This window comes from Kosakonia cowanii JCM 10956 = DSM 18146 (genome assembly GCF_001975225.1).
Taxonomy (GTDB): domain Bacteria; phylum Pseudomonadota; class Gammaproteobacteria; order Enterobacterales; family Enterobacteriaceae; genus Kosakonia; species Kosakonia cowanii.
This window is the reverse complement of record NZ_CP019445.1, coordinates 3,966,312-4,078,625: the sequence shown is the minus strand read 5'-3', so window position 1 is coordinate 4,078,625 and position 112,314 is coordinate 3,966,312. Positions and strand designations below refer to the sequence as shown.

The 112,314-nt window shown below is 55.2% G+C and carries 118 protein-coding genes and 5 pseudogenes (1 of these 123 cut by a window edge); 93 read left to right on the top strand and 30 right to left on the bottom strand.

Translation table 11 applies throughout. The features are described 5' to 3' along the window. Positions 1-413 precede the first annotated feature (413 nt). From tyrP to yecR, 3 genes are all read right to left on the bottom strand, one after another. The gene (tyrP, locus tag BWI95_RS19350) at positions 414-1,625 is read right to left on the bottom strand and encodes a tyrosine transporter TyrP (RefSeq protein WP_076770075.1); all 1,212 of its coding nucleotides are present in this window, start codon (positions 1,623-1,625) and stop codon (positions 414-416) included. Positions 1,626-1,880: 255 nt separating this feature from the next. Further along, positions 1,881-2,378 (bottom strand): non-heme ferritin, encoded by a 498-nt coding sequence (ftnA, locus tag BWI95_RS19345; protein ID WP_023480186.1) that lies wholly within the window; start codon positions 2,376-2,378, stop codon positions 1,881-1,883. A 209-nt stretch (positions 2,379-2,587) separates the two neighbouring features. After that, complete coding sequence (gene yecR, locus BWI95_RS19340) at positions 2,588-2,920, bottom strand: YecR family lipoprotein (protein ID WP_054803324.1); 333 nt, start codon at positions 2,918-2,920, stop codon at positions 2,588-2,590. Positions 2,921-3,159: 239 nt separating this feature from the next. Here yecR and BWI95_RS19335 point away from each other — a divergent pair, with 239 nt between their 5' ends. After that, positions 3,160-3,798: an RpiB/LacA/LacB family sugar-phosphate isomerase gene (locus tag BWI95_RS19335; RefSeq protein ID WP_023480165.1), complete on the top strand. Its 639-nt coding sequence runs from the start codon at positions 3,160-3,162 to the stop codon at positions 3,796-3,798. 107 nt (positions 3,799-3,905) lie between these two features. Here the strand turns inward: BWI95_RS19335 and BWI95_RS19330 are convergent, their stop codons facing one another. Further along, positions 3,906-5,327 (bottom strand): MFS transporter, encoded by a 1,422-nt coding sequence (locus BWI95_RS19330; protein ID WP_076770074.1) that lies wholly within the window; start codon positions 5,325-5,327, stop codon positions 3,906-3,908. A 216-nt stretch (positions 5,328-5,543) separates the two neighbouring features. Between BWI95_RS19330 and azuC the strand changes: the two genes are divergently transcribed. The 8 genes from azuC to otsA all read left to right on the top strand — a co-directional run bounded on the left by azuC (position 5,544) and on the right by otsA (position 12,945). Further along, the gene (gene azuC / locus BWI95_RS23405) at positions 5,544-5,627 is read left to right on the top strand and encodes a stress response protein AzuC (RefSeq protein WP_017458329.1); all 84 of its coding nucleotides are present in this window, start codon (positions 5,544-5,546) and stop codon (positions 5,625-5,627) included. 117 nt (positions 5,628-5,744) lie between these two features. Further along, a complete protein-coding gene (locus BWI95_RS19325) occupies positions 5,745-5,996 on the top strand; it encodes a DUF2766 family protein (RefSeq protein ID WP_023480161.1) in 252 nt (83 codons plus the stop codon). A gap of 117 nt (positions 5,997-6,113) precedes the next feature. Next, complete coding sequence (locus BWI95_RS19320; protein WP_076770073.1) at positions 6,114-6,671, top strand: DJ-1 family glyoxalase III; 558 nt, start codon at positions 6,114-6,116, stop codon at positions 6,669-6,671. Between the two features lie 318 nt (positions 6,672-6,989). Next, the gene (locus BWI95_RS19315) at positions 6,990-7,970 is read left to right on the top strand and encodes an arabinose ABC transporter substrate-binding protein (RefSeq protein WP_023480146.1); all 981 of its coding nucleotides are present in this window, start codon (positions 6,990-6,992) and stop codon (positions 7,968-7,970) included. 70 nt (positions 7,971-8,040) lie between these two features. Further along, the gene (gene araG / locus BWI95_RS19310) at positions 8,041-9,555 is read left to right on the top strand and encodes an L-arabinose ABC transporter ATP-binding protein AraG (protein WP_054803254.1); all 1,515 of its coding nucleotides are present in this window, start codon (positions 8,041-8,043) and stop codon (positions 9,553-9,555) included. 14 nt (positions 9,556-9,569) lie between these two features. Further along, the gene (araH, locus tag BWI95_RS19305; protein ID WP_023480059.1) at positions 9,570-10,553 is read left to right on the top strand and encodes an L-arabinose ABC transporter permease AraH; all 984 of its coding nucleotides are present in this window, start codon (positions 9,570-9,572) and stop codon (positions 10,551-10,553) included. Between the two features lie 186 nt (positions 10,554-10,739). After that, a complete protein-coding gene (otsB, locus tag BWI95_RS19300) occupies positions 10,740-11,546 on the top strand; it encodes a trehalose-phosphatase (protein ID WP_054803255.1) in 807 nt (268 codons plus the stop codon). Next, positions 11,521-12,945, top strand: a complete 1,425-nt coding sequence (otsA, locus tag BWI95_RS19295) for an alpha,alpha-trehalose-phosphate synthase (protein WP_076770072.1) — start codon at positions 11,521-11,523, stop codon at positions 12,943-12,945. Before otsB ends, otsA begins: the two co-directional genes overlap by 26 nt. Positions 12,946-12,987: 42 nt before the next feature. Here otsA and uspC read toward each other — a convergent pair whose 3' ends face one another. Continuing rightward, positions 12,988-13,413, bottom strand: coding sequence for a universal stress protein UspC (uspC, locus tag BWI95_RS19290; protein ID WP_076770071.1), 426 nt, complete (start codon positions 13,411-13,413; stop codon positions 12,988-12,990). Between the two features lie 778 nt (positions 13,414-14,191). Here uspC and flhD point away from each other — a divergent pair. The 21 genes from flhD to bglB all read left to right on the top strand — a co-directional run bounded on the left by flhD (position 14,192) and on the right by bglB (position 37,008). Next, positions 14,192-14,542, top strand: a complete 351-nt coding sequence (gene flhD / locus BWI95_RS19285) for a flagellar transcriptional regulator FlhD (protein ID WP_023480187.1) — start codon at positions 14,192-14,194, stop codon at positions 14,540-14,542. 2 nt (positions 14,543-14,544) lie between these two features. Beyond that, a complete protein-coding gene (gene flhC, locus BWI95_RS19280; RefSeq protein WP_042714166.1) occupies positions 14,545-15,123 on the top strand; it encodes a flagellar transcriptional regulator FlhC in 579 nt (192 codons plus the stop codon). Positions 15,124-15,250: 127 nt separating this feature from the next. Beyond that, positions 15,251-16,138: a flagellar motor stator protein MotA gene (gene motA / locus BWI95_RS19275; RefSeq protein ID WP_076770069.1), complete on the top strand. Its 888-nt coding sequence runs from the start codon at positions 15,251-15,253 to the stop codon at positions 16,136-16,138. Continuing rightward, positions 16,135-17,094: a flagellar motor protein MotB gene (gene motB, locus BWI95_RS19270; RefSeq protein ID WP_023480067.1), complete on the top strand. Its 960-nt coding sequence runs from the start codon at positions 16,135-16,137 to the stop codon at positions 17,092-17,094. The genes motA and motB overlap by 4 nt, the downstream gene beginning before the upstream one ends. Before the next feature lie 10 nt (positions 17,095-17,104). Beyond that, entirely contained in the window at positions 17,105-19,138 is a 2,034-nt protein-coding gene (gene cheA / locus BWI95_RS19265; RefSeq protein WP_232374466.1) for a chemotaxis protein CheA, read from the top strand. Between the two features lie 22 nt (positions 19,139-19,160). Continuing rightward, positions 19,161-19,664, top strand: coding sequence for a chemotaxis protein CheW (gene cheW, locus BWI95_RS19260; protein WP_023480148.1), 504 nt, complete (start codon positions 19,161-19,163; stop codon positions 19,662-19,664). A gap of 383 nt (positions 19,665-20,047) precedes the next feature. Beyond that, positions 20,048-20,617 (top strand): Csu type fimbrial protein, encoded by a 570-nt coding sequence (locus BWI95_RS19255; RefSeq protein WP_023480132.1) that lies wholly within the window; start codon positions 20,048-20,050, stop codon positions 20,615-20,617. Positions 20,618-20,642: 25 nt separating this feature from the next. After that, a complete protein-coding gene (locus BWI95_RS19250) occupies positions 20,643-21,182 on the top strand; it encodes a Csu type fimbrial protein (RefSeq protein ID WP_429217064.1) in 540 nt (179 codons plus the stop codon). A gap of 13 nt (positions 21,183-21,195) precedes the next feature. After that, positions 21,196-21,960: a fimbrial biogenesis chaperone gene (locus BWI95_RS19245; RefSeq protein WP_076770068.1), complete on the top strand. Its 765-nt coding sequence runs from the start codon at positions 21,196-21,198 to the stop codon at positions 21,958-21,960. Further along, positions 21,936-24,329, top strand: coding sequence for a fimbria/pilus outer membrane usher protein (locus BWI95_RS19240; protein WP_076770067.1), 2,394 nt, complete (start codon positions 21,936-21,938; stop codon positions 24,327-24,329). Before BWI95_RS19245 ends, BWI95_RS19240 begins: the two co-directional genes overlap by 25 nt. After that, entirely contained in the window at positions 24,329-25,291 is a 963-nt protein-coding gene (locus BWI95_RS19235) for a Csu type fimbrial protein (RefSeq protein ID WP_054803258.1), read from the top strand. The genes BWI95_RS19240 and BWI95_RS19235 overlap by 1 nt, the downstream gene beginning before the upstream one ends. 90 nt (positions 25,292-25,381) lie before the next feature. Beyond that, complete coding sequence (gene tar, locus BWI95_RS19230; RefSeq protein WP_054803259.1) at positions 25,382-27,043, top strand: methyl-accepting chemotaxis protein II; 1,662 nt, start codon at positions 25,382-25,384, stop codon at positions 27,041-27,043. Between the two features lie 125 nt (positions 27,044-27,168). Beyond that, on the top strand, positions 27,169-28,038 hold the full coding sequence (gene cheR / locus BWI95_RS19225; protein WP_023480021.1) for a protein-glutamate O-methyltransferase CheR: 870 nt from the start codon (positions 27,169-27,171) through the stop codon (positions 28,036-28,038). Further along, positions 28,035-29,084, top strand: coding sequence for a protein-glutamate methylesterase/protein-glutamine glutaminase (locus tag BWI95_RS19220; RefSeq protein ID WP_023480154.1), 1,050 nt, complete (start codon positions 28,035-28,037; stop codon positions 29,082-29,084). The genes cheR and BWI95_RS19220 overlap by 4 nt, the downstream gene beginning before the upstream one ends. 16 nt (positions 29,085-29,100) lie before the next feature. Then, a complete protein-coding gene (cheY, locus tag BWI95_RS19215) occupies positions 29,101-29,490 on the top strand; it encodes a chemotaxis response regulator CheY (RefSeq protein WP_023480048.1) in 390 nt (129 codons plus the stop codon). Between the two features lie 11 nt (positions 29,491-29,501). Further along, on the top strand, positions 29,502-30,146 hold the full coding sequence (cheZ, locus tag BWI95_RS19210) for a protein phosphatase CheZ (protein WP_054803260.1): 645 nt from the start codon (positions 29,502-29,504) through the stop codon (positions 30,144-30,146). Positions 30,147-30,356: 210 nt separating this feature from the next. After that, positions 30,357-31,508, top strand: coding sequence for a flagellar biosynthesis protein FlhB (flhB, locus tag BWI95_RS19205; protein WP_076770066.1), 1,152 nt, complete (start codon positions 30,357-30,359; stop codon positions 31,506-31,508). Continuing rightward, positions 31,501-33,579 (top strand): flagellar biosynthesis protein FlhA, encoded by a 2,079-nt coding sequence (gene flhA, locus BWI95_RS19200; RefSeq protein WP_076770065.1) that lies wholly within the window; start codon positions 31,501-31,503, stop codon positions 33,577-33,579. The genes flhB and flhA overlap by 8 nt, the downstream gene beginning before the upstream one ends. Further along, positions 33,579-33,992 carry a flagellar protein FlhE gene (gene flhE, locus BWI95_RS19195; RefSeq protein WP_076770064.1) on the top strand — a complete coding sequence of 138 codons (414 nt, stop codon included), beginning with the start codon at positions 33,579-33,581 and terminating at the stop codon, positions 33,990-33,992. The genes flhA and flhE overlap by 1 nt, the downstream gene beginning before the upstream one ends. Before the next feature lie 291 nt (positions 33,993-34,283). After that, complete coding sequence (locus BWI95_RS19190; protein ID WP_076770063.1) at positions 34,284-35,858, top strand: MFS transporter; 1,575 nt, start codon at positions 34,284-34,286, stop codon at positions 35,856-35,858. Positions 35,859-35,868: 10 nt separating this feature from the next. Then, positions 35,869-37,008: a beta-galactosidase BglB gene (gene bglB, locus BWI95_RS19185; protein WP_076770062.1), complete on the top strand. Its 1,140-nt coding sequence runs from the start codon at positions 35,869-35,871 to the stop codon at positions 37,006-37,008. 265 nt (positions 37,009-37,273) lie between these two features. Here bglB and argS read toward each other — a convergent pair whose 3' ends face one another. Further along, positions 37,274-39,007 (bottom strand): arginine--tRNA ligase, encoded by a 1,734-nt coding sequence (gene argS, locus BWI95_RS19180; RefSeq protein ID WP_076770061.1) that lies wholly within the window; start codon positions 39,005-39,007, stop codon positions 37,274-37,276. Positions 39,008-39,152: 145 nt separating this feature from the next. On the opposite strand from argS, the gene BWI95_RS19175 reads away from it, so the two are divergent. Then, a complete protein-coding gene (locus BWI95_RS19175; RefSeq protein WP_054803262.1) occupies positions 39,153-39,713 on the top strand; it encodes a VOC family protein in 561 nt (186 codons plus the stop codon). Positions 39,714-39,764: 51 nt separating this feature from the next. Further along, the gene (cutC, locus tag BWI95_RS19170; protein WP_054803263.1) at positions 39,765-40,508 is read left to right on the top strand and encodes a copper homeostasis protein CutC; all 744 of its coding nucleotides are present in this window, start codon (positions 39,765-39,767) and stop codon (positions 40,506-40,508) included. Between the two features lie 82 nt (positions 40,509-40,590). On the opposite strand, the gene cmoB is transcribed toward cutC, so the two are convergent. The 5 genes from cmoB to BWI95_RS19145 are packed head-to-tail and all read right to left on the bottom strand — an operon-like array spanning position 40,591 to position 44,168. After that, positions 40,591-41,562 (bottom strand): tRNA 5-methoxyuridine(34)/uridine 5-oxyacetic acid(34) synthase CmoB, encoded by a 972-nt coding sequence (cmoB, locus tag BWI95_RS19165; RefSeq protein WP_076770060.1) that lies wholly within the window; start codon positions 41,560-41,562, stop codon positions 40,591-40,593. Beyond that, entirely contained in the window at positions 41,559-42,299 is a 741-nt protein-coding gene (cmoA, locus tag BWI95_RS19160) for a carboxy-S-adenosyl-L-methionine synthase CmoA (RefSeq protein ID WP_076770059.1), read from the bottom strand. Before cmoA ends, cmoB begins: the two co-directional genes overlap by 4 nt. A gap of 39 nt (positions 42,300-42,338) precedes the next feature. Further along, entirely contained in the window at positions 42,339-42,734 is a 396-nt protein-coding gene (locus tag BWI95_RS19155) for an MAPEG family protein (RefSeq protein ID WP_054803264.1), read from the bottom strand. Between the two features lie 52 nt (positions 42,735-42,786). Next, a complete protein-coding gene (locus BWI95_RS19150) occupies positions 42,787-43,605 on the bottom strand; it encodes a DUF72 domain-containing protein (RefSeq protein WP_076770058.1) in 819 nt (272 codons plus the stop codon). Further along, a complete protein-coding gene (locus tag BWI95_RS19145; RefSeq protein ID WP_054803265.1) occupies positions 43,602-44,168 on the bottom strand; it encodes a hydrolase in 567 nt (188 codons plus the stop codon). The genes BWI95_RS19150 and BWI95_RS19145 overlap by 4 nt, the downstream gene beginning before the upstream one ends. Positions 44,169-44,435: 267 nt before the next feature. On the opposite strand from BWI95_RS19145, the gene aspS reads away from it, so the two are divergent. The 4 genes from aspS to ruvC all read left to right on the top strand — a co-directional run bounded on the left by aspS (position 44,436) and on the right by ruvC (position 48,096). After that, positions 44,436-46,214: an aspartate--tRNA ligase gene (aspS, locus tag BWI95_RS19140; protein WP_054803266.1), complete on the top strand. Its 1,779-nt coding sequence runs from the start codon at positions 44,436-44,438 to the stop codon at positions 46,212-46,214. Position 46,215: 1 nt separating this feature from the next. Further along, positions 46,216-46,659 (top strand): dihydroneopterin triphosphate diphosphatase, encoded by a 444-nt coding sequence (gene nudB / locus BWI95_RS19135; protein WP_076770057.1) that lies wholly within the window; start codon positions 46,216-46,218, stop codon positions 46,657-46,659. Positions 46,660-46,686: 27 nt separating this feature from the next. Continuing rightward, positions 46,687-47,427, top strand: coding sequence for a YebC/PmpR family DNA-binding transcriptional regulator (locus BWI95_RS19130; RefSeq protein WP_023480072.1), 741 nt, complete (start codon positions 46,687-46,689; stop codon positions 47,425-47,427). Positions 47,428-47,574: 147 nt separating this feature from the next. Continuing rightward, positions 47,575-48,096: a crossover junction endodeoxyribonuclease RuvC gene (ruvC, locus tag BWI95_RS19125; RefSeq protein ID WP_023480016.1), complete on the top strand. Its 522-nt coding sequence runs from the start codon at positions 47,575-47,577 to the stop codon at positions 48,094-48,096. A 24-nt stretch (positions 48,097-48,120) separates the two neighbouring features. Here ruvC and BWI95_RS19120 read toward each other — a convergent pair whose 3' ends face one another. Then, positions 48,121-48,942, bottom strand: coding sequence for a helix-turn-helix transcriptional regulator (locus BWI95_RS19120; protein ID WP_054803267.1), 822 nt, complete (start codon positions 48,940-48,942; stop codon positions 48,121-48,123). Between the two features lie 93 nt (positions 48,943-49,035). Here BWI95_RS19120 and BWI95_RS19115 point away from each other — a divergent pair, with 93 nt between their 5' ends. The 3 genes from BWI95_RS19115 (at position 49,036) to ruvB (ending at position 51,648) form a co-directional block, all read left to right on the top strand. Then, positions 49,036-49,917 carry an SDR family oxidoreductase gene (locus BWI95_RS19115; RefSeq protein ID WP_054803268.1) on the top strand — a complete coding sequence of 294 codons (882 nt, stop codon included), beginning with the start codon at positions 49,036-49,038 and terminating at the stop codon, positions 49,915-49,917. 100 nt (positions 49,918-50,017) lie between these two features. Further along, positions 50,018-50,629, top strand: a complete 612-nt coding sequence (ruvA, locus tag BWI95_RS19110; protein WP_023480105.1) for a Holliday junction branch migration protein RuvA — start codon at positions 50,018-50,020, stop codon at positions 50,627-50,629. Between the two features lie 8 nt (positions 50,630-50,637). Then, positions 50,638-51,648 carry a Holliday junction branch migration DNA helicase RuvB gene (gene ruvB, locus BWI95_RS19105; RefSeq protein ID WP_076770056.1) on the top strand — a complete coding sequence of 337 codons (1,011 nt, stop codon included), beginning with the start codon at positions 50,638-50,640 and terminating at the stop codon, positions 51,646-51,648. A 43-nt stretch (positions 51,649-51,691) separates the two neighbouring features. On the opposite strand, the gene znuB is transcribed toward ruvB, so the two are convergent. Both znuB and znuC read right to left on the bottom strand, forming a co-directional pair. Then, on the bottom strand, positions 51,692-52,477 hold the full coding sequence (znuB, locus tag BWI95_RS19100; protein ID WP_076770055.1) for a zinc ABC transporter permease subunit ZnuB: 786 nt from the start codon (positions 52,475-52,477) through the stop codon (positions 51,692-51,694). Then, positions 52,474-53,229, bottom strand: coding sequence for a zinc ABC transporter ATP-binding protein ZnuC (znuC, locus tag BWI95_RS19095; RefSeq protein ID WP_054803270.1), 756 nt, complete (start codon positions 53,227-53,229; stop codon positions 52,474-52,476). Before znuC ends, znuB begins: the two co-directional genes overlap by 4 nt. 78 nt (positions 53,230-53,307) lie before the next feature. Here znuC and znuA point away from each other — a divergent pair, with 78 nt between their 5' ends. From znuA to lpxM, 3 genes and pseudogenes are all read left to right on the top strand, one after another. Beyond that, positions 53,308-54,252, top strand: a complete 945-nt coding sequence (gene znuA, locus BWI95_RS19090; protein WP_076770054.1) for a zinc ABC transporter substrate-binding protein ZnuA — start codon at positions 53,308-53,310, stop codon at positions 54,250-54,252. Between the two features lie 15 nt (positions 54,253-54,267). Further along, positions 54,268-55,592 (top strand): annotated as a pseudogene (gene mepM / locus BWI95_RS19085) (murein DD-endopeptidase MepM). Positions 55,593-55,718: 126 nt separating this feature from the next. Continuing rightward, a complete protein-coding gene (lpxM, locus tag BWI95_RS19080) occupies positions 55,719-56,690 on the top strand; it encodes a lauroyl-Kdo(2)-lipid IV(A) myristoyltransferase (protein WP_054803271.1) in 972 nt (323 codons plus the stop codon). 51 nt (positions 56,691-56,741) lie between these two features. Here lpxM and pyk read toward each other — a convergent pair whose 3' ends face one another. Together pyk and BWI95_RS19070 are read right to left on the bottom strand one after the other, a co-directional pair. Beyond that, complete coding sequence (pyk, locus tag BWI95_RS19075; RefSeq protein ID WP_054803272.1) at positions 56,742-58,184, bottom strand: pyruvate kinase; 1,443 nt, start codon at positions 58,182-58,184, stop codon at positions 56,742-56,744. Positions 58,185-58,306: 122 nt separating this feature from the next. After that, positions 58,307-59,176: a MurR/RpiR family transcriptional regulator gene (locus BWI95_RS19070; RefSeq protein ID WP_023480183.1), complete on the bottom strand. Its 870-nt coding sequence runs from the start codon at positions 59,174-59,176 to the stop codon at positions 58,307-58,309. A 342-nt stretch (positions 59,177-59,518) separates the two neighbouring features. Here BWI95_RS19070 and zwf point away from each other — a divergent pair. From zwf to kdgA, 3 genes and pseudogenes are all read left to right on the top strand, one after another. Beyond that, a pseudogene (gene zwf / locus BWI95_RS19065) lies at positions 59,519-60,993 on the top strand (glucose-6-phosphate dehydrogenase). Between the two features lie 231 nt (positions 60,994-61,224). Beyond that, on the top strand, positions 61,225-63,036 hold the full coding sequence (gene edd / locus BWI95_RS19060; protein ID WP_054803273.1) for a phosphogluconate dehydratase: 1,812 nt from the start codon (positions 61,225-61,227) through the stop codon (positions 63,034-63,036). Between the two features lie 36 nt (positions 63,037-63,072). Continuing rightward, positions 63,073-63,714 carry a bifunctional 4-hydroxy-2-oxoglutarate aldolase/2-dehydro-3-deoxy-phosphogluconate aldolase gene (kdgA, locus tag BWI95_RS19055; protein ID WP_054803274.1) on the top strand — a complete coding sequence of 214 codons (642 nt, stop codon included), beginning with the start codon at positions 63,073-63,075 and terminating at the stop codon, positions 63,712-63,714. A gap of 64 nt (positions 63,715-63,778) precedes the next feature. Here the strand turns inward: kdgA and purT are convergent, their stop codons facing one another. Continuing rightward, on the bottom strand, positions 63,779-64,957 hold the full coding sequence (purT, locus tag BWI95_RS19050) for a formate-dependent phosphoribosylglycinamide formyltransferase (RefSeq protein ID WP_076770053.1): 1,179 nt from the start codon (positions 64,955-64,957) through the stop codon (positions 63,779-63,781). A gap of 128 nt (positions 64,958-65,085) precedes the next feature. Between purT and BWI95_RS19045 the strand changes: the two genes are divergently transcribed. From BWI95_RS19045 to ptrB, 4 genes are all read left to right on the top strand, one after another. Then, positions 65,086-65,424 (top strand): YebG family protein, encoded by a 339-nt coding sequence (locus BWI95_RS19045; protein ID WP_054803275.1) that lies wholly within the window; start codon positions 65,086-65,088, stop codon positions 65,422-65,424. A 58-nt stretch (positions 65,425-65,482) separates the two neighbouring features. After that, entirely contained in the window at positions 65,483-65,833 is a 351-nt protein-coding gene (yebF, locus tag BWI95_RS19040; protein ID WP_076770052.1) for a protein YebF, read from the top strand. 92 nt (positions 65,834-65,925) lie between these two features. Then, positions 65,926-66,591, top strand: a complete 666-nt coding sequence (locus BWI95_RS19035) for a tellurite resistance TerB family protein (RefSeq protein WP_054803276.1) — start codon at positions 65,926-65,928, stop codon at positions 66,589-66,591. A gap of 79 nt (positions 66,592-66,670) precedes the next feature. After that, positions 66,671-68,725, top strand: a complete 2,055-nt coding sequence (gene ptrB / locus BWI95_RS19030; RefSeq protein ID WP_076770051.1) for an oligopeptidase B — start codon at positions 66,671-66,673, stop codon at positions 68,723-68,725. On the opposite strand, the gene exoX is transcribed toward ptrB, so the two are convergent. Beyond that, positions 68,726-69,388 (bottom strand): exodeoxyribonuclease X, encoded by a 663-nt coding sequence (gene exoX / locus BWI95_RS19025; protein WP_054803278.1) that lies wholly within the window; start codon positions 69,386-69,388, stop codon positions 68,726-68,728. 11 nt (positions 69,389-69,399) lie between these two features. After that, positions 69,400-69,630: a DNA polymerase III subunit theta gene (locus tag BWI95_RS19020; protein ID WP_034813210.1), complete on the bottom strand. Its 231-nt coding sequence runs from the start codon at positions 69,628-69,630 to the stop codon at positions 69,400-69,402. Between the two features lie 136 nt (positions 69,631-69,766). On the opposite strand from BWI95_RS19020, the gene yobA reads away from it, so the two are divergent. The 3 genes from yobA to BWI95_RS19005 are packed head-to-tail and all read left to right on the top strand — an operon-like array spanning position 69,767 to position 71,375. Further along, positions 69,767-70,141: a CopC domain-containing protein YobA gene (gene yobA, locus BWI95_RS19015; protein WP_054803279.1), complete on the top strand. Its 375-nt coding sequence runs from the start codon at positions 69,767-69,769 to the stop codon at positions 70,139-70,141. Between the two features lies 1 nt (position 70,142). Next, positions 70,143-71,012 (top strand): copper homeostasis membrane protein CopD, encoded by an 870-nt coding sequence (copD, locus tag BWI95_RS19010; RefSeq protein ID WP_054803280.1) that lies wholly within the window; start codon positions 70,143-70,145, stop codon positions 71,010-71,012. Positions 71,013-71,030: 18 nt separating this feature from the next. Further along, positions 71,031-71,375 (top strand): YebY family protein, encoded by a 345-nt coding sequence (locus tag BWI95_RS19005; protein WP_054803281.1) that lies wholly within the window; start codon positions 71,031-71,033, stop codon positions 71,373-71,375. Positions 71,376-71,701: 326 nt separating this feature from the next. On the opposite strand, the gene BWI95_RS19000 is transcribed toward BWI95_RS19005, so the two are convergent. The 10 genes and pseudogenes from BWI95_RS19000 to BWI95_RS18970 form a co-directional block, all read right to left on the bottom strand. Beyond that, a complete protein-coding gene (locus BWI95_RS19000) occupies positions 71,702-72,784 on the bottom strand; it encodes a tyrosine-type recombinase/integrase (protein ID WP_076770050.1) in 1,083 nt (360 codons plus the stop codon). Further along, on the bottom strand, positions 72,756-73,025 hold the full coding sequence (locus BWI95_RS18995; RefSeq protein ID WP_054803282.1) for an excisionase: 270 nt from the start codon (positions 73,023-73,025) through the stop codon (positions 72,756-72,758). Before BWI95_RS18995 ends, BWI95_RS19000 begins: the two co-directional genes overlap by 29 nt. A 65-nt stretch (positions 73,026-73,090) precedes the next feature. After that, complete coding sequence (locus tag BWI95_RS18990; RefSeq protein WP_054803283.1) at positions 73,091-73,333, bottom strand: DUF4060 family protein; 243 nt, start codon at positions 73,331-73,333, stop codon at positions 73,091-73,093. After that, on the bottom strand, positions 73,330-73,506 hold the full coding sequence (locus BWI95_RS23575; protein WP_167552474.1) for a hypothetical protein: 177 nt from the start codon (positions 73,504-73,506) through the stop codon (positions 73,330-73,332). The genes BWI95_RS18990 and BWI95_RS23575 overlap by 4 nt, the downstream gene beginning before the upstream one ends. A 34-nt stretch (positions 73,507-73,540) precedes the next feature. After that, positions 73,541-74,617 carry a RecT family recombinase gene (locus BWI95_RS18985; protein WP_054803284.1) on the bottom strand — a complete coding sequence of 359 codons (1,077 nt, stop codon included), beginning with the start codon at positions 74,615-74,617 and terminating at the stop codon, positions 73,541-73,543. Between the two features lie 11 nt (positions 74,618-74,628). Beyond that, positions 74,629-78,024 (bottom strand): RecE family exodeoxyribonuclease, encoded by a 3,396-nt coding sequence (locus BWI95_RS18980; RefSeq protein WP_076770049.1) that lies wholly within the window; start codon positions 78,022-78,024, stop codon positions 74,629-74,631. A gap of 140 nt (positions 78,025-78,164) precedes the next feature. After that, positions 78,165-78,329, bottom strand: a complete 165-nt coding sequence (locus BWI95_RS23830) for a YdaE family protein (RefSeq protein WP_054803285.1) — start codon at positions 78,327-78,329, stop codon at positions 78,165-78,167. Further along, positions 78,322-78,477, bottom strand: a pseudogene (locus BWI95_RS23825) (hypothetical protein); the annotation flags it as partial. The pseudogene BWI95_RS23825 and the gene BWI95_RS23830, both read right to left, overlap by 8 nt. Before the next feature lie 376 nt (positions 78,478-78,853). After that, entirely contained in the window at positions 78,854-80,290 is a 1,437-nt protein-coding gene (locus BWI95_RS18975) for an ATP-dependent nuclease (protein ID WP_076770048.1), read from the bottom strand. A 101-nt stretch (positions 80,291-80,391) separates the two neighbouring features. Beyond that, positions 80,392-80,778: a helix-turn-helix domain-containing protein gene (locus tag BWI95_RS18970; protein ID WP_054803286.1), complete on the bottom strand. Its 387-nt coding sequence runs from the start codon at positions 80,776-80,778 to the stop codon at positions 80,392-80,394. Positions 80,779-80,883: 105 nt separating this feature from the next. Here BWI95_RS18970 and BWI95_RS18965 point away from each other — a divergent pair, with 105 nt between their 5' ends. From BWI95_RS18965 to BWI95_RS18905, 14 genes and pseudogenes are all read left to right on the top strand, one after another. Next, positions 80,884-81,111, top strand: coding sequence for a transcriptional regulator (locus BWI95_RS18965; RefSeq protein WP_076770047.1), 228 nt, complete (start codon positions 80,884-80,886; stop codon positions 81,109-81,111). 2 nt (positions 81,112-81,113) lie between these two features. Beyond that, a complete protein-coding gene (locus BWI95_RS18960) occupies positions 81,114-81,665 on the top strand; it encodes a toxin YdaT family protein (RefSeq protein ID WP_054803287.1) in 552 nt (183 codons plus the stop codon). An 84-nt stretch (positions 81,666-81,749) separates the two neighbouring features. Beyond that, positions 81,750-82,667, top strand: a complete 918-nt coding sequence (locus BWI95_RS18955; protein WP_076770046.1) for a replication protein — start codon at positions 81,750-81,752, stop codon at positions 82,665-82,667. After that, a complete protein-coding gene (locus tag BWI95_RS18950; RefSeq protein ID WP_054803288.1) occupies positions 82,664-83,350 on the top strand; it encodes a replication protein P in 687 nt (228 codons plus the stop codon). The genes BWI95_RS18955 and BWI95_RS18950 overlap by 4 nt, the downstream gene beginning before the upstream one ends. Further along, complete coding sequence (locus tag BWI95_RS18945) at positions 83,347-83,676, top strand: hypothetical protein (RefSeq protein ID WP_076770045.1); 330 nt, start codon at positions 83,347-83,349, stop codon at positions 83,674-83,676. Before BWI95_RS18950 ends, BWI95_RS18945 begins: the two co-directional genes overlap by 4 nt. Next, on the top strand, positions 83,673-84,017 hold the full coding sequence (locus tag BWI95_RS18940; RefSeq protein ID WP_054803290.1) for a hypothetical protein: 345 nt from the start codon (positions 83,673-83,675) through the stop codon (positions 84,015-84,017). The genes BWI95_RS18945 and BWI95_RS18940 overlap by 4 nt, the downstream gene beginning before the upstream one ends. Further along, positions 84,014-84,369 (top strand): annotated as a pseudogene (locus tag BWI95_RS18935) (hypothetical protein). Before BWI95_RS18940 ends, BWI95_RS18935 begins: the two are co-directional and overlap by 4 nt. Next, positions 84,362-84,538 carry a hypothetical protein gene (locus BWI95_RS23955; protein ID WP_156884929.1) on the top strand — a complete coding sequence of 59 codons (177 nt, stop codon included), beginning with the start codon at positions 84,362-84,364 and terminating at the stop codon, positions 84,536-84,538. Before BWI95_RS18935 ends, BWI95_RS23955 begins: the two are co-directional and overlap by 8 nt. Positions 84,539-84,661: 123 nt before the next feature. Next, positions 84,662-85,468, top strand: a complete 807-nt coding sequence (locus tag BWI95_RS18930) for a lysozyme inhibitor LprI family protein (protein WP_076770044.1) — start codon at positions 84,662-84,664, stop codon at positions 85,466-85,468. A 944-nt stretch (positions 85,469-86,412) separates the two neighbouring features. Next, a complete protein-coding gene (locus tag BWI95_RS18925) occupies positions 86,413-86,652 on the top strand; it encodes a hypothetical protein (RefSeq protein WP_083699479.1) in 240 nt (79 codons plus the stop codon). Between the two features lie 34 nt (positions 86,653-86,686). Then, a complete protein-coding gene (locus BWI95_RS18920; protein ID WP_076770042.1) occupies positions 86,687-87,283 on the top strand; it encodes a DUF1367 family protein in 597 nt (198 codons plus the stop codon). Between the two features lie 4 nt (positions 87,284-87,287). Next, a complete protein-coding gene (locus BWI95_RS18915; protein ID WP_054803293.1) occupies positions 87,288-87,488 on the top strand; it encodes a hypothetical protein in 201 nt (66 codons plus the stop codon). Between the two features lie 2 nt (positions 87,489-87,490). After that, entirely contained in the window at positions 87,491-88,102 is a 612-nt protein-coding gene (locus tag BWI95_RS18910; RefSeq protein WP_076770041.1) for a recombination protein NinG, read from the top strand. Further along, the gene (locus tag BWI95_RS18905) at positions 88,099-88,902 is read left to right on the top strand and encodes an antitermination protein Q (protein WP_076770040.1); all 804 of its coding nucleotides are present in this window, start codon (positions 88,099-88,101) and stop codon (positions 88,900-88,902) included. Before BWI95_RS18910 ends, BWI95_RS18905 begins: the two co-directional genes overlap by 4 nt. Positions 88,903-89,396: 494 nt before the next feature. Here BWI95_RS18905 and BWI95_RS18900 read toward each other — a convergent pair whose 3' ends face one another. Beyond that, entirely contained in the window at positions 89,397-89,558 is a 162-nt protein-coding gene (locus tag BWI95_RS18900; RefSeq protein WP_156884928.1) for a hypothetical protein, read from the bottom strand. 102 nt (positions 89,559-89,660) lie between these two features. Between BWI95_RS18900 and BWI95_RS18895 the strand changes: the two genes are divergently transcribed. The 27 genes and pseudogenes from BWI95_RS18895 to BWI95_RS18770 form a co-directional block, all read left to right on the top strand. After that, positions 89,661-90,020 (top strand): phage holin, lambda family, encoded by a 360-nt coding sequence (locus tag BWI95_RS18895; RefSeq protein ID WP_223284278.1) that lies wholly within the window; start codon positions 89,661-89,663, stop codon positions 90,018-90,020. Next, the gene (locus BWI95_RS18890; protein WP_054803296.1) at positions 90,004-90,441 is read left to right on the top strand and encodes a lysozyme; all 438 of its coding nucleotides are present in this window, start codon (positions 90,004-90,006) and stop codon (positions 90,439-90,441) included. Before BWI95_RS18895 ends, BWI95_RS18890 begins: the two co-directional genes overlap by 17 nt. Next, positions 90,438-90,890 (top strand): hypothetical protein, encoded by a 453-nt coding sequence (locus BWI95_RS18885; protein WP_054803297.1) that lies wholly within the window; start codon positions 90,438-90,440, stop codon positions 90,888-90,890. Before BWI95_RS18890 ends, BWI95_RS18885 begins: the two co-directional genes overlap by 4 nt. Then, on the top strand, positions 90,787-91,059 hold the full coding sequence (gene lysC / locus BWI95_RS24150; RefSeq protein WP_441327778.1) for an Rz1-like lysis system protein LysC: 273 nt from the start codon (positions 90,787-90,789) through the stop codon (positions 91,057-91,059). Before BWI95_RS18885 ends, lysC begins: the two co-directional genes overlap by 104 nt. Positions 91,060-91,486: 427 nt before the next feature. Continuing rightward, on the top strand, positions 91,487-91,687 hold the full coding sequence (locus tag BWI95_RS18875) for a hypothetical protein (protein WP_054803298.1): 201 nt from the start codon (positions 91,487-91,489) through the stop codon (positions 91,685-91,687). A gap of 48 nt (positions 91,688-91,735) precedes the next feature. Next, positions 91,736-91,978, top strand: coding sequence for a hypothetical protein (locus BWI95_RS18870; protein WP_054803299.1), 243 nt, complete (start codon positions 91,736-91,738; stop codon positions 91,976-91,978). A gap of 77 nt (positions 91,979-92,055) precedes the next feature. Further along, positions 92,056-93,063, top strand: a complete 1,008-nt coding sequence (locus BWI95_RS18865) for a terminase small subunit (RefSeq protein WP_076770038.1) — start codon at positions 92,056-92,058, stop codon at positions 93,061-93,063. Further along, a complete protein-coding gene (locus BWI95_RS18860; protein WP_076770037.1) occupies positions 93,038-94,348 on the top strand; it encodes a terminase large subunit domain-containing protein in 1,311 nt (436 codons plus the stop codon). Before BWI95_RS18865 ends, BWI95_RS18860 begins: the two co-directional genes overlap by 26 nt. Before the next feature lies 1 nt (position 94,349). Next, on the top strand, positions 94,350-95,756 hold the full coding sequence (locus BWI95_RS18855) for a DUF4055 domain-containing protein (protein WP_054803302.1): 1,407 nt from the start codon (positions 94,350-94,352) through the stop codon (positions 95,754-95,756). Further along, positions 95,740-96,824, top strand: a pseudogene (locus BWI95_RS18850) (structural protein). The gene BWI95_RS18855 and the pseudogene BWI95_RS18850 overlap by 17 nt, the downstream one beginning before the upstream one ends. A gap of 81 nt (positions 96,825-96,905) precedes the next feature. Continuing rightward, on the top strand, positions 96,906-97,676 hold the full coding sequence (locus BWI95_RS18845) for a hypothetical protein (RefSeq protein ID WP_076770036.1): 771 nt from the start codon (positions 96,906-96,908) through the stop codon (positions 97,674-97,676). Between the two features lie 12 nt (positions 97,677-97,688). Further along, the gene (locus BWI95_RS18840) at positions 97,689-98,642 is read left to right on the top strand and encodes a major capsid protein (RefSeq protein ID WP_076770035.1); all 954 of its coding nucleotides are present in this window, start codon (positions 97,689-97,691) and stop codon (positions 98,640-98,642) included. Beyond that, positions 98,567-98,923 (top strand): Ig-like domain-containing protein, encoded by a 357-nt coding sequence (locus BWI95_RS24075; protein WP_167552483.1) that lies wholly within the window; start codon positions 98,567-98,569, stop codon positions 98,921-98,923. The genes BWI95_RS18840 and BWI95_RS24075 overlap by 76 nt, the downstream gene beginning before the upstream one ends. 37 nt (positions 98,924-98,960) lie before the next feature. After that, positions 98,961-99,443 (top strand): DnaT-like ssDNA-binding protein, encoded by a 483-nt coding sequence (locus BWI95_RS18835; RefSeq protein ID WP_054803305.1) that lies wholly within the window; start codon positions 98,961-98,963, stop codon positions 99,441-99,443. A 1-nt stretch (position 99,444) separates the two neighbouring features. Continuing rightward, a complete protein-coding gene (locus tag BWI95_RS18830; RefSeq protein ID WP_054803306.1) occupies positions 99,445-99,795 on the top strand; it encodes a hypothetical protein in 351 nt (116 codons plus the stop codon). A 1-nt stretch (position 99,796) separates the two neighbouring features. Further along, positions 99,797-100,405, top strand: coding sequence for a hypothetical protein (locus tag BWI95_RS18825; RefSeq protein WP_054803307.1), 609 nt, complete (start codon positions 99,797-99,799; stop codon positions 100,403-100,405). Continuing rightward, positions 100,377-100,787, top strand: a complete 411-nt coding sequence (locus BWI95_RS18820; protein WP_054803308.1) for a phage tail terminator-like protein — start codon at positions 100,377-100,379, stop codon at positions 100,785-100,787. Before BWI95_RS18825 ends, BWI95_RS18820 begins: the two co-directional genes overlap by 29 nt. Before the next feature lie 53 nt (positions 100,788-100,840). After that, a complete protein-coding gene (locus tag BWI95_RS18815) occupies positions 100,841-101,518 on the top strand; it encodes a phage tail protein (RefSeq protein WP_054803309.1) in 678 nt (225 codons plus the stop codon). Positions 101,519-101,570: 52 nt separating this feature from the next. Then, on the top strand, positions 101,571-101,882 hold the full coding sequence (locus BWI95_RS18810; protein ID WP_076770034.1) for a phage tail assembly chaperone: 312 nt from the start codon (positions 101,571-101,573) through the stop codon (positions 101,880-101,882). After that, positions 101,879-102,193 (top strand): DUF1799 domain-containing protein, encoded by a 315-nt coding sequence (locus tag BWI95_RS18805; protein WP_083699419.1) that lies wholly within the window; start codon positions 101,879-101,881, stop codon positions 102,191-102,193. The genes BWI95_RS18810 and BWI95_RS18805 overlap by 4 nt, the downstream gene beginning before the upstream one ends. Further along, on the top strand, positions 102,193-105,909 hold the full coding sequence (locus BWI95_RS18800; RefSeq protein WP_076770032.1) for a phage tail tape measure protein: 3,717 nt from the start codon (positions 102,193-102,195) through the stop codon (positions 105,907-105,909). The genes BWI95_RS18805 and BWI95_RS18800 overlap by 1 nt, the downstream gene beginning before the upstream one ends. Before the next feature lie 80 nt (positions 105,910-105,989). Then, entirely contained in the window at positions 105,990-106,340 is a 351-nt protein-coding gene (locus BWI95_RS18795) for a phage tail protein (protein WP_054803314.1), read from the top strand. Between the two features lie 8 nt (positions 106,341-106,348). Further along, positions 106,349-107,122: a phage minor tail protein L gene (locus BWI95_RS18790; protein ID WP_054803315.1), complete on the top strand. Its 774-nt coding sequence runs from the start codon at positions 106,349-106,351 to the stop codon at positions 107,120-107,122. A gap of 12 nt (positions 107,123-107,134) precedes the next feature. After that, on the top strand, positions 107,135-107,866 hold the full coding sequence (locus tag BWI95_RS18785; RefSeq protein WP_076770031.1) for a C40 family peptidase: 732 nt from the start codon (positions 107,135-107,137) through the stop codon (positions 107,864-107,866). After that, positions 107,854-108,453, top strand: a complete 600-nt coding sequence (locus tag BWI95_RS18780; RefSeq protein WP_054803316.1) for a tail assembly protein — start codon at positions 107,854-107,856, stop codon at positions 108,451-108,453. Before BWI95_RS18785 ends, BWI95_RS18780 begins: the two co-directional genes overlap by 13 nt. 55 nt (positions 108,454-108,508) lie before the next feature. Further along, entirely contained in the window at positions 108,509-112,291 is a 3,783-nt protein-coding gene (locus tag BWI95_RS18775) for a TipJ family phage tail tip protein (RefSeq protein ID WP_076770030.1), read from the top strand. Then, a protein-coding gene (locus tag BWI95_RS18770) for a hypothetical protein (RefSeq protein WP_076770029.1) crosses the window boundary here: on the top strand, positions 112,291-112,314 show its 5' end (the start). Its footprint extends 930 nt past the window's final position; the window shows 24 of its 954 coding nt (coding positions 1-24); its start codon is at positions 112,291-112,293; its stop codon lies beyond the right edge, outside the window. Before BWI95_RS18775 ends, BWI95_RS18770 begins: the two co-directional genes overlap by 1 nt.

Below are 112,314 nucleotides of genomic sequence, written 5' to 3'. Positions count from 1 at the left end.
CTAATTCTGGCGATAAGCATTCAGCCACATGACATGGCGTGTCGACGAACGGATGAGCGGGTGGCCCTGCCATCAGAGATTCAGATAAGGTAATAAAAAATAAGAATCGATGAATTGTAACGGGATGATGCAATATAGATCTAGTGAATGTTACTGGTGTGATAAATATCAAAAAATTGATGTTTTATTTTATCTCTTTGAAAAACAATGTTTTTTAAAAATAAAAATCACGGAGAATATGAATTACCCTATCTTTACCGTCTTATTCCGGCGATTGAATGATAATGCGGTGAGCATATAGCAGGACGTGAAAAAGGAAATATTGCTGTAAATAGACAATGGCAGCACTGCACAATACTCATTGCTCGCGAAAGGGGACGCACGCACCATTAAGTGCGTACGTAAAGCTGGCCTTAGCCAACCTGCGGCAACCATCCTGCCACAATCAAAAACTGAATAGTAATAATGGCGACACCACAGGCAAAGATCAGGCACAGCGCCGGTTTCCCGCCCAGCACGCGATAGCCACTTTGCGGATGGTGTTTGCGGCTCTGCCACGCCAGCATCGATGGCAGCAGCAGGGCTAATACCGCAAGCGCAACGCCTGCATAACCGAGTGCCATCACAAAACCGCGCGGGTAGAAGAGGGCAAACGCCAGCGGCGGCAGGAAGGTAATGATGCCGGTTTGCAAACGGCCGCAGACACTATTATGGCGGCTAAAGAGATCGGCCAGGTAATCGAACAAACCCAGCGAAACGCCGAGGAATGAGGTGGCCAGCGCCAGATCGGCGAAGAGGTGGATCGCCAGCTCAACATGCGCAGAGGCGACGACATCGCGCAGCGCCAGCAACAAGCCATTAAGCCCTGACTGGCTGGCAAGCAGGCCGATAAAAGTATGGGAGTCGATGCTGCCAAGCGTCGCCAGCTGCCAGAAGATATAAGCCACCAGCGGAATGGCGCTACCGGTGATAAACACTTTGCGCAGTTGGCGAATGTTGCCGCCCATATAGCTGACGATGCTCGGCACGCTGCCGTGAAAACCAAACGAGGTGAAAATCACCGGCAGGGCTGAGAGCGCCAGCCCTTTTTCCAGCGGCATAGTCAGCAGGTTCGCCTGGTGTACGTGCGGCATTAACAGCGCCAGCATGATCACTAAAAAGAGGATTTTGGCGCTGAAGAGAAAACGGTTAAAGAGATCGACCAGTGAGGTGCCGATGCAGACCACGCCGCCAGCGACCAGTGTAAAGATCAACACGCCTGCGCTTGAGGAGAGCGAAACGTTGAACCACTCACTGATACTTGAAGCGAGCAATTCACCAGCACCGCTGATATAGGCAGCCGTTAGCGCATACATCAGAAACATCATGCTGAAGCCGGTGATCAACTGCCCGTAACGACCCAGATAGCGCTGCGCCAGTGTGCCGAGCCCGGTTTCAGCCGGAACATGCTGATAGACCTCAAGCAGCAGCAGGGCGGTATAACACATCACTGCCCATAAGATGAAAAGCAGCCCCAGCGTGGTTGCAAACCCTACGCCCGCCGCTGCCAGCGGCATCGCCAGCATACCCGCACCAATGGTGGTGCCAGCGACAATAAATACACTTCCAAGTGCCCGATTTTTCACACTTTCCTCTATCACTTAACTCACTGCACACGCAATACGCGGCGCAGAGTAAGATAATTCCACCGTTTCGTCAAATGACCGTTACATCTGCTGTAATCTTTTGTTTACGGCTCATCAGGCGAACGAGAAGGAGCTATCACCGGGGGTGTTGAGTGCGGAATCAGGCAGTGTGTTGCAGCAGGGGGGATAGACAGAGAGAAATGTTCTGGAGCAGAAGAAAAAGGCGGTACAGAATTAACTGAACCGCCTTTGTTATTAATTTTGTGCGTCGAGGGTCGCCAGCTCTTTATCAATAAAGTAGAGGCCTTCACCACTTTTACCCGCCAACGTTAATTTATCAATTACCGATTTAAAGAGTTTCTCTTCTTCATGCTGCTCGGCAACATACCACTGCAGGAAATTAAAGGTCGGATAATCCTGCGACATCATTGCAACGTGCGCCAGCTCATTAATTTTTTGCGTAATATGCTGTTCATGTTCGTAGGTCGCGCGGAACAGTTCATCAAGGGAAGCGTACTCAGCAACCGGTGAGGCAATATTCGCGATGCGCGGCAGGCTGCCGGTGTCCGTCAGGTAGTCGAACAGGCGCTGCATATGGGTCATCTCTTCCTGAGCGTGGCGGCGCAGAAACGCGGCAGCACCTTCAAAACTGTGATAGCTGCACCATGCGCTCATCTGTTGATAGAGCAGGGAGGAGAAGAGTTCCAGATTCATCTGTTCGTTGAGTTTTTCAATCATCTCTGCTTTTAACATCGCACGGCTCCGGAATTAAAAATATAACAGGGGAAAGTGCCGCCACTATAATTTGTTATTTAATTATTTGCAAAAGGTAAAATAATAAAACGTTTGATTAATAAAGAGAATGCGAATAACACGCATTGCCGGGGTAATATTTAAATGAATGAGAATTGTTTTTATTATTAATAAAAGAAAAAGCCAGCGCTAATGGCTGGCTTAAGAATTTACCAGGCCGCGCGGTTGGGATCGATAGCGATACCGCGACACTGATATTGAATGGTGATTTTGGTGTTCATGCAGCCTGAACCGCTGATCAAACTACAGGTCTGCACTGGCTGGCCAAATGCCACGGCGGTGGCATAGCCCAACTGCTGGCACTGTTTGTTGGCGGTGCCCTGCGCGACGTACTCATCATAACGCGCGGTCTGCATCATCTGCTGATTAAAGCTCAGACGTACCACACCGCTGGTGGTGTCCACGCTGCTCACTTCTGCTTCTTTGGTGATGGTGCACCCGGCAAGGAGTAACAGCGTGGCGGCAATAAGGACTCTCTTCATGACGTTGCTCTGCTTCATTTTTTGCATCTTCTCATCTTAATCGCCCCCTTTGTGCGGCAATCGACGGAATAACCCCCCGAACACCCTCTACTAATCAGGACGGCTCAAGCGGGCCGCTCAAAACTGTGAGGCGCCTTTTGATTTTTAAAACCATTTTTCACTAAATTTGAAAGTATGTTTGTGAGGTAGTAAGGTTTAGGTAACCTTTGCTATCCGAAGCACGTCTACAGGAGATGAAAATGAAAATTGCACTGATGATGGAAAACAGCCAGGCGGCGAAAAACGCCATCATTCTCAAAGAGCTGAAAACCGTAGCCGATGAGAAAGATTTCCCGGTGTATAACGTTGGCATGAGCGACGAAAATGACCATCATCTGACCTATATCCACCTCGGTATTATGGCCAGCATTCTGCTCAACTCTAAAGCGGTGGATTTCGTGGTGACCGGCTGCGGCACCGGGCAGGGCGCGCTGATGTCGCTGAACATCCATCCGGGCGTGGTCTGCGGTTACTGTATCGATCCGGCCGATGCGTTCCTGTTCGCGCAGATCAACAACGGTAACGCGCTGGCGCTGCCGTTTGCTAAAGGCTTTGGCTGGGGCGCTGAACTGAACGTGCGCTTTATCTTTGAGAAAGCCTTTACCGGACGCAACGGGGAAGGCTATCCGCCGGAGCGTAAAGAGCCGCAGGTGCGTAACGCTGGCATTCTGAACCAGGTAAAAGCAGCGGTGGTGAAAGAGAACTATCTCGATACGCTGCGCGCCATCGATCGCGAGCTGGTGAAAACCGCCGTCTCCGGCGAGCGTTTCCAGCAGTGCTTCTTTGAGAACTGCCAGAATAAAGAGATCGAAGCCTTCGTACGTGAAGTGCTGGCCTGATAACTCCTTTGCCTGATGGCGCTACGCTTATCAGGCCTACGGGGAGCAAATTTCTGCATCGCACCCGTAGGCCGGATAAGGCGTAAGCCGCCATCCGGCATTGCTGTTTAACGACTTTTCTGCGACACCGCGCTACCGGCATCCTTCGTCAAACGCAGCGTATCAATCATTCCCACCAGACAGATCAACGCAATAAAGACAAACGCCAGCCGGAAACTGATCCCTTCCATCGCGGCGATCCCTAACCAGCCGCTGATATGCTCGCCAATTCGAATGCCAATCGCGCCAAGCGTAATGCCAAGACCCACCGCCAGCTGTGTCGCCGTGCTAAACAGCGTATTGGCATAGCTCATCTGCGCGCCAGGCACATCGGCAAAGGCCAGCGTACTGACGCCGGTAAACTGCACCGAGCGAAAAACGCCACCAAGATAGAGGATGATAAACACCAGCCAGACCGGGGTATCGGCGGTGAGGAAGGCGCAGGCCAGCAGCGCAATCACATTTAGCGCGCCGTTAATCAACAGCAGCTTACGAAAGCCGAGCCAGCGGATAAGCGGCGTTGTCGCCGGTTTAATGGATAAATTCCCGGCAAACACCGCCAGCACCAGCAGCCCGGCGTGGAAGGGATCCATCCCAAACCCGACCTGAAACAGCAGCGGCAGCAGAAACGGCACCGCGCTGATCGAGGCGCGAAACAGCGAACCGCCATACATGGTGACGCGAAAGGTCGGCACCTGCATCGCGTCGAGGCGGATCATCGGCCACGCATGGCGGCGAAAATGGCGCAGCGTAAAGGCAAACATCACCGCGCCAAGCATCAGCAGTGTCAGCGTCAATCCACCCTGCGGGTGTTGCGAACCGAGCGCTTCCATTGCGTAAACCAGGCTCACCATCGCGATGCTGGTGGTGAGAAAGCCGGTTAAGTCGAAGGGGCGGCGCTCCTCTTCGCGGATGTTGGGAATAATGCGCAGCGCCAGCGCCATCCCCAGCAGGCCGAGGGGCACATTAATAAAGAAGATCCAGCGCCAGTCGGCGTAGTGGGTAATAAACCCGCCGAGCGGCGGGCCGATAATCGGTGCCACCAGCGCCGGCCAGGTGAGTGTGGCGATAGCAGTAATGAGTTGATGTTTCGGCGTTGTACGCAGCACCGCCAGCCGCCCGACCGGCACCATCAGCGCGCCCCCCATCCCCTGCAAAATGCGCATCGCCACAAACATCTCGACACTCGTGGAGAGGCCGCACAGCACCGAGGCGAAGGTGAAGATGGCCAGCGCCAGGGTAAAGATGGTGCGCGCGCCGAAGCGATCGGCGATCCAGCCGCTGGCGGGGATTAGCACGGCAAGGGTGATCAGATAGGCGCTGATGCCGATATTGAGCGCCACCGCTTCGACGCCGAAGGTTTTTGCCATATCCGGCAGCGCGGTGGCGATCACCGTGCCATCAATAAACTCCATAAAGAAGGCGCCCGCCACCAGTAATGCAGCGGGAGAAACCGCGCCTCGCGTTTGCGCAGGGGAACTGTCGGTCATTAAGGCTCTGCCATCCACAAAAAAATAATTGAAGAAGCTAAAACTATTTTTAGCGCGCTAACTGCCGGATTTGTCATCAGATTGCCAATAAAACTACGCCATTTTCGATTTTTGAAACGTGATTTCGATCGCAGATGGATTGATTTTTGTGACGGGCGTCATATTATGTCGCCCATTAAGGCTCAACACCTGCCTGACTATTTGCCGGAGTGAATAATGAAACTGCGTAAAATTCTGAAGCATATGTTCGAAACCTATTGTAAGACGTTCAAAGACGTACCGCCTGGCGCAATGTTCTGAGAATAAAAAAACCTGCTGCGGCAGGTTTTTTTGTCTCTGCGCAACGCGGCCGCGCCCAAAACTACTCTTGCCCGCCGTTTCCCGCTACTATGGCGCCCTTTCAATAAGGAGCTTCCCATGTCGCAAAATACCCCCGCCGACCAGGAGCTGGTCTCTGACGTTGTCGCCTGCCAGCTGGTCATCAAACAGATCCTGGATGTGATTGACGTTATCGCGCCGGTTGAAGTGCGTGAAAAAATGGCTAACCAGCTTAAAACCATCGACTTCTCGACCCATCCTGCCGCCGCCGATCCGGTGACGCGCCGGGCGATTCAAAAAGCCATTGCGCTGATTGAACTGAAGTTCACCCCGCAGGGCGAAGCGCACTAACGCGCACTTTATCGAATCCCGGCAGCGGGTCTGTGACGCAGCGAGGATTTTGAAACGCTGTTTTGATCAACAATAAAGCCATCTGTTTCACCTGACCTCAACGGCAAGGAGTCGGTCATGAAAAAAGTGGCGGTATTGTTAGCGCCGGGTTTTGAAGAAGCGGAAGCGATTATCACCATTGATATTTTGCGCCGCTTAGAGATTGAAGTAGAGACGCTGGCCTGCGCGGATTCCCGCGCGGTGGTCAGCTATCACGCCATTCCCATGGTGGCAGACAGCACCTTGTCCGAGCGGCAAGAGATGCTGTTCGACGCCATCGTCCTGCCCGGCGGGCCGCAGGGCAGTGTCAACCTCTCGGCCAGTAGCGACGTCGTGCAATTTATTAAAGCCCACGATGCGGCAGGGAAACTGATCTGCCCCATCTGCTCCGCCGCTGCGCGCGTGCTGGGCGGCAATAATCTGCTGAACGGGCGTCGGTATGTTTGCTCCGGCGATCTCTATCAACAGGTGCGCGACGGTGAGTATGTCGATGCGCCCGTCGTTGAGGATGGCAACCTGATCAGCGGCAAAGGGCTGGGACACGCTTTTGACTTCGCTTTCACCCTCGCAGCGCGCCTGTTGGGCGACGAAAAGCCCGTTCGCGATCACGCCGATCACATCTACTACCGCTGGTAATCGTTTCGCCCGGCCGCGCCCTGCGGTCGGGTACAAGGATAAGCTGGCTGACGTTATGGATTATCCTGCTTTCACCCTTGCGATTTGTCTGACAAAAGCCGCTGACTTTATGGCTAAATCCGCTGAATTTATGTACGGAATTACTGTAATTCAGCCGTGTGATGCCGCTCTCCTATGGAGAATCAATTTCCCGCTAAAACTATTTCCAGCACAGATGTCCATCTGATGCATGGGCGCTAATGCCTTGTTTTTTGAACTTTTAACAATAGCAATTATTTCTGTTCCCTACATAAAAGCGTGTTTAAGCCGGAGTTTACCATGCACAAATTCACTAAAGCGTTGGCGGCCATCGGCCTGGCTGCCGTTATGTCACAATCCGCTATCGCTGAAACCATGAAGCTCGGGTTTCTGGTTAAACAGCCGGAAGAACCCTGGTTCCAGACTGAGTGGAAATTCGCTGACAAAGCGGGCAAAGAGTTAGGTTTCGAGGTGATTAAAATCGCCGTCCCGGATGGCGAAAAAACGCTGAATGCCATTGATAGCCTGGCGGCCAGCGGCGCGAAAGGATTTGTCATCTGTACGCCGGATCCGAAACTGGGCTCCGCTATCATGGCGAAAGCACGCGGTTACGACATGAAAGTGATTGCTGTCGATGACCAGTTCGTCAACGCCAAAGGCAAGCCGATGGACACCGTTCCGCTGGTGATGATGGCAGCCAGCGAAATCGGCGCGCGCCAGGGCGAAGAGCTTTATAAAGAGATGCAAAAACGCGGCTGGGATGTGAAAGAGACCGGCGTGATGGCAATTACTGCGAACGAACTCGACACCGCTCGTCGTCGTACCTCCGGCTCCATGGACGCGCTGAAAAAAGCGGGCTTCCCGGAAAAACAGATCTACCAGGTGCCGACCAAATCTAACGATATCCCCGGCGCATTCGATGCCGGTAACTCCCTGCTGGTACAGCACCCGGAAGTGAAACACTGGCTGGTGCTCGGTATGAACGATAACACCGTGCTGGGCGGCGTGCGCGCCACCGAAGGCCAGGGCTTTAAAGCGGCAGATGTGATTGGCATCGGTATTAACGGTGTCGATGCGGTGAGCGAGCTGTCGAAAGGGCAGGCCACCGGCTTCTATGGCTCTCTGCTGCCAAGCCCGGACGTACATGGCTACAAAACCAGCGAGCTGCTCTACAACTGGGTGACCAAAGGCGTTGAGCCGCCGAAGTTCACTGCGGTGACCGATGTGGTGCTGATCACCCGCGATAATTTCAAAGAAGAGCTGGCGAAGAAAGGACTGTAAGGCTCTGTCGGTTGCGCTCCCCGTGCAAACGGGGAGCCTGTCGTACCCTCAACTGCTTCACGGAGACGTTATGCAACACTCCACTCCCTATCTCTCGTTTCGCGGCATCAGCAAAACCTTTCCCGGCGTCAAAGCGCTGAGCGATATCACCTTTGACTGTTATGCCGGGCAGGTGCACGCGCTGATGGGCGAAAATGGCGCGGGGAAATCCACCCTGCTAAAAATCCTTAGCGGTAACTACGCGCCCACCGGCGGCACGCTGGCGATCAAAGGCGAAGAGGTGGTGTTTAGCGACACCACTGCGGCGCTGAATGCCGGTGTGGCGATCATCTATCAGGAGCTGCACCTGGTGCCGGAGATGACCGTCGCGGAAAATATCTACCTTGGTCAACTGCCGCAAAAAGGCGGCATTGTGAACCGCTCGCTGCTCAACTACGAAGCGGGCCTGCAATTACAGCATCTGGGGCTGGATATCGATCCCCAGACGCCACTTAAGTATCTCTCTATCGGTCAATGGCAGATGGTGGAGATTGCCAAAGCGCTGGCGCGCAACGCCAAAGTGATCGCCTTTGACGAACCGACCAGTTCCCTTTCGGCACGTGAAATCGACAACCTGTTCCGCGTGATCCGCGAACTGCGCAAAGAGGGCAGGGTGATCCTCTATGTTTCCCACCGTATGGAGGAGATTTTTGCCCTCAGCGATGCCATTACCGTCTTTAAAGATGGCCGCTACGTGCGCACCTTTAGCGATATGCAGCAGGTAAACCACGATCAGCTGGTGCAGGCAATGGTTGGGCGCGAGCTTGGCGATATCTACGGCTGGCAGCCGCGCCCCTGTGGCGAAGAGCGTCTGCGCCTGGAGCAGGTGAAAGCGCCGGGCGTACGCACGCCCATCAGCTTAAACGTGCGCAGCGGCGAAATCGTCGGCCTCTTCGGTCTGGTCGGTGCCGGACGCAGCGAGCTGATGAAAGGGCTGTTCGGCGGGACGAAGATCACCGAAGGGCAGGTCTTTATCGATGGCGAAGCGATCAACATCCAGAAACCGGCCCACGCCATTCGCGCAGGGATGATGCTCTGCCCGGAAGATCGTAAAGCCGAAGGGATTATCCCGGTGCACTCGGTGCAGGAGAACATCAATATCAGCGCCCGGCGCAAATACATCCGCGCAGGCTGCCTGATTAACGATGGCTGGGAGAGCGAGAACGCCGCGCACCATATTCGCGCGCTCAATATCAAAACCCCCGGCGCCGAACAGCTGATTATGAATCTCTCCGGCGGCAACCAGCAGAAGGCGATCCTCGGTCGCTGGCTGTCGGAGGAGATGAAAGTGATCCTGCTTGATGAGCCGACGCGCGGTATTGATGTGGGTGCCAAGCATGAGATCTATAACGTGATATACGCGCTGGCCGCGCGTGGCGTCGCGGTGCTCTTTGCTTCAAGCGACTTGCCCGAAGTGCTCGGCGTTGCCGACCGCATCGTGGTGATGCGCGAAGGGGAGATTGCCGGTGAGGTGCTACACGGACAGAGTGATGAACAGCAGGTGTTGAGCCTGGCTATGCCAAAAGTGAGCCAGGCGGTCGCCTGAGTGAGGAGAATACGATGTCATCTTTAACAACGGCCCGCGCGCCGAAAAAGTCGCCCTTTAGCGTCGGGCGAATCTGGGATCAGTTTGGCATGCTGGTGGTTTTCGCGGTGCTGTTTATCGGCTGCGCGGTATTTGTGCCGAACTTCGCCTCCTTCGTCAATATGAAGGGGCTGGGGCTGGCGATCTCGATGTCCGGAATGGTCGCCTGCGGCATGCTCTTCTGCCTCGCCTCCGGCGATTTCGATCTCTCGGTCGCCTCGGTGATTGCCTGCGCCGGTGTGACCACGGCGGTGGTGATTAACCTCAGCGAAAGCTTGTGGATTGGCGTCGCCGCTGGTCTGCTGCTCGGTGTGGTCAGCGGCTTTATTAACGGCTTCGTCATTGCCCGCTTAAAGATCAACGCCCTGATCACAACCCTTGCGACCATGCAGATTGTGCGTGGGCTGGCTTATATCATCTCTGACGGTAAAGCGGTCGGCATCGAAGATGAGCGCTTCTTCGAGCTTGGCTACGCAAACTGGCTGGGCTTGCCTGCGCCAATCTGGCTGACGGTTGGCTGCCTGATTATCTTCGGCTTCCTGCTTAACCGCACCACCTTTGGCCGCAACACGCTGGCGATTGGCGGTAATGAAGAGGCGGCGCGGCTGGCGGGTGTGCCGGTGGTACGCACCAAAATTATCATCTTTGTGCTTTCCGGGCTGGTCTCGGCTGCGGCGGGGATTATTCTCGCTTCGCGCATGACCAGCGGACAGCCAATGACCTCTATCGGTTATGAGCTGATTGTCATCTCGGCCTGCGTATTGGGTGGAGTTTCGCTTAAGGGCGGCATAGGAAAAATCTCGTATGTAGTGGCAGGTATTCTGATTCTTGGCACCGTCGAAAACGCCATGAACCTGCTGAATATCTCCCCCTTCTCTCAGTACGTCGTACGCGGTCTGATCCTGCTGGCAGCAGTGATCTTCGACCGTTACAAGCAGAAAGCAAAGCGCACAGTATGATGCTAACTGCTTAAATTATCGACACAACCTTTCAGTGTAATTCCCCCTTTAACCAGCCGCTAATGCGGCTGGTCTTTCATTGTTAAAATGGCGAGCAGCGTCACACTGTCTATACTTACATGGCTAATGATAATGGGGCCGTAGATTAATAACGGCTCACACGATGACTGTAAGGAGGAAACAAGGGTGGACGACGCGTTATCAAAACCGCCTCTCTTTTCCGGTGATTTTGCCTTTTTTTTCGATTTGGATGGCACCCTCGCTGATATTAAACCGCGCCCGGATGATGTTTTCATTCCGGAACAGGTGCTGACCAGACTTTCATTGCTTGCAGAGATGAATAACGGCGCGCTGGCGTTGATTTCAGGGCGCTCCATTAGCGAGCTTGATGAGCTCGTTAAACCGTATCGTTTCCCGCTTGCCGGTGTTCACGGCGCAGAGCGGCGCGATATCTCAGGTCAAACTGAACGGGTGACATTACCGAAAGAGGTGCTTATTCCGCTGGAGCAGGCGCTTCGGCAAGGGCTGGCGTCGCTTGACGGCGTCGTGCTGGAAACCAAAGGGATGGCATTCGCACTGCACTATCGCCAGGCACCGCAGCATGAAGACGCGGTCTTTGCCCTGGCACAACAGATGGTTGACACCTTCCCGCAACTTGCCATGCAGCCAGGCAAATGTGTGGTTGAGCTGAAACCATCAGACATTCATAAGGGCGCGGCCATTGAAGCCTTTCTGCGCACGCCGCCCTTCACCGGCAGGAAACCGGTGTTTCTTGGTGACGATCTTACTGATGAACATGGTTTTGAAACCGTCAATAAACTGGGCGGTATCTCGATTAAAGTCGGTTCAGGCGAAACCCACGCACAGTGGCGGCTGAACGATGTCCGGGATGTTCATCACTGGTTGGAACGTATGTCCGAGTATCAAAAACAAGAAGAAAAGGCGCTAACAAACAGGAGAGATGGCTATGAGTCGCTTAGTCGTAGTATCTAATCGAATTGCACCGCCTGATGATAAAAAAGCCAGTGCTGGCGGACTGGCAGTCGGTATTTTGGGCGCACTGAAAGCCGCAGGCGGCGTCTGGTTTGGCTGGAGCGGCGAAATCGGCGATGAAGATCAACCGTTGAAAGAGGTGAGCAAAGGGAACATTACCTGGGTCTCCTTCAACCTCAGCGAAGAGCATCACGAGCAGTATTACAATCAGTTCTCTAACGCCGTGCTGTGGCCCGCTTTCCACTACCGTCTCGACCTGGTGAAATTCCAGCGCGAAGCGTGGGATGGCTATCAGGAAGTGAACGCCTTACTGGCTGATAAGCTGGTGCCGCTGCTGAAAGAGGATGACATTCTCTGGATCCACGACTATCACCTGCTGCCGTTTGCCAGCGAGCTGCGTAAACGCGGCGTGAAAAATCAGATTGGCTTCTTCCTGCACATTCCTTTCCCGACGCCGGAGATCTTCAACGCGCTGCCGCCACATGCGGAGCTGCTGGAGCAACTGTGCGATTATGATCTGCTCGGCTTCCAGACTGAGAGCGACCGCACCGCGTTCCTCGACAGCGTGTCGATGCAGACGCGCCTCAGCACGCGTAACAGTAAAGAGCACATGGCGTGGGGCAGAAATTTCCGTACCGAAGTCTACCCAATCGGTATTGAGCCGAATGAGATCGCTCAGCAAGCATCCGGCCCGCTGCCGCCTAAGCTTGCGCAGCTGAAAGCCGAGTTGAAGAATGTGAAGAATATCTTCTCCGTTGAGCGTCTGGACTACTCCAAAGGGTTGCCTGAGCGTTTCCTCGCCTATGAGACGCTGCTGGAGAAGTTCCCCGAGCACCACGGCAAAATCCGCTATACGCAGATTGCGCCGACCTCACGCGGCGAAGTGCAGGCTTATCAGGATATTCGTCACCAGCTGGAGACGGAAGCGGGGCGCATTAACGGTAAATATGGTCAGCTTGGCTGGACGCCGCTCTACTACCTCAACCAGCATTTCGATCGCAAAGTGCTGATGAAGGTCTTCCGCTATGCCGAAGTGGGTCTGGTGACGCCATTGCGTGACGGGATGAACCTGGTAGCGAAAGAGTATGTGGCGGCGCAGGATCCGGAAAACCCGGGTGTGCTGGTGCTGTCGCAGTTTGCCGGTGCGGCGAACGAGCTGACCTCCGCGTTGCTGGTCAACCCTTACGATCGTGACGATGTGGCTGCGGCGCTTGACCGTGCGCTGCGCATGCCGCTGGCAGAGCGTATTTCGCGCCATGCGGAGATGCTGAAGATCATTCAGGAGAATGATATCGACCACTGGCAGGAGAGGTTTATCAGCGACCTAAAGCAAATCTCGCCACGTAGCGCGCAGAGCGAGCTACAAAACAAAGTGGCGACCTTCCCGAAACTGGCTTAAGCCGTAAAACAGAACGCTCCCGCAAAATCGGGAGCGTTTTTTTTATCCTTCCAGTGACACCAGCAGCACATCCACTTCGCTCGTCTTCACAATACTCTTCGCCGAACAGGCCGCGCGCGAGAAAAAGGTCTGGTTATGGTTGCCGCATATCACCAGATCGACACCCTTCGTACGGCAGACATGCGATATATGCTCACATAATTCGCCCGTGGCGATAAGCGTCTGTTCAATCGGATAATGTGCACTGGTTACAAGTTCGTTAAGAAACTGTTGCAATTCTTCCTGCAACAGAGTTCGGACACTCTCCATCATCGGTGCAGCAAGCTGATTATAGAGTTCAGGGTCGGCGGCAAGGGTAATTAAGGTGATGCGGGCGTGAGAAGGGCGAGCAATATCAATCGCTTTGGCGAGCAGCTGACGACTTTCGGGTGTCATTGCTACCGCAACCAGAAGATGCGCGTAGGCCATTGCGTTCTCCACGGGGTATTCCAGTTTTTCTCACCATTACTCTGTTTCACGCTCCAGTGCAAGCCACAAACATTGCTGCTATGTGAAGGCAATCATAAATATTCATTAATTATTCTTACGTAACAGAGCGTACATATAATAAGCAAGTTAACCAAAATTGAATACCTAACTGAAATTTAAAGAATATATCGCTAAATTCCTCCGCTGATCATCAGGCTCATTAACGAAAATGAAATGGTTACTTAAGTCAACTAATTAGCCGCGCTAAAATCTTAACTTGTTGTTTTTTAAGTATATTTATTTATGTGTCTGCAATAGATACGTTTTGCTGAATCGAGCCATTCCAGCACGTCATACCTCTGACCAGTCGCGGTTTTTAGCCCCTGGTACTGCATCAGTATTCGTGCTAGTGGAATAAAAAAGGGTTCAATCGAGTAATAAAACATCAAATCACAAGCGAGACTGATAGATTTCTGATCAATAATCACGTAAATTATGTGACGTGGATCACAAAAATTTCAAATTCCCGCTCTGTTCAGATTGTATGTCTCAGCACCTACGAGTACAGTTGCGTCGAATTAGGAAAAATCTTAGTTCTTTGTAAGAAATGATTAAGAGAGCAGCAAGGCATTAACATCTCAACGAAGCGCCTTGCTTGCGAGATCCTGAGTCAGTTATGCATTTAGCCTTTCTTTTTTATACCGGGTTTTTTCCCGGCGACATCACGGGGTGCGGCTTAGCCGCATAAGATTCAAGTTGGTTATTCTGGATGGGAAAAATGCATACATCCGAGTTGCTGAAACACGTTTACGATATCAATCTGTCATATTTACTCCTTGCTCAGCGTCTGATTAGCCAGGACAAAGCCTCCGCCATGTTCCGTTTAGGGATTAATGAAGAGATGGCAAACACGCTGGGTGAATTAACCCTGCCACAAATGGTGAAGCTGGCTGAAACCAATCAGCTTATTTGTCAGTTCCGTTTTGACAATCATCAGACCATCACTCGTCTGACCCAGGAATCGCGTGTGGATGACTTGCAGCAAGTCCATACCGGAATTTTGCTTTCAACCCGCCTGCTCAACGAATCATCTAAAAACGGCGACGCGGCCAGGAAGAAAAGGGCTTAATTATGAGTGAGAAAAGCATTGTTCAGGAAGCACGCGACATTCAGTTAGCAATGGAACTGATTACGCTGGGTGCGCGTTTACAGATGCTGGAGAGTGAGACGCAGCTTAGCCGCGGTCGTCTTATCAAACTCTATAAAGAGTTGCGTGGTAGCCCGCCGCCGAAAGGCATGCTGCCATTCTCCACCGACTGGTTTATGACCTGGGAACAAAACATCCACGCGTCGATGTTCTGCAACGCCTGGCAGTTTCTGTTAAAAACCGGTCTGTGCAGCGGCGTTGACGCAGTCATTAAAGCTTACCGACTCTACCTCGAACAGTGCCCTCATTCTGATGAAGGCCCGCTGCTGGCGCTGACTCGCGCCTGGACGCTGGTCCGTTTCGTGGAAAGCGGAATGCTGGAGTTGTCGCGCTGTAACTGCTGCAGCGGTAACTTTGTTACCCATGCTCATCAGCCCGTTGGTAGCTTTGCCTGCAGTTTATGCCAGCCGCCGTCTCGCGCGGTAAAAAGACGTAAACTTTCGCCGGAAGCTGCCGATATTATTCCACAACTGCTGGAAGAACAGATCGATCAGGCTGTTTAACCGAATCAGGTGGAATCAAAACTCCAGCAGCGGTGCTTTAATGCCGCTGCTTTTTTTTGCCCGCCATTCGTGAAAACCCTCCGAAATGTTTCTCTTAAGCCTTAGTCATTAGCAGAAGGATGATGTCGTGCTTATCGTATTAGGTTACCTGATAGTAGTTGGTGCAGTCTTAGGCGGTTATATGATGACCGGCGGTCACCTTGGGGCACTGTATCAACCCTCTGAACTGATTATTATCGGCGGGGCGGGTGTGGGTGCATTCATTGTGGGCAACAACGGCAAAGCCATCAAAGGCACAATGAAAGCGTTGCCGCTGCTGTTTCGCCGCTCTAAGTACACCAAAAGTATGTATATGGACCTGCTGGCGCTGCTCTATCGCCTGATGGCGAAATCACGTCAGCAGGGGATGTTCTCCCTCGAAAGAGATATCGAGAACCCGAAAGAGAGCGAGATTTTCGCCAGCTACCCGCGCATTCTGGCCGACGCCACCATGCTCGAGTTTATTGTCGATTACCTGCGTCTCATCATCAGCGGCAACATGAACACCTTCGAAATCGAAGCGCTGATGGATGAAGAGATCGAGACCCACGAGAGCGAAGCAGAAGTGCCTGCCAACGCCCTCGCGGCGATCGGCGATTCGCTTCCGGCATTCGGTATCGTTGCGGCGGTAATGGGCGTGGTTCACGCACTCGCCTCGGCGGATCGTCCGGCGGCAGAGCTGGGCGCACTGATTGCCCACGCGATGGTGGGGACGTTCCTCGGCATCCTGCTGGCGTACGGTTTTATCTCGCCGCTGGCAAGCGTGCTGCGCCAGAAAAGTGCGGAAACCGCCAAGATGATGCAGTGCGTCAAGATCACGCTGCTGTCGAACCTGAACGGTTATGCACCGCCGATCGCGGTCGAGTTTGGTCGTAAAACGCTTTACTCAAGCGAGCGTCCATCGTTTGTCGAGCTGGATGAGCACGTACGTGCTGTCCGCAACCCTAACCAACAGACGACAACCGAGGACGCATGAAAAATCAGGCCCATCCTATCGTCGTAGTTAAACGTAAAAAACATAAAGGCCATGGTGGCGGCGGTCATGGCTCGTGGAAAATCGCCTATGCCGACTTTATGACGGCGATGATGGCGTTCTTCCTTGTGATGTGGCTGATCTCCATCTCCAGCCCGAAAGAGTTGATTCAGATTGCGGAGTATTTCCGCACGCCGCTGGCAACAGCGGTCACCGGTGGGCCGCGTATTTCGAATAGCGATAGCCCCATTCCGGGCGGTGGCGATGACTACACACAGCAACAAGGCGAAGTGCAAAAACAGCCGAATATTGATGATTTGAAACGACGCATGGAGCAGTCGCGCCTGAGCAAACTGCGCGGCGATCTGGACCAGTTGATCGAAGCGGATCCGAAGCTGCGCGCCCTGCGCCCGCATCTGAAGATCGATCTCGTACAGGAAGGGCTGCGCATCCAGATTATCGACAGCCAGAACCGGCCGATGTTTAAAACCGGCAGCGCGGAAGTCGAGCCTTACATGCGCGATATTTTACGGGCGATTGCCCCGGTGCTTAACGGCATCCCGAATAAAGTGAGTCTTTCCGGTCATACCGATGATGCCCCGTACGCCAACGGCGACAAAGGGTACAGCAACTGGGAGCTCTCAGCCGATCGTGCAAACTCATCGCGCCGCGAGCTGGTTGCCGGTGGGCTGGATGATGGCAAGGTAATGCGTGTTGTCGGCATGGCCGCCACCATGCGCCTGGTCAACCGCGGACCTGATGAAGCCATCAACCGCCGAATAAGTCTCCTGGTGCTCAACAAACAGGCAGAAGCGGCCATTCTGCATGAGAACGCCGAGAGTCAAAGTGCGCCAATAAGCGCCATTACACAGCCTGAGCCCGCAGAGCCGGCAGCCCCCGCGCCAGCCCCTGCGTCTCCGGTAGCAGTTCCCACATCGCCACAAGCCAATCCGAGGTGATAGCGTGAGCATGGATATTAGTGATTTTTACCAGACATTCTTTGATGAGGCCGACGAACTGTTGGCCGATATGGAACAACATTTATTGGACCTGGTGCCGGAAGCACCCGATTCAGAACAGCTCAACGCCATCTTCCGCGCCGCTCACTCTATTAAAGGTGGTGCGGGAACGTTTGGCTTTACCATTCTGCAGGAAACCACGCACCTGATGGAGAACCTGCTGGATGAGGCACGGCGTGGCGAAATGCAGCTTAACACCGACATTATCAACCTGTTTTTGGAAACCAAAGATATTATGCAAGAACAGCTCGACGCCTATAAAAGCTCGCAAGAGCCGGATGCTGCCAGCTTCGAATATATCTGCAACGCTCTGCGCCAGCTGGCGCTGGAAGCGAAAGGCGAAGCCGCTCCGGCTGCCGGCAGCGCGAAGCTCTCTGTTGTTGAAAGCACCGCGCAGGCTGTCGACGCTGCCCCGGCTGCGGCGAACGACGGCAAATTGCGCGTCGTGCTGTCGCGCCTGAAAGAGAGCGAAGTTGCCCTACTGGAAGAGGAGCTTGGTAACCTCGGTACGCTGAGCGATGTGGTCAAAGGCAGTAATAGCCTCAGCGCCACCATCGATGGCGGTCTCGGTGAAGATGACATTATTGCGGTGCTCTGCTTTGTTATCGAAGCAGATCAAATTGCTTTTGAGAAAGCCGCTGCGCCAGCCGCCGTTGAAGCCGTCGCCGACGCTGCGCCAGAAGAAGAGGCCGAAGCCGCTGTTCCTGCCGTGCAGGCAGCTGCTGCACCGGTACTGAAAGCGGTAGCTAAAGAGCCGCAGCCTGCCGGACGTGAAAAACCGGCGCGCGCCGCCAGTGAGTCCACCAGTATCCGCGTAGCGGTTGAGAAGGTTGACCAGTTGATTAACCTGGTCGGCGAACTGGTGATCACCCAGTCAATGCTGGCCCAGCGCTCCAACGAGCTGGATCCGGTGACCCATGGCGATCTGATCACCAGCATGAGCCAGCTGCAGCGTAACGCCCGCGATCTGCAGGAATCGGTAATGTCGATTCGTATGATGCCGATGGAGTATGTCTTCAGCCGCTTCCCGCGTCTGGTTCGCGACCTGGCCACCAAGCTGGATAAACAGGTAGAACTGACCCTGCAGGGTAGCTCGACCGAACTCGATAAGAGCCTGATCGAACGTATTATCGATCCGTTAACGCACCTGGTGCGTAACAGCCTCGACCACGGTATCGAAACGCCGGAAAAACGCGTTGAAGCGGGCAAATCGCCGATTGGTAACCTGATCCTCTCCGCAGAGCATCAGGGCGGCAACATCTGCATCGAAGTGACCGATGATGGTGCCGGCCTTAACCGTGACCGTATCCTTGCCAAAGCGCTTTCTCAGGGCATGGCCGTGAGCGAAAGCATGACCGATGAAGAAGTTGGCATGCTGATCTTTGCTCCGGGCTTCTCTACCGCAGAGCAGGTAACGGACGTCTCCGGCCGCGGCGTGGGCATGGACGTGGTGAAACGTAACATCCAGGAGATGGGCGGCCACGTTGAGATCAAATCGAAGCAGGGCACCGGTACCACTATCCGTATCCTGCTGCCGCTGACGCTGGCAATCCTCGACGGCATGTCAGTAAAAGTGAATAACGAAGTCTTTATCCTGCCGCTCAACGCCGTTATGGAGTCGTTGCAGCCGCGCGAAGAAGATCTGCATCCGCTGGCGGGCGGCGAGCGCGTACTGGAAGTACGTGGCGAATACCTGCCGCTGGTTGAGTTGTGGAAAGTGTTTGACGTGGCTGGGGCAAAAACCGAAGCCACGCAGGGAATTGTTGTCATTCTGCAGAGCGCAGGTCGTCGCTATGCGCTGCTGGTCGATCAGCTGATTGGTCAGCACCAGGTTGTGGTGAAAAACCTGGAGAGCAACTATCGCAAAGTGCCGGGGATTTCTGCCGCCACCATCCTTGGTGATGGTAGCGTCGCGCTGATTGTGGACGTCTCAGCGCTGCAGGGATTGAATCGTGAACATCGTATGGCGCACACAGCCGCCTGATTTAGTTAAGAAGGTATAAAACATGACCGGTATGAGTAATGTAGCAAAACTGGCGGGCGAGCCATCAGGTCAGGAGTTCCTGGTCTTCACTTTGGGCGATGAAGAGTACGGCATCGATATTCTCAAAGTGCAGGAAATTCGTGGCTATGATCAGGTTACCCGCATCGCCAACACCCCTGATTTCATCAAGGGCGTCACCAACCTGCGCGGCGTGATCGTGCCCATCGTCGACCTGCGCGTGAAGTTCAGCCAGGGCGAAGTGGAATATAACGAAAACACCGTGGTGATCGTGCTGAATCTTGGTCAGCGTGTGGTTGGTATCGTGGTTGACGGCGTTTCCGACGTACTGTCACTCGCCTCTGACCAGATCCGCCCGGCACCGGAATTCGCCGTGACCCTGTCGACCGAATACCTGACCGGCCTCGGCGCGCTGGGCGACCGTATGCTGATCCTGGTAAACATCGAAAAACTGCTCAACAGCGACGAAATGGCGCTGCTGGACATCGCGGCAACCCACGTCGCATAACGCATCAGGCGGGTGAAGCCCTTCACCCGCCCGTTTTTCCCTCTGCCTTTCCCACTTCAGTTACCCTTAAGTGACTATTCAACCTTCCTAACTGCATGATTTTGCGGTGATATCATATATGGTGATATTTATCACAAATTCAGACATATATTTGTTACATTTTCAGCACTTCCCCCCCCCGCTTTTGCCATTAACCCTCTGATGCAATTCATTAAAAATACTTACCTGTCCGTTACATTTTATCGCCCGGATAAAGTGGTTGGTTTTCAGCGCCTCATCTAAATTTCAGTTAAACCTCTTTTTTCGACTGATTTTATTGACTCTTTTCCGGCCGTCCCATTGATTGGGCAATGCGGCGCGCGCGGGAACGCTGGAGATGACATATGAACAGAAAACTTCTTTGTGTACTGGCTGGCGGCGCGTTAATGGTGGCCGGACAAAGTGCCTGGGCGGTCACCAGTAGCGGGACGATTGGCGCAACACTGACCCTCACGAATGGGTGTCTGATTAACGGCTCGCCGAGCCAGAACGGTATCAACTTCGGTACCCTCGATTTTGGTACCCACCCGGCAACCTTCTCCCAGCTCACCACGCAGCTGACCGGCGCCAACGGCGGCAACAGCTTCACGGTGCAGTGCACCACCACCGACTACACCGTGCAGGTTACCGGCAACACCAACTCCACCGCGCCGGGTAACGTCGTCGGTACACCGGGCACACCGGCTCGTTATCTGGTCAATACCGCCGATACCACGCGTGGCGTGGCATACAGCCTCTACAGCGATAGCGGCTTCAGTAACGTTATCGCCAACAACACCAATATTCCTCGCGCCTCAACTTCCGGCGGCGTTGATAACTACACCCTTTATGGCCGTATCACCGGCGGCGGCAACAGCGTCACCGTGGTGCCGGGTACCTACACCGACGTGATTAACGTGAGCGTCACGTACTAGTCCTCCGCCAATGAAAAGGGAGAGCGTGCGCGCCGTCCGGCAGGGTGGCCGGGCAGTGCTGCGCGCATTATCAGGAGGAGTGGTGCTGGGCATGCTGGCGCAACCGGCTGCGCTGGCGGTCACGACGCAAACCTTTACCGTCGGCGCAACGATTACGCCTGGTTGCGCCGTGGTCACCGGCAGCGGCGCGGCGCTCGGCACGCTCAATTTTGGCACCCGTTCGGGCGTGGAAAAGGGGCAGGTGACCAGCGCTTTTGTCCCTAACGCCTCCCTTTCACTCGGTTGTACGCCCGGCGTGGCGCTCAGCATGAGTATCAGCGGCGGCAACTACTATTCGACGGTGCGCAATATGCAGCGCAGCGGCGGCGTAGAGCGGGTTCCGTACCGCCTCTACACCAGCAGCACACTGGCACCCAATACGGAAATCGGCGTCAACCAGCCGGTTCCGGTCACCATCACCGATAGCAATAATATTTCGCTCGCCATCTTTGGCGCAGCGCAGCTCACCGGCTTCAGCCCGGCGGGAACCTACAGCGATCAACTCACCGTGACGTTGTCATGGTGATAAGGGAGAGGGAATGAATGTCAACCTGGGCCGCCGCGCGGCAGGATGTATGCTGGCGGGGGCGTTGACCCTTACAGCGGGAAACGCGCAGGCAGCAGCCACCATTCTGATCTGGCCGATCGATCCCTGGCTGGATGCAACCACCAACGCCACCGAGTTGTGGATCCAGAATCAGGGCGAAACCCCAACCACTATGCAGGTGCGTATTGTCCGCTGGACGCAAGATGGCGGGCTTGAGCGTTACCAGCAGCAGGGCGATGTGGTCGCCAGCCCACCGATTGTGCAGATAGCACCCGAAAGCAAGCAGCTGATTCGCCTGATTAAGCAGGCAGCGATCCCGGCCGGCAAAGAGCAGGCTTACCGCATTATTGTCGACGAGATCCCGCAGCCGGACGATCCGAACAAACCGAAGATTGGCCTCAAGCTACAGATGCGCTACTCGATCCCGCTGTTTGTCTATGGGCAGGGCGTTAAAACGGAAGCCGAAGGGGCGCACCACGCCTTTGTACAACCGGCAAAATTACACTGGCGCGTGGTGCGTGAAGGCGGCCAGGCGCAACTGGAAGTGCGCAATGATGATGATATCCACGTGCGGCTGAGCAAAGTGCGCGTGCGCCAGGGTGGGCAGATGCGGCAGGTCGCCGACGGGCTGTTAGGGTATGTGTTGCCGCACAGTGCCCGGCGCTGGCCTCTGCCTGCCGGGGTAAGCAATCCATCGGCGCTGGAGGCATCGATTAACGCACGGGATGAGCAATGGCAGTCGTCAGCAGGAAACTGATTATTGCAGCCGCAATAATGTTACCCGGCGCAGCCGCCTGGGGGCAGCCGGGAGATGATGGTTTACCGCCGCCGCCGGATGCGCAGAGCATCAACCAGCAGGCGGAATTTCACCTCGCGCTGGTGATCAACTATTACGACACCCAGCAGGTGGTGCCGGTGACGCGGCGGCTCAACGATTTTTTTCTTAAGCGTGCCGATCTGCTCCACGCCGGGCTGCCGCCGGATCATCTACCCGAGGGCGAGGTCAATGTATCTACGCTGCCCAACGTGCGCGTGGAGTATGACAGCGCCGGGCAGCGCTTGCTGCTGTTTGTCCCGCAGGCGTGGGTTCCGGCACGCTATACCTCCTTCAATGAGGGCGGTCGGCGCAGCGAGCCAAAATATGGCCGCGGTGCGGTGTTCAACTACGACCTCTATACCAGCACCACCGAACACATTGGCAGCCAGGCGGCGTTATGGAATGAGTTTCGCTTCTTTAGTGGCAATGCGGTCTTCTCCTCCACCGGCGCGCTGCGCCAGACGCTCAGCGGTTCGCTGCGTCAGCGGGAGGGCTACATGCGCTATGACACTTCGCTGATGTTTAATAACGAAGAGGATGCCACGCAGTGGGAAGTGGGGGATGTGATCTCGGAAGCCCTCAGCTGGAGCAGCAGCGTGCGCGTCGGCGGTATTCGTTACGGCCGCGACTTCACATTACGCCCCGATCTCGTCACCTGGCCGCTGCCCTCTTTCTCCGGCGAAGCGGCGGTACCCACCTCGGTTGACCTGTTTATTAACGGCTATCGCGCCGGTAACCGGCAGCTACAGCCGGGGCCGTTTACCCTGACCAACATGCCCTATATCAACGGCGCGGGGGATGCGGTACTGGTCACTACCGATGCCCTCGGGCGGCGCGTCAGCACCACGCTGCCGTTTTATGTCGCCAGCGAGCTGTTAAAGCCGGGGCTAAGCGATGGAGCGATCACCATCGGTTCGTTACGCCGCAACTACGGCATTGAAAATTTTGATTACGGCCCGCTGGTGGGTAGCGGCTCATACCGTTATGGCGTTACGGACTGGTTAACGCTGGAGGGGCACGCCGAAGGAGCGCAATCGCTGACGCTCGGCGGCGCAGGCGCGGTTGTCCGGCTGGGCCGCCTCGGCGTGGTGAATGGCGCCTGGACCGAGAGTCGGATGTTCGGCGATGCGGGCAACCAGCTCAACTGGGGTTATCAATACAACACCAGCCTGTTTAGCATCAACACTCAGCACAGCCGCCGCAACCGCGAGTTTGGCAACCTGGCGCTCTACGATCAGCGCGCCAGCTACGACGATATGCGCCAGAACGGGCGCTGGCCCATCGCCAGCTACAGCCGCAATACCGACCAGTACTCGCTCTCTTTCAATATGGGCGACTTTGGCAACATTGGCGCGGCGTGGATCGGCGTGCGCAGTTTTGACAATCAAAAAACCGAGCTGCTGAACCTCTCCTGGAGCCGCAATTTATGGGGGAGCAGCAGCATGAACCTTGCTGCCAGCCGCGATAACCAGCGGGGCGACTGGACCTTTGGCCTCTCGGTGCAGATCCCGATTGGCGAGCGTGACAGCGCCGCCTTCAGTATGGAGAGAACACCGGATGCCGGTTCGACGCAGCGCGTGAACTACAGCCATGCAATGCCCACCGACGGCGGCCTGAGCTGGAATATGTCGCTGGCGCACCAGTCGCAGGCGCGAAGCTACCAGCAGGGCACGCTTGGCTGGCGCAACAACAACGTTGAATTGCAGGGCGGTGGCTATGGCGAACGCGGCAAGATGACCTGGTGGGGGGAAACGATTGGTGCCGTGGTGCTGATGGACGGACAGCTGTTTGCCGCTAACCGCATCAACGATGCCTTCGCGGTGATCAGCACCGGCGGCAATGCTGGCGTACCGGTCAATTATGAAAACCAGCCGGTGGGCGTAACGGATAAAAATGGCTACCTGCTGGTGAGCGGCGTGTCGGCCTACTATCCGGCGAGTTACAGCATCAACACCCTGAACCTTCCCGCCGATACCCAGCTTAAGAATACGGAGCGCAAAGTCGCGTTACGCCGCCAGAGCGGTTACCTGATTGAGTTCCCGATGGTGCAGGAGCGCGTCGCCAGCGTCATCCTCCATGATGAGCAGGGGCTGGCAATCCCGGTTGGCAGCCAGGTGGAGCGCCGCGGTAAAGCGCCTGCGGTGGTGGGGTATGACGGTATCGCCTGGCTGGAGAATCTTGAAAACATCAACCCGCTCATTGTCCGCCTGCCGGAAGGGGGAGAGTGTAAAACCGAGTTCACTCTTAGCGCCAACCCCGAACATAAATTGCAGACCTACGGGCCGCTTACCTGCCAGAGGAATCCATAATGCGTCGGCTACTTTTCCTGTTTCTGCTGCTCTGTGCGGCCCCGGCCTGGTCGGCCTGTACAGTCAGCACCGTTAATGCCGCGTTCGGCACCGTCACCTCCTTTGTCCTTAATGCCGGGGCGCAAACCACCACCGGCAGATTGGTGGTGCGCTGTGATGCGGTACTCAACCTGCTGACCAACGACTCCATCACCTTAACGCTGACGGGAGCAACGGTGACGGCAACCAACCGGGCGGCAATGAAGCGCAGTGATAACGCCGCTATCACCGATACCATTCCGGTGCGGCTCTGCGGCCAGGCCAACTGCGCCAACAACAGTGAAATAAACATTGGTGGCAACAGCTACACCTGGAGCGGTGCGGCGCTGCTTGAATTGCTCGGCTCGCGCACCTATACCTTACCGCTCTACTTTATGACGGTGCCGGGGCAAAATGTCAGCGCCGGGCCTTACCAGGTGACGCTTAACTTTAGTGTCGCCTACGATGTCTGTTCCAACGGCGTGCTTGGCATCTGTTTCTCTTCGCAGAAAGGCACGGCGATCACCAGCCTGCTATTAACCGGCACCATCACCAATGATTGCACCACCATCAGCGCGCCGAATGTTAACTTTGGCAGCGCGCCGCTGGTGCGAAATTTCCCCACTGTTTCGCAATCTGTCTCCATTACTTGCACTAAAGGGAGCAGTTACACTGTCGGCATTAATAACGGTCTCTACGCCAACGGCAGCGTGCGTAATATGGCGAGCGGCACCAATCGTCTCAGTTATGAGATTTACAAAGCCGGCACCACCAGCCGCTGGGGCAGTATCGGGGCGGAGCGCTGGGCCAGCAGTGCCTCTTCGCAGATGAGTGCCGATGGCCTGCTGCGCACCTATAACTACACCGCACGGGTGCTGACAACGCAGACGACGCCGCCTGGCGGAACCTACAGCGATACCTTGACGGTGGATATTGTGTTTTAAGCGCAAATTTATTTCCTTTTCGCAAATGTAAAGTTCCCAGGCCGGATGCCGATAACACCGTTAATAACTCATCAATAAGGTGTTTGTTGCATGTTGAACCGTATCCGCGTCGTTACTCTGCTTATGAGTGTGCTGGTGGTCTTTGCCCTGCTTCAGCTCGTCTCTGGCGGACTCTTTTTTTCGTCGCTTAAGCAGAACCAGCAAAGTTTTGCGGTCTCCAACGATCTGCGTATGCAACAAACAGAACTGGGCAAAGCCTGGGAGCTGATGCTGCAAACGCGTATCAACCTGAGCCGCTCCTCCGCGCGGATGTTGCTCGACCCGAACAACCAGCAGAGCAGTGCCAAAACCGATCTGCTTAACAGCGCGAAAGCATCGCTGGCCGATGCTGCCAAACATTACGACGTCTTCCGCCAACTGCCGACCATGCCGGAGATGGATAGTGCGCGCCAGGCCCTTGATGAGAAATACCAGACTTACCACGCTGCCCTGAGCGAGCTGGTGCAGTTCCTCGAAAGCGGCAATATGAACAGCTTCCTCGCGCAGCCGACCCAGGGGATGCAAAACGCCCTCGGCGCGGCGATGAGCAACTATGCCACCCTGAGCGACAGCCTTTACCGTAATGCCTGGGAGCAGAGCGTCAGCGACTACACCTTCGCCAAATGGCAGATGGCGATCCTCGCCCTGGCGCTGGTGATTGTGCTGGCCGGCGTCTGGTATGGCATCCGCCGTATTCTGCTCTCGCCGCTCTCCTCGGTGATTGCCCATATCCGTGAAATCGCAGGCGGTAATCTTGCCCATACGCTGCGCATTGATGGCCGCAGCGAGATGACCGAGCTGGCGCAGAGCGTTGACCATATGCAGACCGCGCTGATCGACACCGTGACTAATGTGCGTCAGGGGTCGGATGCGATCTACTCCGGCACCAGCGAAATCGCCGCCGGGAATAACGATCTCTCCTCGCGTACCGAAGAGCAGGCCTCTGCGCTGGAGCAAACCGCTGCCAGCATGGAAGAGCTGACCGCAACGGTGAAACAGAACGCCGAAAACGCCCGTCAGGCTTCGCTGCTGGCGCAGAGCGCCTCTGAAACCGCCGAGCGCGGCGGTAAAGTGGTCGATGGCGTGGTGAAAACCATGCATGAGATCGCCAACAGTTCGCAGAAAATTGCCGACATTATTAGCGTTATCGACGGCATTGCGTTCCAGACCAACATCCTCGCCCTTAACGCGGCGGTGGAGGCAGCGCGCGCCGGTGAGCAGGGTCGCGGCTTTGCGGTAGTGGCTGGCGAAGTGCGCAATCTGGCCAGCCGAAGTGCGAACGCTGCCAAAGAGATTAAATCTTTAATTGAAGATTCTGTCTCCCGTGTCGATACCGGTTCTGTACTGGTTGGAAGTGCAGGGGAGACGATGCTCGATATCGTCAACGCGGTAACGCGCGTCAATGACATCATGGGCGAGATTGCCTCCGCTTCTGATGAGCAGAGCCGCGGTATCGATCAGGTGGCGCTGGCTGTCTCCGAGATGGACCGCGTCACCCAGCAGAACGCCTCGCTGGTGCAGCAGTCCGCTGCCGCGGCGGCGGCGCTGGAGGAGCAGGCAAGCCGACTGACGCAAGCCGTTTCCGCCTTCCGCCTGACCGCGACAGTGGGTAAAGCGCAGGCCGCACGGCAACCGGCAATGAGCACGACGCTTGCTCCGGCACGCAGCCGGGCGGTTGCTGCCGGGAAAGAAGAGAACTGGGAAACGTTTTAAGCAGGGTTGCAACGCCGGGTGGTCACGACCGGTATCAGAATAAAGATGAAAAATATGTCACACCACAAAAGTGGCACCGCCAAAAGCCGTGCTCGTTGCATCCTGAACTGAGTTGAGAAGGCGCTATGACAACATCTATCCCTAACGGGCAAACGTCATCAATATTGCAGCAGATGACCCAGCGCCTGGCGCTATCCGATGCGCATTTCCGTCGGATATGCCAATTAATTTACCAGCGCGCCGGGATCGTTCTTGCCGATCATAAACGCGACATGGTCTACAACCGCCTCGTTCGCCGCTTGCGCACGCTGGGGTTAGATGATTTTGGCCGCTATCTGAGCATGCTGGAAGCGAACCAGAACAGCGCCGAGTGGCAAGCGTTTATCAACTCGCTGACCACCAACCTCACGGCATTTTTCCGCGAAGCGCACCACTTTCCGGTGCTGGCTGAGCATGCGCGTAAGCGCACAGGGGAGTATCGCATCTGGAGCGCGGCGGCCTCAACCGGGGAAGAGCCGTACTCGCTGGCGATCACTCTCGCCGATGCGCTGGGCATGGCGCCTGGCCGTTTCAAAGTCTTTGCCAGCGATATCGATACCGAAGTGCTGGAGAAAGCACGCAGTGGCATCTACCGGCTTGATGAGTTGAAAACGCTCTCGCCGCAGCAGATGCAGCGCTACTTCATGCGTGGTACCGGGCCGCACGCGGGCTTGGTGCGTGTACGCCAGGAGCTGGCGAACTATGTTGAGTTCACCACCCTCAACCTGCTGGATAAGCAGTACAACGTTCCGGGACCGTTTGACGCGATCTTCTGCCGTAACGTGATGATTTATTTTGATAAAACGACGCAACAGGACATTCTGCATCGTTTCGCTCCGCTGCTTAAACCGGACGGATTACTGTTTGCCGGGCATTCGGAGAATTTCAGCAACCTCGTGCGCGAGTTTAGCCTGCGTGGGCAAACAGTTTATGCGCTGAGTAAGGATAAAGCATGAGTAAAATCAGGGTGTTGTCCGTCGATGATTCCGCATTGATGCGGCAAATCATGACCGAAATTATCAATAGCCACAGCGATATGGAGATGGTGGCAACCGCGCCGGATCCGTTAGTGGCGAGGGATTTGATTAAGAAATTCAATCCGGATGTCTTAACCCTGGACGTGGAAATGCCGCGCATGGATGGGCTGGATTTTCTTGAAAAACTGATGCGTCTGCGTCCGATGCCGGTGGTGATGGTCTCCTCGCTGACCGGTAAAGGCTCAGAAGTGACGCTGCGCGCGCTGGAGCTGGGGGCGATTGATTTCGTCACCAAACCGCAAATCGGCATTCGCGAAGGCATGCTGGCCTACAGCGAAATGATCGCTGAGAAAGTCCGCACTGCATCGCGCGCCCGTATCGCGGCGCACAAACCGATGCCGGCACCGGCAACCTTAAAAGCCGGTCCGCTGCTTAGCTCGGAAAAATTGTTGGTGATTGGCGCGTCAACGGGCGGAACAGAGGCAATTCGCCATGTACTCCAGCCATTGCCGCTCTCAAGTCCCGGTATTCTGATTACGCAGCACATGCCGCCGGGCTTTACCCGTTCGTTTGCTGAACGCCTGAATAAGCTCTGTCAGATCAGCGTGAAAGAGGCAGAAGACGGCGAACGTGTATTACCAGGGCACGCGTACATTGCGCCTGGTGATAAGCATATGGAGCTGGCCCGTAGCGGTGCCAACTACCAGATTAAAATTCACGATGGCCCGCCGGTAAACCGGCACCGGCCATCGGTTGATGTGTTGTTTCATTCGGTGGCGAAACATGCGGGGCGCAACGCCGTGGGAGTTATTCTCACAGGCATGGGCAACGATGGTGCCGCCGGGATGTTAGCGATGCACCAGGCGGGCGCCTGGACCATTGCACAGAACGAAGCAAGTTGTGTGGTGTTCGGCATGCCGCGTGAGGCCATCAATATGGGTGGCGTCAGCGAAGTGGTCGATCTTAGCCAGGTAAGCCAGCAGATGCTGGCGAAAATCAGTGCCGGACAGGCAATACGTATTTAACGAGGAGTGAAGTTATATGGCGGACAAAGAGCTCAGATTTCTGGTTGTGGACGACTTTTCCACTATGCGTCGAATTGTGCGCAACCTGTTAAAAGAGCTGGGATTCAACAACGTCGAAGAAGCTGAAGACGGCGTTGATGCGCTCAATAAACTCCAGGCCGGTGGTTTTGGTTTCGTCATCTCTGACTGGAACATGCCAAACATGGACGGTCTGGAACTGCTTAAAACCATTCGTGCAGACAGCAACATGGCCTCTATGCCGGTGCTGATGGTCACGGCCGAAGCGAAAAAAGAGAACATCATTGCTGCAGCGCAGGCGGGTGCAAGCGGCTATGTGGTGAAACCATTCACGGCGGCAACCCTCGAAGAGAAGCTTGGCAAGATCTTCGAGAAACTTGGCATGTGAGGACTGGACAAATGATGCAACCTTCAATTAAACCCACGGAAGAGCATTCACCCAGCGAGATCATTGCCCGCATTGGTAGCCTGACGCGCATGCTGCGCGACAGCCTGCGCGAACTGGGTCTTGACCAGGCGATTGCTGAAGCAGCGGAAGCGATTCCGGATGCCCGTGACCGTCTCGACTATGTGGTGCAGATGACCGCCCAGGCGGCAGAGCGCGCGCTGAACAGCGTTGAAGCCTCACAGCCGCACCAGGATGAGATGGAAAAAGGCTCGAAAGCGCTGACCAAACGCTGGGATGAGTGGTTTGAAAACCCGATCGAGCTGACCGATGCCCGTGAACTGGTTACCGACACGCGTCAGTTCCTCGCGGAAGTACCGGGTCACACCAGCTTTACCAACGCCCAACTGCTCGACATCATGATGGCGCAGGATTTCCAGGATCTGACCGGTCAGGTTATCAAGCGCATGATGGATGTTATCCAGGAGATTGAGCGCCAGCTGTTGATGGTGCTGCTGGAGAACATGCCGGAGCAGTCCGCGCGTCCGAAACGTGAAAACGACAGCCTGCTGAATGGCCCACAACTCGACGTGACCAAAGCGGGTGTTGTGGCAAGCCAGGATCAGGTGGACGATCTGCTGGACAGCCTCGGCTTCTGATTTCGCATCAGATGTGGCGTTAAAAGCGGGAAGGGGAGAGCCTTCCCGCTTTTTCAAAAACAGACGTACTCTTACCCCTTTTACGTGGCCTGCGCGTGAATCATTCCTGCCCAAAAGGCGAAAACCCCCTCTTTTTATGCCTTACTCCGCCCATTAGACCCGCTTGACTCTGGCAATATGACGTCACACCTGTAACCCCGGACGTTGAACGTGGCCTCTGAAGATAACGACGACAAAACAGAATCGCCCACCGCGCAACGGTTGCAAAAAGCGCGTGAAGAGGGGCAGATCCCGCGATCCAAAGAGCTGACCTCGGTGCTCATTATGCTGGTCGGCGTCTGCATCCTCTGGTTTGGCGGCGCGTCGTTTGGTCAACGTCTCACCATGGTGCTCTCTTCCGGGTTACGTTTTGATCACAAGATTATTAGCGACCAGAACCTGATCCTCGGCCAAATCATCATCATGCTGAAGACGGCGCTGATCGGCATGCTGCCGCTGCTGGTCGGCGTGGTAATTATCGCGCTGGTGGCACCGGTAATGCTGGGTGGGCTGGTGTTCAGCACCAAAACGCTGGCGTTTAAGTTCTCCAAACTTAACCCGATCAGCGGTATTGGACGTCTCTTCTCTGCCCAGGTCGGCGCAGAGCTGGTTAAAGCGTTGATGAAAGCCCTGCTGATGGGCGGTGTTGCTGGTCTGTTTCTCTGGCATCACTGGCCTGACATGATGCGCCTGATGAGCGAATCGCCGCTGACGGCGATGGCCAGCGCCATGAACCTTGCCGGGCTCTGCGCGCTGCTGGTTTCGCTGAGCATCATCCCGATGGTCGGCTTCGACGTTTTCTGGCAGATCTACAGCCACCTGAAAAAATTGCGCATGTCACGCCAGGATATTCGCGACGAATTTAAACAGAGCGAAGGCGACCCGCATGTGAAGGGGCGTATTCGCCAGATGCAGCGCTCCGCCGCCCGCCGTCGCATGATGGCGGACGTGCCGAAAGCGGATGTGATTGTCACTAACCCGACGCACTACTCCGTGGCGCTGCAGTATGACGAGAACAAAATGAGCGCGCCGAAAGTGGTCGCCAAAGGCGCGGGTGCCGTGGCGCTGCGTATTCGTGAGCTGGGCACTGAAAACCGCGTGCCGATCCTTGAAGCACCGCCGCTGGCGCGTGCGCTCTATCGTCACGCTGAAATTGGTCAGCAAATCCCGGGCCAGCTCTATGCGGCAGTTGCCGAAGTGCTGGCGTGGGTATGGCAGTTGAAACGCTGGCGTCTGTCCGGCGGACAACGACCTGTTAAACCTGAGAATCTCCCGGTGCCAGAGGCGCTGGACTTTTTGAAAGAGAAGGACACTGATGGCTAATCTGGTGGCAATACTGCGTCTGCCGAACAATTGGAAATCGACCCAGTGGCAAGTGCTCGCCGGGCCGGTGCTCATATTGCTTATTTTGTCGATGATGGTGCTGCCGTTGCCGGCGTTTGTCCTCGACCTGCTGTTTACCTTTAACATTGCGCTGTCGATCATGGTGCTGCTGGTGGCAATGTTCACCCAGCGCACTCTCGAATTCGCCGCCTTCCCGACCATTCTGCTGTTCACCACGCTGTTGCGTCTGGCACTGAACGTCGCCTCCACCCGTATCATCCTGATGGAAGGGCATACCGGCGGCGCGGCGGCAGGTCGCGTGGTGGAAGCGTTCGGCCACTTCCTCGTTGGCGGTAACTTCGCCATCGGTATCGTGGTCTTTATCATCCTCGTGATCATCAACTTTATGGTTATCACCAAGGGTGCGGGGCGTATCGCTGAAGTAGGTGCGCGTTTCGTACTGGACGGGATGCCGGGTAAACAGATGGCGATCGACGCCGACCTTAACGCCGGGATTATCGGCGAAGAAGAGGCCAAGCGTCGTCGTAGCGAAGTGACCCAGGAGGCGGATTTCTACGGCTCCATGGACGGTGCGAGTAAATTCGTGCGTGGTGATGCCGTCGCCGGGATTTTGATCATGGTGATCAACGTCATCGGCGGCCTGATGGTCGGTGTGATCCAGCATGGTATGTCGATGGGCGATGCGGGCTCAACCTACACCTTGCTGACCATCGGTGATGGCCTGGTTGCGCAGATCCCGGCACTGGTGATCTCTACCGCTGCGGGCGTTATCGTGACCCGCGTCAGCACCGATCAGGACGTTGGCCAGCAGATGGTGGGCCAGCTCTTCAGCAACCCGCGCGTCATGATGCTGAGCGCCGGCGTACTTGGTCTGCTCGGCATGGTGCCGGGCATGCCAAACTTTGTCTTCCTTCTCTTTACCGCCGCGCTGCTGGGGCTTGCCTGGTGGCTGCGTGGCAAAGAGGAGAAAGCGCCGCTGGACGCCGCGCCGGTGAAATTGCCAGAGAATACCCAGGCGGTGGAAGCCACCTGGAGCGATGTGCAGCTGGAAGATAACCTCGGGATGGAAGTGGGCTACCGCCTGATCCCGATGGTCGATTTCCAGCAGGATGGCGAACTGCTTGGGCGTATTCGCAGTATTCGTAAGAAATTTGCGCAGGATATGGGCTTCCTGCCGCCGGTGGTGCATATCCGTGACAATATGGATCTGCCGCCTGCGCGCTACCGTATTTTGATGAAAGGTGTAGAAATTGGCAGCGGCGAAGCCTATCCGGGGCGCTGGCTGGCGATTAACCCTGGCACGGCGGCAGGCTCCCTGCCGGGCGAAGCGACCGTCGATCCGGCCTTTGGCCTCGCGGCAATCTGGATTGAGAGCGCCCTGAAAGAGCAGGCGCAGATCCAGGGCTTTACCGTAGTGGAAGCGAGTACTGTGGTCGCGACCCACCTTAACCACCTGATTGGGCAGTACGCGCCTGAGCTGTTTGGCCGTCAGGAAGCGCAGCAGCTGCTTGACCGCGTCAGCCAGGAGATGCCGAAGCTGACTGAAGATCTGGTCCCGGGCGTGGTGACGCTGACGACGCTGCATAAAGTGCTGCAAAACCTGCTGGCAGAGCGCGTGCCGATCCGTGATATGCGCACCATTCTGGAAACGCTGGCCGAGCATGCACCGCTGCAAAACGATCCGCACGAACTCACCGCCGTGGTGCGTGTGGCACTGGGCCGCGCCATTACCCAGCAGTGGTTCCCTGGCACTGGTGAAGTGCAGGTGATTGGTCTTGATACCCCGCTGGAGCGCCTGTTGTTACAAGCCCTGCAGGGCGGTGGCGGCCTCGAGCCGGGTCTGGCGGATCGTCTGCTGGAACAGACTCAGGAAGCGCTCTCCCGCCAGGAGATGCTTGGCGCGCCGCCGGTGCTGCTGGTCAACCATGCTCTGCGTCCGCTGCTGGCCCGCTTCCTGCGCCGCAGCCTGCCACAGCTGGTGGTGCTGTCGAATATGGAGATGTCCGACAACCGCAGCATTCGCATGACCGCGACCATCGGAGGCAAATAATGCGCAAACTCGCTTTACTGCTTTTCACACTGCCGATGCTGGCGCACGCCATGGGTGAGGGAACCTGGCAGGCGAGCAGTATCGGCATCACGCTCGCCAACCGTGGCGTGGTTGCCTCCTCATCGCAGCTCGGTCCCACCGAGCCGGTTAGCGGGCTGATGACTGATGTCTCCTGGCGTTACGAGTTGAATGGCCCGACGCCTGCTGGTCTGATTGTGCGCCTCTGTTCACAGGCGCGCTGCGTTGCGCTGGATGGCCAGAGTGGCACTACCCGTGCGTTTAATGGTGTCCCGGCGCTTGAGCCGCTGCGCTATGTCTGGGAAGTGCCGGGCGGCGGGCGCTTATGGCCCGCGCTGACGGTGCGCAGCAACCAGGTTATCGTCAACTATCGCCGCCCTCCGGCGCAGCCCTGAGCTGTAAACTCAATCAGTTAGCTCAATTTTCTATCGACAATCCCGCCGTTCGCGCGGGATTTTGCTATCTGCCCCGCAATTTTGACCTCTCCTTTTGATGCAAAAGAAACGCTGTTTTATAAATCAGTGAAGCGAGTATTGGCACTCTTTGCATTTTTGCCAGATAGCGCATGTTGATGGCAGAAACAGAAAGGTTTCCCCTTGCGCATCCCCTTACTTTAGCCGTGTAAGAAATTCCTTTGACTCAGCCGGATCGTCAAAGGTCCCCCAAAATGAACAGGGTTGACGGCAATGAAAACACAAAAAATTGGACTGGCTAATTACCTTGCCTACGGGTCGGGCGATTTTCTGGGTGCAGGCACGACGGCGCTTACCGCCGCATGGTTACTCTACTTCTACACCACCTTTTGCGGCCTGACGCCGATTGAAGCGACCTTTATCTTCGCCGCCGCAAGGGTGCTGGATGCGGTGGTCAGCCCGCTGATGGGCTTCCTCACCGATAACTTTGGCTCGACGCGCTTAGGCAAGCGCTTTGGTCGGCGTAAATTCTTTATTCTGCTCGGTATTCCCTGCGTATTTAGCTACTCAATCATGTGGGTAGGGGATATGAGCTTCTGGTATTACCTGCTTACCTATCTGCTGTTTGACGTGGTCTACACCATGATCCTGGTCCCGTATGAGACGCTGGTGCCGGAGATGACCGATGATTTCAAACAGAAAACCAAATTCTCCGGTGCGCGCATCTCTATGGCGCAAATGTCGGCGATCCTCGCCTCGTTTCTGCCTGGCGTGCTGCTGACGCACTTTGGTAAAGACAACGCCGTCTCCTTCTTTTATGCCAGCCTGGTCTTCTCGGTGCTGTGCGCCATTATGCTGACCTTTGTCTGGATCTTTACCTGGGAGCGCCCGCGTGAAGAGTGGACAGAAGCGGCGCTGCGTGCTGAAGAGGAGAAGAAGAGTTTGACGCTCGGGCAGAGCCTGCGCCGGCTGGTGGTGGAACTGAGTTCGACGCTGCGCATTAAGATTTTCCGCCAGCATCTTGGCATGTATCTCGGCGGCTATATCGCCCAGGATGTGTTTAACGCCGTCTTCACCTACTACGTGGTGTTTGTGCTGATGCAGGAGGCGTCATTAGCCTCGAACCTGCTCGGCACGATGGCGATTTTCCAGTTCATTGCGGTGATCGCAATGATCCCGCTCTGCATCCGCTTCGGACCGGCACCCTCCTACCGCATGGTGGTGGTGCTGTTTGGCCTCAGTGCCATCTCCTATGCGGTGCTCTACTACGCCGGCTTAAGCGATGTCTACTCGCTGCTACTGCTGATCTCTGCCGTGGCGGGTCTGGGACGCGGGGGCATCAACTATGTGCCATGGAATACCTACACCTATATTGCCGATATTGATGAAGTCGTGACCGGCCAGCGCCGCGAGGGGATCTTCGCCGGGATCATGACCCTGACCCGTAAAGCCTCGCAGGCGGGGGCAGTGATGCTGGTGGGCATTGTGATGCAGGCCTCCGGTTTTGTCTCCGGGCAGAAAACCCAGTTGCCGGAAGTGAGCCACACCATTTTGATGGTCATGTGTTTCGGCACCGTCGCCGTGCTCTGCTGCGGTTTCCTCGTCTCCCTGCGCTTTAAGCTCAACCTGAAAACCCACAGCGTGCTGCGTGCAGAGACGGCAAAAATGCGCCAGAACGGCCGCGCAATGCCGGAGAACATCACGCCAGAGGCGCGTGAAACGGTCGAGATGCTGGCGGGGATGCCGTATGAATCCCTGTGGGGCAATAACAACATTGGTTTTCTGAATCGCAATAAACCGGCTGCGCCCACGCTGGAAGAGGCGCATCTGAAATCGACTTATAACTGAGGTTAATACTATGAAGGTTTGGCCTGTCAAACAGAGCCCGTTACTGCGTCAGCCAGAGCGTTTTATCGCCCGTGATGAACTGAAAGCGTTGATCCGCAAGGTGACGCACAATCTCGTCAATATTCACGATGATAGCGGCGAATTTTTACTCCGTCTCGACGATGGTCGTGTGATTGACACTAAAGGCTGGGCCGGATGGGAGTGGACGCACGGCGTCGGGCTGTATGGGATGTATCAGTATTATCGCCAGACCGGCGATGAAGATATTCTTGGCGTGATTGATAGCTGGTTTGCCGATCGCTTTGCCGAGGGGGCAACCACCAAAAACGTCAATACCATGGCGCCGTTCCTGACGCTGGCGTACCGCTATGAAGAGACGCGCAACCCGGCGTTTCTACCCTGGCTGGAGAGTTGGGCAGAGTGGGCGATGAGTGAGATGCCGCGCACCGATCACGGCGGCATGCAGCACATCACGCTGGCGGAAGAGAACCACCAGCAGATGTGGGACGACACGCTGATGATGACGGTGCTGCCGCTGGCGAAAATCGGCAAATTGCTCAACAAACCGGAGTATGTGGAAGAGGCGGTCTATCAGTTCCTGCTGCATGTGCAGAATCTGATGGATCGCGAAACGGGGCTGTGGTTCCACGGCTGGAACTACGACGGGATGCACAACTTCGCAAAAGCGCGCTGGGCGCGTGGCAACAGCTGGCTGACAATCGTCATTCCTGATTTTCTCGAGCTGGTGGATCTGCCAGAGAATAACGCCGTGCGCCGTTATCTGGTGCAGGTGCTGAATGCGCAGATAGCGGCGCTGGCAAAATGTCAGCATCAGAGCGGGCTGTGGCATACGCTGCTGGACGATCCCGACTCCTATCTGGAAGCCTCCGCCACCGCCGGGTTTGCCTATGGCATGCTGAAGGCCTTGCGCAAGCGTTATATCAGTGCCGATTACGCGCCGGTCGCCGAGCGGGCGGTGAAGGCGATCGTCGAAAATATCTCACCAGAAGGGGAGTTGTTGCAGGTCTCATTCGGCACAGGAATGGGCAGCGATCTCGAGTTTTATCGCCAGATCCCATTAACCTCCATGCCCTATGGCCAGGCGATGGCGATGCTCTGTTTGACCGAGTATCTGCGCAAATATTTTTGAGTGCGATGAAAAAGAAAACCCCGGCAAGCCGGGGTTTTTTATTGGGGAGGTATTCCGGGCGTTATTGCCTGATGGCGCTTCGCTTATCAGGCCTACGGATTACGCGGCCTGAATGATGGCGCAGGCCGGATAAGGCGCAGCCGCCATCCGGCGTTGAGGTACATAGCTGGCATCATTGCCTGATGGCGCTTCGTTTATCAGGCCTACGGGTTACGCGGCCTGAATGATGGCGTAGGCCGGATAAGGCGCAGCCGCCATCCGGCAATTACATACGCTCGACGGTTTCGATGCCCAGCGTCTCCAGACCCAGCTTCAGGGTTTTCGACGTCAGCAGCGCCAGCTTCAGGCGGCTGAGGCGAATCTCATCGCTTTCGGCGGTGAGGATCGGGCAGTGCTCGTAAAAGCCGGAGAAGAGACCGGCGACATCGTAGAGATAAGCGCACATCACGTGCGGCGTGCCTTCACGGGCAACCACGCTCAGGGTCTCTTCAAACTGCAGCAGACGCGCGGCCAGCTGCGCTTCACGATCTTCGCGGATCGCGACCTGCGCGTTTTCCAGCACCTGCTCTTCAATGCCCGCTTTGCGAAACACCGACAGCACGCGGGTGTAGGCGTACTGCATATACGGCGCGGTGTTACCCTCAAACGCCAGCATATTGTCCCAGTCGAAGACGTAATCGGTAGTGCGGTTTTTCGACAGATCGGCATATTTCACCGCGCCAATACCGACCGCATTCGCCAGCTTCTCCAGCTCGTCCGCCGGCATCTCCGGGTTCTTCTCCGCCACCAGGCGACGGGCGCGCTCCAGCGCTTCGTCCAGCAGATCGGAGAGTTTCACCGTCCCGCCCGCGCGGGTTTTGAACGGCTTGCCATCTTTGCCCAGCATCATGCCGAACATGTGGTGCTCCAGCGGCACCGACTCCGGCACATAGCCCGCTTTACGCACGATGGTCCACGCCTGCATCAGATGCTGGTGCTGACGGGAGTCGATGTAGTAAAGCACGCGATCGGCATGCAGGGTTTCATAACGGTACTTGGCACAGGCGATATCCGTGGTGGTGTAGAGGTAGCCGCCATCCTTCTTCTGGATGATGACGCCCATCGGTTCGCCCTCTTTATTTTTGTATTCGTCGAGGAAGACCACGGTGGCGCCTTCGCTCTCGACCGCCAGCCCTTTGGCTTTCAGATCGGCGACGATGCCCGGCAGCATCGGGTTGTAGAGGCTTTCACCCATCACATCTTTACGTGTCAGGGTAACGTTCAGGCGCTCATAGGCCTGCTGGTTCTGGCTCATGGTGATATCGACCAGCTTGCGCCACATTTCGCGGCAATACTCATCGCCACCCTGCAGCTTAACCACGTAGTTGCGCGCGCGCTCAGCAAAGGCGGCATCTTCGTCGTAGTGTTTTTTCGCTTCGCGGTAGAACCCTTCCAGGTCCGCCAGCGCCATTTCACCCGCGTTCTCCTGCTGCTTGAGTTCGAGGAAGGCGATCAGCATGCCGAACTGGGTGCCCCAGTCGCCGACATGGTTCGCGCGAATCACGTTGTGACCGAGGAACTCAAGGGTGCGCACGGCGGCGTCGCCAATGATGGTGGAGCGCAGGTGGCCAACGTGCATCTCTTTCGCCACGTTCGGCGCGGAGTAATCCACCACGATGGTTTGCGGCTGCGGAACAGACACCCCAAGGCGATCGGATTTCAGCGCCTGATCAACGTTTTCAGCGAGAAACTCCGGCGCGAGGAAGATATTGATAAAACCAGGCCCTGCAATCTCCACTTTGTGGGCGATGCCATCGAGGGAGAGGTGAGTCAGAACTTGCTCAGCGAGTTGTCGCGGGGCCATACCCAGTTTTTTGGCAACTGCCATCACGCCGTTAGCCTGATAGTCGCCGAACTGAACTTTTGCTGACTGCCGGACCTGCGCTTCGCACTCTGCGGGGGCGCCTGCCGCAATCATGGCCTGACTGACTTTTTCTGAGAGAAGTGCCTGAATATTCACCGGGATACCTTACATTTGCGACGCCGCGAAAGAGGGCGGCGTCCGGGTGTTTATGAAAGGCGGGAGTATACTGCAAATGCCCGGTGGCGTCAGCACCGCATAACACGGTAGATTATGCGCTTTGTTATGAGTTGCGAGCACTGTTATGCGCCATTGGCAAACTATCGAAGAGTTGCAGGATATCGTGGAAGATCTGCCGCGTTTTACCACGGATCTGCAAAATTTCACTTCCCGTCTTGGGCTGTCTATCGCACCCTTAGATGCCGACCATATCTCCCTGCGTTGCCATCAGAACGCCACGGCAGAGCGCTGGCGGCGCGGGTTTGAGCAGTGCGGCGAACTGCTGTCGGAAAATATCATTAATGGCCGCCCCATCTGCCTGTTTAAATTGTACGAACCGGTCTGCGTCGCTCACTGGCAGTTCAGCGTGGTGGAGCTGCCCTGGCCGGGTGAGAAGCGCTATCCCCATGAAGGGTGGGAGCACATTGAGATCGTCCTGCCGGGTGAGGTGGAAACGCTGAATGCCCGGGCGCTGGCGCTACTGGGCGATGAAGGGCTGAGCCAGCCTGGGATCGCGGTAAAAACCAGCGCGCCAAAAGGCGAGCGCGAGCGGCTGCCCAACCCGACGCTGGCGGTGACAGATGGCAAAGTGACGGTGAAGTTTCACCCGTGGAGCATTGAAGCTATCGTTGCCAGTGAGCAGTAAAGGCACGCGTGAGGCCACTCTGCGCGGGCGATAAGAGGAAAAGGAGACGTGATGACATTACTGGAGATCTGCTGTTACAGCGTTGAGGATGCGCTTATCGCCGAGCAGCACGGCGCCGACCGTATTGAGTTTTGCGCCGCACCGAAAGAGGGCGGGCTGACGCCATCGTTTGGCGCGTTGCAGGCTGTGCGTGAGGCGGTGACCATTCCCGTGCATCCCATTGTGCGGCCGCGCGGCGGCGATTTTTGCTATCGCGATGATGAGTTTCAAGTGCTGCTGGCGGATATCGAGCGGGTGCGCGAGCTTGGCTTTCCGGGTGTGGTGACCGGCGTGCTGAATGAGGACGGTGAAGTTGATGTGGCGAGAATGGCGCAGATAATGGGTGCCGCGCAGGGGATGGCGGTGACATTTCATCGCGCCTTCGATATGTGCGCCAATCCCCATCAGGCCATTGAAATATTGGCACAATCAGGCGTGGCGCGCATCCTGACGTCCGGGCAGCAGGCGACGGCGGAAAAAGGAGTTTCACTTATTACGGAACTAAATGCACTTCCCGGTGTTCCAATCATTATGGCTGGCGCAGGCGTGCGTCCTGACAACCTTGAATTGTTTCTTCGCGCCGGATTAAAAGAGGTGCATAGCTCGGCAGGACGCTGGACGGCGTCGCCGATGCGCTATCGCAATAGCGGATTATCGATGTCATCCGACGCGAGCGCTGATGAATATGCCCGCTACGGTGTCGACAAAGAGGCCGTCGCAGAGATGAAAGCGCTGATTGTTCACTACCGCCAGTAACCGTTTTTACCGCCGCATCATGTCGCCCAATGTGATGCTTGCTTGTACCAGGCCCCTGCCATTAACAGGGGCCTTTTTTTGTCTACGGTTTACGGGCAATGAGCACCGCGCGCAGCGGCGCGGGGTAGCCTTCCACCGTTTTTGTGCGATCGTTGGGGTCAAGGAAGTCGGCCAGCGATTCGGTCACCATCCACGACGTGCGGCGCTGCTCATCGCAGCTTGTCACGTTGGCATCAACGATGCGCACATCGACAAAGCCACACTTCTCCAGCCAGTTTTTTAACGCCAGCGCGGAGGGGATAAAGTAGACGTTGCGCATCTGCGCGTAGCGGTCGCCCGGCACCAGCACGGTATTTTCGTCGCCTTCCACCACCAGTGTTTCCAGCACCAGCTCACCCTCTTTAACCAGCTGATCTTTCAACTGCCAGAGATGCTCCAGCGGTGAGCGGCGATGGTAGAGCACGCCCATGGAAAAGACCGTGTCAAAGGCGTTCAGCGCAGGTAACTGCTCAATGCCGAGCGGCAGGAGATGCGCGCGTCGATCGTCACCTAACAACTTGCGCACCGCTTCAAACTGGCAGAGGAAAAGCTGGGTGGGGTCGATACCGACCGCCAGCTGCGCGCCGGCGCCAATCATGCGCCACAGGTGATACCCGCTGCCGCAACCGACATCCAGAATAGTGCGTCCGCGCAGGTCAGAAAGATGCGGCAGAACGCGATCCCACTTCCAGTCCGAGCGCCATTCGGTGTCAATATCAAGACCGTAGAGTGAAAACGGCCCTTTACGCCACGGCATCAGGTTACGCAGCAGCGTCTCCATCCCCTTTAACTGCCCGGCGCTTAATGGTTCGGCGCTGCGCGCGGTGACGCCATTGACGAAGTCGATCGAGTCCGGCGTCAGGCTGGGCAGGAATTCTACGGCGTTATTCCACTGCTTGAACTGCCCGTGCAGGGTTTCGCGCTGCCAGGCGGCGATTTGCGCCGGTAAGGTCTCCAGCCAGTGGGTGAGGGGACCGGTGGCGATCTGCTGATAAAAACGGCCAAACTCGATCATGACTGCACCGCCTTCAGTGCCACCAGTGAACCGAAGTTAAAGCACTGGAACCACAATTCGCTGTGCTCAAAACCCGCGGTGCGCAGGCGCGCTTTGTGGGCTTCGACGGAGTCCGTCAGCATCACATTCTCCAGCATGCTGCGCTTCTGGCTAATCTCCAGCTCGCTGTAACCATTGGCGCGTTTGAAGTCATGGTGCATGTTGAACAGCAATTCGCCGACGGTGTGATCTTCAAAACTGAATTTCTCTGACAACACCAGTGCGCCGCCCGGGTTCAGCCCCTGGTAAACTTTTTGCAGCAGCTTCAGACGGTCGTCGGGTTCGAGAAATTGCAGGGTGAAGTTAAGCACCACCAGCGAGGCGTTGTTAATCTCGATATCGCGAATATCGCCCTCATTCACCTCAACCGGCGTCGGCGCTTTATAGGCGTCAATATGACGGCGGCAGCGTTGAACCATCGCAGGCGAGTTGTCGACGGCAATAATTTTGCAGTTTTCATGATGAATATTGCGGCGCACCGAGAGCGTGGCGGCGCCCAGCGAGCAGCCAAGATCGTAAACCTGCGTGCCGGGCTGCACAAAGCGCTCCGCCAGCATGCCGATCATCGAAATAATATTGGAGTAACCCGGAACGGAACGCTGGATCATATCCGGGAAGACTTCAGCTACCCGTTCATCGAAGGTCCAGTCGCCGAGGCGGGCGATAGGCGCGGAAAAAAGCGTGTCGCGGTGAGGCATAGTGTAAATATCCGGGAAAACAAAGGGGCGTATTGTGCGCTAACGCAGGGAGAAAACCAACTCCCAGGGCATATACCACACATTCGCCAGCACCATCAGCAGCAGGGAGCAGAGCGTTGCGCCCATCCCATAACGCCGCCAGTAGACCAGCCGGTGATGCAAACCGTAATAGTGCATCAGGCGGCCAACAATAAGCATGATGCCGCAGAGATGTACCATCCAGTTTTGCGCGCCGTTCATCTCCATAAACAGCAGCAGGATCAGCGCAACGGGAATGTACTCAACGGCGTTGCCGTGAATACGCATCGCGTTCTGCAACTCACTAAACCCGCCGTCGCCAAAGCTCACACGGTACTGCATACGCAGACGAATCACATCAGAAGCAAATTTAACCAGTAATAACGCACCCAGCACGGCATACAACGCGCTTACCATACAAACTCCCTTTAAGGTTACGGCGATGGCCCATCAATGATAGGTGCTGCGCTTAAAAAAGAGAAGATTGTAACGGCAGGGAGGGCGCCTCGCCGATGACCGGTAAAGCCGTGCGAAGATCCTGCCACAGCGTTTCGACCAGCTCGGGAGCCTGGGCGATATCAGGTGTGTGCAGAAACAGATAGGGCGTGGTGGTCTGCTCCCAGATTGGCAGCTTGTTTAACCAGACGGCGAAGAGTTCGCGGTTCTGCGCCATATCGTCACTGCCGATAAAGCGCACCATCGGATGCGCGGCGGTGACCAGCGCGTGCACCGGCACTTTTGGCTTCTTGCGCTGGGCTTCACGCACCGCTTCGCTGTGCGGTTTCGCGCTGTGCACCGGGCGGCTGTCGAGCATCACGCGATTGACTTTGCGGGCGTGCAGCCCCTGGTTAAGGGCTTTCTCCTCTTCGCCTTTTTCAAAGAAGGCGGGGTGGCGCACCTCGACACCGTAAGTAAAGCCTGCGGGCAGCGCATCAAGAAAAGCCCACAGCGCAGGGAGATCGCGCGGGCCAAAGGTCGCTGGCAGCTGGAGCCAGTACTGCCCAATCCTGCCCGCGAGCGGCGACATGCGGCTAAAAAATTCGTGGGTTAGATCATCACAGTTACGCAGCGCCGCCTGATGGGAGATGGTAGCGGGAAACTTAAAGCAGAAGCGGAAATCATCGCTGGTCTGGTCGTGCCAGCGCGCGACAATCTCCGCTTTCGGTAGCGCATAGAGCGTGGTATTACCCTCGACACAGTTGAAGTGACGGGCATACTCCTCAAGGGAGGTGATCCCAAGGCGCACCCATTTCGGGTGCGACCACTGCGGCAGGCCGATATAGATCATAACGCGGCGATAATCTCCTCGCTGCTGCGCACGCGACCGATACGCGGGAAGATGTTTTTCATGCTGCCCAGATGCTGTTCGGCATCGGCGGCGCTGCAAGCATCTTCGGCGATCACCAGTGAAAAACCCATCTCCCAGGCGTTGCGGGCGGTGGATTCGACGCCGATATTGGTCGAAATGCCGCACAGCACGATGGTGTCGATACCGCGACGGCGCAGCTGCATTTCCAGATCGGTGCCATAAAAAGCGCCCCACTGGCGTTTTGTTACCTCAATATCGCTCGGCTGTTTGCCAAGCGCTGCCGGGTAATCCCACCAGTTTTCCGGCAGGCCGTGACCGCCCATCGCGGCATCCACCGGTTGTTTCAGCGCTTCGGCAAAATCCGCCGACCAGCCGACGCGCACCAGCACCACCGGTGCGCCGTTGGCACGAAACTTCTCGGCCAGCCGTGCCGAACGTGTTACGACGTCCTGCGCAGTATGCGGGCCGCCGGCAAAGGGCAGAATGCCTTCCTGAAGATCGATAACCACCAGTGCCGTTTTCGCTGTGTTGAGTTCCAGCATGTTCACTCCTGAAAAAATAATCGCGTTGGGGCGTTACCTTACGCGCTCTTTCCGCGCGCCGGGTTTACAATTTTTGTTAAATTTTGTGAGAATGCGCAATAAGCGCGCAGCAAACGTGCGTACAGTCGGTAGCGGGCTTATCGTGGGTCATTATTTCCAGTATAATAGCCCCCTTTTTTCATCCAGATGTGACATACGAAAATAGCTGCCCCCAGCGCGCCTGCGCCGCAGGTGGTGGGTGATGCGCAGCTAATTAAGGGATATCTCATGCGTACAGTATATTGCGGGCAGCTCAATCAGTCCCATGTCGGACAGCAAGTAACGCTTTGTGGGTGGGTCAACCGCCGTCGTGACCTCGGTAGCCTTATCTTTATCGATATGCGCGATCGTGAAGGCATCGTGCAGGTGTTTTTCGACCCGGACCGTCAGGATGCGTTCCAGCTCGCCTCTGAACTGCGTAATGAGTTCTGCATTCAAATTACCGGTACTGTTCGCGCCCGCGAAGGCAAAAATGCCAACAAAGAGATGGCCACCGGTGAAGTGGAAGTTTTCGCCACCGAACTGACCATCATCAACCGCGCTGACGCGCTGCCGCTCGATTCTAACCACGTCAACACCGAAGAAGCGCGTCTGAAGTACCGCTACCTCGACCTGCGCCGTCCAGAGATGGCGCAGCGCCTGAAAACCCGTGCGAAAATCACCAGCTTCGTGCGCCGCTTTATGGATGACCACGGTTTCCTCGACATCGAAACGCCGATGCTGACCAAAGCGACACCGGAAGGCGCGCGCGATTACCTGGTGCCGAGCCGCGTGCATAAAGGCAAATTCTACGCGCTGCCGCAGTCCCCACAGCTTTTCAAACAGCTGCTGATGATGTCCGGCTTTGACCGTTACTACCAGATCGTCAAATGCTTCCGCGATGAAGATCTGCGCGCTGACCGTCAGCCGGAATTTACCCAGATCGATGTGGAAACCTCCTTTATGACCGCGCCGCAGGTGCGTGAAGTGATGGAAGCGCTGGTTCGCCAGCTGTGGCAGGAAGTGAAAGGCGTCGATCTCGGTGAGTTCCCGATCATGACCTTTGCCGAAGCCGAGCGTCGTTACGGCTCCGATAAGCCGGATCTGCGTAACCCGATGGAGCTGGTGGACGTGGCCGACCTGCTGAAAGCGGTCGAGTTTAAAGTCTTCTCTGGCCCGGCCAACGATGCCAAAGGCCGCGTTGCCGCACTGCGTGTGCCGGGCGGCGCGCAGCTTAGCCGTAAGCAGATTGATGACTACGGCAAGTTTGTCGAAATTTACGGCGCGAAAGGGCTGGCCTACATCAAAGTTAACGAAGCGGCAAAAGGCCTTGAGGGCATTACCAGCCCGGTCGCGAAATTCCTCAACGCTGAGATCGTGAGCGAAATTCTGTCGCGCACCGGCGCGCAGGATGGCGACATGATCTTCTTCGGTGCCGACAGCAAGAAAGTGGTTGCCGATGCGCTGGGCGCGCTGCGTCTGAAGCTGGGTAAAGACCTGAGCCTGACCGACGAAAACAAATGGGCGCCGCTGTGGGTTATCGACTTCCCGATGTTTGAAGACGACGGCGAAGGCGGCCTGACGGCGATGCACCACCCGTTCACCGCGCCGCGCGACATGAGCCCGGCTGAGCTGAAAGCGGCACCGGAAACGGCGATCGCTAACGCCTACGATATGGTTATCAACGGCTACGAAGTGGGCGGCGGTTCCGTACGTATTCATAACGGCGAAATGCAGCAGACGGTGTTTGGCATTCTTGGTATCAATGAGCAGGAGCAGCGCGAGAAGTTCGGCTTCCTGCTCGACGCCCTGAAATATGGTACGCCGCCGCACGCGGGCCTGGCGTTTGGTCTCGACCGCCTGACCATGCTGCTGACCGGCACCGACAACATCCGTGACGTTATCGCGTTCCCGAAAACCACGGCTGCGGCCTGCCTGTTGACCGAAGCGCCGAGCTTTGGCAACCCGACCGCGCTGGCGGAACTCGGTATCTCTGTTATCAAAAAAGAGACGCCGGAGAATAAATAAGATGTCCTTTAAGCATCCCGTTTCTGTGCTGGTGGTGATTTATGCCGAAGAGACAAAACGGGTGCTGATGTTGCAGCGACGCGACGATCCCGAGTTCTGGCAGTCGGTTACCGGCAGCCTGGAGCCGGGTGAAAGCGCGTTGCAGGCCGCCGCGCGCGAAGTCATGGAAGAGGTCAATATCGATGTCGGCGCAGCGCCGCATCGTCTTATTGACTGCCAGCGCACGGTGGAATTTGAAATTTTCAGTCATTTACGTCATCGCTACGCGCCGGGTGTGACACACAACACCGAATCCTGGTTTTGTTTAGTGCTGCCCCACGAATGCCCGATTGTGTTTACCGAACACCTGGCATACCGCTGGCTCGATGCGCCCGCTGCGGCGGCATTGACCAAGTCGTGGAGCAACCGGCAGGCGATTGAAGAATTTGTTATTAACGCCGCCTGAACGGCGGTTTTTTCTGGAGAATTTTTTATGGCAGGTCACAGTAAATGGGCCAACACCAAACACCGCAAAGCGGCACAGGATGCCAAACGCGGTAAGATCTTCACCAAAATTATTCGTGAGCTGGTAACAGCAGCACGTCTGGGCGGCGGCGATATCGCTTCTAACCCGCGTCTGCGCGCGGCGGTAGATAAAGCGCTCTCCAACAACATGACCCGTGACACTCTGAACCGCGCCATCGCACGCGGCGTCGGCGGCGATGACGACGCGAACATGGAAACCATCATTTATGAAGGTTACGGCCCTGGCGGCACCGCGGTGATGGTCGAGTGTCTGAGTGACAACCGTAACCGTACCGTTGCTGAAGTGCGTCACGCCTTCAGCAAGTGCGGCGGTAACCTGGGTACCGACGGCTCCGTGGCCTACCTGTTCAGCAAGAAAGGGGTGATCTCTTTCGAAGCGGGCGACGAAGACACCATTATGGAAGCGGCGCTGGAAGCGGGTGCTGAAGACGTTGTGACCTATGACGACGGCGCGATTGACGTTTACACCGCCTGGGAAGAGATGGGCGCCGTGCGCGATGCGCTGGAAGCTGCCGGTCTGAAAGCGGACAACGCTGAAGTGTCGATGATCCCATCGACCAAAGCAGATATGGATGCGGAAACCGCGCCGAAACTGCTGCGCCTGATCGATATGCTGGAAGATTGCGACGATGTGCAGGAGGTTTACCACAACGGTGAGATCTCCGACGAAGTGGCGGCAACCCTGTAATAGCTGGCAGCCCGCAGGGCGTGCTCGCCTCGCGCCCCGGTCACAAGGTTAATCTGTGTGGCCGGGAACGCACCGGGTAGCCGGCTTCCTGCGAACTGTTTGGGTGTTCGGCATCACCAGGATTATTGCGTTAAGCGGAGAGAAATAATGGCGATTATTCTCGGGATCGACCCGGGTTCACGTATCACCGGTTATGGTGTGATTCGCCAGACAGGCCGCCAGCTGACCTACCTTGGCAGCGGCTGCATCCGCACGAAAGTTGACGATCTGCCGTCGCGCCTGAAGCTGATTTACGCGGGCGTGTCGGAGATCATCACTCAGTTTCAGCCGGACTTTTTTGCCATCGAACAGGTGTTTATGGCGAAAAACGCCGACTCGGCGCTGAAACTGGGGCAGGCGCGCGGCGTAGCGATTGTCGCCGCCGTCAATCAGGACTTACCGGTCTTTGAGTATGCCGCCCGTCAGGTTAAGCAGACGGTGGTCGGCATTGGTAGCGCGGAGAAGAGCCAGGTGCAGCACATGGTGCGCACGCTGTTGAAACTCCCCGCCAACCCGCAGGCAGATGCCGCCGATGCGCTGGCGATTGCCATTACCCACTGTCATGTCAGCCAGAATGCGTTACAGGTGAGCAGTACAAGGCTCAACCTGGCACGCGGACGGTTACGTTAAAAAGCGCCGGTTGCGGCGCTTTTTTTATCGCTTCTGCTGTAACAGCAAGCGTATTTTATCCGCATCTTCCTCGCCCGAGGGGCTATAGACCACCAGCGTCAAATCGGGCTGTCCCTCAACGGAAAAACTGGAGTACTCCAGCGAGAGCCGACCTGCACTGGCGTGGAAAATCACTTTTGTGCCTTCGCCCATCACCTCGATATCATTGGTTTGCCACAGCCGGGCAAACTCCGGCGACGCCGCGCTCAATTCATCGACCAGCGGCTGGACTTCAAGTGACGCACCGGCCCGCGTCGTTTCGGCGCGAAACGCCGCGACCAGAAAGCGCGTCAGACCCTGCCAGTCGGCCTGAGAAGCACGCGCCTGTGGGTTAAGAAAGATGCGGCGCAGGATATTGCGCTCCTGCGCGGGAAGGGTGGCGTAATCGGCCAGCACCGCCGTGGCGGCCCTGTTCCAGGCAAGCACATCCCAACTGGCATTGCGGATCATCGCCGGGCTGTAGGGCATACTCTCCAGCACTTTCTGTAACCGCCCGGACACCGCTGCTGCTGGCGCATACGCTACGCCCGGTGCTCGCCCCAGTGCCAGATGGAACACATACTCGCGCTCACGCCCGCTCAGGCAAAGCGCCTGGCAAATCCGCTCCAGTACCTCTTCTGAGGGCATCCCGCCGCGACCCTGTTCAAGCCAGGTGTACCAGGTGGCGCTGATACAGGCCAGATGTGCAACCTCTTCACGCCTCAGCCCTGGCGTGCGGCGGCGCGCGGTGTGAAAACCCAGTGTCTGCGGGTCGAGCTGCGCCCGGCGGGACTTCAAATAACTGCCCAGATCTTTTGCGCTCTGCATCCTGTTAGTCCTTATACCACGATAACGTCACTACTTTTCCCCATCGCGGATATTCAGCAGGATAGCGTCGCGAGTCAACATAAGGAGACACAGATGCATGTTTTTCTGACGGGCGCGACCGGATGGGTCGGCGCAAAAGTAGCAGAGGTGTTATTAGCCGCAGGCCACCAGATGAGCGGCCTGGCGCGTAATGAGGAGAAAGCCCGGGCGTTTATCGCCGCAGGGGGAAAGGTGGTTTATGGCACGCTGGATGACAGCCAGCTGCTATTTGATGCGGCGGCAAAGGCCGATGCGGTGATCCATACCGCGTTTAATCATGACTTCTCCCGCTTTGCAGAAAATTGCGCTCAGGATGAGCGCGCCATTACCGTGATGGGTGATGCGCTGCGCGGAAGTTCGCGTCCCTTATTGGTAACGTCCGGCCTTGCGCGGCTGGTAGCGGGACGCCCGGCGACAGAAGAGGACGCGCCCGCCAGCGGGCCGGATTACCTGCGCCGCTCAGAACAGGCCGCACTGGCGCTGGCGCAACAGGGTGTAAAGACAGCCTGCGTGCGGCTGGCGCCAACGGTACATGGCGTGGGGGATCGTGGCTTTGTTCCTTTCCTGATTGCGCTCGCGAAACAGAGCGGGGTCTCTGCCTGGCAGGAGGACGGGAGCAACCGCTGGGCGGCGGTACACCGCAATGACGCGGCAAATGTCTACCGGCTGGCGCTGGAAAGCGGTGTGACGCAACCGGTGTATCATGCGGTGGCGGAAGAGGGTATCGCGATGCGTGAGATTGCCATCGCAATCGGCAAAATGCTCGGGGTGCCCGCAGAGCCGCGCGAGGCGTCTCATTTTGGCTGGTTTGCTGGCTTCGCCGGCATGGAGATGTCGGCCTCAAGTGAACAGACGCGCAGGACGCTGGGATGGCAACCTGCGGGGCATGATTTATTAACCGATCTGCACGATACCGACTATTACGTGAATTCCTGAAGCGCGTTCGCGCTTTTTCCTTCATTATCGGCTGGATATCTATCCAGCCTTTTTTTATGATACAGCATTACTTTTTTAGCACTTAGCGCAGGAGCGTCACGTGATAGGCAGACTCAGAGGCATTATTGTCGAAAAACAACCCCCGCTGGTCCTGCTTGAGGTCGGTGGGGTAGGGTATGAAGTTCATATGCCGATGACCTGCTTCTACGAATTGCCGGATGCCGGCAAAGAGGCGACCGTCTTTACGCAGTTTGTGGTGCGCGAAGACGCGCAACTGCTGTACGGCTTTAACAACAAGCAGGAGCGCACCCTGTTCCGTGAGTTGATCAAAACCAACGGCGTTGGGCCGAAGCTGGCACTGGCGATCCTCTCCGGCATGTCGGCGCAGCAGTTTGTGAATGCCGTTGAGCGTGAAGATCCCGCCGCACTGGTGAAACTGCCGGGCATTGGCAAGAAAACCGCTGAGCGCCTGATTGTCGAGATGAAAGACCGCTTTAAAGGGCTGCATGGCGATCTCTTTACTCCGGCGGCAGATTTGGTGCTGGCGTCGCCAGCAAGCCCCTCTACGGATGATGCTGAGCAAGAAGCCGTTGCCGCGCTGGTGTCGCTGGGCTATAAACCGCAGGAAGCAAGCCGGATGATCAGCAAAATCGCGCGTCCGGACGCCAACAGTGAAACCCTGATCCGTGAAGCGCTGCGTGCGGCGTTGTGAGGTAGAGGATGATTGAAGCAGACCGCCTGGTTGCCGCCGCCAGCACAATTGTAGAAGAAGTTGCGGATCGGGCGATTCGACCAAAGCTGCTGGATGAGTATATCGGTCAGCCGCAGGTGCGCTCGCAAATGGAGATCTTTATCCAGGCGGCGAAACTGCGCGGCGACGCGCTGGATCACCTGCTGATTTTCGGCCCGCCGGGGCTGGGTAAAACGACGCTGGCGAATATCGTGGCGAACGAGATGGGCGTGAATCTGCGCACCACCTCCGGCCCGGTGCTGGAAAAGGCGGGCGATCTGGCCGCCATGCTCACCAATCTTGAACCCCATGACGTGCTGTTTATCGATGAAATTCATCGCCTGTCGCCGGTGGTGGAAGAGGTGCTCTACCCGGCAATGGAGGATTACCAACTCGATATCATGATTGGTGAAGGCCCGGCTGCGCGCTCCATCAAAATCGATCTGCCACCCTTTACGCTGATTGGCGCAACGACCCGCGCCGGCTCGCTGACCTCGCCGCTGCGCGATCGCTTTGGCATTGTCCAGCGCCTGGAGTTTTATCAGGTGGCCGACCTGCAGCATATCGTTGGGCGCAGTGCGCGTTTTATGGGGCTGGAGCTGAGCGAAGAGGGGGCGCTGGAAGTGGCGCGCCGTTCCCGCGGCACACCGCGTATCGCCAACCGTCTGCTGCGCCGCGTGCGTGATTTCGCTGAAGTGAAGCACGATGGCGATATCGACGCGGAGATTGCCGCCCAGGCGCTCGATATGCTCAATGTCGATGCCCAGGGCTTCGACTATATGGACCGCAAACTGCTGCTGGCGGTGATTGATAAATTCTTTGGCGGTCCGGTGGGGCTGGATAACCTTGCTGCGGCGATTGGTGAAGAGCGCGAGACCATTGAAGATGTGCTGGAGCCTTATCTGATTCAGCAGGGCTTTTTACAGCGCACGCCGCGCGGCCGCATGGCAACGCCGCGCGCCTGGGATCACTTCGGCATTACGCCGCCCGAAATGCCCTGATGAGCAGTGCCAGCGCCGGGCGGCGCTGGCACAGGATGAGAATTTAGCTGGCGCTCTTTTTCAACATGCTGAAGATAAACAGCACTGCGGCGCAGAGCACCACAGAGGGGCCAGCTGGTGTGTCGTAGAAGGCGGAGAAGGTCAGCCCGCCGGTGACGGCAATTACCCCGACGCCGACAGCCACTGCGGCCATCTGCTCCGGGGTGCGGGCAAAGCGCCGTGCCGTGGCAGCCGGGATGATCAGCAGTGAGGTGATAATCAGCGCGCCGACAAACTTCATCGCCACGCCAATGGTCAGCGCGGTGACCAGCATCAGCAGCAGCTTCACGCGCTGTAATTTCACGCCATCGACAAAGGCCAGTTCCGGGCTAATAGTCATCGACAGCAGGTTGCGCCACTGCCAGAGCAAGATCCCTACTACCAGAACGACACCAAGGGCGATAACAATCAGATCCTCGGGCGTAACGGCCAGCAGGTCACCGAAGAGATACGCCATCAAATCCACGCGGATGTTGGACATCAGGCTGACCACTACCAGGCCAAGCGAGAGCGCGCTGTGCGCCATAATCCCGAGCAGTGTGTCGATCGCCAGATGGGGACGCTTCTCCAGCCACACCAGGCCCGCAGCTAACAGTAACGTGACGGCAATCACGGCGTAGAACGGATTAACATCCAGCAGCAAACCAAAGGCGACGCCGAGCAGAGACGCGTGTGCCAGCGTATCGCCGAAGTATGACATGCGTCGCCAGACGACAAAGGAGCCAAGCGGCCCGGCGGCGCAGGCGAGCATAACCCCGGCAAGCCAGCCGGGTAGTAAAAGTTCAATCATGAGTGTCCGTTACCCTGGCGTAAAATAATGCGGCCCTGAAGATCGTGGCGGTGATTGTGGTTATGGCGGTAAATGCCAAGCTGCTCCGCGCCGCGATGGCCAAACATAGAGATAAATTCGGGATGCATGGAGACCACTTCCGGCGTACCGGAGCAGCAGATATGGTGGTTGAGGCAGAGCACTTCATCGGTCTTTGCCATCACAAGATGTAGATCATGCGAGACCATCAGCACCGCGCAATCCAGCTCTTTGCGCAACTCGTCGATTAAATTGTAGAGCGAGACCTGGCCATTAACGTCAACGCCCTGGGTTGGCTCGTCCAGCACAAGCAGCTGGGGCTGATTGAGCAGGGCGCGGGCAAGCAGCACGCGCTGCGTTTCACCGCCAGAGAGTTTCTGCATCGGCGCATCGATCAGGTGGGCTGCCTGTACGCGTTTCAGCGCCGGGATGAGATCGGCTTTACGCGTGCCTGGGCGCAGACGCATAAAGCGGCCTACAGTAAGAGGAAGCGTAGCGTCGAGCTGCAGTTTTTGCGGCACATAGCCGATGCGCAAAGCTTTATCGCGCTTGATAACCCCCGCGTCGGGTGCTACCAGGCCAAGTACGACGCGCACCAGCGTCGATTTACCCGCGCCGTTAGGTCCGAGCAGCGTCAGAATTTTACCTGGACGCAAATTTAAAGAGATGTCAGAGAGCACGCGGCGTTGACCGAAAGCGACGCTGACATTTTCAAGCGTTATAAGATTCGTCATAGCATTTAAGGGGTTGCAGAAGTTGTCGAATGTTATAATATCACATTCCACACACTCATTACGATGAATAGACGCATTATGTTACATAAAAATACGCTTCTTTGCGCAGCGCTTTCCGCTGCGTTTCTCACCCTAACAGCACAATCCGCTAACGCCGCCGTCGTCACTTCGCTTAAGCCGCTGGGCTTTATTGCATCCGCCATTACAGATGGCGTGACCACAACCGAAGTTATCCTGCCAGACGGTGCCTCCGAGCATGATTATTCTCTGCGTCCTTCTGATGTAAAACGCTTGCAAAACGCGGACTTACTTTTTTGGGTTGGCCCGGAAATGGAAGCCTTCATGGTGCGATCTGCTCAGCAGGTACCTGCGCAAAAACAGGTGGTGATGGCGCAACTCGACGGCGTGAAATCGCAGCTGATGAAAGGCGCGGATGAAGATGAGCATGAGGGTCATGAAGGTCACGATCACGACGAAAATAGTGAGCATCATCACCATCATGGCGAATACAACATGCATTTGTGGTTAAGCCCAGAGATTGCACGGCTTTCGGCGGTTGCAATCCACGATAAATTAGTGGAAGTTATGCCGCAAAGTCGAGCTAAGCTGGACGCCAACCTGAAGGCATTTGAGGCATCATTAGCCCAGGCCGATAAGCAGGTCGGTAACGAGCTGGCACCGCTGAAAGGGAAGGGGTATTTCGTTTTTCATGACGCCTATGGCTACTTTGAAAAACAGTACGGTCTGACTCCGCTGGGTCACTTTACCGTCAACCCTGAAATTCAGCCTGGTGCGCAGCGTTTACATGAAATCAGAACACATTTGGTTGAGCAAAAAGCGGTCTGCGTTTTTGCTGAGCCACAGTTCAGGCCAGCGGTCGTTGAAGCTGTTGCACGAGGAACCTCCGTTCGCATGGGAACGCTGGATCCACTCGGCATCGGTATCAAGTTGGGTAAAGAGAGCTATCCCCAGTTCCTTACACAACTCTCTTCCCAGTATGCGAGCTGCCTGAAAGGAGAATAACGAGGAAGTGAACACGTGCAACAGATAGCCCGCTCTGTCGCCCTGGCATTTAACAATTTGCCGCGACCCCATCGCGTGATGCTGGGGTCGCTCACCGTACTGACCCTCACGGTCGCCGTCTGGCGGCCCTACGTTTATCACCCGAAAATAACGCGCCGATTGTCAAAGCCATCGAGCTGCCTAAAAGCGAAATCCGCTCGTTGCTGCCTGAAGCCAGTGAACCAATTGACCAGTCCACGGCGGATGACGTTGACGATATTCCGCAAGATGAGCTGGATGAGAAAACCGCCAACGAAGCTGGTGTACATGAATATGTCGTCTCGACCGGCGATACGCTCAGCAGCGTCCTGAACCAGTACGGCATTGATATGGGCAACATCAGCCAGCTTGCCGCTGCGGATAAAGAGCTGCGTAATCTGAAAATCGGTCAACAGCTCTCCTGGACACTGACCGCTGATGGTGATTTACAGCGTCTGACGTGGGAGATGTCACGCCGCGAAACCCGCACCTATGACCGCACCGAAAACGGCTTCAAGATGTCCAGCGAGATGCAGCAGGGCGACTGGGTCAATAAGGTGATGAATGGCACCGTCGGCGGCAGTTTTGTTGCCAGTGCGAAAGAGGCGGGCATGAGCAGCGGCGAAATCAGCTCCGTTATCAAAGCGATGCAGTGGCAAATGGATTTCCGCAAACTGAAAAAAGGCGATAAGTTCTCAGTATTGATGTCCCGTGAGATGCTTGACGGTAAGCAGGAGCAGAGCCAGTTGCTCGGCGTGCGTTTGCGTTCTGACGGTAAAGATTACTACGCGTTCCGCGCCGAAGATGGCAAATTCTACGATCGTAACGGCACCGGCCTTGCGAAAGGGTTTATGCGTTTCCCGACCGCGAAGCAGTTCCGCGTCTCCTCTAACTTCAACCCGCGTCGCCTTAATCCGGTCACCGGGCGCGTTGCGCCGCACAAAGGCGTCGACTTTGCCCTGCCGCAGGGTACGCCGGTGCTGGCCGTCGGTGACGGTGAAGTGGTGATTGCGAAGCGCAGCGGCGCGGCGGGCAACTATGTTGCTATCCGCCACGGGCGCACTTATACCACGCGCTATATGCACCTGCGTAAACTGCTGGTGAAACCGGGGCAAAAAGTGAAGCGTGGCGATCGTATCGCGCTCTCGGGCAACACCGGGCGTTCCACCGGGCCACATCTGCATTATGAAGTATGGATCAACCAGCAGGCCGTGAACCCGCTGACCGCTAAACTGCCAAGAACGGAAGGGCTGAGCGGTTCGGATCGTAAGGATTACCTGGCGCAGGTGAGAGAGGTATTACCTCAACTGCGACTCGAGTAATTCGCGTAATAATCAGGCGTTCAAAGCCGGTGCTTGCTTAGCATCGGCTTTTACTTTTGTGCGAAAGATAACGCATCGCTACACTATCCCCTTATCTTGTTGAGATTTTTGACCAGCGGACGATGCATGGAAACCAAAAAAAATAACAGTGAATACATTCCTCAGTTTGAGAGCGAGTTTCGCCATCCGCGCCACTGGGGCGCCTGGCTTGGGGTGCTGGCTTTTGCCGGCGTCGCCCTGATCCCGCCCTCCGTTCGCGATCCGCTTCTGGCGAAACTGGGCCGTTTTGCCGGACGACGCGGAAAAAGTGCCCGCCGTCGTGCGCAGATCAATCTCTACTACTGCTTCCCGGAAAAGAGTGAAGCCGAGCGCGAAGCGATCATCGATCATATGTTTGCCACCGCGCCGCAGGCGATGGTGCTGATGGCCGAAATGGCGCTGCGCGGTACGGAAAAAGTTGCCTCGCGGATTGAGTGGCAGGGCAGAGAGATTATCGATGAGATGCACCGCAACGATGAACGCGTCATTTTCCTCGTGCCGCATGCCTGGGGTGTCGATATTCCGGCGATGCTGATGTCCTCTCAGGGCAAGCGCATCGCGGCGATGTTCCATAACCAGGGCAACAAAGTTTTTGACTACATGTGGAACAAGGTGCGCCTGCGTTTTGGCGGTCGCTTACATGCGCGCAATGACGGCATCAAGCCCTTTATCCACTCGATACGCAACGGCTTTTGGGGATATTACCTGCCGGATCAGGATCACGGCCCCGAGCAGAGCGAGTTCGTCGACTTCTTCGCCACCTACAAAGCGACGCTGCCGGCGATTGGCCGCCTGATGAAAGTGTGCCGCGCCCGTGTGGTGCCGCTTTTCCCGGTTTACGATGCCGAAACGCACCGCCTGACGATTCTGGTGCGCCCGCCGATGGACGATCTGCTGACGGCGGATGACACCACTATCGCGCGGCGGATGAATGAAGAGGTGGAGAACTTTGTCGGCCCGCATCCGGAGCAGTACACCTGGATCCTGAAGCTGCTGAAAACGCGCAAGCCGGGTGAGATCGAGCCCTATAAGCGCAAAGAGCTCTACAAAAAGAAATAGCCAAAAAAAGGCCTCTCACTGTGAGAGGCCTTTTACTTTCTGAGCAATCCGTTATTCGACGGTCAGAATGCGCGTGGTGTTAGTGGTGCCGATGGTGCTCATCACGTCACCCTGCGTCACAATCACCAGATCGCCAGAGAGCAGGTAGCCTTTATCACGCAGCAGATTCACCGCGTCGTTGGCCGCAGCAACGCCGTCGTTATGGCTGTCGAAATAGACCGGCGTCACGCCGCGATAGAGCGCGGTCAGGTTAAGAGTGCGCTCGTGGCGGGAGAGGGCAAAAATCGGCAGGCCGGAGCTGATACGCGAGGTCATCAGCGCGGTACGACCCGATTCGGTCATCGAGATGATCGCCGTAACGCCTTTCAGGTGGTTGGCGGCATACATCGCTGACATGGCAATCGCCTCTTCGACATTGTCGAACTGAATATCGAGACGGTGCTTGGAGACGTTGATGCTTGGGATCTTCTCTGCGCCCAGGCAGACGCGTGCCATCGCGGCAACGGTTTCTGAAGGGTATTGCCCGGCGGCAGTTTCCGCAGAAAGCATCACTGCATCAGTACCGTCGAGCACGGCGTTCGCCACGTCCATCACTTCCGCGCGGGTCGGCATTGGGTTGGTGATCATCGACTCCATCATCTGCGTTGCGGTGATCACCGCACGGTTCAGCTGACGGGCACGGCGAATCAGCGCTTTCTGGATGCCGACCAGTTCCGGGTCACCAATTTCAACACCGAGGTCGCCACGGGCAACCATCACCACGTCAGACGCGAGGATCACATCGTCCATCGCATCCTGGCTGCACACCGCTTCTGCTCGCTCAACTTTGGCGACAATCTTCGCATCGCAGCCTGCATCACGTGCCAGACGACGTGCATAGTTGAGATCTTCGCCGCAGCGTGGGAAGGAGACGGCGAGGTAATCGACGCCAATCAGCGCGGCGGTCACGATATCCGCTTTATCTTTATCGGTCAGCGCTTCAGCAGAGAGGCCGCCGCCCAGTTTGTTGATGCCTTTGTTGTTGGAGAGCGGGCCGCCGACGGTCACTTCGGTAAACACCTGCATGCCCTGAACTTCCAGCACTTTGAGCTGCACGCGGCCATCATCCAGCAGCAGGATGTCGCCCGGCACCACGTCAGCAGGCAGGCCTTTATAGTCGATGCCGACTTTCTCTTTATCGCCTTCACCTTTGCCAAGGTTAGCGTCGAGCAGGAATTTGTCACCGATGTTAAGGAAAACCTTACCTTCCTTAAAAGTGGAGACGCGAATCTTCGGTCCTTGTAGATCGCCAAGGATAGCAACATGACGTCCCAGTTTTGCCGCAATCTCACGCACTTTGTCCGCGCGTAATTTATGATCTTCCGGTGTTCCGTGTGAGAAGTTCATCCGCACCACGTTAGCGCCAGCAGCGATAACCTTTTCGAGGTTATTATCGCGGTCGGTGGCCGGGCCTAAAGTGGTGACGATTTTGGTTCTGCGAAGCCTTCTGGACATGTAATACTCCGTTGACTGAAATAACGAGGTGTTGCGTGAACATGAATTCGGGTTACGCGCGCCGTGACGGGCAAGGCCGCTAACCGAATAGCGTAAGTAACTACCGTTTTTGTTATGGTCTCTTAATGATTATCGTCTTTGATAAGCAGTTCCTTATCAAAGCGCGATTCTTTGAGTGCTTCCTTGACTCGCTTCAAGTTATCCCGGAATTTTGCGCCGCGGCGTAATGTGAACCCGGTCGCCAGCACATCAATAACCGTCAGTTGCGCAAGACGGGACACCATCGGCATATAGATATCTGTATCTTCAGGGACATCCAGCGTGATAGCAAGGGTTGCTTCACGCGCCAGCGGCGTACCCGCTGAGGTCAGTGCAATCACCATGGCATCGTTTTCACGCGCCAGATGCGCCAGCTCCACCAGGCTTTTCGTGCGCCCGGTGTGGGAAATCAGCATAACGACGTCATCATCGCTACAATTCATACAGCTCATGCGTTGCAGCACAATGTCATCGGAGTAGACCACCGGCACGTTGAAGCGGAAAAACTTGTTCATCGCATCGTGGGCGACGGCCGCAGAGGAGCCCAGACCAAAGAAGGCGATTTTTTTCGCCTGCGTCAACAGATCGACAGCGCGATTAACCGCAGCCATATCAAGAGACTGGCGCACATGGTCGAGGCTTGCCATCGCCGACTCGAAGATTTTGCCAGTGTAGGCTTCTACACTGTCATCTTCATCGACATTTCGATTAACATAGGGCGTGCCGTTGGCGAGGCTCTGGGCCAGATGCAGTTTAAAGTCGGGGAAGCCGCGCGTGTCCAGACTGCGGCAAAAGCGGTTTACCGTCGGTTCGCTGACCTCCGCTTGTTGCGCAAGCGCGGCAATACTAGAGTGGATAGCCAGCTGCGGCGCGGTAAGGATCACTTCCGCGACTTTTCGTTCTGATTTGCTAAGGTGTTCCAGTCGGGACTGGATTTTTTCCAGCATATTCATAGGCGTTAATGCGCTCCTGGTGAAACGATTACACTGATTGCGCGAATCGTTACGCAGTTTGCGTCGATATTACGCCTGCGCAGGGTAGAAAGGTAAGTGATACGCTGAAATGTTGTTGTTTTTTTTCATAACATGATCAGAGTCAGATTTTCGCCAGCGGCTGGTGGGCAAATAAGTCGCGCAATCGGCGCAAATATGCGCATTTTTCATGACAACCCAATAACGCACTTCCTGACAAGGCCTGATAGTTTCGGGAATTACGTAAAAGCAGTACAGTGCAGTGTAATAAAATTACAACTGAAGCGCACGATAGCTTCAGGATAGCTAACTGAGGAGAGTGACATGGCGGTAGTCCAAACAGCCCAGGCGTGTGACCTGGTCATTTTCGGCGCGAAAGGCGATCTCGCACGCCGGAAATTGCTGCCTTCCCTGTACCAGCTGGAAAAAGCCGGTCAAATTCATGAGGAGACGCGGATTCTCGGGGTCGGCCGCGCCGACTGGGACAAAGCAGCCTATACCAAAGTGGTCCGTGAAGCGCTCGAAACCTTTATGAAAGAGAAGATCGACGAAAGCTTGTGGGACAAGCTGAGCGGTCGTCTCGATTTCTGCAATCTCGATGTAAACGACACGCCTGCCTTCAAACGCCTCGGCGCGATGCTGGATCAGAAAAACCGCACCACCATCAACTACTTCGCGATGCCGCCGGATACTTTTGGTGCCATCTGTAAAGGGCTGGGCGCTGCGAAGCTCAATGCCAAACCGGCTCGCGTCGTGATGGAAAAACCGCTCGGTAACTCCCTTGAGACCTCCCGTCAGATCAACGATCAGGTGGGTGAGTATTTTGAAGAGTGCCAGGTTTACCGTATCGACCACTATCTCGGTAAAGAGACAGTGCTCAACCTGCTGGCGCTGCGTTTTGCCAACTCCCTGTTCGTCAATAACTGGGATAACCGCACCATTGATCATGTCGAGATCACCGTGGCGGAAGAGGTGGGTATTGAAGGGCGCTGGGGCTATTTCGATCAGGCCGGGCAGATGCGCGATATGATCCAGAACCACCTGCTGCAGGTGCTGTGCATGATCGCGATGTCACCGCCGTCCGATCTCACTGCCGACAGCATTCGCGACGCGAAAGTGAAGGTGCTCAAATCCCTGCGTCGTATCGATCGCACTAACGTGCGGGAGAAAACCGTGCGCGGTCAGTACACCGCCGGTTTCGCCCAGGGTAAGAAAGTGCCGGGCTACCTGGAAGAAGAGGGCGCGAACAAGTCGAGCCATACCGAAACATTTGTTGCGATCCGCGTTGATATCGACGACTGGCGTTGGGCGGGGGTGCCGTTCTACCTGCGTACCGGTAAACGTCTGCCAACCAAATGCTCAGAAGTTGTGGTCTACTTCAAAAACCCGGAACTCAATCTGTTTAAAGAGTCCTGGCAGGAGCTGCCGCAGAACAAACTGACCATTCGCCTGCAGCCGGATGAAGGGGTGGATATCCAGATCCTCAATAAAGTGCCGGGCTGGATCATAAACACAATCTTCAGACCACGAAGCTTGATCTGAGCTACTCCGAAACCTTCAACGAAACCCATCTGGCGGATGCCTACGAGCGCCTGCTGCTGGAGTCGATGCGCGGTATTCAGGCACTGTTTGTGCGTCGCGATGAAGTGGAAGAGGCGTGGAAGTGGGTCGACTCCATTACCGAAGCCTGGGCTGCGGATAACGACTCACCGAAACCGTATCAGGCAGGCACCTGGGGCCCGGTAGCCTCGGTTGCGATGATCACCCGCGATGGTCGCTCCTGGAACGAATTCGAGTAACCATCGAGACTGACGTTGCGCAATTTTACCGGTAACATGATCTAACACAGCTCTGCGAACAATTTTTCTTTTTCAAAGCCCTGCTGGATTCACCAGCGGGGCTTTTTTTATTACACTGGCTGCAGTGATTTTGCCTTTGGGGCGCGGCGCTCAGGTGTTTTCAGCTTGTTACGCATAATGAAACGCACGGTTAGCACGCTCTCCCCGAACAGATAAATTTCAGGAGCCTCTATGAATCCAGTAATGTTACGCGTAACAAATCGCATTATTGAACGTTCACGCGAAACCCGCTCAGCCTACCTGGCGCGCATTGAGCAAGCCAAAAGCAATACCGTGCGTCGTTCGACGCTGGCCTGCGGGAATCTGGCGCACGGTTTTGCCGCCTGCCAGCCCGAAGATAAAGCCTCGCTCAAAAGCATGTTGCGCAACAACATCGCCATTATCACCTCCTATAACGACATGCTCTCCGCGCATCAGCCTTATGAAGTCTATCCCGACATTATTCGTAAAGCGCTGCACTCGGTGAATGCGGTCGGGCAGGTAGCAGGTGGCGTACCGGCAATGTGCGATGGTGTGACGCAGGGTCAGGATGGGATGGAGCTATCGCTGCTGAGCCGCGAAGTGATCGCCATGTCCGCAGCGGTGGGGCTCTCTCATAATATGTTCGACGGTGCGCTCTATCTTGGCGTTTGCGACAAAATTGTCCCGGGGCTGGCGATGGCGGCGCTGTCGTTTGGTCACTTGCCCGCGCTGTTCGTGCCGTCAGGCCCGATGGCGAGCGGCCTGGCTAACAAAGAGAAGGTGCGTATTCGCCAGCTCTACGCGGAAGGCAAAGTCGATCGCATGGCGCTGCTGGAGTCGGAAGCTGCTTCTTATCATGCCCCAGGCACCTGTACTTTTTACGGCACCGCCAACACCAACCAGATGGTGATTGAGTTTATGGGCATGCAACTGCCCGGCTCCTCCTTTATTCACCCGGATGCGCCGCTGCGTAAAGCGCTGACCGAAGCCGCTGCCCGTCAGGTGACGCGTTTGACCGGTAATGGCAACGAGTGGATGCCGCTCGGCAAAATGATCGATGAAAAAGTGGTGGTGAATGGCATCGTCTCTCTGCTGGCAACCGGCGGCTCCACCAACCACACAATGCACCTGGTGGCGATGGCGCGCGCGGCGGGCATTATCATCAACTGGGATGACTTCTCCGAACTCTCCGAGGTGGTGCCGCTGCTTGCCCGTCTCTACCCGAACGGCCCGGCTGACATCAACCACTTCCAGGCAGCAGGCGGTGTGCCGGTATTGATGCGCGAACTGCTGAAGGGCGGTTTACTCCATGAAGAGGTGAATACCGTGGCCGGTTTTGGCCTGACGCGCTACACCCAGGAGCCGTGGCTCAACGATGGCGAACTCGACTGGCGTGAAGGCGCTGCCGCGTCGCTGGATGAGTCGATTATCGCCACCATTGATAAGCCATTCTCGCAGCATGGCGGCACCAAAGTACTGAGCGGTAACCTTGGGCGCGCGGTGATGAAGACCTCCGCCGTGCCGGTAGAGAACCAGATCATTGAAGCGCCAGCGGTGGTGTTTGAGAGCCAGCATGACGTATTACCGGCCTTTGAGGCGGGTCTGCTGGATCGTGATTGTGTAGTCGTGGTGCGTCACCAGGGGCCGAAAGCCAACGGCATGCCAGAATTACATAAACTGATGCCGCCACTTGGTGTATTATTGGACCGCCGTTTCAAAATTGCCTTAGTTACCGATGGACGGCTGTCAGGGGCATCAGGTAAAGTGCCGTCGGCAATCCATGTGACACCTGAAGCTTACGACGGTGGGTTGCTGGCAAAAGTGCGTGATGGCGACATTATCCGGGTTAACGGGCAGACAGGCGAGTTGACCCTGCTGGTTGCTGACAACGAACTTGCCGCACGTCAGCCGCATATTCCTGACCTTAGCGCAATGCGCGTGGGCACAGGCCGTGAAATGTTCGGCGCGCTGCGAGAGAAGCTCTCCGGCGCAGAGCAGGGCGCAACCTGTATCACTTTTTAAGACGACAAGATTTTATTCTGGCGAGAGAAAAGATTGATGAAAAACTGGAAAACAAGTGCAGAAGCCATCCTGAAAACGGGCCCGGTTGTACCGGTGATCGTGGTAAACAAACTGGAGCACGCTGTTCCGATGGCGAAAGCGCTGGTTGCAGGTGGCGTTCGCGTACTGGAAGTGACGCTGCGCACCGCATGCGCGATTGACGCTATCCGCGCCATTGCAAAAGAAGTTCCTGACGCTATTATCGGCGCTGGCACCGTGTTGAATCCGCAACAGCTGGCGGAAGTTACCGAAGCGGGCGCGCAGTTCGCTATCAGCCCGGGTCTGACCGAGCCGCTGCTGAAAGCCGCCACCGAAGGCACCATCCCGCTGATCCCGGGCATCAGCACCGTTTCCGAACTGATGCTGGGCATGGATTACGGCCTGAAAGAGTTCAAATTCTTCCCGGCGGAAGCGAATGGCGGCACCAAAGCGCTGCAGGCGATTGCCGGTCCCTTCTCCCAGGTGCGTTTCTGCCCGACCGGCGGCATCTCTCCGGCTAACTACCGCGACTACCTGGCGCTGAAAAGCGTGCTCTGCATCGGCGGTTCGTGGCTGGTTCCGGCCGACGCGCTGGAAGCAGGCGATTACGATCGCATCACCACACTGGCACGCGAAGCCGTTGAAGGTGCGAAGCAGTAATCAGCAGGCGGGTATGAAACCCGCCTGATAACAAGCCCGGACGCACTGCGCACCGGGCTTTTTTTTATCCGTTGACCTGCACCGCAGCAACAGCGGCCACGGCGCGCTCGACCGCACTCTCAACATCCTCAGCCACCGCCAGCGCGACGCCCAGACGGCGCGATCCTTCAATCTCCGGTTTACCGAACAAGCGCAGCTGCACGCCTGCGCCAACGGCGTGGTGGAGATTATCAAAGGTGACGTTCTGGCTGTGCAGCTGCGGCAAAATCACCGCAGAGGCGGCCGGGCCGTACTGGCGGATCGCGCCAATTGGCAGGCCTAAAAAGGCGCGTACATGCAGGGCAAACTCGGAGAGATCCTGCGAAATCAGCGTCACCATGCCCGTATCGTGCGGGCGCGGGGAGACTTCGCTGAAAATAACCTCATCGCCGCAGACAAAGAGTTCGACGCCGAAAAGACCATGTCCTCCGAGCGCCAGCACCACCTCACGGGCGATCTGCCGGGCGCGCTCAAGCGCTGCGGCCGACATCTGCTGCGGCTGCCAGGACTCACGATAATCACCATCCTCCTGGCGGTGGCCAACCGGCGCGCAGAAGTGAACGCCATCCACCGCGCTGATGGTCAAAAGGGTTATCTCAAAATCAAACTTCACTACGCCTTCGACAATCACGCGACCGGCTCCGGCGCGGCCACCCTGTTGCGCATAGGCCCACGCGCTTGCCAGCTGGTCGGCAGATTTAATAAAGCTCTGCCCTTTACCTGAAGAGCTCATTACCGGCTTCACAATGCAGGGCAGGCCGATTTCGCCCACCGCCTGGCGGAAGCTCTCTTCGCTATCGGCAAAACGGTAGCTCGACGTAGGAAGCTGCAACTCCTCTGCCGCGAGGCGACGGATCCCTTCCCGGTTCATCGTCAGTTTTGTGGCGCGCGCGCAGGGAACCACACGCTGCCCGGCTGCTTCCAGTTCAATCAGCGCGTCGGTGGCGATAGCCTCAATCTCCGGCACAATAAAATGCGGTTTCTCCCTGGCGACCAGCGCTTTTAACGCCTCGCCATCAAGCATGTTAATCACATGGGATCGGTGCGCGACCTGCATTGCTGGCGCGTCCGCATAGCGGTCAACCGCAATCACTTCGATACCGAGCCGCTGACATTCGATAGCCACTTCTTTGCCCAGCTCGCCTGAGCCTAATAACATCACACGCGTGGCTGCCGGACGCAGCGCAGTTCCTAAAAGAGTCATAGCGAAGTACCATTAGAAAAAAGTGGGCGCAGTATAACGAAAACGTTTGCGTCTGTCTTTTTCACTTGCGGTGGTTTTTTCATCGCGCTATTATACTGTACAAATACACAGTAAAACGAGGCTGCATCATGGCGGTAGAAGTTAAATACGTAGTCATTCGCGAAGGTGAGGAAAAGATGTCTTTTGCCAGCAAAAAGGAAGCCGATGCTTACGACAAAATGCTCGACCTGGCGGAAGTGCTGGGCGACTGGTTAGGCACCGGTCCGGTCACTCTGGAAGAAGAGACCCGTGAACGCATGGCGATGTGGCTCGCCGAGCAAAAAGATGCGCTCAACGGCATTCTGAAATCCGGCAAACTGCCCGGCACAGAGAGCGAAGAGGGCGCACCATCGGCAAAAAGTGTTGAAGATGAAGCTTCTGACGCGGTCGACATTAAAAGCGCCAGCAAGCGGGCGAAAGTCGCCTGATCTTGCACCGCCAGCAATTTGTACCATGCTTTGAATGGGTATTAACCAGGAGATAAGCATGAAAATAGCAGGGGTAGTAACCGGTCTGTTTTTGCTGGCGGGCAGCATGGCGGCAGATGCCGCCGCGCAGAAGGTCGTGAAGTTTCCTTCCTGTGAAGGGCTCAACGCTGAGGGCATCGCCGCCAGCGTTAAGCGCGACTATCTGCAAAACCGCATTGTGCGTTGGGCAGACGATCAGAAAAAAATTGGTCAGGCGGATCCGGTGGTATGGGTTAATCCGCAAGAGGTCACCGGCAAAGGTGATAAGTGGACGGTGCCGCTCACCGTGCGCGGTAAAAGCGCCGATATTCACTACCGCGTGATGGTCGACTGCCCGGCGGGCAGCGCGGCCTACAAAACGCAGCCATAGCGCCGAAATTTTCCTGATCTTTCCAGATACAGACACTTCCTGACATCTCCCTCGCTTACTCTTGCCTGACGAAAGCGGTTAAGCGAGGGAAAATCATGAACTGGTTAAATCAATTACAGTCGCTGCTGGGTCAGAAAAGCGGCGCATCGACGTCCTCCTCCTCAGAGGGTCAGGGCTTAAATAAGCTTCTGGTGCCGGGAGCACTGGGCGGTCTTGCCGGGCTGCTGGTTGCCAACAAATCATCACGCAAACTGCTCGCCAAATATGGCACTGGCGCGCTGCTGGTCGGCGGCGGGGCAGTTGCCGGTACGGTGCTGTGGAACAAATACAAAGACCGTATTCGCGAAACCCATCAGGATGAGCCGCAGTTTGGCCAGCAGCAGTCGCCGCTGGACGTGCGCACCGAGCGTCTGATTCTGGCGCTGGTCTTTGCGGCGAAAAGCGACGGTCATATTGATGAGCAGGAGCAGGCGGCAATTGAGTTGCAGCTGCGCGAAGCGGGCATCGAAACCCAGGGGCGGGAGCTGGTGGCGAAAGCGCTGGAGCAGCCCCTCGATCCGGCGCGGCTGGCACAGGGTGTCAAAAATGAGGAGGAGGCGCTGGAGCTCTACTTCCTCAGCTGTGCGGTTATCGATATCGATCACTTTATGGAGCGCAGCTATCTTAACGCGCTGGGCGATGCGCTGAAGGTGCCGCAGGACGTCCGTGAAGGCATCGAGCAGGATCTTCAGCAGCAAAAACGCGCCCTTACACCCTGAGCGCGATAACGTTTCGCTTGCAACGCGCGTTTGTTTTGCCACCCTTATAGGTATGGAAAACAGAAAAAAGATAAGTGCTATGTTGCCGAAAGCAAAAAAGATCCCCCACGCCATGACCGTTCATGGCGATACCCGCGTCGATAATTACTACTGGCTGCGGGACGACACGCGCTCTCAGCCAGAGGTGCTTGAATATCTGCATCAGGAGAATGATTACGGGCGGGAAGTGATGGCCTCCCAGCAAGCGCTGCAGGATGACCTGCTGCAGGAGATTATCTCCCGCATTCCGCAGCGTGAAGTTTCCGCGCCCTATATTCGTAACGGCTATCGTTACCGGCATATTTATGAGCCGGGCAATGAGTACGCCATCTATCAGCGCCAGTCGGTGCTCAGCTCTGAATGGGACGACTGGACAACTCTTCTGGATGCCAACCAGCGCGCCTCGCACAGCGAGTTTTACACCATGGGCGGCCTCGACATCTCGCCCGACAACACCATTATGGCGCTGGCGGAGGATTTCCTCTCCAGGCGCCAGTATGGTCTGCGCTTTCGCAATCTGGAGACCGGCAACTGGTACCCGGAGGTGCTCGATAACGTCTCGCCAGATTTTGTCTGGGTGAATGACTCCGAGACCGTCTACTACGTGCGTAAACATGCCACCACGCTGCTGCCTTATCAGGTCTGGCGCCACACGGTCGGCTCGCCGACGCAGCAGGATGAGCTGGTCTACGAAGAGAAAGATGACACCTTTTACGTCGGGCTGAGCAAAACTACCTCACAGCACTACATCACCATTCACCTGGCCAGCGCCACCACCAGCGAAGTGTTGCTGCTCGATGCTGAACTGCCGGATGCGCAGCCGCTCTGCTTTTTGCCACGGCGCAAAGAGCATGAGTACAGCCTCGATCACTACCAGCACACCTTCTATCTGCGCTCCAACCGCGATGGCAAAAACTTCGGCCTCTATCGCACCAAAGTGCGTGATGAGCGGCGCTGGGAAGCGTTAATTCCCGCCCGCGATCACATTATGCTGGAAGGCTTTACATTGTTTACCGACTGGCTGGTGGTCGAAGAGCGGCAGCGCGGCCTGACAAGCCTGCGGCAGATCAACCGTAAGACCCGTGAAGTGGTCGGCATCGCTTTTGACGATCCGGCTTATGTCACCTGGCTTGCCTACAATCCCGAGCCGGAAACCTCGCGGCTGCGCTACGGTTACTCCTCAATGACTACGCCGGATACGCTGTTTGAGCTGGATATGGACACCGGCGAGCGGCGCGTGCTGAAGCAGACGGAAGTGGCGGGCTTTGACGCCAGCGACTATCGCAGTGAGCATCTTTGGGTAATCGCTCGTGACGGCGTTGAAGTGCCTGTCTCGCTGGTTTACAACCACAACCATTTCCGCAAAGGCGAGAATCCGCTGCTGGTCTACGGCTACGGCTCCTACGGGGCTAGTATCGATGCGGACTTCAGCAGCAGCCGCTTGAGCCTGCTGGATCGCGGTTTTGTCTGCGCGATAGCGCATATTCGCGGCGGCGGCGAGCTGGGTCATGCCTGGTATGAAGAGGGGAAATTCCTCAACAAGCAAAACACCTTCAATGACTTTATTGACGTTACCGACAGTTTGCTGGAGCAGGGCTACGGCTCGCCGCAATACTGTTACGCCATGGGCGGTAGCGCGGGCGGCATGCTGATGGGCGCGGTAATCAATATGCGTCCCACTCTCTACCATGGCGTGATCGCCCAGGTGCCGTTTGTCGATGTGGTCACCACCATGCTTGATGAGTCGATCCCTTTAACGACTGGCGAGTTCGAGGAGTGGGGCAATCCGCAAGATGAGACCTATTACCACTATATGAAGGGCTACAGCCCGTACGACAACATTGGCGCGCACCCCTATCCGCATATGCTGGTGACTACCGGGTTGCACGATTCTCAGGTGCAGTACTGGGAGCCGGCGAAATGGGTGGCGAAACTGCGGGAATATAAAACCGACGATAATCTGCTGTTGCTCTGCACTGATATGGATTCCGGGCACGGCGGTAAATCGGGGCGTTTTAAATCCTACGAAGGGGTGGCGCTGGAGTACGCGTTTTTGATCGCGCTGGCGCAGGGGACACTGCCCGGCAAAGGGTAATTACCCTTCGCCAAGGTAGTGTTTAAGCGTTAAACGCAGTTCCGGGCTCATGCTGTTGAGGTTGTTAAACAGCCAGCGCAGGTAGCCCGGATCGCGGTCAGCGATCTCGGCAACCGGTTTACCGCGGTATTTACCAAAGGTAAAGGTGGTCATCAGCGCCGGGCGTCCGGTGATGGTGGCCATCTGCTCCGCTGTCCAGCCAGAGACCTGCATGATGTCAATCAGCAAAGCGGCGGTGATATAGCAATCATAGAGCGCGCGGTGGTGATGCAGACCGGCTGGTGTCTCTACGCTGAGCTTGCGGGAGTTATAGAGCGCCATATTGCTGTATTTGATCCCCGGCCATAAACGCCGTGCCAGCTTCATGGTGCAGATCCACTCGCCGGACATCTCCGGCAGCACGCGGCGGTCAAAGCTGGCGTTGTGCGCCACATACCACTCACTGCCGTGATAATAGGGCACCACCTCTTCGATCCATGGCTGATCCGCCACCATCGCTTCGGTGATGCGGTGGATGGCCATCGCCTGCTGGCTGATGGGACGGTCGGGGCGCACCAGGTGGCTCTGGGGATTAACGATTTGCCCGTCTACCACGTCCACCGAGGCGATCTCGACGATACCACCCTGCAAATCGCAGGTTTCTGTATCGATAACACGTAACATAGTCGGCTCCATTATTTCACTTTCGGCTCATAGGGGAGGCGAGAGAGCGAGACGGAGGCCAGCCGGTGGGCAATCAGACGTTCGCGAAACCAGCCGCGCAGATGTTCGGGTTGTTCGCGCTCAACCGCTTCGGCAATAACAGGCATATTGTAGCGCTCTTTGAAGGCAACGCCTGCGGCGGCCAGATCGACATTCACCTTATCCATCTCTTCTTGTTCGAGCTGCGCAAGATTGGTCATTATGAAGTTCTCCTCAGTTCAGGCGGCAAAAGTTACTAAGGCTGTCGCAGAAAGACAAGCGTGGCGGCGATGAGACTCGACTCAACTATTGTACAGGTTTATCCTCTATATCGTATGCATAACAAAAAGGAATGCTTCTATGCTTATCTCCCCGACGCAGCGCTTACGCGCTTTTGCCCTCATTACCACCCTTTTTGTCACCCCGGCAGTGCTGGCGCATGCCCACCTCAAAGGTCAGTATCCGGCTGCGGATGCTGATGTAACGGCGGCACCGCAGGCACTGACGCTCAACTTTTCAGAAGGGATTGAGCCAGCGTTCAGCGGCATTAAGGTGACAGACGCGCAGCAGAAGGCGATCAAAACCGGGGCGGTAAAGCGCAATGAAAAGGATAAGACTCAGATGATCGTGCCGCTTGAACAGCCCCTGACTTCCGGGAAGTACACCGTCAGCTGGCATGTGGTCTCGGTCGACGGCCATAAAACTCACGGGCAGTACAGCTTTTCTGTGAAGTAATATGCTGTCATCGCTCTTTGTCGGGCTGCGCTTTATTCATTTCGCCGCCCTGATGCTGTTATTTGGCAGCGCGCTGTTCAGCGCCTGGCTGGCACCGCGCGATCTGCGCCGGACACTCACTCAACACTTCCTGCCGCTGCAGCGCGTCTGCCTGATCCTTACGGCATTGAGCGCGCTGTTGCTCTATGCGGTGCAGGGCGGGATGATGGCCGGTGGCTGGCCGGAAGTGTGGCAGCCCGCGATCTGGCGTGCGGTTGCCGGTACGCAAGCGGGTTCACTGCTGGCCTGGCAAATCTTCCTCGCGTTGCTGACCCTCTTTGCCGGGTTGATGCAGCCAGCGCAGCAAAGGAAGTTGCTGCTGCTGACGGCGCTGCAGTTTCTGTTGGCGGCGGGTCTCGGCCACGCAGCGATGCGCGAAGGGTTGCCTGGTGTGCTGCAACACATCAACCATGCGCTGCATCTGCTGTGCGGGGCGATGTGGCTGGGCGGCCTGCTGCCGGTACTGTTTTGTATGCAGCTTACGCGTGAGGGGAGCCACCCTGCGGCTATTGGCGCGATGATGCGCTTCTCCCGTTATGGTCACGTAGCGGTGGCAGGCGTTATCCTTACCGGCATCGTTAATGCGGTGTTGATTCAGGGGCTGGCATGGCCGTGGCAGAGCGCCTGGGGGCGCATGCTGTTGCTCAAATGTGCGCTTGTCGCGCTGATGGTGGCAATCGCGCTTGTGAACCGGTATGTTCTGGTGCCACGCTTGAGCCTGGTCGATAGCGGAGCGCGGCAGCGCTTTATAACGTTAACCCGGGCAGAATTGATAATCGGTGCGCTGGTGCTGGCAGCGGTAAGCCTGTTTGCCACCTGGGAGCCTTTTTGAATAAATCTGGTGAAAAGAATGAAAAAGAGTGTGATTGCAGTATTAATGCTGACCAGCTCAGCCGCCGCGCTGGCTGCGCCGCAGGTTATTACCGTCAGCCGTTTCGAGGTTGGCAAAGAGAAATGGGCCTTCAATCGCGAAGAGATAATGCTCACCTGCAGGCCGGGCAATGCGTTGTTCGCCATTAACCCGAGTACGCTGGTGCAGTATCCGCTCAATGATATCGCGCAGAAACAGGTCGACAGCGGGAGAAGCACCGGTCAGCCTATCAGCATCATTCAGGTTGACGATCCAGAACATCCCGGCCAGAAAATGAGCCTCGCCCCCTTTATCGAGCGCGCGAAATCCCTCTGCACGGGCTGATGAAAATCACATGATTCAGCATAAAAAAACGCAGGTCCGGTTAACACCGCCTGCGTTTTTTTATGATAAACGTGACAATTACCGGATTTTTCTGACCACATTTGTCGCGGACTGGAAAAGCTGGTGTCGTCATCTATTCTTAAGGTGCAAGGCGACTAAGCCTGCATTAATGCCAACTTTTAGCGCACGGCTCTCTCCCAAGAGCCATTTCCCTGGACCGAATACAGGAATCGTATTCGGTCTTTTTTTATATGCTTGAATAATAAGGGTTTTTTAGGCGTTCACACTAAAATCCACCAAAATTCCACCAAATCCTTATATTCAGTCTAAACCGTAACATACTCTGCCCCACGGGAGTCCAGGTATTTTTTGGTCATTGATAAATTTTTATGACCCAACAGCCGCTGCGCAAATTCTTCGCCTTTTTCCTTCTCATAAAGCCTACTGGCCAGACTTCTAATTTCGTGAAATGACGGCGGGTAAGGGCCAAATTTAAGCACAGTGACATCACGGGTATCTGAGAATGCCTGGGTTAACCCGTCCGGCGTCAGTGGTCCGGGCTTTCTTCCACCCCGACGCACCGGCGAGTAAAGCAGGAACTCAGATGGATTGTTCACTCTGCAACGTTCTATCACTTCTTTTAAATGAAGATCGGCCGCTTCCAGTTTCAGGTCTAAAGGGATGGCTAATTTATTCCCTGTTTTCTCCTGTATGACAAACAATCTGTCTTCCCGGATGTCAGTGAATTTCATCATGGCTATATCCTCGCGTCGCTGAGCAGTGACAAGCGCAAGATCAAATGCATTTGCCGCCCATACTGAATTAGCAGCTGCTGTTTCTCGTATCGTAAAATACGCTTCGAGCAGTAGACGTTCCCGCTTAACTTTTGGTGCCGGGGTGCGAGTAGGTTCTGCCGGGTTCCTTTCTATATGGCCCTCCACGAGCGCCTCTCTGAATACATCGAGCAGTACAGATCTCAGACCTGCAGCCATGCTTTTTTTATCGCAGGCAATGTATGTTTCCAAAAATTCCGCAATGTCTTTTGTTGTAACTGCGCTAAGAGCGATAGTGCCGAACTCTTTTCTGATCGTCTCCAGCTGGTTCCTGCGAACTTTCATTGTGTTTGGTTTTAATTCCCTTCGCTCGAGAATAACGTCATACCTCTCCAGCCATTTAGCCATAGTCAGGGTGGGCGTTTCTTTAATGCGCTGAAGTAGACTGGAGGGGATATAGTTTTGATCAAGATAGCTGTTGGCTTCAATGGCCTGGGCTATCGCTTCCCTGCGATCAATGCGGCCCAGATAGATTACCTGGCCGGTTATTGGGTTGCGCCAGGAATAAAGCTTATCTCTCTTGCGAAAGGTCAGGTTACGGGGCAGGTTAGCGTCGTAACGGGCTGGCCTCTGCATTCTGTAATCTCTCCAGTAAAGTCCCTTTGGACGGAATTTTTAGATGCTGCGGTTTTAAGCGCAAATTCTTCTTGCTCGGATCAACATAGATAGCATCCGGGCGGAGCTTATACTCTTTACCGTGTAGCTCGGGGGCAGGATAGATCTTGCCTTCACGTACCCATCTGCGAAGAGTAGAAAGCGATGGCGGTGATGAATACACTTCAGCGGCCCATTCCTGCAAATTAAGAAGCTTTGCCATTTTGTTCTCCTGCGCCCACCACCCGATTATAGGGACGGAAGGCGCTGTTTGATGATAATTCGATATCAAGACATCCGGCCGACGAGGGCACGCAGACGCCGAGCGCCCATGATCGCTGTGGCCACGTAGCTGGTGCTGCGGTTTTCCACCTCTACCGTTACCTTCATGCCGTCCACCAGCACTGTGTATACGCTGGTCATGGCCCGGCTGGCATAATCACCGAACCGTTCAACATGCCGGGCCAACGCTGCATCGCACGCTCTGCGGGCCATCGGAGAATCTTTCCTGCTTCGGTTAATAAGTCTCATTCGGCACGCTCCGGGTCAAACACGTCCCAGCAGTTTCGCTCGATATTCGCCAGCAAGCGGCGATCTTCTATCTCGGTCAGAGGACGGCCGGTCAGCTCTGCCACTTGCTGGTTGTTATGCGTCAGCAACATGTTCAGCTCTTCAACACTCCAGCGGGCTTGTTTCTCGCTCATATCATTACCGGGAGGGACAACCCTCCCGCCTCCCTCATGCCACGTATTCGGGCTTCATATCGAGCAGGGTAACGGCAAACTGGTCATACAGCTCGTCACCCAGATGGCGCTTCGCAGCAGCCAGTGCCTGCTCTGCTTTGGTGAACTGCTCTGCAGCATCCGGTTCGTCAGGCTGGGGCAGGGAGTTGATCGCCGCTTCCACCTTGTTGCGGGCGTCTACCAGGTAGTAGCGCCGTACGGCTTTGTTTTTCAGCTCAGTGAACAGCGCCGAACCGAGAGTAGTTTTGGCTGCTTCAATATCAACCCGCACGGCTTTGGCCTGGTCCACGGATTGAGCTGCTTCAATGCGATCGCGGAACTCGTCGGCCATGCCATCAATATTGGTACCGGACTCCTGCGCGCTGTTAGTTGTCCATTCAGCCGGGATATCAGCAACGCTTATGCGCTGCTGCGGTGCTGGGTTGATTTCTTTTTCCTGACGATCTTCAAGCTCATCAGGTGTGTAAACGCCCAGGATCACATCCGGACAGAACAGACGCGCCCAGCGTTTTACTGCCAGATAGGCGAGTTGCTGGCGGGGATCGTCAGCCCACAGTGTCGAATTACGGGTGCGGGCCTGAGCCAGCAGCAGATCCAGCTCACGGGGGTGATCTTCGCCTTTGAGCGTTGCGCGGATGATAATGCCGATACCTGCTTCGTCCGCCATGGTCCAGCCCGGAACGCGGTATTCGCCTTTTTCACCTTTGCGGATGTGAAATTTTCCGACCACTTTTTCCCATGGGCCGTACCACTCATACTCAAAGCGATTCGCCAGCACGCCGCTGCGTGAAATCACTGCGTTTACCAGCTGGGCCTCATATCCCAGCACGCCGTTAATCAGATGGGTTTTCTGCGCCACGGCGAAAGGGTTCATTTGCCACTGCGCCGCCTGCATTGCAACGGCCATACAGTCGGCCTGGTTGCCCTGAAGGTGTTTCGGTACTGTCGCCGCACCCTGCGCCATAATCTGGGCGAAAGTGCTGATGGCATTAAGGTACTGTGAATCGAACAGCGCGATGTTTGAGTTAATGACAGCGTTCTGGTCGGCTACTGCTACGTTTGTGTTCTGCATTCTTGTTCTCCTTAAGCCGCGCGCAGCGCTTCAAGGCGGCGCAGATCGTACTCGGTGAGTTCGTCGGTGTAGTCGGTGGTGATCGGCGCTGGCCACTCGCCGGTATCGAATGCGTTGGCAATGGCGCGCATCGTGGCGCGGTACTCTAGGATGCCCAGCTCCACCAGCTCCTGCGAAGCCTCAACAATGGCAATCCAGTGATATCCCTCGTCCTTGTTGACGAAGATCCAGAAGAATTGGTCGAGGCTTGCCGTCTCCATGTACATACCGGCGCTCAGGTGGTAATCGCGATCGATGATTTCACGGTGCAGCTTCGCCCGCAGACCTGACTGCTTGATGTTCCACATAGAAATCGTTTTGAGGTCGGCACCGATGCGCACGCCATCCACGTCCAGCTCAAGGTCAGGGCGCACACGGATTTCAAGGCCGGTCTCTTCGTCGATGCCGAAATAGCTAGTCTCAACGGCGCGATCAGGATGCTGCAGCAGCTTTCCGGCGGTCGGGTGCGCATGCAGCGCTTTCTGTATAGCCAGCGCGGTTTCCAGCTGCTGGCGGGTCACCAGCACCTTGCCTTCCGGGTTCTCACGCCATGCGTCCAACAATTCGTCGGCGAACACGGTATCCGGGCGGACAGCCTTGAGCGCCTGAATCAGATCCACTTTGGTGCCGCCCACTTTCAGCGGCGCGGGCTTCTGCGCCTCCTGCGCAACCAGGTCAGGATTGACGATCGCCAGCTGCTCCAGCAGCGCGTCACGGCTGCCGCTGGTTTTCACCGGAGCGGGCAGGGTGGCGTTGTACTCTTTTATGCAGGCTTTCATAGCTGCAGCGGTCTGCTTCTTATCAGACTCGATGCGCTGGAACTCTTCCGGCAGCGCCATATAGCTTTCTGCGGTTTCGTCTACAGCTGCGCCAAGCGGCAGCGGCGCGGGCAGGGTGGCGTTATGGGCCTCCAGCAGCGCTTTGATATCATCAGCGCTCAGCTGCGGCGGCAGGCTGGCGTTGTACTCGTCAATGCACTCGCGGATCGTCGCCGTGGTGGTGAGTGCACCTTCCGGGATCTCCGGCTCAATGCTGAACTCGGCGGCCAGCGTCTCCGGCTGCAGCGCAAGCGCATGCACCAGATTGCCCATGTCGAGAACCTTCGACCGCTCCTTCTGGATGGTCTTGGAAACATGGCGCGCTTCGAAATACATCAGGGAGACACGGGCATCCTTCACCTGCGTGCTGCTGATGCCGTTCGCGGCGTGGTAAACGTCGTTCGGCAGACCTTCATAACGGCCTGGCTCGAAGTAAGCTGGCCATTCCTTAGCTGCAGCCTCTGGCTCGGAAATATCCGCTACCGGTCCTATTTCTGTCGTTTCTGGTTCGGTTGGAGATAATTCCGGCTCATCCTGGCTAAGAGCATTGATATTCTGGTCCAGATCGGCGGCAACGTTGCTCGTCAGGTCCGTTGTGGCAGCGGCGAGATTATCCGCCGGGCTTACGCTAACTGTTTGCGCAGCAGCTTCATCAACGACTTCGACTGCTGGTAACGCATTACAAGCTTCGACTTTGCTCGGGTCAGTCTCTTCCGTCTGCACACTGCCAACGATCTCCACTTCCTGTTTTGCGACTTCGTTTGAGGGGGTATTGATGACCGGGTTTGCTTTTTCACCCAGCAGACCATCGAAGGAGAACTTGCCGCCGCCGAGGTTGGATACTTCTGGCTGCGCGGTGGTGACGCGCTGGTGTGACGGCTCGGTGCCCTGAATGACTCCGGCAACCACGGCCGCGCTATCAATCTGACGCGCAGCGGCAAGGATTCTGGCCTCAGGTGTATCATGCTTATATTCATTGAGCGTCGCGCAGATATAGCCAGTCATGCGATCCGGAAACTGTGTTATGCCTGACGATGCTTCACGAATGAGCGCAAAAATTGCAGCGCGCGAGTAATCCAGGATACCTGCAGTTTTACGCAGTGCTGCGGACCACTCCTTCCAGGGACTTTCTTTTGCAGCAACGATGTCTTTAGCCCGGCGGTGAATAGAGCCGGGGATATTGTAGATATCAAAATCCATCGGCAGAGTTGCGCAGGCGATCTCAATGTCCAGTGTGTCCAACGTATGCTCATAGTCTGCATTACGGTCTGTTTTGATGCCGCCGCCCGCGTTCGTGTCGATATCGGTGCGCTGAATGGTTGAAACCCGGTTACCGTTAATCCATTCCTTAGCGAGCAGGCCGCGATCGATATAGTCCGTTGTTTTCCAGGCCTTCATGAACTGGAGCATCAGGGATAAATCAGGCGTCGCTTTGTCAGAAGGAAATACGCGCTTAACAGCATCGGTAAGCCTCCAGAACTCGAAGTCACGAAGCTTTTTCATCCCCTCGACATTCTCGGCGGCCAGCAGCAGGTTTTGCACGTAGGAGTTATCAGTGTCCATTTCCAGCTGGCGCACAGTATTCAGTTGTTCATTGTCAATGTGGTACGCGTACTCCTTCTCGGTAATAAACTGCGCGAGGAGGCGGTGACGGAACGACAGCGTAGGAACAGCGTGCAGTTCGGTAATGTCCCTATCGCGAAATGCCTGTACGTGGGCCTGGGCAACCTCTTCGGGCGTAGCATCCTGCTGATCTTCTGCATTGGAAACAGGCACCTCATCACCAGGTTCGCTGGTGGTGATGAGTTCAGGGACTGGCAGTTTGCCGCTGAGCCAGTCTTCAATAAGCTGGGCGCGGTCGCTGACTTCTGCTTTTACCCAGCTCGACATGAAAGCAGCCAGCAGCGCGGGTTCGTGTTCTTTATCCTGCGGGAAAACGTCTTTGACAGCCTGCACCAGTTTCCACTCAGCGTGAAGGCTGAGTTCGTTCATATCAGGAACTTCATTTTTGGCCTGCAGCAGGTTTTGGAAATAAACATTTGCCTCATCCAAAGCCAATTCGTTGGCGACGATCTGCTGTTCTTGGCTGATCTCCGAATGGTATTTGTCGCCCAGCAGATGGACGGCGAAGCGGACAGCCGGGGTGCGATTTTCAAGCAGGGAGGTTGTGCCCACATCTGCGGTATCAGGGGCAGTTATAGCCGCGGCCGGCTGATACTCATCGCTGATGGCGCTGTCCGGGGCGATAGTGGTTTCGCTCTGAGATGCGGCACCCGGGATCACATTCCAGGTGCGGCCGTCTTCGGCCAGGGCGTAGCGCTCGCACCAGGTGTAATCAATCACGCCTTCTTCTGGCAGGTCGCCAACAACAGGCATGTCGGTACGGATCGGCTTGGCGTAATCTTTACCACGGCCGGTTTCGATGCCTGCGTCTTCCAGCTCGACATCCAGTTGCAGGTTTGCGCGCGCTGCAGTTTTCGCAGTGAACCAAATCACCGCATCTTTCTTTCCAGACTTCTGACTGGCTTTAAGCAGATGGAAAAATTCCATGTGAGATCCTCTTTTTTGGATGTAAGATCCCCGGGCCAGAGATAGCGCCCATTGGGTGAACTTTGGTTTTTTAAGTAGTTTTCCGGTGTAACTTTGGTCGGGAGCACCGGACGTACGGGCCGCCTTGCGCGGCTTTTACGTTATGCCTCGTGGGCCATCTGGTCGTACGAAGCACAACGTTCAGAGCAGTATTCTTTTTCTTTGCGCGCCAGCTGTGAGCCGTTGCGATAGAGAAGGGTACTTTTAACTTCTTCCTCCGGTTCAACCGGCTTGCCGCAGTACCCGCATTTTGTTGAGTTACACATCTGGATTCCCCTTTTGCGCCAGCAGATAGCACAGGCGGCGAAGAATCACCTCGAAGAAGTTCAGCTTTACGGCTTGCTGCCGTCCTGGTTTGCGTGCGAAATCAATCATTCTCACCCTCGTTTGCCTTATCGCCGGCCAGCGGAACGTTTACACCTGATGCGCGTTAATCTCTCCACCTCATCCGACTCTTCATATGCCGTCGGCGGCTACTTCGTGGGCGTCCTGCCTTGGTGGTTCGTAGTGCGTCTTGGTAATAGCATATTAAGCCTTGGGCTTAATGCGTGTCAAGCTTTGGGCTAAATCAGGGTTTAAGTTCTAGGCTTAATCGTGATGAGTGCTGTAATTTTAAGGAATGAAAATCCCTACGCTTGGTCGGGATCGAGATGTTCACGATGGGGAAATCATTGTCTGTGGTTAAAGCTGGCGATTTAGGAATACAAAAAACCCGGCGCGAAGGCCGGGTTAGACTCTGGATGTACTTGTTTAGTGGCACTGTAGCCCAAGGTGTGCCGGGTCTACCCGGTCATTCTTCAATTGCGTCGATAATCGACTGGACTACAACGTCTCTAGATTGATCATTAAGACAGTTAATAGCCCATGATGTACATAATGCATGCCATAGAATTTCACCGCCGATATTTAGCGTGTTTGCAGCATAATCAATCCAATCGTGGTGATCTGAGTTGGTCATTGCATTGTTCAGTGCATCAATTGATTCTGACGGTTTTCTACTGATTTTTTCTGATATACCGGGCCAACCAATATCTTGGAGTGCCTCAAAAACAACGATCTCTGGTGCGTCATCGCCAGGCAATATCTTGCATCCTATCGCTTGAGACTGATCACCATCTAAAAATACCACTGAAGAGCGAGGGAACCTTTTATTGGCCGCCATTTGACCTAGGGCCATGCCAACTGATGCACTACCAAATGGTATGATTTTTACTCTAGAAAGAAGCTCCCTTTCTTGCGAGGACGCGATAATTTCTGATACTAATGTTGCTGCAACAACATCTTCAACATAGACATCACACTCAGGGTGATTTTCTTCATCCATTTTAGTCATTGCAAAATCGGGACTAACACCTGTTACCACTGTCCGACCTTCGACACCATTCATCAAATATATTCTAGCTTCAGGAGGAAGCTCGGAAAGAATATATGGGGAGTGTGTTGTTATAATAATCTGTAATTCTCTTTCCCGGGCCACGTGTGCCAAGTCACGCATTAACCGGCGTTGTGCTCTTGGATGAAGGGACGTTTCAATTTCATCAATTAACACGATTCCGTACTTTGGATAATCAGCTGCTAAAAGTTCGGCGGCAGTAATCTCTCCGGCCCCTTGGTGAAAACCAGAGTATCTTGCTTCGCCATTTGATACTACAGTGATAGGCCTTTTTGCATCAGAATTAGTTATCGAAAGCCCTGCTGAGACATAAGACTTCCCCATAATGTTATTGAGTCTATCAAGCTTTTGTTGATCAAACGCATCATGAGCGCCTTCAGTTACACCGCTTTTTAAAAGTTTGGAATAGCCTAGTCTGGCGTTTACTGGTTGTAACCTGCTGAGGTCAACATATTCAACTCTTCTATCAGGCCGTTCAGGGTTTCCTCGCCATCTCGTGGTCTGCTTTCTAATAGATTTAACGAATGAGTTAGCTCCTTCTTTATATGAAAATCGGATATAAGCATTTTCAATTTTTTCGAAGGGAGTATCTGGGAAATAATAGGAGGCATATCTTTTTTTAACATCTTTGTAAACTGAGGCTGCACATTGCAACACCGTGCTTTTACCAGATCCATTTTCACCGACTAGAGCAACAATAGGGAATTGCACGTCAACCCTCTGACCTGACCAGCCACGTATCCCTTGAATTTCAATCCATTCAAGACGTTTAGGCCATGAGTTACCCGTTTTCCACTTGTTAATCAACTTCCTCATTTCTTTAGAAATTGCCATATTGTCCTCTATAATATTTTTATTTAATCCCAGAATAAATTGCGGTGATAACAGTCTTCGTGAATCGAGAAAAAATACTAACTCCGTAAAATCTATAAAACTTAATCCTTCTGGGGTCGGATACGCCCCTTCATATACTTTTCATAAAGCTCATCAAGTTCCTTCAGGCGAAGCGAGAAGATGCGTAGCATATTCTCTCGTTCTTCCTCCGGCAGTTGACGATAGAGCTCCAGCAAACGCTGTTCATCAGCTTTCAGACCATCCTTCTCGCCGACATCCTCACCGAGCAACCACGGCACGGAAACACCCGCTGCGTCAGCAACAGCAAGAGCGGATTTCTTGCTAATCACTCCTTTCTTAAACCAGCCATTAACTGATTGTGGCGTTACCCCAGCTATCCTGGCCATATCGGATTTAGTAATGCCCCGACCATTCAGCTCGGAAAGGCGATCGACAAGTGTCGGATTAAGTACGTTTTTCTCTTTCATGGATAAAAGAATAAGCCTTTTGCTTAAACTTGAAAATGAGTCCTGGACTTGACTTGAAGTTAAGTCTAAGGCTTAATTTCATGTGCAATCTAATAGGAGACGACGATGAACGGGTTAAAAAAAGCAATAGAGTCAGCAGGTACTGCAACAAATCTCGCCAGTATGCTTGGGATTAAGCCAATGTCGGTTAGCCGATGGAAAAACCGTTACCAAGGTGTGGTTCCCGCCGATCGTGTTTTGCAAATTTATACAGCTACAGGTGTAACACCCCACGAACTACGCCCAGATCTCTACCCAAATCCCACTGATGGTTTACCTAAACAGGAGCCTTAATAATGCAAACTTTTTCATTTCAACAGAGTAGCAGAGCTTGCTCTAATCCACTGATATTCCCATGTCATCAAACCGAATCGGCAGAGCGGGATATTGATCATCGAGATATTTGTTCTGCAGTCCGGGCGTGGGCAGCGGCAGAAGGGCGCGTAGCTGTTGCGCTTCAAATCCAAGAAGCGGCGGAAAAACTTCAACTTGATGGTGTGGATTTCTCAGGCCAGGCCGATGTCTGGAACGTGAAGCTGTTCCGCTGGCTCGACAACAAAGAAGACTCCGCTTCGTACCGAAAGAACGTCGAACAACTCGTGCCCGCGATCATGTCTGTCTTACCGCTTCGATACCGCGACCGTGTCGTTAAAAATGACTCGTTTGCCTACCGCATGGCCAGGTTGGAAAAGGAAGTGAGTGAGGCGAAGCAAGCTCTGATGCTCGATGCACCGAAGAAGGAAAAGCTGAAGGAGTTAGGCGAGGGGATTTTCGAAATGTTCAGAGTCGATCCTGACCTTACTGCGCCGCTGCTGGCGATGGTGACAACCATGCTGGGGGCAATGTGAATACTCTTGAAAAGGCGAAAGCCGGTCTGCACGAACAGAACCGACTTTCAGGTGCAAAAACGGAGTGTAATTGCGGAGCTAAGTATGTCAAACACAGCTGAAATTTTCAATTTCCCCAACAGAACCGAACAACCGGGAGGTCGTATGGCCGACCTGTCGAACGGGTATACCAAGGTCGCTAACGAGATCCAACAGCTCAAGCCACGTCTGAGAATGTCAGGCCGGGAATGGCAGTGTTTTGAGGCGGTGATCTGGCTTACCTACGGCTGGAACAAGAAACAGGACCGCGTTACGAACACGGTGATCGCCGAGCTTACTGGGCTGAGTGATTCCCACGTTTCTGATGCGCTCAAATCGCTCGCAGTACGCAAAATTATCTTTAGTCAAAAGCAGGGCGTGATGAAAATAGTTGGTATAAATACTGACCTTTCCGCCTGGATTTTAGACAAACCGAAAACGGGAAAAGTCTTCCCGAAATCGGGAAATGTGTTACTGAAAACGGGAAAAACCTTCCCGGAAACGGTAGACACCCAAGACTATAACAAGAACAATATTAAAAGATCCTCGTCTCGGAATTCTGACGAATCCCGAAACCAGAAAACTCAAAAGTTTCTCTCACGCCATCCAGAAGCCGCCGATGGGATATACACCCCGGCCGGTAAATCATGGGGATCCGCTGATGATCTCAAGGCCGCACACTGGATTTACGACAGGCTTCTCACCGTCAACGCATCGCTATCTGAACCCAACTGGGCTGAATGGGCAAACACCATCAGGCTGATGCGTGTCCAGGACAAGCGCACGCACTACGATATCTGCGACCTGTTCCAGTGGGCCAACAGGGACGAGTTCTGGAAAGACAACATCCTGAGCCCTTCCAGTCTGCGCAAGCAGTGGGATCAGCTCACTACCAAACGGCTGCGTGCAACCGGAACGGCAAAGTCATCCCGGGGCGGCATTGACCTGCATAACACCGACTGGATTGACGGGGTGCTGGAATGAAAAACCTTGCCGAGAGCATTCGCAATTTTGACCGGGAACAGGCTCGCCGTGTGGCGCACAACCTACCTGAGCAGTACACCGAACGCGAACAAATGCAGCAGGTGGCGCAGATTATCAACGGGCTATTCGTACAGCTGGCAGCTGCGTTCCCGGCAAGCCTGGTTAATCGCAGCCAAGAGGATGTGAATGAGATCCGCCGTCAGTGGGTGCTGGCCTTCAAAGAAAACGGGATCACCAGCATGGAGCAGGTAGAGGCCGGCATGCGCATGGTGCGCCGTCAGGAACGCCCATTCCTGCCTTCGCCAGGGCAGTTCGTCGCCTGGTGCCGTGAGGGCAAGGGGCTGCTCGGCGTGAGTCCGGCGGATGTCATGACCGAATTTTGGAAGTGGCGGAAGCTCGTTTTCAAATACCCCACCAGTGAGCAATACCCGTGGCCACAGCCGCTGCTGTATCACGTTTGCCTAGAGCTGCGCCGCCGGGGTGTTGATCGCCAGATGAATGAGAAAGAGCTGCTCAGTGAAGCCGGGCATCTGCTGGCGCACTGGGAAAAGCGTGTTGCTGAAGGTAAGCCGATCCCGCCGGTCCGCCGTGCACTGGCAGCACCGAACCAGGACCGGGGGCCGACACCCGCAGAAATGCTGATGGCCGAGTACAAGCGCCGCCAGGCGCAGGGGAGGGTTTGACCGTGTGCAACCGCTTAAAATCAAAGCAAAAGGCCATCGTGGAGTTCATCGAGACAAACGGACCGGCAACGCCCCGCCAGATCCGTAAGCTGCTCGGCTGCGACATCCGTGAGGCCTACGACCGTCTCAAGCGGCTGGGTATGGCCGGGATCGTCAAAAATATCGGCAAACCGAAGCATCCGGAATACCAGCTGGTGCAGCGCTGGCAGGAAAAAATCAAGCGGCCAAAGCCGCGGATACCAGCAGCGCCATCCGCCGCCGATGTCTGCCGCCAGAACTGGCAGGGCTACGAAATTCATAAAATTTTTGGGAGTGCGCGGGCATGAGTGAATCCCTTAACAACAAAGAGCTGATCGCGGTTGGCCATGAGTTTGCGAAGGCGCTGAGCAGCGACACGCCGATCATCGACATCGCCAAAATGATGTCTCGCTTGGCCGAACGGCTAGACTGCACAACGGCTGTACTGCGCGAAACGGCTAAACAGCGTGATGCGCTGGCTGCCCTGCAGCAGCAAGATATCACCAAGGTGCTGGATGAATGCTCTGAATATCTCGACAGGGACTGCATCATGGAGTCGAACGGTATTAGCTACGAAGTTGCTGCTCAACGACAAGTAGGGGCAAAGGCTCTTCATGATGCATTAATTCGCAAAGGAGCAGCCCTATGAGCAAGTCACTTAAAGCACGCTGCATCCGCCGTTGGGAAGTTGAGTTCAAAGGCCGTTGCGATTCGAAACTAAGCCCCTGTTGGCGTAAGCACCACCTGCGCTGTTACATCCGCGAATGCGCTCTAATAACTGCTGACTGCATGATAGAGAACCTGGCTTATAACAACGCAATGCATGATTTTTTGCTGAAAACGGCGATGACCGTGGCTGGTCTCCAGAGTTCTCGCTCTGGTACGACAGCAATCGTCGTGAGCAGTATCAAAAAGAAGCACAGAGCTACCTCAATGAAGAGGCCAGCAACGAGGAGATCGACGAAGAAATTCAGAACGAGCTGGAGGCCTGGAATGACTGAGCGAGGCATGATATTCGGTGGCAAAATGGTGCGCGCCATTCTCAACGGCGGGAAGAAGCAGACACAGCGGATTATGAAAAAACAGCCAGCAAAATTGCCATCGTCAGATAACGTATTAATCCTCGACATGTACAGTGGCAACCATGCATCTTTTAGAAATAACCCATGACAGAATAAACAATTAAGCTCTGCAGTTTCCCCCCTACTAAAATTGGTTGGTTAAGTTAATGTAGCTAAAGAAAATCCCCTGCTTGCCGATGCCGGGTAAGGCATATTGCATTAGGGGATTATCATGTTTTCAAAGTTTATTTTTTTATTTGCCATTATCTTTGCTTCATCTATTAACGCTGCTTCGTTTGATTGCCAAAAAGCCACCTCTGTTTCAGAAAACATTGTCTGCTCAAATTATGAACTAAATAAACTTGATGAAGTTCTGGGAAAGAATTATCAACTCATGCTGCGAGCTACAGCTGATAAAGAAACTATCAATGAAGGTCGTAGACAGCAGGTTTTATGGTTTAAAGAAAAAGAAAAATGTTCTGATGCACAATGCTTGCGGAGTGCTTATATTCAGAGAAACGATGAAATTTGCGAGTTTATTCTTGATAGAACAACTGGGCCTTTCGAATGCGTCAGTACTTCGTCTGCAATTCAGTCAATTCAAAAGCAAGAGTACGATGAGTCACACAGCAAGAGTCCAGACCAGGTAGTACAAGAAATTTATGCCCGGCATGCACAGCAGGTTGCTTCATTAGGCTTCTCTGAAAGAGAGCTGTCTTCTTGGCTTTATTTCACAGTTCAGGCGGGCGCACCGTATCGCAAGTTTTCAACTCTTGGACAGTATCTTGCCATGATGTATGAGCTCGACGGATTTAAAAGCATCTCAAAAGTTGATGACGGTGACCATTTTGGTTTTAAGGTTAAAGTGTCTGGGCAACCTAGCTCTGGATTTGTATTCCATCTGGAAGATGATGAATATTATCTCACAGGCATAATACAGGGAGACGAAATTTACGTGGCCCCACAGAACATACAGATATCCAACCTGTTTTATAGCTACGGAGTTTATGCACTTGGCAAGAATGGAGCTGCTCTTTGACCGTAAAGCCCCGGCCAAATAGTGAACGATATTATTCACATAATATCGTTCACTAACTTGGTTGCCTGACCGAATAAATGACAACCTGCGGCAGGACTACGACGTGCTGGTGAAAATTTACAGATGAAGATTTTAATCTTGTTAACATCTGGATGCGCATACTGCCGCCTGTGGAACTTTATCGTGATCAGGGCTTATAGGATTTGTACATCATCGACCGCGACTACATGGACACTCGCCACGCCAAAAGACAAATAGGTTGCGCACTGCGGTAACGCAGTGCCGCCGACGTTCGCTGAGGCGCTGTTACGCGCTAATCAGCCGGAAATGTGTCTGGCAGGGGGGAGGGCGGCCTAATTAGAATTACAATACAAGCGATATGGGGATTCTCATGTCGACAGGAGGGGCCTCTCCGGAGGCCTTTTATACGCGGCGGCAGGGTGACTTAAATATGGTCGTTATTACCGACCGATAGGGTCTAATCGTTCTATTAGTTCGATTAATTAATAGGCGCATAGTAACAACAAACTACCTGCTTCATGCAGCAAAATAAGACACGGCCCACACTACATACGTCGACATAAGCGTCCAACAGTATGACGAGTGATTGCCGATCCGGTATTAACAATCAACATTTTTGACGCTGGCATCTATCCAATAGAAACGATCGCTCCTTAAGCGCTTTTTCCAAGAATAAACATTTAAATCAAAGACATAAGTTCATTTCTTTAAAATGTCTTTGTTGTGCACATTTGAGCCAAAATCATAAGCACTGTTTATTCATACAGTAATTTAATGTAAGGTTATATCACGCCAGAAAAAATTTTCATTTTTCTTCCGGCGAACCTATTAGGAAATTTGCGCGATTTGTTATTTTGGCTTTATGGAATGGATTTCTCCTCGCCGAGAGGACGTATCTGTTGATAACAAAGAAGGGGGTTTTTGTGAAAAAAAGTCAGGGCCAAGGCGACTGGTACGATATTGTCAGGCGTTCAGACGGTAAGCTTATGGGGTCAATGCCGCTCGAAAGCCGCAACCTCGTCTACATCAAAAATGGCATGTTTTCATGTCGCCCTTTGATGGAGGATGAAAGTGTTTTCAATCTGTCGTCCGGAACACGTTTTCTTCGCCGCCTCGGCTACCGCCTCGAACAACCCTCTGATATTATGATATCAACGGACTGAACACCCGTTGACCTGATGCGCCACGGAGAATCCCATGGCGCAGTTACAACTCATTAAGCATTCTTCCAATATCCTGATCCCCGCCACGCCGGAGACCAGCGATTTTCTGCAATCAAAATGTAAGCTCGGCGCCGTGCTGGTGGCCGATTTCAAACAAGTCCGCAACCCGGCCTTTCACCGTCGTTTCTTCGCTTTGCTGAATCTCGGCTTCGAATACTGGGAGCCTACTGGCGGGGCGATATCCTTAAATGAACGCAGGCTGGTTACCGGCTATGCCAAATACCTGGCATCGTTCGGTGGGAGCGAAACCGCGCTTTTAGATGCTGCAGAGCAGTACCTAGTTCGTATCGCCGATAAGCGCACGGGCAGCATTAGCGCCTGCAAATCCTTCGACGCCTATCGTGCCTGGGTGACTATCGAGTCCGGGCACTATGACGCCATCCAACTGCCTGACGGAACCCTCCGGAAACATCCCCGCAGCATCGCCTTCGCCAATATGGACGAATCCGAGTTTCAGCAGCTCTACAAAGCTGCGCTCGATGTTCTGTGGCGCTGGATCCTGTCCAGGGCATTCAGAGACCAGCGCGAGGCTGAGAACGCTGCCGCACAGCTGCTGAGCTTCGGGGGCTGAGCCGATGAAAGAGACTTGGTTCTATCACATGGAATGCACCTCGGAGCAGGCAGAAGAACTGCTGGCGCAATACCGCCGCCGCGGCGTTAAGGTCGAGCGCAGCCTCAACCGTGATCTCGTCACCTGGACCGTCAGCGCCCAGCTGCCGGAGGGCAATCATCCGCCGCGCCCGAGCCGGGTATGGCAAAGCAAGGCGTGGGGTTGAATATGGCTAAGAGACTACGTCGTAAATGCGCAAACCTGAGCTGTCGCCAGTGGTTCAACCCGGTCCGCGAAGGGCAGGTGGTTTGCAGCTTCGAGTGCGCCAGCGCCATCGGCAAAGAACAGACAGCAAAAGCCCGTGATGCCGCTAAGCAGAAGGAACTACAGCGGCTGCGCGCTGAAGAGAAGGCTGGCCGTCAGCGGCGCGCGGCACGTCGTAAGGAGCTGAAGCCGATCCGTCACTGGGTGCAGATGACTCAGCGTGCATTCAATGACTGGCGGCGCGAAATGCTGCTGACCGCCGGGCACGGATGCATCTCTTGCGGTACCAAAACCGCTTTTGCCTGGCATGCCGGGCATTACCGCACCACGGCCGCCGCACCGCAACTTCGGTTTAATCCGGACAATATATGGCTCCAGTGCTCCGCCTGCAACGTCCACAAATCAGGCAACATCGAGGCATACCGCGCCGCTCTTGTCGAACTGATCGGCGAAGAGCGCGTGCTGGCGCTCGAGTCCAACAATGAAACCCACCGATACACCCGGGAAGAACTGGACGGCATCCGCGCCAAGGCCAGGGCAGATCTTCGAGTATTGAAACAGCAGGAGGCTGCATGAAACTTGAATCTTCACTAAAACACTTCAGCCCTCAGGGGATGAATATCAGCGACAGCGTTAAAGGCACCTCTCCTGACAGGCTGACCGGTACAGATGTAATGGCCGCGATTGGCACCACCAGCAGCCGCGCGCGCTTCGGTCTTGCTGCTTTCTTTGGAAAGGCCGGGATCAGCAAAACAGATGAGCAAATCGCAGTAAAGGCGCTGGTACGGCACGCAACTAATGTTGCGCCGAAGAATGTGCGTAAAGCAGCTGGGGGCGAATTTGGCTGGTGCATGCAGGTGTTGGCGCAGTTTGCCTTTGCTGAGTATGCCCGTTCGGCAGCCAGCAGCAGCACCTGCACCACGTGCAGCGGGACGGGCTTTATTCTCAGGCGCGAGGATGTGATCAAACACCCTGGCATCTTCAATGCTGACTGTGTGGAGCTGGTTGCCGCGAAGATTAAAAATGAGCTGGTAAAACATGCATGCACAGCCTGTGGAGGTAAGGGCATCATTCCTGCGCGTTGCCGCTGTGGCGGGAAAGGGGAAGTACTTGATCGCGTGGCAACGAAAGAGCGGGGCGCGCCGGTATTCAAAACCTGTGAGCGATGCTCCGGCAATGGCTTCTCTTCAGTACCATCTACGGCTGCGCACAAGACTATTATCCGGCGCTTGCCAGATTTGCATGTCAGGACATGGACTCGCAACTGGAAGCCATTTCTTGAGTCGCTGGTGGGGATTTGTCAGCAGGAAGAGGCCAAAGCTGAAAAAGAATTTCAGAATGCAACCAGCTTTAACGAAGAAGAGAACAAAATTTAGCATTTTAACTACATAAAGCTTGATTTTGTCCGAACTTGTCTGGTATTCTTCAAATCGTGGCATATAGCGCCTGTACGAAAAGAAAGTTTAAACCTCGCTTCGGCGGGGTTTTTTATTGCTTGAAATATTCGGTTTTGCATCTGATAACATAACTATTTATCTTCATATTTCTTAAAAATTATTGATTTCAATGCCGATTCATAATCATTAATTTCTGAAATTGAAAGACTGTTTTCATATTTTTCCACGAACATTTCTTTAAGCGTTTTGATAAGTTCATCTCTGCTAAACTCTTCCCGAGACTGAGAATTTATAAAGCGCAAAATTGCTTCGCCTACTATGGCGTCAGTATTTTTGATAAAGGTTCCTTAGTAAATGATTATTCGACGGAACCTAGGGAAAAGTTGTTTTTTATCAGTACGTTTCAGGGTGGGTGAGTCTTGCATGAAGTAACAACGATTTTCAAGCATACACGCTTTACCTTATGAAAGCTTTTATTTTAAGAAAGAATTAAATTTATAGATTTTTTTGCCAGTTCTTAAATAAAATTTATCTTCAAGTACCGCCTGGAGCGCATCAGGCGTGGCCGTCGCAGAAAGCGTAATAAACCCTCTAATTAGAATTTTTAAAGGCTGCCATCTGGCGGCTTGCTTCATTTCAGTCCACAGGAAAACTATCAAGGCCACATTGTCGGATGCAACCCTGGCTCCTGACTCTTTAAATCACACAGCACCGACCCTTTACAGGCGGAGGTGGAGATGAAACGTATGCCGGACAAAGACGCTGGTTTCTGGGCAGGTCTTATCGCCTGGTTATACAGCCACAAAACAGAATGGGGATATGCGGGCGTGGCGGGCATGTTTTCTTTGCTGCGCAGCGCCTATGCACAGTCCTCATGGAGTAAGCGTGTTCTTGACGCCGTATCGTGCAGCGCGCTGGCATTCTTCGCCGCGCCGACGCTTCAAGTGGTCGGTGGAGTTCTTAACTGGAACGTCCCAGATACAGCCGCTCAGGTGTTTGCGGTTTACATCGGGTATGTCGGCAATGACTACATAAGTGAGAAGCTGCGCGGGTGGATCAGCCGCAGAACGGGAGATAACAGTGAAAATCAGTCCTGACGGTATTGCACTGATTAAGCGCGAAGAAGGCGAGCGCCTGAAAGCGTATCGCGACACTAAAGGCGTTTTGACGATCGGCGTCGGTCATACCGGTCCGGTGGATGGCCGGGCCATCACTCCAGAGCTGACAATAAGCAAAGAGAAATCAACCGAGTTGCTCCTGGCTGATATCGCCTGGGTTGAGAAAGCTATTAACGCCAGCGTTAAGGTACCGCTTACCCAGAATCAGTATCACGCGCTTTGCAGCCTGGTCTTCAATATCGGCAAAACTGCCTTTGAAGATTCCACTGTACTCAAGCGGCTTAATGCCCATGAATATCTCGGCGCGGCCGATGCTTTCCTGAAGTGGAAACGCTCCGGTAACGATCCGGATATTCTCCTGCCGCGCCGCCAGCGTGAAAGAGAGGTGTTTCTGACATGAACCCGATTAACCTCATCAAGAACTACTCACACATCATCGTTATCGGACTGATTTGCATTGCGCTATGGGGACTGAATGCCCGTAACGCCCAGCTAACAGCCACTAATGAACGGCTGGAAAAGCTGGCGAACAGCAAAGACGACCAGATTAACGATCTGCGATCGAAAAATGACGGACTAGCCGCCAGCGTGGGTGAGCTGGTCACAGCCGTCAGGCAGCAGAACCAGGTGATGTCTCAGGTCACTGAACAGCGCGCTGTAACCGCACAGCAGAACCGGAAGCTACAGAATGAAATTAAGCAATACCTCGAAGCTGATAAGTGTGCCCAGTCTCGCGTGCCTGATAATGCTGCTGACCGGCTGCGCGCCGCAGCAAAAGCCGCGGGTGGAGTACCGGACAATAAGCCAGCCGCAAATCAGCCTGCCGGCAGAGCTGACCTCCCGCATTGATGCACCTGAGCCGCCGGACGGAATGACATTCGGTGACAGCGTTCAGCTCAGTGCGCAGTTATACGGGCTGGTGGGGCAATGCAATATCGATCGCGCTGCCATCCGGCAGATTGAAGAGAGCAGGCAACATGCTGCTGGTGTGTTGGAAAAAATGTCCCCTCCGAAATGAAATCCGACACTTCGGAAGGGAGACCAAATGGTCGCTCGTTACGTATAACAAACGAAGCATAGTGCAAAGTGGATAAATAGATGTATAACCTAAGTCAAATCAGCAGGTTTCTTATTTACTTTTTTGATTTGTGTCGGTTTGACGGCTTGTTTGCGTAAAAAAAAGCCCTCCAGGTGAGGGCTGCAATAATGCATGCTTGATTTGAAGAGATACTTGTCATTGCTACGACGTGCTCATCCCTGAGCTTCCCCTGGTGTGGGTAGGAGCCACATTGAGGAGATTTAACTGTTGCACACAATTCCCAAACAACAAGCGTAAGCGGTGAGTATCAGGAAGAATCCTACTGCATCAGCAGATTTAACTGCTCAAGCACTGCCTGTAATTTGTTCAGCCTCCTATACTTTCCGAAATGAATACGGAGGCAACTATGACGTTCTTCATTGTCTGGGAAGCATACACACGCGACTGGCAACTGATGCAGAAGGGCTCACGCTTCATGAGCACTGACGATCCTGACATCATTGATGTTGATCTTGCTGACTATGTGGCAGACATGGCAAAAGCACTCGGTATTGAGGAGAAATACCTCGTAATCACTTCGGTTCAATCGCTTGGATTTTTGAACTAGCCTCAGAACTGCTATGTTTAAAGCTTCATTAATTTTATTGAGGTCTCCATGCCATTTAGCACGCTGATCAAAACCATAACAATTTCAAATGCTGTTTCAGGGGATTTCAAATTCGAGATTTACCAGAATGAAAAGGCTCTTTTCCATGCCGATATATCACGTAAGGATCCACTCGGTAAATGGGAGCAGTTCCGCAATAAGTTTAGATTTAGCAAAGCCTTAGACGTTGAGGAAGTTATTGGGCGTTGTAGAAAACTTGTTGATGATCAATTCCTTGATATGAAAGAGTAAGGTCGTCTCGGGACAGTAAATTTGAATTCGATCAAGCCACTGGCGTCCGCTGGTGGCTTTTTTTATTGGAGTAACTAATGGCGAAACCGGACTGGGGCGAGCTTCAGCAGTGGTTCCTGTCCGATCATGCCGCAACTGGCGTATCACCGAAGGATTGGTGTGAAGCGCAGGGACTGAACTACGCTACTGCACGTCGACACATCAAAAAACCAACTGCGCAAATTGCGCAAAAAACTGCGCAGAAAAAAGTGCGCAATGCGCAGAAAGAAATAGACGTTAATGCACTGGTGGAAAACGACGGATTGACAGCGCAGCAGCGAATCTTTGTGGCGGAATACCTGAAAGACCGCAACGCCACCCAGGCCGCCATACGTGCCGGGTACAGTGCAAAGACCGCTGAGCAAATTGGTTATCAACTCCTTCAGAAAACTTCAGTCGCCGTTGCTATTGAGAAACAGCAAAAGGCCTCCTTGATGCGAACGCTTGCCAGTGCTGATGAGGTGCTGGCGCAGATGTGGCAGCTCGCTACTTTTGACGCTAACGAGCTCTCGCAATACCGCCGTGGTGCCTGCCGCTACTGTCATGGCTTTGGCCATAACTATCAATGGCGCGATATGGTGGAGTTTGAAGAGCATCGGCTTAAAGCGATCGAGAAAAAGGGTAAAGATCCGGTAGACGTCGGCGGCTATGGCTATGACCACAACCAGGAACCTAATCCGGCATGCCCTCGCTGTAATGGTGACGGCATCGGCCAGCCGTATTTCGCTGATACCCGTAAGCTGCCGCCTGTTTCCCGTCTGGCGTATTCCGGCATCAAGCTCGGTAAGAACGGGGTTGAGATCACCGCCATTAGCCGTGAACGGATGTATGAAGCCGTGATGAAGCGGCTTGACCTGGCGGATAGCGAGTTTGCGCAACAGCTGCAGCAGATCGAAATCGAACGTCGCCAGCTGGAAGTGGAAAGACTCCGCAAAGAGCTGGCAGCAGATCCGGAAGATGAGGTACCGATACCCGTGGCTATTAACATTAACGTCGCGGATGCTCGCGTAAGGAAAGACGATGACGGGGATATCGCCGACCCTTAACGTACCGCAGGCGCGATTTCTGGCGATGTCGCATAAATTCAAAGCCTATGTGGCAGGCTTCGGCTCCGGTAAAACATGGGTGGGCTGTGGCGGCATCTGCAAGGGGATGTGGGAACATCCCAAAATCAACCAGGGCTACTTCGCTCCGACCTATCCGCAAATCCGGGACATCTTCTATCCGACAGTGGAGGAGGTGGCGTTCGACTGGGGCCTTAAGGTCCAGATCAACGAGAGCAACAAAGAAGTCCATTTCTACGCTGGAAGGCAGTACCGCGGCACCACCATCTGCCGCTCAATGGAGAAACCGGCCACGATTGTCGGCTTTAAAATCGGCAACGCGCTGGTGGATGAGCTCGACGTGATGCCCGCCCTCAAAGCGCAGCAGGCATGGCGGAAAATCATCGCCCGTATGCGCTATAAGGTCGCTGGACTGCGTAACGGCATTGACGTTACCACCACACCAGAAGGGTATAAGTTCGTTTATCAGCAGTTCGTTAAGGCAGTGCGCGATAAGCCTGAGCTGGCAACCCTGTACGGACTTGTGCAGGCTTCCACGTTTGATAATGAAGCGAACCTGCCTGATGACTATATTCCCTCGCTGCTGGCGAGCTATCCACCAGAGCTGATAAAAGCCTACTTGCGCGGGCATTTCACTAACCTGACAAGCGGCACCATTTACCACCAGTTCGATCGCAGGCTGAACAACTGCACAGATGAAGAGCAGCCGGGCGAGCCGCTGTTTATCGGCATGGACTTCAACGTCGGTAAGATGGCAGCAATCGTTCATGTGAAGCGTGAAGGGTTGCCGCGCGCGGTGCGGGAGTTGGTGAAGGTCTATGACACTCCAGCAATGATCAAACGCATTCAGGAAGAGTTCTGGCGCTATGAGGGCGGCCGCTACGTTGCCAGCCGCCAGATCTACATATATCCGGATGCCTCCGGCGACAGCCGCAAATCCAACTGCGCCAGCCTGACCGATATTGCCCAGCTTAGAGAAGCGGGGTTCAGCGTCATTGTTAACGCTTCCAACCCGCCGGTGAAAGATCGTATCAACTCGATGAACGCCATGTTCTGTAATGCGCTGGGCGAACGGCGTTATCTGGTTAATGTCCAGCGCTGCCCGGTCTATACGGAAAGTCTTGAGCAGCAGGTATGGGATAAAAACGGCGAGCCGGACAAAAAGGCAGATAACGATCACCCCAACGATGGTGGCGGGTATTTCATTGTTAAGGATTACCCCATCGTCAAACCTGCATACTCAATCACTATGGATACCACCTTCTGATATGGCTAATAACGACATCACCTGGGTTCGTCCTGAGCACCGGGCGGCCAGTGCTGCCTGGAAGAAAATCAGGGACTTTTGCAAAGGGGCAGAGGCGGTAAAAGAACCGGGCAACAACTATCTGCCTTTGCTTGACTCCACAGACAAGAGCATGCGCAACCGCAAGCGCAACGAAGACTACCTGCAGCGGGCGGTCTTCTATGCGATTACTGGTAATACCAAGATAGGCCTCCTCGGGCTGGCCTTTCGAAAGGATCCGACCTTTTCCGCGCCGGAGAAACTGAGCTATCTGCTGAAAAACGCCGACGGCGCTGGCACCAGCATTTACCAGCAGTCGCAGCTGGTGACCGAGAACGTGCTGGAGGTGGCACGTGACGGGCTTTATGTCGATTACGCTGAGGGTAGTGGGCAGGCCATTATCCTGCGCTATCTGGCCGAGAACATCATCAACTGGCGCACGAAGCGCATCAACGGACGCGATCAGTTGGTGCTGGTGGTGTTGAGGGAATGTGTGGAGCAGGAGGATGGCTACGCGTTCAAGGATGAGGTCCAGTATCGCGAGCTTGCGCTTGAAGAGGGGCGGTTCATCTGCCGGGTGTGGCGCCGCAGCGCGGATGCCGGTTCCGCTACATACGCTGTTACCAGTGAATACCAGCCGAAGCCCAAAGGCAAAGACAGCTGGGACGAAATCCCGTTTACCTTCGTCGGCGCGCAGAACAACGATCCGACTATCGACGACTCACCACTCGCCGCGCTGGTGGAGATAAACCATGGTCACTTCCGGAACAGTGCTGATTACGAAGACAGCGTGTGGTTCTGCGGCCAGGTCCAGCCCTACATGACGGGACTTGATGAAGGATGGCGCGATCATCTGGAAAAGAAGGGGGTTAAAATCGGCTCCCGCTCGCCGCTGCTGCTGCCCAGAGAGGGCAACTTTGGTTATGCCCAGGCACAACCCAACATGCTGGCGAAAGAGGCTATGGACAGTAAGCGTGACTACATGGTGCAACTGGGAGCCCGGCTCATCGAGCAGAACGCGGCGGTGAAAACCGCAACGCAGTCCAGCAGCGAGCAGACATCGTCCACTTCTGTACTGGGGATCTGCGTCTCGAACGTATCGGAGGCCTATTCACTGGCCATCGGCTGGTGCGCGAAATATCTGGGCGTCGGCGAGCAGCAGGCGGCCTACGCGATCAACCAGGAGTTCATTGCTAAGGTCGCCGAGTCCGGTATGGTTACCGCCATTGTGAGCGCCTGGCAGTCCGGTGCAATCCGCGACACTGATATGATTCGTGCGCTGCAGAAGCTTGACCTCATCAACCCAGCAGACAGCCCCGACGATATCATTGACGAACTGCACAATCCCACCCCCACCCTGATTGGCGGTAACGATGGCAACGGTAAATGAAATGTTACGTGACGAAGCAATAGCCCACACCGTCTGGATCAGCCGTTATAGCACTGGTGTGGCAAACCGCATGGTTAAGCTGCTGGACGACAGAGACGCTGAGCTTACCGCACGGCTGCTGTTGGCGATGGACAGCCTGCCCACCAGTCAGTTTACGGTCAGCCGACTGGAAAGCATGCTGGGGAGCGTACGCGAGCTTAACCAGCAGGCAATAGCGGGCATGCAGACCAGCCTGGAGGATGAGCTCCTGCAGCTGGCCGGGCATGAAGCAGGCTATCAACTGAGCCTGTTTGATTCACTGCTGCCGCAGCGGGTGAAAGAGCGGTACCCACTGCAGAGCATCACGCCTGAGCAGCTTTACGCGGCCGCCATGGCCCAGCCCTTTCAGGGACGTCTGTTGAGCGAATGGGCCGATAACCTTGAAGCCGACCGCATGGCACGCGTTGTTAATGCAATGCGTCGCGGCTACCTGCAGGGTGATACCACGGAGACCATTGCCCGGCAGGTTCGCGGGATCGCCAGCAAAGGCTATAAGGACGGGGCGCTGCAGCTCAGCCGGACCAATGCCGCCAGCATTACCAAAACGGCTGTGAATCACCTGGCAGCCACGGCGCGGACTAATTTTGCAGAAGCCAACGGCGATGTCCTGAAAGGTAAACAGTGGCTCTCCACCCTGGACAACAAAACCACGCCGACGTGCATCATCCGTGATCGCCTCCGTTACACTCTGGACAACAAACCTGTCGGTCACAAGGTTCCTTATCTGCAGGGGCCGGGGAAAATCCATTTCTGCTGCCGTTCCACGGAGACGCTGATTACCAAATCATGGCGTGAGCTTGGGATCGACAGTAACGAGCTGGATGAAGATACTCGCGCCAGCATGGACGGGCAGGTGCCAGCGGATACCACATATCTTGACTGGCTGGCCCGGCAGTCGCTGCCGCGACAGGATGAGATTCTCGGCCGGAGCGGGCCGCGCTTTACCGCGCTGGCGAGCTGAAGCTCGGGGAAATGTTCACAGACAAGGGGGAATGGATAAGCCTGGCCCGCCTTAAAGCGCTCAGTTGATCCCAAAACATTTTTTAATTACGGCTGCCTCCGGGCAGCCTTTTTTATTGGGCGAGGCCCATAACATCCCAAGGGGAAATCATGTTAATCCGAAATATGCTCCTGAAATACTACGCACCAGAAGATGATGGCCAGGGCGGCGGGGGCGGCGGTACCGAAATTACGCCAGAAATTCAGAAGCTGATTGATGATCAGGTCGCTGCCCAGGTCTCCGGCCTGAAAACCAAAAACTCCGAGCTGCTGGGCACCATCAAGCAGCAGAAAGACAATTTGTCTCGCTTTGACGGTATCGACCCAGATGCGGTGCGCGGCATCCTGCAGCGATTTTCTGACGACGAAGAGGCAAAGCTGATTGCCGCCGGGAAAATTGATGAGGTGCTGGATAAACGCACCGAGCGCCTGCGCGCTGATGTTGATAAGCAGATCAAAGCGGCCAATGAACGCGCGGATAAAGCCGAAGCGTTCTCCGGCAAATTCCGGGATCGCGTTCTCGGCGATGCCATCCGGTCGGCAGCGTCAAAAGCTGGCGCACTGGCGGAAGCATCCGATGACCTGATCCTGCGTGCCAAAGGCACATTCCAGCTCAACGACGAAGGCGAGGCCGTAGCAGTTGATGCAAATGGCGACGTTCTGTTCGGTAAGGACGGCAAAACCCCACTAAGCCCGCTTGAATGGGCTGAGTCGCTCAAGGAGACGGCCCCGCACCTGTTCCCGCGCGCTGAAGGTACCGGCGCGGGTGGACACAAGCCAGGCGGTGGTGGCAGTCAGAAACGTTCAGAGATGAGCGCCAGCGATAAGGCGGACTATATCCGCAAGCATGGCCAGCAGGCCTTCCTCAAACTTCCGAAATAAGAGACTTACTCAATGGCTACAACTGTTAATAACGATCTGGTCATCTATGACGATCTGGCGCAGACCGCTTTCCTCGAGCGCCGCCAGGACAATCTGGAAGTGTTCAACACTTCCTCCAATGGCGCGATCCTGCTGGACAATGAGCTCATTGAAGGCGACTTCCGCAAGCGCGCCTTCTACAAAGTAGGTGGCTCCATCGAATCGCGTGATGTGAACTCCACCGGCAAGGTGAATGGTAAAAAAATCGGTGCCGGTGAGGCGGTGTCTGTTAAGGCACCGTGGAAATACGGTCCGTACGAAACCACTGAGGAAGCCTTTAAACGCCGTGGCCGCACGGTTGACGAGTTCTCCGAAGTGATTGGCGTTGATGTGGCTGACGCTACACTGGAAGGCTACGTGAAATATGGCCTGAAGGCGCTGACGGCGGCAATCGGAGCAAACACCGATATGGTGGTGACCGCCGATATCGAAACCGACGGGAAGAAAACCCTGACGCGCGGCCTGCGCAAATACGGTGACAAATTCAACCGCGTAGTGCTGTTCGTTATGCACTCCGCCACCTACTTCGACATTGTGGACGAGGCGATCGCCAGCAAGATATACGAAGAAGCGGGTGTGGTGGTGTACGGCGGCCAGCCGGGTACCCTGGGTAAGCCCGTGCTGGTGACCGATACCATGGATGCCGCCGCTATTCTGGGGCTGGTGGCCGGTGCGGTGACCGTGACTGAATCCCAGGCGCCGGGCTTCCGCTCCTACGACATCAACGATCAAGAAAACCTTGCGGTCGGCTATCGCGCGGAAGGTACAGTCAACGTTGAGCTGCTGGGCTACAGCTGGGACACGGCCAAAGGCGAGAACCCGGATCTTACCGCCATCGGCACGGCCGGTAACTGGAAAAAGCATTTCACGAGCAACAAATCCACTGCAGGTGTGCTGATCAAGCTGGGGGCCGCATCGGGGGAGTAACACTGTCAGCTGATAAAACCTCCGCAACTGCTGACAGTATTGATGCGGTTACCTTTTCCCTGAAATACACCCGTAACGGCGCGGGCGTGTCCGGAGTAGCTGTCGTCTGGTCGTCTACTGGCGGCACGCTGAGCACTGAGGGATCACAGACCGGCTCTGCCGGCGGCGCTACGGTGAAACTCACCTCTGATACCGCCGGAACGTTCACCGTGACGGGTACAGCTGATGGAGTGGCGCAAACCAGTGAAGAAATCACTTTCACTGCCGCTGCCGAAGACTAACTGACGGGGCGCAAGCCCCGTTTCTTTGGGTGCAACGATGATCATTACCGATATCACTTCACCGGCCATGAACAGCTATGCAGGCGAGGTGGATTTGAAAGCCTTTGCCGATCTGCGCGATATCACGCTGCCGGAAAAGATCGCGCCATTGCTCATCCGGGCGATGGATTACCTTGAGGGGCTGGACTGGGCCGGCTGGCGAAGCGAACCACAGCAGCCGCTGGCGTGGCCGCGCGCGGGCATCGAACTGGACGGATACGAACTGCCCGCCGGAGAGGTACCGCCTCAGGTTGTTACTGCGCAATGCATGCTGGCGGTCGAGGCGATGGATGGCGATCTGCTGGGCAGTGTGCGAGAAGCAGCTGTGAAGTCCGAGCGCGTGGAGGGAGCCGTAACCACGACGTATGCCGTCGCTGACGGCGAAGTGTTCAGACCTTCTTACCCGGCGGTGATGGCTTTGCTCGGCGAGCTGGCTGGTGGTCGTGGCTATGCAGTAAACGCTTTTGCGGAGCGTGCGTAATATGCCAGTTAACTACACCCGCATGAAAGCCACCAGCACGCGCCTGCTCACTGAGAACGGCGCGGCGTACCCGGTTAAGCGCAAGGGCACAGTAACGGTCATCGGCGGCGTTGAGCATCGCGAGCCGGATAAGACCTTCACTGCGATCGGCGTGCGGACTGAGTATAGACCCGGCGAAATTGACGGTACGGTCATCATAAACGGCGACATGCGTATTGTGTTTACTGCTGATACCGAGCTGCGCACCGGTGACATGGTAGACGTGGACGGCAAATGGTACCGCATTGAGAAGCCCAACCCGGTCAATCCTGGCAAGCTGCTGTTGTGCTACCGCGCTCAGCTGAGGGCATGACATGGCAGATAACCAGTCGTTTATGGCGTCCATTAATGCGTTCGTCAGCCAGGCAAAGGAGCGACAGGAGGAAGTGGTGCGCGTGATCGGCATCAAAATCCTGGCGCGGCTGGTGCAGATGTCGCCTGTCGGCAATCCAGAGCTGTGGGCAGTGAACCAGACGGCGGCGGCCTATAACGCGGCGGTTGTAGAGCATAACAGTCTGCTGCGGCAAAACCCGGACAACCTGACTAAAGCAGGCCGGCTGCGGCCAGGCCGCAAAGTTAAGGACGGCATGGACCTGAAAGCGCCGCCGGGCTATACGGGCGGGCGTTTTCGTGGCAACTGGCAGGTCTCCTTTGATGCGCGCACTACCGACGAAACGGGGCGGGTAGATAAAGCTGGCCATCTGACGATGGCTGCCGGAAATGTCACGCTGGGCCTGTTTAAAGTCGGTGTGCGCGATATCTACTTCTGCAATAACGTCCCGTACTCATACCGTCTGGAGATGGGGCATTCCAGCCAGGCTCCCGGCGGCATGGTGCGCATCACCGCTGCCGAGTTCCAGCTGTACTTCAGCGAGGCAGTCAGCGAGGTTAAAAATGATACCGGACATCACAACGGCGCTTGAGGCCATGTTGGGTCTGTGGGCAGACGGCGAGGGCGTGCGGGTGGCGTGGGGTAACATTCAATTCGACCCGTCTGGCGACGGTCTGTATCTGATCTCCCATGATATGCCCGCGCAGCCGTACAGCATTGATATGGCCGGGGGCTGTCGCGTCTATCCCGGCGTGTATCAGGTCACCGTCGTCGCGCCAGCGGGTGGCGGCAAATCACAGGCCAGAATGCTGGCCCGCCGCGTCGCCGGGTTGTTCCCGGAGAACCAAGAGATCCCAGGCGATGGCTTTACCGCCTGGGTGACATCACCGCCCGCCATTTACCCCGGCATAGCGGACGGCGTGTTCTACTCCATCCCCGTCAGCATCAACTATCGGGCTGATATCTCAGCTTGATCATCCCTGCCGGTTCTGCCGGCTTATTTACTTTCATATTACGGAGAATCCCTATGGGCTTCGCATTACCTAATGGCGCCACGGTATTTGTCGGCTCGAAACTCGCCACGCCCGTGGCGGTGACGGGCGTCAGCAATGCCGCAGGCGCTGTCATTACCGTTGCAAACGGCCACGGCCTCTCTGTTGGCGATGTGGTGCTGGTTTCCAGTGGCTGGGCTCTGATTGATAGCCTTGTGGCGCGCGTCACGGCGCAGACGACCACCAGCGTAACGATCGGGGTGATTAACAGCACCGATACCAACTTCTTCCCGGCTGGCTCCGGCACCGGTTCATTAAGCAAAGTAGCCGAGTGGACTGAGATCCCGCAGATCACCGAAGTATCACAGTCCGGCGGTGACCAGCAGTACACGCAGATCCAATTCCTTGCCGATGACCGCCAGCGCAACCTGGCGACCTACAAGGCGGCCAAGTCGCAGACCTTTACGGTTGCGCATGACTCCACGCTACCTATCTATGCCGTGCTGTCAGCCGCTGACCGTTCCGGTGACACGCTGCCGCTGCGCATGTACGTGCCGAAGGCGAAGGAAACGCGTTACTGGTCGGGTAAGCCGTCTTTCGATCCGCAGCCAACCACTGCGCCGAATGCCGTCGAGACGGTACAGCCAGCGTTTGCCATCCAGTCCCGCGATATCACCTTTTACAAAGATGCTGCCCCGCAGGCAGCCGCTTAATCCACTCCCTTAACAGGCCCGGTAGCGGGCCTTTCTTACTGCCGAGGAACACATGGCCACTAAATTTCAGCTCCAGCCCAAACCGACTTTCAAAGCAGACGTCACCATTCCGCGCGCCGGCGAAGATGATGGCGTACTTACGTTTACCTTCCGTCATAAACCGGTCAAAGAACTTGCTGCACTCGAAGGAATCGAGGGAAAAACTGCTATCGACTTCCTGACTGAAATCACCGAGTCCTGGGCACTACCGGATGAGCTCAGTCGTGAAAATCTGGAGATGCTCCTGGATAACTACCCTGGCGCGATGAAAGCGATCGTCGGCACCTACTATCGGGAGCTGACAGGTAACCGCGAAAAAAACTGATAGCGGTTGCCTCGGCGTTTTATACGCCTGAACCTTCCACCGAAGATCTGGCTGCGTTTGGCCTCAGCGCCGAAGACTACACAGAAGAAGAGCAGACCATCGAAGTTTGGCCCGATGTTTGGACTGCGTTCGCCGTCTTCCAGTCAATGAGCACTCAATGGCGCACGGGCATGGGCGGCATCACCGGGCTGGATTACAACGTGCTGCCCTGGCTGATGAAGCTGAACGGGGTGGAGGATGAGGCAACCGCGTTAACGGATATTCGCGTAATGGAAAGCGTGGCGCTGAAGATTATGCATCAGGGGGCGTAATGTCTGATATTGCAACAATTTCGCTCCGGGTGAATACCGCCGAGCTGGAGCGCGGGAACAAGGCGCTGGACGATTTCCAGCAGACGGCCGGCAGCGCGGCAAACAAGGCCGATGATCTGAACAGCGTTTTCCGGGCGGGTGCCGACAGTCAGAAAAAAAACACTCAGAGCCTGAAAGAGCAAAAAGAAGAGTTGCAGGCTCTTCTGAATAAAATCAGCCCTGTTAACCGGGCAATGGATGAGCTGGAAACGCTGCAAAGCAAACTGGCTGGCTTTCGCGGTAAGGGACTGCTCGGTAATGAGGATTACAGCCGGTTTAGCGCAGTGCTGGATACCACCCGCGATAAATTATTTCAGGTCATGGAAGCAGAGACCGCCGAAGGGCAGGAGCGACTGAAGCTGGCTCAGGACACGCAACGTGCCGCCGCAGCGCAGGACTCGTTCCTGAAATCTCTGAGCGAGCAGGCTGCTGCCTTCCGGGCCTCAAAGTCAGATGTGCTTGAGTATCGGGCCTCCATACTGGGTTTAACGCAAGAAGCCGCCCCACTGATTCAGCAAATCAGGGAAAGAGAACTAGCTATCGCCAGTGAGGCTGTGCAGACCCGGATTGCCGCACAAGAGCTTCGTGAGAAACAGGCCGCAGAGCGCCAGGCGTTAGCTGAAGCATCCCGCCTGCAGTCACAAAATGATAACTTCATCGAGTCTCTTCGTAATCAGGCTCTGGCTATCGGTAAATCACGTGCTGAGGTGCTTGAGCTGAAAGCGGCTCAGATGGGACTGCTGCAGGAGGCCGGACCGTACATCGCTGCGCTTAAGGCGCAGGAGGCCGCAACCGCACAGGAAGCAGCAAATAAAAAAGTTTCTGCCATGCAATCCCGCATGCTCAGGGATGCGATTGCAGAGCTGGAGGCTGCAGAGCGCGCCGAGGCATCCGAGATGCAACGTGCGCAGAATATCCGCGACTCATTTGTTCGGACTCTCGAAGAGCAGGCGACATCGATCGGAAAAACACGGATCGAATTGCTCGAAATAAAGGCTGCTCAACTCGGTGTTTCCCTGCAGGCTGCTCCTTTCATCGAAAAGCTGCGTGAACAGGATGAAGCGTGGAGGAAGGGCGGGATCAGCGCCGGGCAGTACCGGCAGGCATTGAGAATGTTGCCAGCGCAGTTCACGGATATTGCCACATCTATTGCTGGTGGCATGCCATTGTGGATGGTGCTGATCCAGCAGGGCGGGCAAATCAGTGATTCTTTTGGAGGTCTGGGCGGGCTTTTTCAATTTATCAAGGAAGAGGTTCTTGGGTTTAAAGAGGCAACAGACGACTCTTCAGAATCACTTTCAGAAAATGCGAACTCACTGGCTGAGAATGCCGAACATGGCAGGGGTATGCTTTCTTTCCTGACTCCTGCCAGGCTTGCTGTTGGTGGGCTTGTGGGGGTGGCTTCACTTCTGGCAATTGCATGGTACAAAGGCGCCCAGGAAGCCAGTGAGTTCAACAAGCAGCTTATCTTAACCGGAAACTATGCTGGTAAAACGGCGGGGCAACTTAGTCAACTTTCCAGGCAAATAGCTGATGATGCTGGTGTGACAATAGGAGAATCATCGGCAACACTGGCGAAAATTGTTGGGTCGGGAAGATTTGATGGAAATAAACTTGAGGTTGTTGCCAGAGCAGCTGCGGCCATGGAAGACGCGGTTGGGCAGTCAGTAGATACTACGATTGCTAATTTCCAGAAACTCTATGATTCACCAGTAAAAGCATCTGTTGAGCTAAACAGCCAACTGCATTACTTAACTGTTGCAGAGTTTCAGTACATTGCTGCTCTTGAGCGCCGCGGTGAAAAGGAAGAGGCAGGGCAAAAAGCTGCTGATAGTTACAGCCGGGCAGAGCAGCAACGCAGTCAGCAGGTTATTGACAACCTTGGCCTTATCGATCAGGTGATTCGTGACGTATCTGATACGTGGAAAGCATATTGGGATGCTGCCTTAGGTATTGGTAGAAAAGAATCGACAGCTGAACAGCTTGAGGTTGTGAGGCAAAGAATTAAAGAAATCACCAATCAATCCCGTCCAGGTGTTTTTGGTATGGGTAATGTCGGTGATGGTGGTGCTGCAAAAAGGGAGTTGGCGGCATTGCTTCAGCAAGAGAGAGAGCTTGGGTTTGTTATTAAATCTCAGGAAGGTTTCAACCAGAAAAGGGCTGAGTTTAATAAGATAAATCAAGATGGTATTGATGCGCAGATATCATTTAATAAATATTTGGATGCTGGAACCACTCAAGCAGAAAAAAGAGCTCTGGCACAAAAGGATTTGAACAAAGCTATTGCCGATAACGCGAAAGCAGTTAAAGCGACGCAGGGCTTGCCGCATGAGCAGAGAGTCAAACCATTGACTCCTGAACAAATATCTAAGGCCCGAGCTGGCATCGAGAAGCTGTATAAAGATCCAAAGACTCCTAAAGCCAAGGGCATAACGGTGGCCGCAGGCGATCGTGCCGAAGATTCTGCGCAAGCTGAACTACTTGCTCTCCAGGCGCAACTGAAAACCCTTCAGGATCACCGCTCTGTTAATGACACGATCAGTCAGCAGCGTAAAGACCTATATGCCACTGAATCTAAATTTGCTGTCCTTGAAACGGCAGCGAGCACCCGTCAGTTATCGAAGCAGGAGAAGTCTCTGCTGGCGAGCAAAAACCAGGTGCTGCAACTTGCGCAGCAGAAAGCTCTTCTCGGTGACCAGATTACCGCTCAGGAGCAACTGAATAAGCGGATGGATACAGCGCAGAAGTACGTTACTCAGATGGTGGAGAAGCAAGCCGGGCTTGCATCTGGAGCCACAATGAGTGACAGACTTGCCGGGCGACAGGCGTCTATGTCTCAACTGCGTAGTGGCTGGCTCAATGCGGGCGGTAGTCTCAGCGATAACGGTTATAAACAGGAGTTAAAAGCCGCCAACGATTACTATGCAGCAGAAGACAAACTACGTGGCGACTGGATGTCGGGTGCCAGAAAAGGCTGGGCCGAGTACCTTGATGCGGCAACCAACGTTTATGGCTCAATGCAAAGCGTAGCGCAGTCAGCCCTGGGCGGTATATCAGATATGCTGACAAACCTGGTCACTACCGGAACGGCCAGTTTCAAAAGTTTCGCTGCCTCCATGATGAAGATGATCGCTGATGTGATTAACCGGCTGCTGGTGGCGTACACCGTGCAGGCCGCAATGGGATGGATTTCTGCGGGTACCTCATCGGCAGGTAGTGGTGCAGGCCAGTCTTTTGCTGTCCCGTCTTTCCGGCCAGCGTGGAACGGGGGATATATTCCTGAATTCGACACCGGCGGTTACACAGGCGATGGCGGCAAATATCAGCCCAAAGGGGTGGTACACGGCGGTGAGTTCGTCTTTACCAAAGAGGCCACAACTGCAATCGGTGTCAATAATCTTTATGCGATGATGCGTGGTGCTCAGGGATATTCTGAAGGTGGGGTTGTCGGCAGGCCGCCTATGCTGGGGCTCATGTCCGGTTCTGGTAATGCTGCACCGGTAATTAACACCACTGTAAATGTCGATGCCAGTGGTAACGCTTCGGCTCAATCCAGCAGCTCTGGGGACGCTATGGGGCGCGCCATGGCGGCTGAAATACAAAACGCTGCAACCCAGGTAGTTCAGAAGCACCTGAAGCCAGGGGGCATGATCTACAACTTTACGAAGGGTCGTTAGTTTTCAAAGATTATTGCAAAGTATATTGCCGAATCCCTGATGCCAGCCTCGCTTATGCGGGGCTTTTTTATGGAGCAAACATGGCTGTTGAAACCTATAAGTGGCCCGCGCAACTTGGAGCGGGCGCAATTGAATATAACCAGACAATCCGGGCCTCACAGTTCGGTGACGGTTATGAGCAGGTGGCTGAAAATGGCATCAACTCTACTGCCATTCAGGTTCCGATGATTTATGTTGGCACAGAGGTGTTGATAAACGAAATTCGCTCATTCCTGCTGGCTCATACCGTTAAGGCTTTCATCATCACGCCACCCGGCGAGGAGAAGGGGTTGTATCGGGTCGTCAAAGATTCTGTGCGTAAGAACCAGATCAGCAGCAACGCAGCAGAGCTTACTTTCACCATAAAGCGCGCCTACGGCGTCTATGCCTGAGGTCAACCATGACAGCACTTATTGATACGGCAGCCATGCTTGCACCTGGCGGAAAAGTCCGGCTGGTAGAAGTGGACGCCTCAGAATTCAGTGGTGGTATTCACCGCTTTCATTACAGTCCTTTTCCGCATACTCCACGGGAGATTGACGAGGCGCAGGGTGACGAAAGCAAGCTCGGGCCCAAGCCTGTAGTCTTCGATGGTGAGGTCTATGATTTCTGGCCTTTCCAGTTAACAGGCCTGGCTCTCTCAACTGACCAGGCGGCAGAGCCGTCACTCAGCGTCTCAAACCTTGACGGCCATATCTCCGCGCTATGCCTTCAGTTTAAGGACATGGTGAACGCGAAGGTGAGCATTATCGACACCTATACGGTGTATCTGGATGCGGTGAATTTTCCCGACCACGTTAATCCCACTGCCGATCCGACTATGTTCACGCTTCAGACCTTCTGGCTGGATACCAAAACGTCCGAAGATGACGAGGTGGTGACCTGGGCGCTAAGCAGCCCGGCAGACCTGCAGGGGCAGGTAATTCCCACCAGACAAATTACTTCCCTCTGTGAATGGGCGCTACGCGGACAATACCGGAGCGGTGACGGTTGCACCTATAACGGTACGGCTTACTTCGACGCAAAGGGAAACCCCGTAGCGGATCCGGCCCTTGATGTCTGCGGCGGTTGCCTGAGTGACTGTCGGAAACGATTCGGTGCCGGGCTTGCAGAGCCAAACGCGGCGATCCTCGATTTTGGCGGCTTCCCGGCGACGGTTCTTTTCACCCGATAAACGGACATACCAATGAACAAAACCATAATGTCGGCTATCCGGGCGCATGCGCTGGAGGAATCCCCGCGCGAGTGCTGCGGCTTCGTTATCCAGTCTGGCCGTCGCCAGCGCTATATCCCCGTATCGAACACCCACGAAAACCCGACCGAGCATTTCCGTATCGATGGCGAGTTCTGGGCGAATGCTGAGGACATCGGTACAATTATACGCGTTATACATTCCCACCCCGGCGACGGCGCACGGCCTATACCGTCAGACCTGGATCGCCAGCAGTGCAACAACTCCGGCGTGGTCTGGGGCATTTACGCGCCAGACAGCGATGAATACGCCGAGATAATGCCCGAGGCGGTGCCGCTTATCGGCCGCCCGTTTATCCTGGGTTCACACGACTGTTGGGGGCTTATCATGGACTGGCACGCCACCCAGGGCGTCACGTTAGACGATTTCCGCGTCGATTATCCGTGGTGGGAAAGTCAGTACCCGGACAACTTCTATTTCGATAACTGGGAGCAAGAAGGCTTCATCGAATGTGATCCGGCGCCCGGGTGCATGGTCATCATGCAGGTTGAATCCGATAAGTGGAACCATGCGGGCATTATCACTGAAGAGGGTGAACTGCTCCATCACCTATATGGCCAGCCCTCCTGCATTACCCCCTATGCCCGCGGCTATTTCAAGGACAGGACGATGATCTGCGTTCGCCACAGGAGCCTGCCAGAGGAGATAAAGCCATGGCGCGTTTAACCACTATTCGCCTGTACGGCGCGCTGGGCACCCGGTTCGGGCGAGTGCATAAGCTGGCGGTGCAGACATCCGCCGAAGCGGTAAAGGCCCTGTGCATCAACTTCGACGGGCTGGAAGACTACCTGATGAACGCCAAAAAGAACGGCATGACCTTCGCCGTGTTTCGTGGAAAGCGCAACATAGGCGTGCAGGATTTCCAGGAGCTGGCTGGTAACAGTGATATTCGTATTGCGCCGGTTATGGAGGGGGCGAAGAAGGCGGGTATGTTCCAGACCATCCTGGGGGCAGTGATGGTGGTCGCAGGTATTATCGTCGGCGTGGCGACCGGCTGGACCGGTGTAGGTCTCACCTTTGGTGCCGGGCTTATCATGTCAGGCGCATCAATGATGGCCGGCGGCATTTACCAGATGCTCTCTCCACAGCCTAAAGGGCTACAGGGACGCGACGACCCAGACAACAAGCCAAGCTACGCCTTCGGCGGTTCGGTTAACACTCTGGCGATGGGTAATCCGGTGGCGCCATTTTGGGGCGAGCGGGAAATTGGCGGTGCGATCATCAGCGCCGGCATAGTCGCGGAAGACATTTGATACTACCCCTCTGACCAATAAGCAACCAATCGGGTGCTTTTTTTATGGACACAATATGGAAACGATCACTGGTGCAAAGGGTGGCAGCCAGAAGCAGCACACGCCTGTAGAACAGCCAGATAGTGCCCAGTCGATGGCGCGCTGCCGCATCTTGCTGGCGCTTGGTGAAGGGGAATTCGCCGGCGACCTGGATGCAACTCGTATTTTTCTGGACGGGACGCCGCTGGGCAATGCCGACGGGACGATGAATTTTGAAAACGTCACATGGGATTTCCGACCGGGCACCCAGACACAGACCCCGATCCTTGGCTTTGCCGCGGTCGAGAATGAAACCAGTATTGGCGTATCGCTGACGAAAGTTGCCCCCTGGACCCGCGCGCTGAGTAATACCCAGATTGATGCGGTGCTCGTGCGCATTGGCATTCCCGGCCTGCAGCAACAGCAGAATAATGGCGATATCGTTGGTACGACTGTCAAATATCACATCGACCTGGCCGTAGACGGCGGCGCGTTCTCGACGGTTATGACCAGGACCGTCACCGAGAAGCTCAGCTCGCTTTATGAGCTTACCCACCGCATCAACCTTCCTAAAGCAACTACCGGCTGGCAGATTCGCGTGGTACGCGATACGGACGACAGCACCAGCCAGATGCTGCAGAACAAAACGCAGGTGCAGGCCATTACAGAGGTTATCGACGCTCGTCTTCGTTATCCGCACACAGCACTGTTGTATGTGTCGTTCAATGCAAAATCATTCAGCGATATACCGAAAATCTCCTGTAAACCGAAGGGGCGCATCATCCGAATCCCCTCAAACTACGATCCGATAGCCCGTACTTACAGCGGCACCTGGGATGGCACGTTCAAGTGGGGATGGTCGAACAACCCGGCATGGATCTGGTTCGACGTTCTGACCGAACCACGTTTCGGCCTTGGCCGCCGCATCACGGCGGAAATGCTGGATAAGTGGGAGCTATACCGTATAGCTCAACGTTGCGATCAGAAGGTGCCCGACGGAAAGGGCGGCAGCGGCACCGAGCCGCGCTTTATGTTTGACGTTTATATACAGTCTCAGGCCGACGCATGGCAGGTGATCAAGGATATCGCCGCCGGGTTCAACGGGATGACGTTCTGGGGCAACAACATGTTCAACGTTGTCTCTGACATGCCGGCGGATACGTCGAAACTGCAGATCCTCAACCGCGCAGCAGTGATCGGCAAGCCGGTCTACTCAAGCGGCAGTGAAAAGACCCGTTTTTCCAGCGCGCTGATTAATTTCAGCGATCCTGACAATCACTATCAGGATCGAACTACGGCTGTGATGTTCCCGGACCTGGTGAAACAGTTCAAGTTTAAGCAGACGCAAATCACAGCGATCGGCTGTACGCGAGAGAGTGAGGCTCAGCGTCGTGGTGGTTGGGCGGTATATTCCAACTCTCTTGACCGCATTATCACCCTACAAACTGGGCTTGATGGCTATGTCTTTGTGCCGGGCACGGTGTTTGCCTTTGCCGATGAACGCCTTTCTGGTCGCGTGTACGGTGGTCGAGTTGCCGAGTACAACGGCGGGCTGAAGGCTGTGACAACTGATCGGGGCACCAGCGCGGTTGTTGGCGACACGCTGATGATTCGCACGCAGGGTGGAACCGTCGAAAGTCGGGTTATCCAGGCTGTAAATGGTACCCAGCTTGTGGTGTCCACGCCCTTCAAGGCGGACCCTTTGCCGAATGCAGTGTTTGTTATAGACGCCGGGCAGTTGAGATTACAGTACTTTAGAGTAACTAATCTGACGTTCAATGATGAGGAAAATACGTACTCCATTACTGGGGCGGAATATAACTCCTCTAAATATGACGCGGTTGATAATAATGCCCGACTGGATACGCCGCCAATCAGCCTGATTCCGACCGGGCTTGTTAATCAGCCGACTAATATCCAGGTCTCAAGCTTTGAATCCGTAAGACAGGGGCAGCGAATTACTACACTGATCGCATCCTGGGATGCGCCACTGGATAAAAATAGCAAGCCTCAGGCTGATGTTATCTCATACCAGGTGCAGTGGAAGCGTGGAGATAATGAATGGATTAATGTGCCAGAAACAGGACTGCGCAATATAGAAGTGCCCGGCATTTTTGAAGGCGACTACCTAGTACGCGTGCGTGCCATCAACTCAGGAGGGGCATCAAGTCTGTGGGCCTCTTCAATGCTGACACACCTGAAGGGGCGCGTGGGCGATGTTCCAAAGCCGGTAGGTCTGTCTGCGTCAGAGGATGTCGTATTCGGAATCAATATCACCTGGGGTTTTCCGACAGATACTGCTGATACTCTGAGCACGGAACTGCAGTACAGCCTCGCTGCAGACGGCTCAAACCCGATGCTGCTGGCGGCTGTGCCTTACCCGCAGAAACTCTACCAGCAGATGGGGCTCAAGGCTGGGCAGGAGTTTTGGTACCGGGCCAGGCTTGTTGACCGTACCGGCAATCAGTCAGCCTACACCGACTGGATCCGCGGCCAGTCCAGCTCCGATGTGACGGACATTACCGAGGCGGTGCTCGCGCAGATCAAGGACACTGAACTGTTCAAGGACCTCATCGAGAACGCCGTGGACAGCAGTGCCAAAGTTGCGGAACTGGCAGAGGCAGTGAGGCAGAATGCCGATGGTCTGGCCGCAGCTGCCGGGTCGAATAAGCAGATGGCGGAAGCCATTATTGGCAATGCACTGGCGATCGCGGATGTCGTCGTGCGCCAGTCAGCCCTGCAGGGCGCTAACTCGGCGCGGTTCGAGCAACTGCGCGAAGTTATCGCCACGGAAACAGAGGCGCGCGTTACGGATGTGATCCGCCTGGAGGCAAAGACAGATCAGAACACGGCCGGTATCACCGAAGTGCGCCAGGCGCTGGCAAATGAAACCGAGGCACGGGCTACAGCTGTTGATCAGCTTACGGCGCAAACGGAGCAGAATGCGGCGCGCGTTACCGGGCTGACGCAGGTCGTGACGGATCTGGACTCCTCGACAGCCTCGCGCTTTGAGGAAATTTCGGCAGAGATCGCGGGCATAGATGGCAGTGATATCAGAGGGGGAATACAGAGCAACTCCATCGCGCTGATTACCACCACGCTGGCGCAGGTTAATGATCGCACACGGCTCAGCGTGCAGTACGGCGACAATAAGGCCGGGATTGAGCGTGTTGATAACGTGATGGCTGATGCCAGCCAGGCTGTCGCGGAGTCGCTCAGGTCGTTGGATGCCAGTTCCGGCGCCGGCACGGCAAACACCACCGACTTTGCGAAAACCATGGCTGACTTCTCGCAGGTTTCGGCGACAAAAATCAATACGCTTTCAGTGACAGTCAACGGGCAAAGTGCGGCGATAACGCAGGCATCGCAGGCAGTCGCAGATATCAGCGGCAACCTCAATGCGATGTACAGCATCAAGGTGGGGGTGGATGCGAACGGGCTCCGGTACGCCGCAGGCATGGGTATCGGCGTGCAGAACACCCCGGCGGGCATGCAGTCGCAGGTCATTTTTCTGGCCGACCGTTTCGCTGTGATGTCGCAGGCAGGCGGAACGGTGAGCCTGCCGTTCGTTATCCAGAACGGGCAGACATTCATCAACGAGGCCTTCATCAATTACGCGTCGATCACCCTCGCTCGCGTGGGCTCCTGGTATTCAGCAAATTACGTGGCCGGGCAGACCGGGACCATCATGAAGGCGGACGGGACGTTTGAGGTCAACGGTGCGGTATCAGGCCAGGGACGCATGCAGATAACGAATAACCGCATCATCTCTTACGATGCGCAAAACCGGCCGGCAGCCGTTATGGGGCAACGCTTATAATGCAGATGTTTATTGCAGGGACC

Excerpts from the sequence above, each read along its gene's own strand:
- BWI95_RS19335 (WP_023480165.1), top strand. The coding sequence starts at position 3,160 with ATGAAAATTGCACTGATGATGGAAAACAGCCAGGCGGCGAAAAACGCC.
- BWI95_RS18965 (WP_076770047.1), top strand. The coding sequence starts at position 80,884 with ATGAACGGGTTAAAAAAAGCAATAGAGTCAGCAGGTACTGCAACAAAT.
- znuB (WP_076770055.1), bottom strand. The coding sequence starts at position 52,477 with ATGATTGAACTTTTACTACCCGGCTGGCTTGCCGGGGTTATGCTCGCC.
- BWI95_RS18865 (WP_076770038.1), top strand. The coding sequence starts at position 92,056 with ATGGCGAAACCGGACTGGGGCGAGCTTCAGCAGTGGTTCCTGTCCGAT.
- BWI95_RS19220 (WP_023480154.1), top strand. The coding sequence starts at position 28,035 with ATGAGTAAAATCAGGGTGTTGTCCGTCGATGATTCCGCATTGATGCGG.
- copD (WP_054803280.1), top strand. The coding sequence starts at position 70,143 with ATGCTGTCATCGCTCTTTGTCGGGCTGCGCTTTATTCATTTCGCCGCC.
- BWI95_RS19115 (WP_054803268.1), top strand. The coding sequence starts at position 49,036 with ATGCATGTTTTTCTGACGGGCGCGACCGGATGGGTCGGCGCAAAAGTA.
- BWI95_RS18920 (WP_076770042.1), top strand. The coding sequence starts at position 86,687 with ATGGCGCAGTTACAACTCATTAAGCATTCTTCCAATATCCTGATCCCC.
- BWI95_RS19000 (WP_076770050.1), bottom strand. The coding sequence starts at position 72,784 with ATGCAGAGGCCAGCCCGTTACGACGCTAACCTGCCCCGTAACCTGACC.
- lysC (WP_441327778.1), top strand. The coding sequence starts at position 90,787 with ATGCTGCTGACCGGCTGCGCGCCGCAGCAAAAGCCGCGGGTGGAGTAC.
- flhA (WP_076770065.1), top strand. The coding sequence starts at position 31,501 with ATGGCTAATCTGGTGGCAATACTGCGTCTGCCGAACAATTGGAAATCG.
- BWI95_RS18980 (WP_076770049.1), bottom strand. The coding sequence starts at position 78,024 with ATGGAATTTTTCCATCTGCTTAAAGCCAGTCAGAAGTCTGGAAAGAAA.
- BWI95_RS18975 (WP_076770048.1), bottom strand. The coding sequence starts at position 80,290 with ATGGCAATTTCTAAAGAAATGAGGAAGTTGATTAACAAGTGGAAAACG.
- BWI95_RS19145 (WP_054803265.1), bottom strand. The coding sequence starts at position 44,168 with ATGCTGGAACTCAACACAGCGAAAACGGCACTGGTGGTTATCGATCTT.
- BWI95_RS18895 (WP_223284278.1), top strand. The coding sequence starts at position 89,661 with ATGAAACGTATGCCGGACAAAGACGCTGGTTTCTGGGCAGGTCTTATC.
- bglB (WP_076770062.1), top strand. The coding sequence starts at position 35,869 with ATGAAGGTTTGGCCTGTCAAACAGAGCCCGTTACTGCGTCAGCCAGAG.
- nudB (WP_076770057.1), top strand. The coding sequence starts at position 46,216 with ATGTCCTTTAAGCATCCCGTTTCTGTGCTGGTGGTGATTTATGCCGAA.
- flhC (WP_042714166.1), top strand. The coding sequence starts at position 14,545 with ATGAGTGAGAAAAGCATTGTTCAGGAAGCACGCGACATTCAGTTAGCA.
- tar (WP_054803259.1), top strand. The coding sequence starts at position 25,382 with ATGTTGAACCGTATCCGCGTCGTTACTCTGCTTATGAGTGTGCTGGTG.
- BWI95_RS18900 (WP_156884928.1), bottom strand. The coding sequence starts at position 89,558 with ATGAAGCAAGCCGCCAGATGGCAGCCTTTAAAAATTCTAATTAGAGGG.
- BWI95_RS18875 (WP_054803298.1), top strand. The coding sequence starts at position 91,487 with ATGACGTTCTTCATTGTCTGGGAAGCATACACACGCGACTGGCAACTG.
- BWI95_RS18835 (WP_054803305.1), top strand. The coding sequence starts at position 98,961 with ATGATCATTACCGATATCACTTCACCGGCCATGAACAGCTATGCAGGC.
- BWI95_RS19320 (WP_076770073.1), top strand. The coding sequence starts at position 6,114 with ATGAAAAAAGTGGCGGTATTGTTAGCGCCGGGTTTTGAAGAAGCGGAA.
- BWI95_RS19325 (WP_023480161.1), top strand. The coding sequence starts at position 5,745 with ATGTCGCAAAATACCCCCGCCGACCAGGAGCTGGTCTCTGACGTTGTC.
- edd (WP_054803273.1), top strand. The coding sequence starts at position 61,225 with ATGAATCCAGTAATGTTACGCGTAACAAATCGCATTATTGAACGTTCA.
- BWI95_RS19190 (WP_076770063.1), top strand. The coding sequence starts at position 34,284 with ATGAAAACACAAAAAATTGGACTGGCTAATTACCTTGCCTACGGGTCG.
- BWI95_RS18845 (WP_076770036.1), top strand. The coding sequence starts at position 96,906 with ATGTTAATCCGAAATATGCTCCTGAAATACTACGCACCAGAAGATGAT.
- purT (WP_076770053.1), bottom strand. The coding sequence starts at position 64,957 with ATGACTCTTTTAGGAACTGCGCTGCGTCCGGCAGCCACGCGTGTGATG.
- cheZ (WP_054803260.1), top strand. The coding sequence starts at position 29,502 with ATGATGCAACCTTCAATTAAACCCACGGAAGAGCATTCACCCAGCGAG.
- motB (WP_023480067.1), top strand. The coding sequence starts at position 16,135 with ATGAAAAATCAGGCCCATCCTATCGTCGTAGTTAAACGTAAAAAACAT.
- BWI95_RS19255 (WP_023480132.1), top strand. The coding sequence starts at position 20,048 with ATGAACAGAAAACTTCTTTGTGTACTGGCTGGCGGCGCGTTAATGGTG.
- BWI95_RS18820 (WP_054803308.1), top strand. The coding sequence starts at position 100,377 with ATGATACCGGACATCACAACGGCGCTTGAGGCCATGTTGGGTCTGTGG.
- flhD (WP_023480187.1), top strand. The coding sequence starts at position 14,192 with ATGCATACATCCGAGTTGCTGAAACACGTTTACGATATCAATCTGTCA.
- BWI95_RS18780 (WP_054803316.1), top strand. The coding sequence starts at position 107,854 with ATGGCGCGTTTAACCACTATTCGCCTGTACGGCGCGCTGGGCACCCGG.
- BWI95_RS18930 (WP_076770044.1), top strand. The coding sequence starts at position 84,662 with ATGTTTTCAAAGTTTATTTTTTTATTTGCCATTATCTTTGCTTCATCT.
- BWI95_RS18960 (WP_054803287.1), top strand. The coding sequence starts at position 81,114 with ATGCAAACTTTTTCATTTCAACAGAGTAGCAGAGCTTGCTCTAATCCA.
- yobA (WP_054803279.1), top strand. The coding sequence starts at position 69,767 with ATGCTTATCTCCCCGACGCAGCGCTTACGCGCTTTTGCCCTCATTACC.
- BWI95_RS18790 (WP_054803315.1), top strand. The coding sequence starts at position 106,349 with ATGACAGCACTTATTGATACGGCAGCCATGCTTGCACCTGGCGGAAAA.
- BWI95_RS19045 (WP_054803275.1), top strand. The coding sequence starts at position 65,086 with ATGGCGGTAGAAGTTAAATACGTAGTCATTCGCGAAGGTGAGGAAAAG.
- BWI95_RS18860 (WP_076770037.1), top strand. The coding sequence starts at position 93,038 with ATGACGGGGATATCGCCGACCCTTAACGTACCGCAGGCGCGATTTCTG.
- BWI95_RS18785 (WP_076770031.1), top strand. The coding sequence starts at position 107,135 with ATGAACAAAACCATAATGTCGGCTATCCGGGCGCATGCGCTGGAGGAA.
- ruvB (WP_076770056.1), top strand. The coding sequence starts at position 50,638 with ATGATTGAAGCAGACCGCCTGGTTGCCGCCGCCAGCACAATTGTAGAA.
- BWI95_RS18855 (WP_054803302.1), top strand. The coding sequence starts at position 94,350 with ATGGCTAATAACGACATCACCTGGGTTCGTCCTGAGCACCGGGCGGCC.
- BWI95_RS18995 (WP_054803282.1), bottom strand. The coding sequence starts at position 73,025 with ATGGCAAAGCTTCTTAATTTGCAGGAATGGGCCGCTGAAGTGTATTCA.
- BWI95_RS18940 (WP_054803290.1), top strand. The coding sequence starts at position 83,673 with ATGAGTGAATCCCTTAACAACAAAGAGCTGATCGCGGTTGGCCATGAG.
- BWI95_RS18870 (WP_054803299.1), top strand. The coding sequence starts at position 91,736 with ATGCCATTTAGCACGCTGATCAAAACCATAACAATTTCAAATGCTGTT.
- BWI95_RS18950 (WP_054803288.1), top strand. The coding sequence starts at position 82,664 with ATGAAAAACCTTGCCGAGAGCATTCGCAATTTTGACCGGGAACAGGCT.
- ptrB (WP_076770051.1), top strand. The coding sequence starts at position 66,671 with ATGTTGCCGAAAGCAAAAAAGATCCCCCACGCCATGACCGTTCATGGC.
- yebF (WP_076770052.1), top strand. The coding sequence starts at position 65,483 with ATGAAAATAGCAGGGGTAGTAACCGGTCTGTTTTTGCTGGCGGGCAGC.
- BWI95_RS19155 (WP_054803264.1), bottom strand. The coding sequence starts at position 42,734 with ATGGTAAGCGCGTTGTATGCCGTGCTGGGTGCGTTATTACTGGTTAAA.
- BWI95_RS23575 (WP_167552474.1), bottom strand. The coding sequence starts at position 73,506 with ATGAGCGAGAAACAAGCCCGCTGGAGTGTTGAAGAGCTGAACATGTTG.
- BWI95_RS19240 (WP_076770067.1), top strand. The coding sequence starts at position 21,936 with ATGGCAGTCGTCAGCAGGAAACTGATTATTGCAGCCGCAATAATGTTA.
- BWI95_RS18990 (WP_054803283.1), bottom strand. The coding sequence starts at position 73,333 with ATGAGACTTATTAACCGAAGCAGGAAAGATTCTCCGATGGCCCGCAGA.
- yecR (WP_054803324.1), bottom strand. The coding sequence starts at position 2,920 with ATGAAGAGAGTCCTTATTGCCGCCACGCTGTTACTCCTTGCCGGGTGC.
- aspS (WP_054803266.1), top strand. The coding sequence starts at position 44,436 with ATGCGTACAGTATATTGCGGGCAGCTCAATCAGTCCCATGTCGGACAG.
- BWI95_RS18810 (WP_076770034.1), top strand. The coding sequence starts at position 101,571 with ATGGCCACTAAATTTCAGCTCCAGCCCAAACCGACTTTCAAAGCAGAC.
- BWI95_RS18840 (WP_076770035.1), top strand. The coding sequence starts at position 97,689 with ATGGCTACAACTGTTAATAACGATCTGGTCATCTATGACGATCTGGCG.
- BWI95_RS23955 (WP_156884929.1), top strand. The coding sequence starts at position 84,362 with ATGACTGAGCGAGGCATGATATTCGGTGGCAAAATGGTGCGCGCCATT.
- BWI95_RS19330 (WP_076770074.1), bottom strand. The coding sequence starts at position 5,327 with ATGACCGACAGTTCCCCTGCGCAAACGCGAGGCGCGGTTTCTCCCGCT.
- BWI95_RS19235 (WP_054803258.1), top strand. The coding sequence starts at position 24,329 with ATGCGTCGGCTACTTTTCCTGTTTCTGCTGCTCTGTGCGGCCCCGGCC.
- BWI95_RS19175 (WP_054803262.1), top strand. The coding sequence starts at position 39,153 with ATGCGCCATTGGCAAACTATCGAAGAGTTGCAGGATATCGTGGAAGAT.
- kdgA (WP_054803274.1), top strand. The coding sequence starts at position 63,073 with ATGAAAAACTGGAAAACAAGTGCAGAAGCCATCCTGAAAACGGGCCCG.
- cutC (WP_054803263.1), top strand. The coding sequence starts at position 39,765 with ATGACATTACTGGAGATCTGCTGTTACAGCGTTGAGGATGCGCTTATC.
- BWI95_RS18905 (WP_076770040.1), top strand. The coding sequence starts at position 88,099 with ATGAAACTTGAATCTTCACTAAAACACTTCAGCCCTCAGGGGATGAAT.
- BWI95_RS18815 (WP_054803309.1), top strand. The coding sequence starts at position 100,841 with ATGGGCTTCGCATTACCTAATGGCGCCACGGTATTTGTCGGCTCGAAA.
- BWI95_RS18955 (WP_076770046.1), top strand. The coding sequence starts at position 81,750 with ATGTCAAACACAGCTGAAATTTTCAATTTCCCCAACAGAACCGAACAA.
- ftnA (WP_023480186.1), bottom strand. The coding sequence starts at position 2,378 with ATGTTAAAAGCAGAGATGATTGAAAAACTCAACGAACAGATGAATCTG.
- BWI95_RS18775 (WP_076770030.1), top strand. The coding sequence starts at position 108,509 with ATGGAAACGATCACTGGTGCAAAGGGTGGCAGCCAGAAGCAGCACACG.
- BWI95_RS19005 (WP_054803281.1), top strand. The coding sequence starts at position 71,031 with ATGAAAAAGAGTGTGATTGCAGTATTAATGCTGACCAGCTCAGCCGCC.
- znuA (WP_076770054.1), top strand. The coding sequence starts at position 53,308 with ATGTTACATAAAAATACGCTTCTTTGCGCAGCGCTTTCCGCTGCGTTT.
- araG (WP_054803254.1), top strand. The coding sequence starts at position 8,041 with ATGCAACACTCCACTCCCTATCTCTCGTTTCGCGGCATCAGCAAAACC.
- flhE (WP_076770064.1), top strand. The coding sequence starts at position 33,579 with ATGCGCAAACTCGCTTTACTGCTTTTCACACTGCCGATGCTGGCGCAC.
- BWI95_RS18970 (WP_054803286.1), bottom strand. The coding sequence starts at position 80,778 with ATGAAAGAGAAAAACGTACTTAATCCGACACTTGTCGATCGCCTTTCC.
- znuC (WP_054803270.1), bottom strand. The coding sequence starts at position 53,229 with ATGACGAATCTTATAACGCTTGAAAATGTCAGCGTCGCTTTCGGTCAA.
- cheY (WP_023480048.1), top strand. The coding sequence starts at position 29,101 with ATGGCGGACAAAGAGCTCAGATTTCTGGTTGTGGACGACTTTTCCACT.
- BWI95_RS19150 (WP_076770058.1), bottom strand. The coding sequence starts at position 43,605 with ATGATCTATATCGGCCTGCCGCAGTGGTCGCACCCGAAATGGGTGCGC.
- cmoB (WP_076770060.1), bottom strand. The coding sequence starts at position 41,562 with ATGATCGAGTTTGGCCGTTTTTATCAGCAGATCGCCACCGGTCCCCTC.
- BWI95_RS18830 (WP_054803306.1), top strand. The coding sequence starts at position 99,445 with ATGCCAGTTAACTACACCCGCATGAAAGCCACCAGCACGCGCCTGCTC.
- cmoA (WP_076770059.1), bottom strand. The coding sequence starts at position 42,299 with ATGCCTCACCGCGACACGCTTTTTTCCGCGCCTATCGCCCGCCTCGGC.
- BWI95_RS18795 (WP_054803314.1), top strand. The coding sequence starts at position 105,990 with ATGGCTGTTGAAACCTATAAGTGGCCCGCGCAACTTGGAGCGGGCGCA.
- araH (WP_023480059.1), top strand. The coding sequence starts at position 9,570 with ATGTCATCTTTAACAACGGCCCGCGCGCCGAAAAAGTCGCCCTTTAGC.
- cheW (WP_023480148.1), top strand. The coding sequence starts at position 19,161 with ATGACCGGTATGAGTAATGTAGCAAAACTGGCGGGCGAGCCATCAGGT.
- pyk (WP_054803272.1), bottom strand. The coding sequence starts at position 58,184 with ATGTCCAGAAGGCTTCGCAGAACCAAAATCGTCACCACTTTAGGCCCG.
- ruvC (WP_023480016.1), top strand. The coding sequence starts at position 47,575 with ATGGCGATTATTCTCGGGATCGACCCGGGTTCACGTATCACCGGTTAT.
- otsA (WP_076770072.1), top strand. The coding sequence starts at position 11,521 with ATGAGTCGCTTAGTCGTAGTATCTAATCGAATTGCACCGCCTGATGAT.
- BWI95_RS18800 (WP_076770032.1), top strand. The coding sequence starts at position 102,193 with ATGTCTGATATTGCAACAATTTCGCTCCGGGTGAATACCGCCGAGCTG.
- BWI95_RS19245 (WP_076770068.1), top strand. The coding sequence starts at position 21,196 with ATGAATGTCAACCTGGGCCGCCGCGCGGCAGGATGTATGCTGGCGGGG.
- lpxM (WP_054803271.1), top strand. The coding sequence starts at position 55,719 with ATGGAAACCAAAAAAAATAACAGTGAATACATTCCTCAGTTTGAGAGC.
- BWI95_RS19120 (WP_054803267.1), bottom strand. The coding sequence starts at position 48,942 with ATGCAGAGCGCAAAAGATCTGGGCAGTTATTTGAAGTCCCGCCGGGCG.
- uspC (WP_076770071.1), bottom strand. The coding sequence starts at position 13,413 with ATGGCCTACGCGCATCTTCTGGTTGCGGTAGCAATGACACCCGAAAGT.
- BWI95_RS18885 (WP_054803297.1), top strand. The coding sequence starts at position 90,438 with ATGAACCCGATTAACCTCATCAAGAACTACTCACACATCATCGTTATC.
- cheA (WP_232374466.1), top strand. The coding sequence starts at position 17,105 with ATGGATATTAGTGATTTTTACCAGACATTCTTTGATGAGGCCGACGAA.
- exoX (WP_054803278.1), bottom strand. The coding sequence starts at position 69,388 with ATGTTACGTGTTATCGATACAGAAACCTGCGATTTGCAGGGTGGTATC.
- azuC (WP_017458329.1), top strand. The coding sequence starts at position 5,544 with ATGAAACTGCGTAAAATTCTGAAGCATATGTTCGAAACCTATTGTAAG.
- BWI95_RS19070 (WP_023480183.1), bottom strand. The coding sequence starts at position 59,176 with ATGAATATGCTGGAAAAAATCCAGTCCCGACTGGAACACCTTAGCAAA.
- BWI95_RS19130 (WP_023480072.1), top strand. The coding sequence starts at position 46,687 with ATGGCAGGTCACAGTAAATGGGCCAACACCAAACACCGCAAAGCGGCA.
- BWI95_RS18825 (WP_054803307.1), top strand. The coding sequence starts at position 99,797 with ATGGCAGATAACCAGTCGTTTATGGCGTCCATTAATGCGTTCGTCAGC.
- BWI95_RS18910 (WP_076770041.1), top strand. The coding sequence starts at position 87,491 with ATGGCTAAGAGACTACGTCGTAAATGCGCAAACCTGAGCTGTCGCCAG.
- BWI95_RS18915 (WP_054803293.1), top strand. The coding sequence starts at position 87,288 with ATGAAAGAGACTTGGTTCTATCACATGGAATGCACCTCGGAGCAGGCA.
- BWI95_RS19315 (WP_023480146.1), top strand. The coding sequence starts at position 6,990 with ATGCACAAATTCACTAAAGCGTTGGCGGCCATCGGCCTGGCTGCCGTT.
- BWI95_RS18985 (WP_054803284.1), bottom strand. The coding sequence starts at position 74,617 with ATGCAGAACACAAACGTAGCAGTAGCCGACCAGAACGCTGTCATTAAC.
- BWI95_RS23830 (WP_054803285.1), bottom strand. The coding sequence starts at position 78,329 with ATGTGTAACTCAACAAAATGCGGGTACTGCGGCAAGCCGGTTGAACCG.
- cheR (WP_023480021.1), top strand. The coding sequence starts at position 27,169 with ATGACAACATCTATCCCTAACGGGCAAACGTCATCAATATTGCAGCAG.